Source organism: Microbacterium plantarum (assembly GCF_035231185.1).
In the GTDB taxonomy this organism is placed as follows: domain Bacteria; phylum Actinomycetota; class Actinomycetes; order Actinomycetales; family Microbacteriaceae; genus Microbacterium; species Microbacterium plantarum.
In genome coordinates this window covers 2171058-2285854 of sequence record NZ_CP141117.1, presented here as the reverse complement: position 1 = coordinate 2285854, position 114797 = coordinate 2171058, and the positions used below count along the sequence as shown (strand labels likewise).

Genomic DNA, 114797 nt, shown 5'->3' with positions numbered 1-114797 from the left:
ACAGAGAGGAACGGAGACGACGTGCCGGGACGACGCGCGTGCTCCCGACGGCGGGACGCAGCAGGGGCGTCCGCGCGCGAACCGACGGCGACATCAGACGCACGAACCGACGGATGCCGCGATGGATGAGGCGCACGAGGCGCTCGCCGACGACGAGCGTCGCGACGGTGACGGCGGCCGCGACGACGTGCGTGGCGGTCATGTTCATGCCGAAGGCGTGCGTGTGCGCGACAGGCCCGAGCGCGGCGAGCGTTCCGCCGTGGACGTGCCCGAGGGGCGCCGTCGGGTCAGTGGAGCCGGCGATGGAGAAGAACGTGTGGAACAGGCCCTGGCTCGCCAGCACGACGAGGCAGGTCCGCCATGCCGAGGGTGCCCTGCCGGCGAGCCAGACGGCCGCGGGGGCAGCGAGCAGCGTCGCGACGACGATGAGCCAAAAGGGCGCGAGCCCGCCCGAGATGGTGTGGGCGGTGGCGGCGAAGACGGTGGCGATCGCGGCGGAGGCGGTTCCGCGCAGCGCGCGAGCACGCCGCACTGTCGCACTCTGCGCCCGCTCCATAGTGGGAGTTTACGGCCTGGGCCGATTCAAAGACTCGGCGGGTACTCTGAGCGGTCGTGACCGTCCTCGCTTTCGTCATCGGCGTCGTGCTGCTCGTCGTCGGGCTCGCCGTGTCGATCGCGCTGCACGAGGTCGGCCACCTCGTGCCCGCCAAGCTGTTCGGCGTGCGCGTCGGCCGGTACATGATCGGCCTGGGGCCGACGCTCTGGTCGCGGCGCTTCGGCGAGACCGAGTACGGCGTGAAGGCGCTGCCTCTCGGCGGCTACATCTCGATGTCGGGCATGTACCCGCCAGCACCCGACGAGCCCGACGCCGCCACCCGGCGCAGTGGTCGCTTCTTCGGGGCGATGGTGCAGGACGCCCGTCTCGCCAACGCCGAGACCCTCGTCGAGAACGACGCGCGTCCGGCGTTCTACCAGCTCTCGGTGTGGAAGCGCATCGTCATCATGGTCGGCGGGCCGCTGATGAACCTCGTGCTCGCGATGGTGCTCTTCGGCATCGCGCTGAGCGCCATCGGGCTGCCGAGCGTCTCCACGACGATCGCCGGTGTGAACGAGTGCGTCGTTCCGGCCGGCGTCGAGCGCACGACATGCGAGCCCGGCGATCCCGTCTCACCGGCCGCGGCCGGCGGCATCCGTCCCGGGGACGTCATCGTCGCCGTCGACGGGACCGAGGTGTCCGGCTATGTCGAGGCGACCGCGATCATCCAGGCGTCGCCGGGACGCACGATCCCGGTCGTCGTCGAGCGCGACGGCGACCGCGTCACGCTCGAGGTCACCCCGATCGCCGCGGAACGTCCCGTGACGACGGCGGACGGCGCGACCGAGGTCAAGGAGGTCGGGTTCGTCGGCATGACGGGAACACGGGTCAACGTGCCGCAGCCGATCTGGACGGGGCCGCAGGCCGCGGTCGAGCGGCTGGGTGCCGTCGCGAGCGTCATCTGGCAGCTGCCGGTCAAGGTCTACGAGACCGGAGTCGCCCTCGTGACCGGTGGGGAGCGCGATCCCAACGGACCGCTGTCGGTCGTCGGTGCCGGGCGTATTGCCGGGGAGGTGGCCGCGACCGACGCGCCGATTCAGGACCGTGCCTTCCAGGTGCTGAACCTGCTCGGCTCGCTCAACATCGCGCTGTTCATCTTCAACCTGCTGCCCCTGCTACCTCTCGACGGCGGACACGTCGTGGTGGCCCTGTGGGACGGGATCAAGCGCGCCTGGGCGAAGCTCTTCCGCCGCCCGCCTCCGCGCCCCGTCGACGCCACGAAGCTCGTGCCCGTCACCTTCGTCGTCGTGATCGGGCTCATCGTCATGGGCGGCACGCTGATCCTCGCCGACGTCTTCAACCCGATCTCGATCCTCGGCTGACGCGCTCGCCGCCGACGCGGCGCGATCAGGCGGAGACGGGCTCGAGCGCGAATCCGATGAGCCGCTCGAGTGTCGGCAGACCATCTCGCGACAGGATCGACTCGAGATGCCCCTGCACGGAGGCGTACGCCGGTCCCCGGAGCGCGTACACGTCACCCGACGACGGGTCCGCCGCGATCTCGGTGTCGCCCAGGCGTTCGGTGCCGGGGGCGACGCGTGCCGTGAACGTGTTGTAGAAGCCGATGGACGCGGGTTGTCCGAACACGTCGACGCTCTTCTGCAGGCCCTGATGGGGCGACGCGAGGGGGGCCAGCGCGATCCCGAGCCGGTCGGCCAGGATCTGGTGGCTCAGGCACACGGCGAGCAGCGGCCTGCCCGCGTCGGCGCGCCGGCCGACGAGCTCGCGCATACGGGCGATGCGAGGGCTGGCGCCGTCGCGCGGATCGCCCGGGCCGGGGCCGAAGACGACGAGACCGGCCTCGTCGACCGCGGCATCCGTGACCTCGTGCCAGGGAGCGATGCGAACGGCGAACCCGAGGTGGTGCAGCTGGTGCCCGAGCATCGTGGTGAACCGGTCCTCGGCGTCGACGACCAGCACCTCGCGGCCCGCGTAGGGGCCGCCCCCCGCTGCTTGCGGGTCGAGCCAGAACTGCGCGAGACGCGCGTTGCGCGAGGAGAGCAGGGCCGCGATCGTCGGATCGTCGCCGATCCGCGGGCGGTGCGCGGCGGGTGCGTCCTCGTCGACCGCCGTCGTGTCGGCGATCGCCGCGGGCGCTTCGTCGCGGTCGACGGCGCCGATCGCGCCCAGGACGCCTGCCGCCTTGCCGTGGGTCTCGCCCACTTCGCCCGCCGGGTCGGAGTGCCGAACGAGCGTCGCTCCGACGGGCACGCGCAGCCGGCCGTCGACGAGATAGGCCGTGCGGATCAGGATGGGGGCGTCGAGGTCGTGGCCGCCTCCCGCCGCGGGGGTGAAGAGGGCGGCGACACCGGAGTAGTAGCCGCGGGGCGTCCGCTCGTGCCGCGCGATCACCGTGCAGGCGTTCTGCATCGGCGACCCCGTGACGGTGGGTGCGAACATCGTCTCCCGAAGGATGTCGCGGGGGTCCATGGTGCTCGAGCCGCGCAGCATGTACTCGGTGTGGGTCAGGCGCGACATCTCCTTCAGATGAGGGCCGGTGATACGGCCCCCGTCGGAGCAGACCGCAGACATCATCTTCAGCTCTTCGTCGACGACCATGAACAGTTCCTCGGTCTCCTTGGTGGAGGAGAGGAACTCCGTCAGCGTCTCGGCGGTCGCGCCACCGCGGGGATGGCGGAAGGTGCCGGAGATCGGGTTCATCGTGACGATGCTCGTGCCGGGCTCCGCGGGCGCCCCGCTGCGCGCGCTGACATGGGCCTCCGGGCTGGCGCCGACCGCGACGTGACCGTCGGTCACGACGAGGAAGGTCCAGTAGGCGCCGCGCTCGTGCTGCAGCAGCGCCCGGAACCAGGTGAGGCCGGCGGTGACGGCATCCGTCTCGACCGTCGCGGTGAAGTCGCGCCGGATGACGAAGTTGGCGCCCTCGCCGCGGCCGATCTCGTCGGCGATCACGCGACGGACGATTTCGGCGTAGTCCTCGTCGGAGATGTCGAACCCGGCGTCCTCGAGCGGCACCCGCTCCGACGGCAACTGGCGCAGTGCCTCGGCCAGGGGCAGGGAATCGTGGTCGGCGACACGCAGGCAGCGCAGCGGTGCCCGGTCGTCGTGGCAGACGAAGCCGCGTTCGACGACCTGGCGGAACGGCACGAGGGCGAGCACTTCGCGCGGTGTGCCGTCGGGATCGTCCAGCGGGATGTCGGCGAGCCGGTCGACGTCGACGACGTCGCCGCGGAGCACCTCGACGGTCGCCCCGTCGCGCGCGATGAGCGCGAAGGGCGCACCGCTCGCCGCGAGATCGGTCAGGGTCGGGAGAGAACCGGTCATCGTCGTCTTTCTTCGTCGGAGCGCCCGCCCCACGAAGAAGACCGCCGGGCCTTCAACGCCGGGCGGTCTGAAACGTGTGCACGTCGAACACACCGCCTAGGCGGTGTGCCACCAGGAGAGGCGCGTGTGCATGGGCCGAAATTATCACACCCGCGCCGGGGACGCGGTGTCGCGCGGCTCCCAGCCCGTCTGCGGCGGTGCCGCGTAGGCTGTGCCCGTGCCAGCTGTCAATCTCGGGATGCCCCAGGTTCCGGACGTCCTCGCCCCTCGCCGCAAGAGCCGGCAGATCCGCGTCGGGAAGGTGCTCGTCGGGGGAGGAGCCCCCGTCAGCGTGCAGTCGATGACGACGACGCCGACCACCGACATCAACGCGACGCTGCAGCAGATCGCCGAGCTCACGGCATCCGGCTGCGAGATCGTGCGCGTGGCCGTTCCCTCGCAGGACGACGCGGATGTACTGCACATCATCGCCAAGAAGAGCCAGATCCCCGTCATCGCCGACATCCACTTCCAGCCGAAGTACGTCTTCCAGGCGATCGACGCCGGATGCGCCGCGGTGCGCGTGAACCCGGGCAACATCCGGAAGTTCGACGACCAGGTCGGTGCGATCGCGAACGCGGCGAAGGCCGCCGGCGTCTCGCTGCGCATCGGCGTCAACGCCGGCTCTCTCGACCGGCGCCTGCTCGAGAAGTACGGCAAGGCGACGCCGGAGGCGCTCGTCGAGAGCGCCGTCTGGGAGGCCTCGCTGTTCGAGGAGCACGACTTCCATGACTTCAAGATCTCGGTCAAGCACAACGACCCGATCGTCATGGTCAAGGCCTACCGGCAGCTCGCCGAGCGCGGCGACTGGCCCCTGCACCTCGGGGTGACCGAGGCGGGGCCGGCGTTTCAGGGCACGATCAAGAGCGCCACCGCGTTCGGCATCCTGCTGGGCGAGGGGATCGGCGACACGATCCGCGTCTCGCTGTCGGCGCCGCCGGCCGAGGAGGTCAAGGTCGGACACCAGATCCTGCAGTCGCTCAACCTGCGGGAGCGCAAGCTCGAGATCGTCTCGTGCCCCTCGTGCGGGCGTGCGCAGGTCGACGTCTACACGCTCGCCGACGACGTCACCGCGGGTCTGAAGGATGTCACCGTGCCGCTGCGCGTCGCCGTCATGGGCTGCGTCGTCAACGGGCCGGGCGAGGCGCGGGAGGCTGACCTCGGCGTCGCGTCGGGCAACGGCAAGGGGCAGATCTTCGTCAAGGGCGAGGTCATCAAGACCGTGCCCGAGTCGGAGATCGTCGCGACCCTCATCGAAGAGGCCCGCCGTATCGCCGACGAGCTCGGTCCCGACGCGCCGCTCGGCACGGCGCAGGTCGTCACCGCCTGAGATCGGTTCCATAAAGCTTCGACGGCGGATGCCGCGGCCGGCATGCCGGTCCTGCCAGGCTCGCTGCGTGCTTCGCCGTCCTGCCGCGCTCCTGTCCCTCGCGCTCGCCGCAACTCTCGCGGTGGGGTGCGCTCCCGTCGACCGAGCGGCGGAAGCACCGACGCCGGCGCGCCCGTCCTCGGACGCGCCCTCCCCGACGCCCACGCCGACGCCGAACCTCGAGCCCGTTCGGGCCTTCGACGGCGACTGCGAGCAGATGCTCACGGGTGAGCAGCGCGACGAGCTCCTCGGTGCGGGGTCGCTGACCCGGGCCGAACAGTACCTCGCGTGGGACGCGGAGCGTCCGGTGGAGGTCGACGTCGAGCCCCTCGGGACGCTCGGGGGCCTCGCCTGTACCTGGTTCGCCGGTGAAGGCGCGGATCTTCCCGAAGGTATCGGCAGCCTCACCATGACAGTGGTTCCGGCGGTGGAGGTGAACAACGAGTTCGCCGCTCGCTACTCCGTGGCGACCTGTGAGCCCAGCTACGACGCCAACAACTGTCGCCTTGGGCGTGTCGTGGCCGATGTGTGGGTCGGCGCGAACGCCGGATGGGGTGCTGTCGAGACCCCGGACGAGCTGCTGAACGCAGCCATCGAGGCGGTCGCAGCCAACCTGCCAGCGGCGACGCAGCCGCGGCGCGCTGCCGCCACCGACGACGTCTGGGCGATTCCCGACTGCGTGGATCTCGGCGAGTCCCTCGGTCTCGAGGAACTCATCGGTCCGTACCGCCACGGCTACTGGGAGGGTTCCGAGCAGCCGGAGGAGGTCCTGCTGGCAGCGGCGGGTGTCTTCCGAGCGTGTCCGCTGTTCTCCGACGGCGAGCGGATAGATTACGAGACGGACGAGTTCCACATCCTCTCGCCGCAGGTCGCGCCGGGCCTGGGGTGGCAGTGGGACGAGTTGCGCGGGCGGGCGGCGGAGTCATCGGTTGTCGAGCTGGACGTGGCCGGTGCGACCGACGCCTTCGCCACAGATTGGGGTTACGGCTCGTACAAGGCGTTCGCGACCGACGGAGTGAACGTGGTCAGCCTCTACGACGAGAATCTCGACCTCGCAGGGCAGGTCCTCGGGCGAATGCTCTCCGCGCTCTCGAGCTGACGAGGCAGCTGCCTCTCACCAGATGGAGCCTGCCGCGTACGAGTGGTCCACCTCGGTGTCCAAGGAGGTGCGGATGGCGATGCGCAACGCTTGCGCAATGTCCGAGAGCGGCAGCGACGGCTGGCCCTCGGGTGCGTTCTCGGTGGCGTAGGGAACGTGGATGAAGCCGGCGGCGCGATCGCCCGGCTCGCCGCCATCCAGGGCCGTGAACATCACGTGGTTGCAGACGAAGGTGCCCGCCGAGTATGAGACCGAGGCAGGGATGCCCGCCGCCATGATGTCCGCGGCGATCGCTTTCACGGGCAGCGTCGCGAAGTGTGCGTCGGGCGCGTGCCTGACCGACGGCTCGTCGACGGGCTGCTCGCCGCTGTTGTCCGGGATTCGCGCGTCCTTGAGGTTGAGCGCCACTCGTTCGACAGCGATCCCCGTGCGGCCCCCGGCCAGGCCGGTCGCGATGATGACGTCGGGGGAGTGCTCGACGATGAGCTCCAGCAGCTGCAACCTGGCCCCGTGGAAGGTCACCGGCAGCACCGCCATGACCAGGTTCTCCGGGCCCGTCCAATGGTCGGCGACCAGGTTCACCGCGTCCCCCGATGGGTTCGTCGCGTCTCCGGCGAACGGCTCGAATCCAGTCAGCAGCACGGTTCTCATGAGTTCAGGCTAGGCGGCCGCTCCGACATTCGACCGGGGCGAGTCGCTGCTCCACGGCCTCCGGCACGGTCGTCATCCGCTCAGATTAGTTCGCACGACCGCGAACCTTCTCGGTGGTGCCGGACACTACATGGTGTGGGAGATGATGAGGCCGCTGCATGGCAGCGACTGCGGGCGGGCGACGAGTCCGCGCTGGGAGACCTGTTCGACAGATACGAGTCGCGACTGTTCCGGCACGCGACCCGGCTGCTGACCGATCGCGAGGATGCGAAGGACGCGGTCGCCATCGCGTTCTTCGAGCTCTGGCGCAGGCGCGCGAGCGTGCGCCTGGTCGACGGGTCGCCGCTGCCGTGGCTCTTGACGACCGTCGCGAACGCGGCTCGCAATCTCGAGCGAGCGGGGCGGCGCTACCGAGCGCTGCTGGCGAAGACCCCTGCGGCGTCCGCATCCGCGGCACCGTCCGCCCACGACGAGAGCGGTGTACTCGCGGCGCTCAAGCAGCTGCCGGCCGGTGAGCAGAGCGTCGTCGTCCTCAGCGTGCTCGAGGGCTACCCGGAACGCGACGTCGCGCAGACCCTGGGCATCCCGGTCGGCACGGTGAAATCACGCCTCTCACGGGCGAAGAGCCGGCTACGAGACGAGATGACGGCGTTGGAGGCATCGTGGACCTGAACGATCAGCTCACCCCGAACGAGCACGGCGATCTGCGCGATCGTGTCGTCGGGGGTGTGAAGCGGCTGCGCGCCGCCCGCGCGCGCCGCTCGCGCATCGTCGCGGGAGCGGCCGCGTCCGCCCTCGTGGCCGTCGTCGTCGCGGGCGTCGCCTTCGCGGCCCTCCGCCCGGACGACCGCATCCTGACTCCGGTCGAGACGTCCACGCCGACGCCGACGCCCACACCCACGCCTTCCCCCACTCCGACGGCGGAGCCTTCGCCCACCCAGACAGCGACTCCGGATGCGGAGCCGCAGCTGTCCGCGCCGACCATGGCCTTCAGGGGCGATTGCACACAGGTGTTCGATGCGAGCGCGCTCTCGTCGGCTGTCGGGGTCGAGCTCGGCCCCGCGACGGACCTCAGCACGCCCGAGGTCCGGACGCTCGGCGGTCTCGATTGCTCGTGGGAATCCAGCACTTTCGAATCCGTGCAGGTGTCCGCCCTCCCCGCGGACGTTGTTCCCGCGAGCGTCGTCTCCACGTACTCCGACACGGTCTGCGAAGGTTTCCGCTACGACAGCGAGGGTTGTCGTCGGGCGGTGTCCGATGGCGACACCTGGATGCTCGTGACGGTCAGCGGCGTGTTCGGTAACGCTGACGGGGTCAGCAATGACGTCGTCACGGCCCGACTCGACGCGGTTGCCCCGCTCTTCATGTCAGCCCTCGAGAATGCCGGTCGTCCGATGCCGGCGGCGCGCACTTCCTCGTGGTGGTCTCCGATGACGTGCGATGAGCTGCGGGAACGGGTCTCGGTGGCCGACATCCTCGGCACGACCGACTTCGTCGAGGGGTACCCCTCGGCTTTCGGCACAGACGTTCACATCGAGATCGCGCGCGACGCGGGGCTCGGCACCGTCTGCCGCTGGTACGCGCCGAACTCAGCCCGTCTCGACGCGGTCATCGTGACGATCTATCCCGGAGGCGCATGGGAATGGAATCGACTCGCCGCAGGTGACGGCCGACGCGACGTCCCGGTGCCGGTCGACGTCGCGGGCGCGACCGAGGCCGTGCGGGGCGTCGGGGCTATCCGTCCTGACAGCTCCTACCTCCTCGCGACAGATGGCGTGAACGTCGTCGAGATCATGGAGGCGCCGGACGTCGTGGATGCCGCGGAGCGCGTGCTGTCGGCGATGCGGGACGCGGCGGGGTGAGGAACGATCGCGCGCGCATCGCGGCCCCGCGGCATCCGTAGACTCGACTCGTGGTCACCCGTATGTCGCACCTGTTCCTCCGCACGCTCCGTGAAGACCCCGCGGGCGCCGAGGTCGCCAGTCACAAGCTGCTGATCCGCGCCGGCTACATCCGACCGCAGGCGGCGGGCATCTTCGCCTGGCTGCCTCTCGGCCTGCGCGTCAAGGCCAAGATCGAGCGCGTCGTGCGTGAGGAGATGGCGGCGGCCGGTGCGCAGGAGGTGCACTTCCCGGCGCTGATGCCGCGCGAGGCGTACGAGGCGACGGGACGCTGGGAGGAGTACGGCGACCTGCTGTTCCGCCTGCAGGACCGCAAGGGCGGCGACTACCTGCTCGCTCCGACCCACGAGGAGGCCTTCACCCTCCTCGTCAAGGACCTTTACTCGTCGTATAAGGACCTGCCGCTGACGATCTACCAGATCCAGGACAAGTACCGCGACGAGGCCCGTCCCCGTGCCGGCCTGCTGCGCGGCCGCGAGTTCACGATGAAGGACGCGTACTCGTTCGACGCGAACGACGCCGGGCTCGAGGCGAGCTATCAGGCCCAGCGCGACGCGTACGAGCGCATCTTCCAGCGCCTCGGTCTCGAATACGTCATCGTGCAGGCGGATGCCGGGGCCATGGGCGGCTCCCGCTCGGAAGAGTTCCTGCACCCGACCCCCGTCGGCGAGGACTCGTTCGTGCGATCCGCGGGCGGGTATGCCGCGAACGTCGAGGCGTTCACGACGGTCGTGCCCGAGGCCGGGCCGATCGACGGGCTGCCGGAGCCGGTCGTCTTCGACTCGCCCGACACCCCCACGATCGAGACGCTTGTCGCACACGTCAACGCGAACCTCGAGGGTGAGTTCACCGCGGCGCATACGCTCAAGAACGTCGTGCTCGCTCTCACGCACCTCGACGGCACGCGTGAGCTCGTCGTCGTGGGCCTGCCCGGCGACCGCGACGTCGACGACAAGCGTGTTGAGGTCGCCTTCGCGCCGGCCGAGGTCGAGCCGGCGACGGCCGAGGACTTCGCCAAGAACCCGCTGCTGGTCAAGGGCTACATCGGCCCCTGGTCGCCCGAGGGCCCGGTGCTCGGCGAGGAGTCGGCCACCGGCATCCGCTACGTCCTCGACCCCCGCGTCGTCGACGGGACCTCGTGGATCACGGGCGCGAACATCGACCAGAAGCACGTGCACTCCCTCGTCGCGGGCCGCGACTTCACGGCCGACGCGTTCGTCGAGGTCGCCACCGTGCGCGAGGGCGACCCGGCGCCCGACGGCTCGGGCCCGGTCTCGATCGCGCGGGGCATGGAGATCGGTCACGTCTTCCAGCTCGGCCGCAAGTACGCCGAGGCACTGGGGCTGAAGGTCCTCGACGAGAACGGCAAGCTCGTCACGGTCACGATGGGCTCGTACGGCATCGGTGTGACCCGCATCCTCGCGATCATCGCCGAGCTCAACAACGACGAGCGTGGACTCATCTGGCCCGCGTCGGTCGCTCCGTTCGACGTGCACGTCGTGGCGACCGGCCGGGACGCCGCGGCCTTCGAGCTGGCCGAGCAGCTCTCGGGCGAGCTCGAGGCGACGGGCCTGGAGGTCGTCTACGACGACCGCCCGAAGGTGTCGCCCGGCGTGAAGTTCGGCGACGCCGAGCTGGTGGGCGTGCCGCGCATCCTCATCGTCGGGCGCGGCGCGGCCGACGGCCAGGTCGAGCTGTGGGACCGTCGGACGGGCGAACGCGAGACCCTCGCCGCGGCCGACGCGGTCGCGCGACTCACCGCCCGCTGATCTCAGCACCCGGTCGCCGGATGCCGCGCAGGTTGCGGCATCCGGCGCACGTGTTCCTGCGCTCGACAGGCCGAGGTGCGCCCGCAAGCGGGCAGCCGCCGAGAGACCCGGGGGTCAGAGGTCGGCGTAGCGCGCGCGGAAGACCGTGAACACGCCGTAGGCGATGAGCCCGGCCCCCACGACGACCACGATCTCGGGGCCGAAAGCCAGGTCGAGCAGCGCCCGGATCGCAGCATCCAGGCTGCCGGCCTGGTCGGCGCGCGAACGCACGGCGGCGACGATGAGCACACCGCCCAGCGACCCCAGAGCAATGCCCTTCGCGATGAAGCCGAGGATCCCGAGGCCCTCGACGGCGCGACCGACCGCTCCGTCGGGGATCGTCATCTTCGAGTGGAAGGAGCGCCGCACGCCCATCACGACGAAGACCACTCCCGCGATCGCGACACCGGCCCCGACGAGCACGATCGCGAACACGCCGCCCGGAAGCGCGAGGATGCCGCGGCTCGCGTCGCGCGCGGCTTCATCGGCCTGCGGGCGTGCGCCGAGCGCCACGGCGGCGGACAACCCGCCGAAGAACAGGAACACGACGGCCTGTCCCCATTCCGAGACCCGCAGCCCCCAGACGGCGGCGCCGCGCCGGCGCCGCGAGGCCAGCATTCCCTCGGCGAGATGCCACACGCCCAGCGCGGTCAGGAGAGCGGCTGCGGCCCACAGCGCGACGAACCCGAGCGGAAGCTCGGCGACCGCGCGGAAGGCTCCCGTCTGGTCGGCGTCGCGGTCGCCGCCGAAAGCGACCGCGACGATGAGCGACCCGATCAGCAGGTGCACGAAACCGTTCGCGACGTAGCCGCCCCGGGCGAGCACGCGCGCCGCGGGATGCCGTTCGACGGCGCGCGCCGCGTCGTGCACCCCGTGTTCGGCCATCCCGCGAGCCTACGACGGCACGGGCCGGAGAGGGCGGCGGCGGGCCGGGACGCGACGGATGCCGCCGCGCCCCGGCCCGGGGGATCAGCCGCGAGCGATGCGTCGGCGACGCAGCGCCAGGAGCACGCCACCGAGGACGGTGAGCACGGATGCCGCCACGGCGACGGGCATCAGGATGCCCGAGTCGCCGCCGGTGGCGGCCAGCGAACCGTCGACGTCCGCGGCAGGTGCGCCGGTCGGCACGGCGCCTCCCGGCGCGGTCCCGCCGGGAACGGTCCCGCCGGGAAGGGCGGGCGTCGTCGGAGCCGGAGCGGGCGCAGCGGCCGCGATCGCGAAGTCGACGCGCTGCGGCGTGATCGAGCGCGCTCCGAGAGCCTGCGAGAGTTCGACGGCGTGCTCGCCGGCGGTCAGGCCCGAGGTGACGACGATCTCCCACGTGCCGTCCGCCGCCACGGCGGTGACGGCGCCGCCGAGGTCGGCACGTGCCGCCACGCCCTCGGCGGCGGGCGCCAGGCGCACCTCGGCGCCGGGGAAGCCGACGCCCGCGAAGCGCACGGACGACACATCGGAGGCGAGCTCGCCCGACGGCGCCTCGCGCACCCCGAAGCCGGTCAGGTCGGCGCGCTGCGTCAGCCACTCGTCCGGCGTGGTCGGGCGGTCGATGATGCGCGTCTCGCCGATGCAGCCATGCCATCCGTTGCGCGCGGCGTCATCGGTCCAGTCGGCCCCGAGGATCCACGAGTGTCCCTCGTGCCAGGCCATACCGCCGACGTTCGTGGCGTTGCGCAGCACCGGGGCACCGTCGACGTACATGGTCGTCGTGCGCGACTCGGGGTCGTTCACGATCGCGACGTGCTGCCATTGGTCGACCATGATCTCGCCCGACCAGTTGACGCGGTCGCCGAGCGTCGCGTCGGCGTCGAGGCTCGTGTACTGGAACTCGCGCAGGTTCGAGATGCCCAGCGCGGTGGGGGAGGCGGTCCAGTCCCAGCGGGTCTCGGGCACACCGATCTGCGACCGGTTGCCGGTGCGGGTCAGGGCCTTCGACCATCCGTTCGCCGAGGCGTTCCAGTCGGCGTCCATCTTCACGAAGGTCTCGATCGTGTACCCCTGCGACAGGTCTGCCTCATTGATCGGGGCGTCGGGGGCCGTCGTCAGGTAGCTGAAGCGCGATCCCGACGAGTCGTCGAAGCACACGGCCGCCGCGTCCGACGAGTAGCCGTGCACGTCGGAGGACTGGACGGTCACGTCCTCCCAGAGCGTTCCGACCGCGTTCGTGTCGGCGGGGTCGGGACGGGTGAGGTCGTTGTCGCCGGCGATGTCCTCGATCACCGTGTCCGCGTCGACGACGCCGTCCTGACCGTTGAATCGCCAGTGGGCGAGCGTGCCCTCGGCCTCGACGAAGTCGAGTTCGTTGCCGGGGGCCTCGGTCGAGATCGGATCGGGGCCCTCGAAGCCGTCGAGGAGGATCGCGCGCGCGGCCTCCGTCAGCTTCGGCTCATCGGCGGAACCGGCGGTGAACCCGGGAGCGAAGCCGGCGAAGCGTTCCCGGAAGTCGATCGGAACCGAGAAACGCTGATGCTCACCGTCGAGGAGGGGCTGGTCGTAGCTCGTGAGGCTCTCCTGCGGCTTCTGCACAACCCACGGCGACCCCGTTTCGAGCGACAGGCGGCCGTTGGTGAGGTCGAACTCGACGAGGCCGAGGTAGCCGTTGCCGCCCTCGTACGCCATCTGATAGTCCATCAGCACCTGATGCACGTCGTGGCCGAAGTCGTTCTGCTTGACCTGTCGCGTCGCGCCATGGAAGTGGCCGTTGAAGGTCAGGAAGATCTGGTCGTTGCCCCGGATGAGGCGGTCCCACATCCGCTGGCTGTCGCCGGTCTCGACGGGGGAGGTCTGGTCGGCCGCGACGTTGATCAGGGCGTGCGAGGTGAGGATGACCGGGACGTCCGGGTGCGCGTCGAGCACGCTCTGGGCCCAGGCGAGCGTTGCGTCCGAGGCGTTCCAGGCGACGGCGAGCGACATGAACCGCTGGCCTTCGGCCTCGAAGATGTGGAACTGGCTCAGCCCCAGCGGGTCGCTGCCGCCGTACGTGCTCTGCGTCGCCGCCCGTGTCGCGCCGAACCAGCGGTTGAAGGGCTCGTTCGCGACGTCGAGCTGGTCATCGCGGACGCCACTGTTGAGCACGTCGTGGTTGCCGGGAAGGATCGAGTAGGGCGCAGCGGCCTCGTCCATGGTGCGCATGGCGGCGTCGGCCGCACGCCACTCGGCCTCGACCCCGGCGCGGTCGACGATGTCCCCGAGGTGCAACGTGAAGGGAATGCGCAGGTCGTCCGCGTGAGCCGTCAGCCACTCCGTCTGCGTCGCGAACGGGTCGGTGCCGTAGCGCGGCAGGAACTGGTCGGCCGAGTAGCGCGAGTAGAACTGCGTGTCGGGCAGCACGGCGAGGGTGAAGCGGGAGGCGAGGTCTTCGGCGGGAGGCGCGGCGGCGGTCGCCGCGGTGGTTGCGGGCGCGGCCACGGCGAGACCGGCGGCGAGGCCCGCCACGGTCAGGGCGGCGGCGGTGCGACGCGTGCGGGTGGCTGACGGAAGGCGTGAGGACACGCGGGAGCTCCTGTTCGACGGGGAGGGCGGCGCGATGTGCGCCGATCCCGACTCTGGAGAGACTCCGTGACGGCTAGGTGTCCGAGGGGCGACCGCCGGGTGGCTCAGCGATGGCCGAAGTCGTGCCGCCAGACGGAAGGAACCGGGCCGGAACGCGCAGCGATGTGCGTGCTCCGGCCCGATCGGCGTATCCGGGCCGTCAGTCCATGACAAGGACGGCCTTGACCGCCTTGCCCGACTGCGTGTCGGCGATGGCTCGCTCGATCTCCGAGAACGGGTACTTGGTGATGAGCTGGTCGAACGGGAAGCGTCCGGCCTCGTGCAGCGCGAGCATCTCGGGGAGGAACTTCTGCGGCACCGCGTCACCCTCGATCGCGCCGACGAAGGTCTTGCCCGAGCCCGAGATGGACGCCAGCGCGATCTCCGTGCCCGGCTTCGGCACACCGACCAGCGCGATCTTCGCGCCGAACGCGGTGGCGGCGACGATCGTGTCGACGACCGCGGGAACGGCCGTGGTGTCGACGGCGAAGTCCGCGCCGACCCCGCCGGTGATCTCGAGGATGCGCGCCACGGCGTCTTCGTCCTTGCTGTTGACCGTGTGGGTTGCGCCGAGCTTCGCCGCGAACTCGAGCCGCTCCGGGATGATGTCGACCGCGATGATCGTCGTGGCGCCGGCCACCTTCGCGCCCATGATCGACGACAGCCCCACGGCGCCGGTGCCGGTCACGATGACCGATGCGCCGGCGGGAACGTCGAGCGAGTTGAGCACGGTGCCGGCTCCGGTCTGCACGCCGCAGCCGAGGGGGCCGGCGATCTCGACGTCGGCGGTCGTCGGCAGCTTCACCGCGTTGCGGGCCTCGACGATGACGTGGCTGGCGAACGAGGACTGACCGAAGAACGAGCCGTGCACGGCGGAACCGTCCGCGGCGGTCATGGTGGCCGAGCCGTCCTCGCGCGCCCCGCCGAAGTTGAGCGCCATGAAGTTGCGGCAATAAGCCTCGCGTCCCGTGAGGCAGTTGGTGCAGTGGCCGCACGAGGCGAACGACACCGCGACCTTGTCGCCGACGGCGTAGCCGACGACGGCATCGCCGACCTGCTCGACGGTGCCCGCGCCTTCGTGGCCCAGGACGAACGGGAACGCCGCGGGGATGTGACCATGCTGCACGGCGAGGTCGGTGTGGCAGAGGCCGGTGGCGGCGAACTTCACGAGCAGTTCGTTCGGACGGATGTCGTCGAGGGTGATCTCCTCGAATGTGAACGGTGCGTCCTGGCCGTGGAGAACGGCGGCGTGCGCGTTGGTGGTCATGAGAGGTTCCTTTCGCGTTGCGGTCGCGGCGGCAGAGCCGTCGTCGCGACCGATGTCACGATCGGGCGTGGTCTCCCGCAGCGCGGGCCGCCCGGTCCTCAAACAGTATGCGCCTGAATCGATACAGGGGAGGCGACCCGGAACCACGCGGGCCCCAGCGGCAGGATGCTGCGACCGAGCGTTCGCGCGTAGAACTTCTCGAGCAGCATGTACGCCGCGAGCGCGGAGGCCAGGAGCAATGCGACCGAGCCGGCTGCTCCGACGGCCGGCGGCCCGCCGAACGCGGTGACCGTCTGCAGGCCGAGGCCGGCCGCGACGGCCAGCAGTGTCACCGGCAGCACGGTGTTGCGCGATGCCGCCGAGAGGGCGAACACGAGGGCCAGGATCGAGAACATGAGCGTGAACACGCCACGCGCGGGCCCCTCGACCTCGAAGAACCCGAGCTCGCCGCCGAGCAGGAAGCCGGGCATGCAGATCCAGTACCACCCGAAGGCGTTGTAGACGATGAAGTGGAAGTCGTCGCCCGCGAAGTACGACAGCATTCCCGCGGTGACCTGAACCACGCCGCCGAAGACGGCACCGACCCAGAACACCGGGCTCTCGTTCTGCAGTCCGAGATGCTCCAGCTGTGCCGTGAGCGTGGCGATCACGAAACCGAGCAGTCCGATCAGTCCGGGGTCGGCGAGGCGGGGAGCGCGTTCGGTCATGCCCCCAGTATCCCGAGATCGCCCGCTCGACGTGGCGTCCTCGGCGCCGGGCAAACACGTTCCCCGCCCCATCGGGTAACGTGGGATGGATGCCGGGAGCGCGAAACGCGCCCGGACAAGAGCTGAATATGGAGGGCCCCCATGGACATCGATCTCTCACTGCTGCGCACCGTCGAGCGAGAGAAGGAGATCCCCTTCGACGAACTCGTCCGCATCATCGAGCAGGCGGTCCTCACGGCGTACGCCAAGCACACCTCGCCCGACGGCGAGCTGCCCGAAGGGGCTCGTGCGGAGCTCGACCGCAAGACCGGCCACGTCGCCATCTACGTGCCCCTCCGCGATGACGAGGGCGCGGTCGTCGGCGAAGAGGAGTCGACTCCCGACGACTTCGGCCGCATCGCCGCCTTCGCCGCGAAGCAGGTCATCAGCCAGCGCCTGCGCGACATCGCCGACGACGCCGTGCTGGGGGAGTTCCGGGGCAAGGAGGGCGACATCGTCGCCGGTGTCATCCAGCAGGGGCCGAACCCGCGCATGGTGCACGTCGACCTCGGCACGATCGAGGCCATCCTCCCGCCCGAGGAGCAGGTCGCGGGCGAGGAGTACCGGCACGGCTCGCGTCTGCGCGTCTACGTGACCTCGGTCTCGAAGGGCACCAAGGGCCCCTCGATCACCGTCTCCCGCACGCACCCCGGACTCGTCCGCAAGCTCTTCGCCATGGAGGTGCCCGAGATCGCCAACGGTCTCGTCGAGATCACCTCGCTCGCGCGCGAAGCCGGTCACCGCACGAAGATCGCGGTCAAGGCCAACGATCCCTCCATCAACGCCAAGGGCGCCTGCATCGGCGAGTTGGGCCGCCGCGTCCGCGCCGTCACCGAAGAGCTCGGCGGCGAGAAGATCGACATCATCGACTACAACGCCGACCTGCCGGCGTTCGTGGCCAACGCCCTGTCGCCGGCCAAGGTCACCTCGAGCTTCGTGCTCGACGCGGCCACGAAGGCCGTCCGGGCGCTCGTCCCGGACTACCAGCTGTCGCTCGCCATCGGCAAGGAGGGGCAGAACGCCCGCCTCGCCGCGAAGCTGACCGGCGCGAAGATCGACATCCAGCCCGACTCGATCCTGGAGTCCTGACGAAACCGGGACGTCGGTCGAGGGGGTAGAATGGAACCTGTTCGAACGTGCGTGGGCTGTCGCGCGCGTGCCTCCCGGTCCTCACTCCTACGAGTCGTGGCCCGCGACGGCGTCTTGATCGCAGATCGAGCCGCGTCGCTGCCGGGCAGGGGCGCGTGGGTGCACGAGACGCACGAATGCATGGATGCCGCGTTGCGGCGCCGCGCGTTCGGACGAGCCCTGCGGGTGTCCGGCCCACTGGACACGCAGGATTTCCCGATTGATCACCAGCGCAAAGGCTGAACGGCTATGGACACGAAGTGAACGGCTCGAAATGAGACCCGTCCGCGCTTAAGCGGTCCGCCCTGTCCGAGGGTGGGCCTTCAGACAGGAGAATTGTGGCAAAACCACGCGTACACGAGATCGCTTCCGAACTCGGCGTCGACAGCAAAGTCGCGCTCGCGAAGCTGAAGGAGCTCGGCGAGTTCGTCAAGAGCCCCTCGTCCACCATCGAGCCCCCCGTGGCTCGCAAGCTGCGGGCTGCGCTCGAGGCTGAGGGCGGCTCTGCCGCCGCGGCTCCCGCTCCCGCTGCGTCGGGCGGCGCCAAGCCCGGTGCCGCTCGTCCGGGTGCTGCGCGCCCCGGCGCCGGCAAGCCCGGTCCCGCCGGAGCGAAGCCCGGCCCGGCCGTCAAGCCCGGCCCCGCGAAGCCCGCCGCGCCCGCAGCTCCGGCTGCCCCCGCGGCATCCGCCCCGGCAGCTCCTGCTGCGCCTGCCGCGCCGTCGGCGACCCCTGCGGCGCCTTCCGCTCCGTCGGCCCCGACGCCCGGCGCCGGCAAGCCCGGTCCGGCCAAGCCGGCAGGCCCGACGCCCGGCGGCTCGCAGCCGCCGCGTCCGGGTGGCGCACGCCCCGGCAACAACCCCTTCGCGCCCTCGCAGGGCATGGGCCAGCGTCCCGCCGGTCCCCGCCCCGGCAACAACCCCTTCGCCTCGGCGCAGGGCATGGGCCAGCGGCCTACGCCCGGCAACATCCCGCGTCCGCAGGCCCCGCGACCCGGTGCTCCCCGTCCCGGCGCTCCGCGCCCCGGTGGCGCCGGTCGTCCCGGTGGCGGCGGTCGTCCCGGTGCTCCCTTCCAGCAGCGTCCCGGCGGTCCCGGTCGTCCCGGCGGTGCCGGCGGCTTCCAGCGTCCGGGTGCTCCCGGTGGCGGTTTCGCCGGTCGTCCCGGTGGCGGCGGTGGTCGCGGTCGCGGCCCCGGCGGCGGCACCGCAGGCGCCTTCGGCAAGGGCGGCGGCAAGTCCAAGCAGCGTAAGTCGCGTCGGGCGAAGCGGCAGGAATTCGAGATGCGGTCGGCGCCGGTCGTCGGCGGCGTCAACGTCCAGAAGGGCAACGGCGAGATCATCCGCCTGCGCCGCGGTGCATCGATCGCCGACTTCGCGGACAAGCTCGAGGCGCTGCGCGGCTACACGGTGCAGCCCGGCACGCTCGTGACGATCCTGTTCAACCTGGGCGAGATGGCCACGGCCACCGAGTCGCTCGACGAGGCCACCTTCGAGGTGCTCGGCGAGGAGCTCGGCTACAAGATCCAGATGGTCTCGCCCGAGGACGAGGACAAAGAGCTCCTCGAGGGCTTCGGTCTCGATCTCGACGCCGAGCTGGAAGCGGAGAGCGACGAAGACCTCGAGATCCGTCCTCCGGTGGTCACCGTCATGGGCCACGTCGACCACGGTAAGACGCGACTGCTCGATGCGATCCGTCAGACCAACGTGGTCGCGGGCGAGGCCGGCGGCATCACGCAGCACATCGGTGCGTACCAGGTCTGGACCGAGCACGAGGGCATCGAGCGTGCGATCACCTTCATCGACACCCCGGGTCACGAGGCGTTCACCGCCATGCGTGCCCGTGGTGCGCAGGTGACCGACATCGCGATCCTCGTGGTCGCGGCCGACGACGGCATCATGCCGCAGACGGTCGAGGCCCTGAACCACGCGCAGGCCGCCAACGTGCCGATCGTGGTCGCGGTGAACAAGGTCGACAAGCCCGACGCCAACCCGGCCAAGGTTCGCCAGCAGCTCACCGAGTACGGTCTGGTCGCCGAGGAGTACGGCGGAGACGTCATGTTCGTCGACGTGTCGGCTCGACAGGGCACCAACATCCAGGAGCTCCTGGACGCCGTCCTGCTCACCGCCGACGCCGGTCTCGACCTGACGGCGAACCCGAACAAGGCGGCGCGCGGTGTCGCGATCGAGGCCAAGCTCGACAAGGGCCGCGGTTCGGTCGCCACGGTGCTCATCCAGTCCGGAACGCTCCGCGTCGGCGACGCGATCGTCGCGGGAACGGCCTACGGTCGCGTCCGCGCCATGATCGACGAGAACGGCGACGCGGTCGACGAGGCCTACCCCTCGCGCCCGGTGCAGGTGCAGGGTCTGAACTCGGTGCCCCGAGCCGGCGACGTGTTCATCGTCACCGAGGAGGACCGCACCGCGCGTCAGATCGCGGAGAAGCGCGAGGCTGCCGAGCGCAATGCCCAGCTGGCCAAGGCCCGCAAGCGCATCTCGCTCGAGGACTTCACCCGTGCTCTCGAAGAGGGCAAGGTCGAGTCGCTCAACCTCATCATCAAGGGTGACGTCTCGGGTGCCGTCGAGGCCCTCGAGGAGTCGCTGCTCAAGATCGAGGTCGACGACTCCGTCCAGCTGCGGATCATCCACCGCGGCGTCGGCGCCATCACCGAGTCGGACATCAACCTGGCGACGATCGACAACGCGATCGTCATCGGCTTCAACGTCCGTCCCGACACGAAGGCGCGGGAGCGTGCCGCCCGCGAGGGTGTGGACGTCCGGTTCTACTCGGTCATCTACAACGCGATCGACGACGTCGAGCAGTCGCTCAAGGGCATGCTCAAGCCGGAGTACGAAGAGGTCCAGTCGGGTGTGGCCGAGATCCGCGAGGTGTTCCGCTCCTCGAAGTTCGGCAACATCGCGGGTGTCATCGTCCGCTCGGGGACGATCACGCGCAACGCCAAGGCGCGCGTCATCCGCGACGGTGTCGTGATCGCCGATGGTCTCGCCATCGAGTCGCTCCGCCGGTTCAAGGACGACGTCACCGAGGTCCGTACGGACTTCGAAGCCGGTATCGGCCTCGGCAAGTACAACGACATCCAGATCGGCGACGAGATCGAGACGACCGAGATGGTGGAGAAGCCGCGCGGCTGACCCATCGTTGGTTGCTACGGCGACGGATGTCGCTCGGATAACAGGACCCCCAAGACCCCGACTATCCGAGCGACATCCATCGCCTCCGCAATCGCCGGTCCGCCGATGAGCGGGCCTGAGTAGGGAGAAGAAGGTATGTCCAGCGAACGTCAGTCGCGTCTGGCCGATCGCATCCGCGTGCTCGTCGCGGAGCGGCTCGAGAAGGGCCTGCGCGATCCGCGCCTCGGCTTCGTGACCATCACCGACGTGCGTGTGACGGGTGACCTGCAGCACGCGTCGGTGTTCTACACCGTGTACGGCTCCGACCAGGAGCGAGCCGACTCGGCCGACGCCCTGCGCGCGGCGACGGGCATGCTCCGCAGCGAGGTCGGTCGCAAGCTCGGCGTGCGGGTGACCCCCACGCTCGAGTTCATCCTCGATGCCATCCCCGAGAACGCGGGTCACATCGAGCACCTGCTGCGCGAGGCGCGCGAGCGGGATGCCGCCACCGCGGCCACCGCGACGGGCGCGAGCTACGCGGGAGAAGCCGACCCCTACGTCAAGCCTCGCGAGGCCGACGAGGACGAGGACTGAGAAGAGGGATGCCGCGCTGCCGCGGCATCCCTCTTCCGTCCCGTCACAGGGGGAGGCGCAGCCGGCCGTCGACGGCTTCGACGAGGCCGTCTGAGACGAGCGAGTCGATCGCGCGGTCACGCTGAGCGGCGTCGGGCCAGTCGCCGATGACGTCCTCGGCGGCGACGTCGTGCGTCGTCGCAGCGCGCAGGACTCGGAGGATCGCGCCTCGTGCCTGCCGGTCGCTGCCCTCGTACCGCGCCTGCTTCACGCGGGTGTCGCCGGTGTCGGGATAGCCGGCGGCGCGCCATGCGCAGCGGTCGGCCAGCGGGCACGCAGCGCACCTCGGTACTCGGGCTGTGCACACGAGCGCTCCCAGCTCCATCGCCGCCGCGTTCACGACGGCCGATGCGGCGATGTCGTGGGGCAGGATCTCGGTCATGTCGGCGAGGTCGCGCTTCGCCGCCGGCCCGGGCTGCGAACGCCCCTGCATGGCTCTCGCCAGGACGCGGCGAGTGTTCGTGTCGACGACCGGATGCCGGTCGCCGTACGCGAAGACGGCGACGGCACGCGCGGTGTAGTCGCCGATGCCGGTCAGCGCGAGCAGGTCGTCGACGTCGCGGGGGACGACGCCGGCGTGGCGGTCGCGGATCTCGACGGCGGCACGGTGCAGCCAGAGCGCGCGCCGCGGATAGCCCAGGTTGGCCCATTGCCGGACCGCGTCGGCTGGGGCCGCGGCGGCGAGATCCGCCGGTGTCGGCCATCGCTCGAGCCACGCCTCCAGCAGGGGGATCACCCGGGCGACGGGAGTCTGCTGCAGCATGAACTCACTGACCAGGGTTCCCCAAGCCCCGAATCCCGGGCGTCGCCACGGGAGATCGCGCGCGTTGTCGCGGTACCACGCGATGAGCGGCGAGGCGAGGTCGGGCATCCGTTCAGCCTACGATGTCGTGACTGTGCTCCTCCGTCGCGGGGTGCGCCGCAGTCTCAGGGTGACGGGCTCATCGCGCAGCTCGACGACGCGCGCGCTGCCGTCTGCGTCGCCCTGCTCGTCCCCCCACGTGAACCCCGAGCCGGTATGCATGATCGTGGTTCCCGCCGGACACAGCCACGAGGCCGCGGGGAGTCTGCGCAACTCGACCGTCGCCGAGGCCTCATCCCACGCCAGGCGGTCGATCACGATGCCGCCGCGCGCGCGGAGCCCCGTGACCTCGCCACGCGGCCACCGTGCCGGAAGCGCAGGCAGCAGATGGAGGGAGTCCATCGTCGACCGAGTGAGCATCGACGCGACGACGGCGGGCAGCGCTCCGCTGGCGTCGAGGTTGAAGATGCTGTCGGCGTCGTGGGTCGTCGTGAGCGACGGCCGCCAATGCAGGAGTGCGAGCCATTCGACGCAGCGCACCGCCGCCTCCGCATCGCCGAGAGCGGCAGCCGCCTGACCGAGCTGCCCGAGCCCGAACGCCATCTCCATCCGGCCCGGCGGGGGAGCGGTATCATGCGCACGCCAGGCGATCTTCGCGTCGATCGTCCGACGAGCGGCCTCGCGCAGCGCGGCGGACGAGGGGCTGTCGGCGGCGAACATCTCGTCGGCGTCGTACCAGAGCGGGTACAGCTGCGAGACGTGTCGGTGCGCGATGTTCTCCGGTACCGCCGGATCGAGCCACTCGGCCAGCGTCCCGTCGGGCGCGACCGCCAGGTCGGGGAGGCTGTTCGCCAGCGCGTCCCACCGCTCGTCGAGCGAGCCGTCTGCCCGGGCTCGACCGAGCAGACGGGCCGCGCGGGCAGCGTCGCGGTAGGCGGCGACGTCGACGGCGGCGTCGACCGCGAGCGGCGTCGCCCACCCGGCCGGAGTGTTCTCGGGTGAATAGCTCGGTGAGAAATGGCGGATGCCGTCGACGACGACCGTCGCGGTCTCACCGAAGGACAGCACGCCCTCGACGAGCTCCCAGAGGCGATCGTCCACGATCGAGCGGTCGCCCGTGAGCGCCAGGACGTCGGCCGCGATCCGGAGGACCCAGGGGCCGGCGCCGGCCCAGAAGACGTGCGGGTAGGCGCGGTCGACATGGTTGGCGATGCCGTGCGTCGACATGCGCGAGGGGAGCAGCATCCCGTCGGCGCCGTAGATCCGCCGCGCATTCTCCCGGTAGTCGTCGAGGTGCGGAAGGACGAGCCCGAGGAGCGAGAGCGCGAGCTCGGGTGTTCCCGTCACGCCCACGCCGGCAAGGGCCCCGTTCTGCACGTTGCCGTTCATCGTGTAGTCGGCCGACCATGCCGGCCTCCAGGTGCCCTGCCAGACGCCCTGGAGGGTCGGCGGCAGCTCTCCGGCCGACGAGATGATGTTCGACCGGCCCGAAACATAGGCGATCTCGATCGCGCGACGGACGGCGTCGGCGCTTCCCGATCGGGCGTCCCGCCACAGCTCACCGGTCGTCGCCGTGCCCACGCCGGGTGCGACGTCGAGGTCGAGCAGCGATGAGGTGACCAGGGAGCCGTGATCGCGCTCCTGCGAGCGGAGCCGGTCGTCCCAGTCGGCAGCGCGCGCGGGAGCGAATGGCTGCCCCACGACCGACAGATCGACGCGCACCGTCCGCCTCACCCCCGCGGGTACGAGCACACGAGCCTCGAGCGCGTCCGCATCCTCCCGCCAGGCGACGCCGGGCTCGGGGATCGCCGCGGTCACGGTGGCGAGGAGTCGACCGGCGACGTCGACGATCTCGAGGCATCCGGTGTCGCCCCCGCGCAGGCGCCCCGTGACGGTTCCGGTGTAATCGGGGGCGAACGACGCGGCGGGGGTGTCGTCGACGGGAGCGAGTGCCAGGCGGATCCGCATCTCGGTGTCGGTGTCGGCTTCGAGGGCGAGCTCGATCGTGTCGGTGTCACGCGGGGCGACGACGCTGACCCGATGGGACGCGCCGGAGTCGTCGCGCCAGGCGACGCTCGCCACGCCGCGGAGGAGGTCGATCTCGCGCGTCTCGGTCGAGCATCCCCCCGTCGTCGCCACCGTCAGCGAGCCGCACAGCGCGAGCGGGTCGGTCCAGACGAGCTCGGCGAACCCGGCTTCGGTCAGCGCGGCGTCGAAGATCTCGGCGGCCAGCGCCGGGTTGCCGCTCCCGAGGGCCGCCCGCAACCGCGGCAGGGCGGGATGCAGCCGGGGTGCCCGTGGCCGCGGGTTCGCGGGCAGGAAGAACCTCTCGTGGGCCATCGAGATGCGCAGCTCGTCGCCGGGTCCGTGGACGACGGCGCCGACACGACCGCTTCCGACGATGAGGCCGTGATCCCACGACTCGGCGGGCTCCGTGCTGCGGAAGACCAGATCCGGGCCGGCTTTCACGAGCGCGCCGAGGTCACAGCGATTCCCGGTGCACGAGCGAGGTGGGCAGCACCTGCACACGCTCGACGTCGTCCCCGCGGATGGCGCCCAGAAGCGTGTCGGCGGCAGCACGGCCCATCTCCTCGAGCGGTTGGCGCACGGTGGTCAGCGGGGGGTCGTTCGCTGCGGCGAGCAGGATGTCGTCGAAGCCGACGAGCGAGACGTCGGTGGGCACACGCCTACCGGCCGCTTGCAGCACGCGCATGGCGCCTGCAGCCATGAGGTCGGAACAGGCGAACACCCCGTCGAGGGTCGGGACGCGCTGCAGCAGCCGGGCCATCGCCGCCGTGCCGCTGTCGAGGGTGAAGTCGCCGTGGACGATGGGTCCGGGCTCGATGCCGTGGCGCGCGAGCTCGTCGGTCCATCCGCGGGTGCGCTCGCGCGCCTGCTCCATGTCGAGGGGGCCCGTGATGATGCCGATGTTGCGGCGCCCGTGCTCGACGAGCGCCCGTGCGGCGAGGACCCCGCCGCCGTAGTTGTCCGAGTCGATCACGATCGGGTCGGGGCCGATCTCGCCGCGTGGGCGGCCTACCCACGCGATGGGCACCGGCGAGTCGGCGAGCCGGTCGACGAGGTGGGTGATCTCGTGCTGGAGCACGACGATGGCGCCATCGAGCGCTCCAGATCGCAGGAACCGCGGGATGCGATCCAGGTCCTCGTGATCGGCGGGAAGCAGGACCGGTTGCACCTCGCCGGCAGAGAGGCCCTTGGCTGCGCCCTTCATGACCGCGGTGAAGAACGTGCCGCTCAGCCCGCCGAGCTCGTCGAAGGCGATGACGAGTCCGATCGCGCCGGCGCGCCCGCCGCGCAGCACGCGCGCGGCGAAGTTCGTCTCGTAGCCCAGGCGCGCGGCCTCGCGGCCGACGGCGGCCGCCATCGCCGGGTCGACGTTCGTCGCTCCGGCCAGGACGCGCGCTGCCGTAGCGCGTGAGACGCCGGCCGCGCGGGCGACGTCGACGATGGTCGGTCGAGACATGGCTCCCTCTTCCTAGGTCGGGTTCAGCGAGCGAAAGATCGTTCTCTGACGCGATGATCTTCGCACGACAGCAGCCGCTGCGCGCAACTTATCCGTTCATGGTCTCGGTCTTGCAGTGCGTGTGACGAGACTGGCGGATGCCGCGGCTTGCCAGCTGTTCGATCTCGGGATACTGTTTCCCGGCATGAGAGAACGATCTCTCAGTGGGGTCTCTGATCGCCCCGCGCACATCACATGTCCCCAAAGAAGAGGAGCAGTTGTGAATCGTCGCAGACTGGCCCTGCCCGTCGCAGCTCTCGGCGTCGTCGCGATCGCGATGACCGCGTGCACGTCCGGTGGATCGGGCGGCGGGTCGGACGACCCGAACGCCGAGTTCGAGTTCTGGTCGTTCACGGGAATCGGGCAGCAGGACTCCGTCAACCAGTACCTCGAGCAGAACCCGGACGCGAAGGTGAAGCTGTCGGAGGTCGGCAGCACCGCCGAGACCGCGACCGCGCTCACCGCGGCCCTGGCCGGCGGACGCGTCCCCGACCTCGTCATGATCCAGAACGACGAGTTGCCGAAATTCATCGAGAACCCCGGGAACTTCATCGACCTCCGCACGCTGGGCGGCGACGACATCGGCGAGGGCTACCTCGACTGGGCCATCGCCGAGGCGACGGGTGAGGATGGCTCGATCATCGGCATCCCGACCGACATCGGCGGGCTCGGCTTCGCCTACCGCGCAGACCTCTTCGAGGCGGCAGGACTGCCGACCGACCCGGACGAGGTCGCCGAGATGTGGTCGACGTGGGACGGCTTCATCGAGATGGGCAAGAAGTACACGGCCGCGACCGGAGAGCCCTTCGTCGACAACGTCGAGACGAGCGTCTTCTTCTCGACCGTGAACCAGGTCACCGAGAAGTACTACACACCGGACGGCGAGCTCATCTTCGACACCAACCCGCAGGTGGAGGAGGCGTTCGACGTCGCGGTGCGCACCTACGAGGCGGGCATCAGCGCCGGCATCGCCGCCTGGTCGTCGGGCTGGGCTCCGGGCAAGGCGAACGGCGCGTTCGCGGTCAGCACTGCGCCCTCCTGGATGCTGTCCGGCTACAAGAACGACGCTCCCGACACCGAGGGGCTCTGGCGAGTCGCCGCGATCCCCGGCGTCGGCGGCAACTGGGGTGGCAGCGTCATCGCGATCCCCGCCCGCGCGAAGAACCCGCAGGCCGCGTGGAAGTACATCGAGACGATGCTCTCGCCGGAAGGACAAACGGCGCACTTCGCCCGCACCGGCACGTTCCCGGCGGCCAAGAGCGCTCTCGAGAGCAGCGAGGTGACCGGCTACACCGATCCCTTCTTCGGGGACTCCCGGATCGGCGAGGTCATCAGCAACTCGGTGCTGCAGTTCCAGTCCTTCCACAACGGGCCGGACACGAGCGCGATCGGGGCGGCGCTGCTCAATGCCCTCGTCGACATGGAAGCGGGCAACGTCGCGCCGCGCGACGCGTGGCAGACCGGCGTCGACAGCGCCCGGGCCGCGATCGGCGGTTGACCTTACCCGCTCGGTGGTGGTCCGCCCGTGGGCGGGCCACCACCCTCATCGAGGACGCATCATGACCGCGACAGTCACCGCCACCGCCATCACCATCGACAAGAAGACCGCTCGGCGCGAGCGTCCGCCGAGACGCGCCATCCGCCAGCCGCTCGCGGAGCGCATCGCGCCGTACATCTACATCGCCCCGTTCTTCGTGATCTTCCTGATCTTCGGGCTGTTCCCCCTGCTGTTCACGTTCTACGTGGCCTTATTCGACTGGAACCCGATCGGGGAGCAGACGTTCGTCGGTCTGGCGAACTTCGAGCGGCTCGTCCAGGACTCCCGGTTCTGGAACGCGTTCGTGAACACCTTCGGGATCTTCCTCATCTCCACGATCCCGCAGCTGCTGCTGGCGCTCGGCCTCGCGCACCTGCTGAACCACGCCACCCTCAAGATGGCGAACTTCTTCCGCATGGCGCTGCTGGTGCCCTACATCACCTCGGTCGCCGCGACCGCCCTCGTCTTCGCTCAGATCTTCGACAAGAACTTCGGGCTCATCAATTGGGTGCTCGACCTCTTCGGCATCCCGGCGGTGAACTTCCTGTCGTCTCAGGTCGGCTCGTGGATCGTCATCTCGTCGATGGTGATGTGGCGATGGTTCGGATACAACACGCTGCTCTACCTCGCCGGGCTGCAGGCGCTCCCGCGCGAAATGTACGAAGCGGCCTCGGTCGACGGCGCGTCCGGCTGGCAGCAGTTCATCCACCTGACGATCCCGTCGCTGCGGCCCATCATCATCTTCACCGTCATCATGTCGACCATCGGCGGGCTGCAGATCTTCACGGAGCCCCTGCTGGTGGCTCCCGAGTCGGGGCTGACCTGCGGCGGCGGGCGACAGTGTCAGACCCTCGCGCTGTTCCTCTACGAGCAGGGCTTCGGCCAGTTCGAGTTCGGCTACGGTTCGGCGATCGGTGTCGCCCTCTTCGTCGTGGTCGTCGTGGTCTCGGCGATCAACTTCTTCCTGACCACCCGCACCCGAAAGGCCCGATGATGTCCGACGCCGTCGACACAGCTGTGCCGTGTCCCCTCGATCCAACCGCGCTGAGCGCGCCCCGCAAGCGTGCGCGGCGCGGAGGCGGGCGCGTCGGCCGCGTGCCCTGGCCGGTCTACGTGCTGCTCGGGATCGCGGTCGTGATCAGCGTCTTCCCGCTGTACTACATGTTCGTGATCGCGTCGGTGGGTGCCTCCGCGGTCACCTCGATCCCGCCGCGCTTCTACCCGGGGCTCAACTTCTTCGACATCGCGACGAAGGTGTTCGACACGGTGCCGTTCTTCCAGTCGTTGCTGAACAGCGCGATCGTCTCGCTCTCGATCGCCGTCATCGCATCACTGCTGTGCGCGCTCGCCGGTTTCGCCTTCGCGAAGCTGCAGTTCCGGGGCCGCAACGCGCTCTTCGTCATCGTGCTGCTCACCATGACGGTGCCCGCTCAGCTGAGCGTCATCCCGCAGTACCTGATCATCTCGTGGCTGGACTGGGTCGACACCCTGCAGGCGATCATCGTCCCGGGGCTCGCCAGCGCGTTCGGCATCTTCTGGATGCGGCAGCACATGGCGACCACCCTCAACGACGAGCTCATGCACGCGGCCCGCATCGACGGGGCGAACAGCTGGCAGATCTTCTGGCGCATAGGGTTCCCGGTCGTGCGGCCGGCGGCCTTCGTGCTCGGCCTCATCACGTTCACCTCGGTGTGGAACGACTTCATGTGGCCGTTCATCGTGCTGAAGTCGCCCGAGCTGTTCACGGTGCAGATCGCCCTGAAGCAGCTGCAGGCGAACCGGTCGATCGACCTGGCGCTGACGATGGGCGGGTCGTTCCTGGCAACCTTGCCGCTGCTCATCGTCTTCTTCGTCGTCGGGCGCCGCATGGTGGCGGGCATCATGGACGGGGCGTTCAAGGGGTGACGGGCACGACATCCACCCCCATCCGCGTGCTGGTGTGGGGCGAGAACCATCACGAGAAGCATCACGACATCCCGCGCGCCCTCTATCCCGAAACGATGCACGGGACCATCGCCGCGGGCCTGCGGCGACTGCTCGGCGACGCTGCCGTCGTCGAGACGGCGACGCTCGACGATCCGGAGCACGGGCTGAGCGAGGAGCGCCTCGCGCAGACGGATGTGCTGTTCTGGTGGGGGCACCTCCTGCACGACGAGGTCGACGACGTCGTGGTCGAGCGGGTCCATCGGCACGTGCTCGGCGGGCTCGGTTTCGTGGCGCTGCATTCGGCGCACTTCTCGAGGATCTTCATCCGTCTCATGGGGACGACCTGCGCGCTGCGCTGGCGGCAGGCGCATGACCGGGAGCTCGTGTGGACGGTCTCGCCGACGCATCCGATCGCCGCCGGCGTGCCGCAGCCGATCGTCATCCCCGAGCAGGAGATGTACGGCGAGTTCTTCGACGTGCCGCAGCCGGACGAGCTCGTCTTCGTCTCGAACTTCTCGGGCGGTGAGGTGTTCCGCTCGGGCATGACGTTCTTCCGCGGTCACGGGCGGGTGTTCTACTTCTCGCCGGGTGACCAGGACTATCCCGTCTACCATCAGCCCGAGATCCAGCTCGTCCTCGCGAACGCGGCGCGATGGGCTCGGAACGACCGCCCCCGCGCCGCCGCCCGTCTGGCGATGCATCGCACGGGGGAGTGGGACGTTCCGCGGGAGTGGGACGGCGAGGAGCAGTCGTGACGGGGCGCACCCGTCGTGTCGTCGTCGTCGGGGCGGGAGCGATGGGGAAGGCCTGGATCGACACGGTCGCTCGTCGTCCTGATCTCGAGATCGTCGGGCTCGTCGACATCGTCGCCGACGCCGCGCGGGCCGCGGCAGTCGAGCGGGGACTCGATGTCCCGAGCTTCGGCTCGGTCGATGATGCGCTCGACGCCGTCGACGTCGACCTGGTCGTCAACGTCACGATCCCGCAGGCGCATCTCGAGGTGAGCGCCGCGGCGCTGCGGGCGGGTGTTCCCGTCCTGAGCGAGAAGCCGGTGACGCCGACCGTGGCCGAGGCGCTGCTGCTGTCCGCCGTCAGCGCGTCGACCGGGACCCTGATGGCGACGAGTCAGTCGCGTCGGCACTCCCGCGGGATCCGGGCGTTCCGCGACGCCCTGGCCAGCCTCGGCGGGGCCGAGCAGCTCGACGTCCGCTTCTTCCAGAACCCCCGGTTCGGAGGTTTCCGAGACGAGATGCCGTCGCCGCTGCTCATGGACATGGCGATCCACCAGTTCGACCAAGCCCGGTACCTGCTCTCGAGTGAACCCGTGTCGGTCTTCTGCGAGGAGTTCTCGCCGAGCTGGAGCTGGTATCGCGGCGCCGCCGCGGCCGAGGCGATCTTCCGCTTCGCCGATGGGCGCCGGTTCTCGTACTCCGGCAGCTGGTGCGCCGACGGTCTGACGACCTCGTGGAACGGCGACTGGCGGGGAAACGCTGCCCATGGATCCGCTGCCTGGGACGGAGAGACCGACGTCGTGATCCAGCCACGTGAGGGCGGCGCGCAGGCTGCTGTGCTGGCGGACGGGGCCGAGGGGCTGGATGCCGCCCTCGCCGAGTTCGTCGCAGCCCTCGACGGCGGTCCGGTGCCGTCCGGCGAGATCACGCGCAACATCGGCAGCCTAGCCATGGTCGAGGCTGCCGTGGCGTCCGCGGCCGCCGGCGTCCCGGTCAGGTTCGACGACCTGTTCGAGCGGGCATCGGCGCGCGCCGCGGAGCTCGCTCGCGTCGGTGGCTTCGATGACGCCGTCGGCAGACTCGGGATCGACCCGCGCCGCGCGTCCTGACGGTCAGCCGAACGCGAGCAGACGCGTGTCGTCTTCCGGCGGTGCGGCCGGCGGCCGCGGGCATGATGGACGGCGCTCTCGCGGTGTGACGGGCACGGCAACCACCCCCTCCCGCGGGCTGGTTCAGGGCGAAGACGATCCCGTCAGAACGGCGGAGCGGACCCCCGAGGCGCGTCGGGTCGCCCCAGTGATCGTGGTGGGGGAAACGCTCCGGGTGGTGCTTGATCGCCTCGGCGATCGGTTGGCTCGTCGATGGTGAAGGCGACGAGTGGTGGGGGTGCGTCTTCGTGGTAGACCCGCCCGGTAGGTGAGGTCCACACGAGCCGCCCACCCGGGAGTTGTCGGACATGCCATCGGGTGTGGTGTTTGACGTCGTGGTGTCTCTTGCAGAGGTTGGCGAGGTTGCACACGTGCGTGCCCCCGCCCTCGGATGCGGCGATCGTGTGGTCGAGTTCGCAACGGATGGCGGGTTGCCGGCATCCGGGAAACCGGCAGTGCCGATCCCTCGCCCGTAGAAGTCGCACCATGGCGGCGGTGGGGCGGTAGCTGTCGCACTCGAGCACGGTTCCGGTGACGGGGTCGGTGAGCAGCCGGTCCCACGAGGTCGCGTTGCCCGCGAGCTCGCGTGCGGTCGCGGCATCGATGGGGGAGCGGCCGGCTAGATCGGCCGGCCCCTCGTCCTGACCCATCAGCGTCAACGCCGACACGGCGACCTGCACGTGTGCCCGGATCGCCCCGAGCGTTCCGTCGCCGTCACCGGTGCCAGTCGGGTCGAGGGCCGGCGCCCCCGCGAGGAGGAGGTCGGAGAACACGTCCGCGCGGACCTGGTCGATCGATCGCGCATCGTCGATGAACGACGACCCGTCGCGAATCGTCGTGTCGGCATCGGGTGAGCCGCCGTTCGCGTCGGCTCGAGTGTCAGGCGTGCCAGGCGCATCAGCCTGCGCCCGCGCGTTGATGATCTCCCGGGCCTGTCGGGTCAGCCGGTCGACGATCCCGTCGGCGATCACCGTCGGCAGCGTCGCGATCAGGTCCGACATCCCATCGGCGCCGGCCTGCACCCGCACGCACCGCCCGGCCGCGGCCTCCTCGTGCCGCTCGGTGAACGACCGCGGGTGAATCCGCTCCGCGATCATCCGCAACGCGTCGCGCACCCGGTTCGGGGTCTCGCCCTCGCACCGTTCGATCGCGACCCGTTCGAACTCTGCCCGTTCCTCCGCGGGCACGAGGCATCCCGTCTCCTGAATCACCCGCACGTGCCCGCGGACGATTCGCCCGGCTTCCCAGGCCGCCATCGTTACCGGATAGTTCTCCACCAGGTCTCGCGCCTCGTCGATGCGCCGCTGCAACGTCCGGTCGGTCGCGACGAACACCCCGGCGAGCTCCGCCGCGATGCCACGCAGCGCCATCTCGCGCGCCTTGACCCGCTCTGCCGCCCCAGCCGCCTGCTTCTCGGCCAGCACGCCAGCTGCCGCGAGCACCCGAACCTCACGAATCTGCGCCAACCGCGCAGCATCCGCCGCCCCCTCCGCATCCGCGACCAGTTGAGCGAGGACGTCGACATCAGCGTCGCTGCCCATCCCGCCACTAAGCTCGCCGTTCGAATGCATGTTCGAATCATGTCACGGACCTCCGACATCGCCCGTGCCTTTCCACAGCCGGCCCGCTCCTCCTCCCGACGGTCAGCCGAAGACGAGCAGCCGCGTGCCGTGAGCCGGCACCGTCAGCGTGACGCGTCCGTCGGCGACCTCGACGCTCGTCCCGCTCCACACATCCGTGCACGAACCCGCCGTCCCCACGTCCCCGAGCCCGAGCCCGAGCCCGAGCCCGAGCCCGAGGTCGGCGAGGTGGACGACGAGCTCCTGCTCATCGTCGCCGAGCCAGAACACCGCACGGTACTCGCGCGCGCCCACGCGCGCGCTCCAAATGACCAGGTGTCCGTCGCGCACGATCTCGCGCGACTCCTCGCCGTCACGCAGCGCGAGGACGCCGGGATTACGCAGCAGCGCGAGCGTCTCTGGCGGAGTGTCGGGCAGGTGGCCGCCCATCATGAGCGGTGAGCGCATCATGCTCCACAGCGTCATGACGGTGCGCTGCTCGTCGACCGACAGGCGGCTGAGACGGTCTTCGCCGACGTGTCCGCGCACGCCGATGCGTCCGAAAGGGAGCATGTCGGCATCCGCCCACGCACCACGCCGCTGGAACGGCGCCCAGCGGGCGGCGCGCTGGAACTGTTCGACCACGTGCGCCCAGTCATCCCAGAAGTCGTCCGAGATCCGCCACATCTGGCCGTGTTCGCGCAGCGTCTCGAGGTGCGCGAGCGACAGTCGCTTGCCGGGCGACAGGCTCAGGACCATCGCCCGTCCCGACCGATCGATCGCGCGCGAGATCGCTGTGATCTCGGCGGTCTCGACGGGCGGGTAGAGCACATCGTCGAGCTTCACGAAGTCGACGCCCCAGGCGGCCAGCTGCGCCATGACCGAGTCGTAGTACTCCTGCGCACCGGGTGCCGTCATATCGACGCCGTAGTTGTCGGGGTTCCACACGCAGACGTTCGAGCGGTCGGCGATCGAGTCGCACGTCGCGTCGGGATGGCCAGAGACGGGCAGAGCCGCATCCGCTGCGGCGCGCGGCACGCCCCGCATGAGGTGCACCCCGAAGCGCAGGCCGAGCTCGTGGACGCGGTCGGCGAGCGGCTGGAAGCTCCCGTCCGCCGCGGAGGGGAAGCGTCCCGGCGCGGGGAGCGGCCGGCCCCAGGCATCCAGCAGCGGCCGAGAGACCTCGCGATAGTCGTGCGCCCCCGGATCGGGTTCGTACCACTGGATGTCGACGACGATCGTGTCCCAGCCGAACGCGAGCAGGTGCTCCGCGACGTATTCGGCGTTCGCCAGCACCTCGGCCTCCGTCACGGACGACCCGAAGCAGTCCCAGCTGTTCCACCCCATCGGGGGACGGGATGCCGCGGCCCGGCGCTCGCCGATCACGGCGCTGCCACCGCCGCGAGGTGAACGACCGCCGCGCGGTCGGGGTGGAACGTGGGGAACTCCAGCCCCACCCGTGCGAGCACGGTACCCGCGATGACCGGGCCGTCACCCACACGCTCGCCGTCACCGTCACCGTCACCGCCGAGCTCGGGGCTCTCCCGAAGCCACGCCGGAACCTGCCAGGGCGGTCCGAAGGAGTCCGAGCCGCTCACCGACACCCGGTAGCTGCGGTCGGTCGACAAGCCGGGGAACCGCACGCGGGCGATCGTGTCGGCCGAGGTCGTCGGCGTGACGATCGTGAACAGCGCCTCCGACCCGTTCGGCGCGACCACGCCGCGCACCTGCGGAGCCGCGGCGTCGAGCTCACCCGAGCCGACGGTGCGCCCCGTCGCGATGAGGTGGCGGTGCCGGCGGTATCGTGCGATCCAGTCGCCGAGGACGCGCCGGTCGTGCTCGTCGAGATCGCGGATGTCCCACTCGATGCCGAAGTGGCCGAGGAAGGCGACGGCGCACCGGAACTGCAGGTCATGCGCGCGTCCCGTGACGCTCGACACGGGGGAGGCGACGTGCGATCCCATCATCTCCGGCGGCACCAGGAGTCCCGTCCAGCGCAGGATGCCGAAACGGTCGTGGGGGTCGTGGCTGTCGGAGGGATGGATCCGGTCAGTCCGTTCGAGGATCCCCAGGTCGACCCGCCCGCCGCCGGAGGCGCAGCTCTCGATCTCGAGGTCGGGATGGCGACGGCGGAGCTCGTCGATGACGCGGTACACCGCGAGGGTCTGCTCGTGAACGGCAGGGGCGCCCGAGGCGGGGTGCCCGGCCGCGATGAGGTCGCGGTTGTGGTCCCACTTGAGGTAGCTCACGCCGATGTCCTCGATGAGCCCGTCGAGCACGCCCAGGATGTGGTCGAAAGCGGCCGGATGCGTGAGGTCGAGCACCTGCTGGAACCGCTGGCGCGGCGGCAGCTCGGGCCCCGCCCGAAGGATCCACTCGGGGTGCGCACGGGCGAGATCGGAGTCCTCGTTGATCATCTCCGGCTCGACCCAGAGCCCGAACTCCATGCCGAGAGAGCGCACCTCGTCGGCCAGTGGGCGGAGGCCGTCGGGCCACGCAATCGGGTCGGGCGCCCAGTCGCCGAGCCCCGCGCGGTCGTCATTGCGCCCCCGGAACCAGCCGTCGTCGAGGACGTAGCGCTCGACGCCGAGCTCGGCGGCGCGGGCCGCCAGATCGACGAGCACGCGGTGGTCGTGGTCGAAATACACCGCCTCCCAGACGTTCATCGTCACGGGGCGGGGGCGGCGCGACGAACGCGAGCGCTCACGCAGGTAGGAGTGGAAGCGCGCCGCAGCGCCGTCGAGTCCGCGCCCGTAGCTGCCGAACACCCAGGGGCCGGTGTACTCCTCGCCGGGCGTCAGCCGGATCTCGCCGGGAAGGATCGACTCGCCGCCCCGAAAGTGCAGGCGCCCGTCGGTGCGCTCGATCGTGTGCTCGTGGTCGCCGCTGAATCCGACGTGTCCGATCCATACCTCGCCGGAGCCGGCGGAGAACCCCGGCGTGCCGACCGCCTGCACCAGCGTCGCGTCGAGACCGGTGCGGCCGCGCCGCGAGACGCGCGAGTGATCACCGCGGACGACCGGATGCCGCTGGGGGATGCGCTCGTGCCCCCATCGGCCGGTGAAGTCGAGCACCTCCTGCGCCCACGTCGGTATCGGAAGGGCGACGGCGAGGGACTGGATCTCGAGCGGTGCCGCCGCCTCGGTTGCGCCGGCGGTGTTCCGGACCCGAGCGCGGGAACGCACGAGGCCGTCTCGTGTGAGATCGATCTCTACACCGAGCTCAATCTCAGCAGCATCGTCGTGGAGGACCGCGTCGACCCGCCCCGCTCCGCCGGACGTCACGCCCGGTCCGGCCTCGGCGCCGTCGAGAGCCAGCGAGCGCAGCACGAACCGCGGCGCCCACCCCGAGCCGTCGCGATGTGCGGACAGCCCCGGGGCTCCGAACCACCCGCGGCTGTGCTCGGGCAGCACGCTCGCGCGGTACGGAACGTCGGAATCACCGGTCATCCCGTTCCGCTGCTCGGCCGCGACGAATGCGAGGAGGTCGGGCTCCGCCGACGTCACCGCCTCGCCCCAGTGGACGATCTCCGGCATCCCATCGTCCGCCGTTGCGATCACGACGGAGACGTCCTCGGCGTTGAGGTGGATCACGCGCATGGAATCCATGCTCCTATTCTGCTGACATCGCTCGGGCGGTACAGTCAGAGATCGATCTCAGCACATCGAAGGAGATGTCACAACCATGACCGCATCCGCCCTTGCGCCCGATGCCTCCCGGCTGCTCCCGGGAACCTATGATCGTCGTCGCCGCACCAATCGCACGTACCTCGTGTCGCTCGACGAGCACGCTCTCGTGCAGAACCACCGCATCGAAGCGGGCATCGGCGATCAGGCCTGGCACCTGAAGCCGTCCGTCACACCGGGCGTCGAGAACGGCTGGGCACGTCATTGGGGCTGGGAGACGGCCGGCGCACTCTTGCGGGGCCATTTCGTGGGGCACTGGATGTCGGCGGCCGCGCGCGAGATCGCCGTCACCGGCGATCCGGTGCTGCGGGGCAAGCTGGCCGTTGTCCTCGACGAGCTCGAAGCGTGCCAGGATGCCGGCGCGGGCTGGGTGTTCGGCATTCCGCAGACGTTCCTGCGCCGGCTCGCCGAGGGGCGCGAGGTGTGGGCGCCGCAGTACAACATCCACAAGACCTTCATGGGTCTGGTGGACGTGTACCGAGACCTCGGCGACGAGCGAGCCCTGCGCATCGCCCACCGCGCTGCGGCGCTGATCGCGGAGTGGGCGCGGGAGTTCGAGCGCGACGAGTTCCAGGCCATCCTCGAGGTCGAGACGGGCGGCATGCTCGAGGTGTGGGCAGACCTCCTCGAGGCCACCGGCGACGACATGTATCGCGAGCTCCTCGACCGATACGACCACCGGTCGCTCTTCGACGGTCTGCTGGCGGGCGAGGACATGCTGACCAACATGCACGCGAACACGACCATCCCGGAGGTGCTCGGTGCCGCGCGGGCCTTCGAGGTCACGGGTGAGGAGCGCTGGCGACGCATCGTCGAGGCGTACTGGGACTGGGCCGTCACACGACGCGGAACCTTCTGCACGGGCGGACAGACCTCGGGTGAGATCTGGACGCCGCCGTTCGCCTTCGCCGCGCGACGGGGCACGAAGACCCAGGAGCACTGCGCCGTCTACAACATGATCCGGCTGGCCGACGTGCTGTTCCGATGGACGGGCGAGGCGTCGTACCTCGACTACATCGAGGCCAACCTCGTCAACGGCATCCTGGCGCAGCAGCATCCCGGCACCGGCATGGTGAGCTACTTCCTGCCGCTGCAGAGCGGAGCGCGCAAGGAGTGGGGATCGCCCACCGAGGACTTCTGGTGCTGCCACGGCACGGTGGTGCAGGCGCACACGCGCCACTCGTCGCTGGCGGTGTACAGCGACGGCGAAGCCGTCACCGTCGCGCAGTACATCCCCGTCCGCGCCGACGTCGCCACGGCAGCAGGCCAGCTGGTCGTCGAGGTCCGCACGATCGACGACGCCCTCTACGTCGGTCCGGACGCGAACGCGGGCCCCGGCGGCCCGGCGCATCGGCCGCACGCTCTTCGGGTCTCGGTGGTGGTCGAGTCGCCGCCGACCGTTCGGGGCCGCGTCCGGACGCGTGTGCCCGCCTGGACCGCGGGTGAGGTGCACGTCCGGTCGGACGTCGCCGTCGTGCGGCGCGGCAGCTTCGTGGAGATCGATCATCCCGGCGGGCGCACCGAGATCGAACTCGGTTTCGGATTCGAGCTGCGGACGGTGCCGATCCCGGATGAACCCGAGACCGTCGCCTTCGTCGAGGGCGCCGTGGTGCTCGCGGGTCTCGTCGACCGTGAGACGCCGCTCATCGGCGACAGCTCCGACCCGGCGACGCTGCTGGCTGCCGACGACGAGAGGCAGTGGTCGCAGTGGCTCACGCGATACCGCAGTGTCGGCGGCTCGGCCGGCATCCGATTCGTGCCGCTGAACGAGATCGTCGACGAGCGCTACGCCGTGTACTTCCCGGTCGTCGCGCCCGCGTGAGCCCCGTCGGTGGCGGCCTCGGTCAGCGCGGACGGCCGGTCGAGCCGCGGGCCACGAGAACCGTCGGCAGCTCGACCACCTCGTCGGCGAGCTGCGCACCGCCCGCCATCTGAGCCAGGAGCGTGACCGCCGCGGCGGCCATCTCGCGGATGGGCTGACGGATCGTGGTGAGCGGCGGATGCAGCCACCGCGCGCCCCGCACATCGTCGTATCCCACGACGAGAACGTGGCGCCCCACCGCGAGCCCAGCCTCGGCGATCGCCCGGTAGGCGCCCGCGGCCATCTCATCGGAGCAGGCGAAGAGCCCGATGGGGCCCTCGCCGCCGAGGTCATCGAGCGCCGCGGCGCACGCTCGTCGCGCGTCCGCCGCACCCCAGTCCGCCGTCGTCAGGATGCGGGGCGCAGCCGGGGCCGTCTCGTCGAGCGTCGAGAGGAAGCCCTCGATCCGCGCACGACCGTAACGGTACGACGGAGCCCCGCCGATGACGATGAAGCGCCGCGCGCCCTGCGCCAGCAGGTGCTCCGCCGCCGCCGAGCCGCCCGCGTGATCGGTGTTCCGCACGCTCGGCACGTGCTGGGTGGTCCCCGACGGAGGCTCGAGCAGGACGACGGGGATGCCCGCGCCCTGCACGACCTCCAGCTGGGCCGCGGTGGGCAGGATCAGACCGAGCACGACCCCCGCCGATCCCCGGGAGCGGATGCGGGCCGGCCAGTCATCGCCCGGATCGTCGCGCTCCGCGGTGAGGACGAGGTCGTAGCTCAGGCGCGAGGCCGCCGTGTGAGCCCCGGCGACGACCTCGTCGGTGTAGGGGTCATGGAAGTGCCCGAGAACCAGATCGAAGATGCGGGACGTACCGCCGCGGGGCCGGCCGCGCGGTGTCCCGCTTCGCGTGTACCCGAGCCGTTCTGCCGTCTGCAGCACACGCGTGCGGGTCTCGGGCGACAGCTCGCCGCGGCCGCGGAGCGCCCGTGAGACGGTCGCGACGCTGACGCCCGCGGCCGTGGCGACCTCGGTGAGGCTCGGTCGGGAAGACGGCATGCACCTATTTTGCGCAAAGCCCGACGTCCGCGTCGAGAGGCTGTGACATCGTGGTCCGCGATCACACGCACCGGTGCGGAGGGAGACGAGGATGTCGAGACGATTGCGCATCGCGATCATCGGGACCGGGTTCATGGGACGGATGCACGCGCACGCCTGGCGCACCGCTCCGCGGTTCTTCGATCTGCCGGTCGAACCGGAGGTGGTCGTGCTCGCGGGCAGCGACGCACAACGCGCGGCCGACGCCGCATCGCGGTTCGGCATCGCCGAGTCGAGCGACGACTGGCGAAGTGTCATCGCACGCGACGACATCGACGCCGTCGACATCTGCACCCCGGGCGACACCCACGCCGAGATCGCGCTCGCAGCCCTCGACGCCGGCCGTCACGTGCTGTGCGAGAAGCCGCTGGCCAACGACGTCGCCGACGCCAACCGGATGACGGATGCCGCCGCCGCGGCGGCATCGCGCGGGGTCGTCGCGATGTGCGGGTTCAGCTACCGCCGCACGCCCGCCCTCGCTCTGGCGCGACGTCTGATCGAGGAGGGACGCATCGGCCGCATTCGGCACGTGCGCGCGCAGTACCTGCAGGACTGGCTCACCGACCCGGACGCGCCGTTCACCTGGCGTCTCGATCGCGGTCGCGCGGGATCGGGTGCGCTCGGCGACATCGGGGCGCACAGCATCGATGCCGCCCAGTGGCTCACCGGCGCGCGCATCACGAGCGTCTCCGGCACACTCCGCACCTTCGTCGACGAGCGCCCGGTCCTCGACGAGCGCGTCGGGCTCGGCGGCCGAGCCGGTGCCGGAGCCGCAACTGAACGCGTGACCGTCGACGACGCCGCGGCGTTCACCGCATCGTTCTCCGACGGCGCCCTCGGCATCTTCGAGGCCACGCGCATGGCCACGGGGCACCGCAACGCCAACCGCATCGAGATCAGCGGTGAACGCGGAGCCGTCGCCTTCGACTTCTCGCACCTGAACGACCTGCTCTTCGCCGACGCGACGCTCCCTGCCGGTGAGCAGGGGTTCCGCCGCATCGACGCGACCGAGCCCGAGCATCCCTATGCCGGAGCCTGGTGGCCGGCAGGACACGGACTCGGCTACGAGCACTTGTTCACCCACCAGAGCGTCGACTTCGTCCGCGCCGTCGCCGGTGAGATCGAAGCGCACCCGTCGTTCGCCGAGGCCGCGGGCGTGCAGCGCGTCCTCGCGGCGGTCGAGGAGAGCGCGGCATCCGACAGCAGAAGCATCCGAGTGGAAGGGGTCATCTCATGACCGCGAGACAGGCGCTCATCGTCCGAGGCGGCTGGGAGGGGCACAAACCCGTCGAGGCCACCAACCTCTTCGTGCCCTTCCTCGAAGAGAACGGCTTCGAGGTCCGCATCGAAGAGGACAATGAGGTCTACACCGACCGGGCGACGATGGAACGCACCGACCTCATCGTGCAGTCGGTGACGATGTCGAAGATCTCACGCGAGGCCTTCGCCGGCCTGCGCGACGCGGTCGAGCGCGGAACGGGGCTGGCGGGCTGGCACGGCGGCATCGCCGACTCGTACCGCGACAACTCCGACTACCTGCAGCTCATCGGCGGCCAGTTCGCGACGCATCCCGCGAAGCACCCCGATGCCCGCGTCGGCGACGAGACCGACAACTACCTCTGCTACACCGTCGACCTCACCGACGCAGGTCGCCGCTCGGAGATCATGGCGGGCCTCGAGGACTTCACGCTCCGCACGGAGCAGTACTGGGTGCTCTCCGACGACCTCAACGACGTGCTCGCGACGACGACGCATCCCGTGCAGCCGTACCACCCGTGGCACCGCCCCATCACCTCGCCTGCCGTCTGGACGCGCGAGTGGGGACAGGGCCGCATCTTCGTCGCGACGCCGGGGCACAGCCTCGTCGTGCTGCGCGACGTCAACGTCCGCACCATCATCGAGAGGGGGATGCTGTGGGCGAGCCGCACGGCATCGGTGTAGTCGGCCTCGGGGTCATCTCGGGCCAGTATCTGGAGACGCTGGGCGATCACCCCGCCGTCCGTATCGTTGCGACGGCCGACCTCGACGTCGACCGCGCCCGGTCGGTCGCCGAGCGGTTCCCCGGAGCCCGCGCCCTATCGGTCGCCGAGCTCGTCGCCGACCCGGCGGTGCAGACCGTGGTCAACCTGACGATCCCCGCCGCTCACGGCGAGGTCGCGCGCGCGGCGCTCGCCGCGGGCAAGAACGTCTACGGCGAGAAACCGCTGGCCGCGACCTTCGACGAAGCGCTCGGGGTCATGGCCGGCGCGGCCAGCGCCTGGGTCGGCGGGGCCCCCGACACCGTGCTGGGATCCGGTGTGCAGACCGCGCGAGCGGTCGTCGACGCCGGCGAGATCGGCCGACCGGTCGCGGCCGTCGCGACGTGGCTGTCGTCGGGCCACGAGGCCTGGCACCCGCATCCTGACTTCTACTATCGCGAAGGCGGCGGACCACTCTACGACATGGGGCCGTACTACCTCACGGCGCTGTTCCACCTGCTGGGACCCGTCGTCAGCGTGTCGGGTGCTTCGTCGCGATCACGCGACGACCGCACGATCGGTTCGGGCCCGCGAGCGGGGGAGCGCATCCCCGTCGAGATCGACACGCATGTCACCGGCGTGCTCGAGCACGCCGGCGGCGCGGTCTCGACGGTCACCTTCAGCTTCGACGCCGCCGCAACCCACGCCGCACCGATCGAGGTGCACGGCGAGAGCGCATCGCTGACCCTGCCCGACCCCAACTTCTTCGACGGCGACGTGACCATGCGGCGACCCCGCGCGGAGGAGTGGACGGCCATCGCGCCGCGCGCGGGCTATCGAGGCGCGGGCCGCGGCATCGGGGTCCTCGACTTCGTACGCGGCGGCTCCGGCGCGGGGCGTGCGAGCGGTGAGGTCGCCCTGCACGTCCTGGAGATCATGAGCGCCCTCACGCGGTCGGCGCGAGAGGGACGCCGCATCACCCTGACCACGACCGCGGAGCGTCCTCCGCTGGTCCCGCTCACCGAGCACGAGCACTGGAGAACCACATGACCTCGTCCGCACGTGCGGTCATCGACCTCGACGTCGTCGGCGATCGCATCAGCCGGCACATCTACGGGCACTTCGCCGAGCATCTCGGACGCTGCATCTACGACGGCTTCTGGGTCGGCGAGGATTCGGCGATCCCCAACACCCGCGGCATCCGCACCGACGTCGTCGAGGCCCTCCGCGCGCTCGACATCCCGAACCTGCGCTGGCCGGGCGGTTGCTTCGCCGACACGTACCACTGGCGCGATGGCATCGGTCCGCGCGAGCAACGGCCGAAGATCGCCAACACGAACTGGGGCGACGTCGTCGAGAGCAACCACTTCGGAACCCACGAGTTCATGGATCTGTGCGACCTGCTCGGCACCGAGGCGTACGTCAACGGGAACGTCGGCAGCGGCACGGTGCAGGAGATGTCGGAGTGGGTCGAGTACCTCACGCGCGACGACGACAGCCCCATGGCGCGTCTGCGCCGCGAGAACGGTCGCGACGAGCCCTGGCGTGTGCCCTTCTGGGGCATCGGCAACGAGCCGTGGGGATGCGGCGGCAACCTGTCTCCCGAGTTCTACGCGGAAGAAGCGCGGCGCTACGCGACCTATTGCCACGACCACGGCGAGAACAGGTTGACGCTCATCGCCGCCGGCGCCAACGAGGACGACTTCGAGTGGACGCGGGTGCTCGTGAAGACGCTCGTCGAGTCGCACGCCGCGAACCTGTACGACAAGCATCCGTACCAGGCGATCTCGTTCCACTACTACACGCACACCGGATCGGGCATCAATCGCGAAGACGCGACGACCTTCACCGACGAGCAGTTCTACGACACGATGGCCTACGCCCGCGACTTCGAGCGGGTCGTCCGCGGACACGTCGCGGTCATGGACTCGTACGACCCCGAGAACCGGGTGAGCCTCGTCTGCGACGAGTGGGGCACGTGGTGGAACGCCGAAAAGGGCACGAACCCGGGCTTCCTGTTCCAACAGAACACGATCCGCGACGCGCTCGTCGCCGGCATCCATTTCGACATCTTCCACCGGTACGCGCGGCGCATCTCGATGGCGAACATCGCACAGACGGTGAACGTCTTGCAGGCGATGATCCTCACCGACGGCGAGAAGCTCGTTCTCACGCCGACCTACCACGTGTTCGAGATGAACAAGGGGCACCAGGACGCCCGTGCGCTCGCCGCCCACGTGCTCGACGCGCCCGCGACGACGGCGCGCGGGGGAGAGCTGCCGCTGGTGTCGATGTCGGCCTCGACGAAGGAGGGGGCGGCGCTCATCTCGCTCACCCACCTCTCGGTGGACGACGAGTGCGAGGTGCGCATCGACCTCCGCGGACGTGGCGCCCGCGTCGTGCGTGCCCGGGTGCTGGGAGCAGAGAGCGCGACGACGTACAACGACGCCGACGTGCCCGCTCGTGTCGAGCCGCGGCCCCTCGCGACCGCCCTCGATGGGGGCGAGCTCGTCGTGACGATGCCGCCGCACTCCTTCGCGACCATCGAGCTGGCGCTGGACTGACCGCGGACGGGGCCGACGGGGCGTCACCGTAGGCTGGGAGACATGCCCGAACCCGCGCCCCGCGGCATCCTGCTCGTCGACAAGCCGGGCGGGATGACCAGTCATGACGTCGTCGCCCGAGCCCGTCGAGCCCTCGGCACCCGCAAGATCGGCCACGCCGGCACTCTGGATCCGATGGCGACGGGGCTGCTCGTCCTCGGTGTGGGGCCGGCGACCCGCCTGCTGACCTACATCGTGGGGCTCGGCAAGACCTACGAGGCGACGATCCGCCTCGGCGTCTCGACCGATTCCGACGACGCCGACGGCACCGTGACGGAGCACGCGACGAACCAAGCCCTCGCCGCGGTCGACCGCGCCGGCATCGATCGCGGCATCGCGGCGCTCACCGGCGAGATCGACCAGGTGCCGAGCCGGGTGTCGGCGATCAAGGTCGGCGGGAAGCGGGCGTACGACCTCGCTCGCGCGGGCGAAGAGGTCGAGCTGAAGGCGCGTCGCGTCACCGTCTCTCGCTTCGATGTGCGCGACGTCCGCGACGTCGTCCTGAACGATGTCGCGGGCGGATCCCGCGCGATCGACGTCGACGTCATCGTCGACTGCACGAGCGGTACCTACATCCGCGCCTTGGCCCGCGACCTGGGAGCAGATCTCGGCGTCGGCGGGCATCTGGCGGCGCTCCGGCGCACCCGCATCGGACCTTTCGATGTGTCGGATGCCGAGGCCGAGATCGCCCCGGACGCGACGCTGCTGCGCGACGCGGATGTCGCGGCCGCGGTGCTCGGCGCCTTCGAGGTGACCGCCGACGAGGCGCGCGACCTGCGCCACGGCAAGCGTCTCGTCGGAGCGGCGGCGCGCCTGTCGGCGCCGCACCCGGCGGCGATCGACCCCGATGGGCGACTGGTGGGGATCGTCGAGCGTCGCGGCGACGACGTCAAGAGCCTGATGAACATGGCGGAGGACGCATGATCACGGTCTTCACCATCGTTCAGGTGGCGGTGGCGGTCGCCGCCGGTCTGCTCTGTACCGTCCTCGGCCTCGCGAACCGCCGCCCGAGCGACCTCTCGGTCGGGTCGCTCGCCCTCGTCGAGGTGCTTCTCATCACCCAGGTCGTCGTCGCGATCATCGCCCCGCTCGCAGGCAACGCCCCTTCGGGCAGTCTCCTGGAGTTCTGGGTGTATCTCGTCTCGGCCGTCCTGCTGCCGCCTGCCGCTGTGTTCTGGGCGCTCATCGAACGCAGTCGCTGGAGCACCGTCATCCTCGGCGTCGCCGCCCTGTCGGTCGCGATCATGGTGTGGCGGATGCAGGTGATCTGGACGGTTCAGGTCGTCTGAAGCCATCCGCGCGACGCCTATCATTGGTGGGGTCATGGATCATCCCCGCCCTCGAATGACCGGCATCGGCCGCGTCCTCGTGGTCGTGTACGCCGTGATGGCGCTCGCCGCGACGGGACGCTCGTTCGTCCAGATCGTCGAGGACTTCTCCAACGCACCGCTCGCGTACTCACTGTCGGCGGCCGCGGCGCTGGTGTACGTGCTGGCGACCGTCGCGCTGGTGAAGTCGGGCTCGCGCACCTGGTACGCGATCGCGTGGGTCGCGATCTGCTTCGAGCTGGCCGGGGTGCTCGTCGTCGGCACGCTCAGCCTCGTGCTGCCCGACCTGTTCTCGCACGACGCCACCGTCTGGTCGGGCTACGGTTTCGGCTACTTCTGGGTTCCGCTCGCCCTGCCCTTCGTGGGGATCTGGTGGCTCGTGTCGCACCGCAACGGTGCCGGAGAGAGCAGCGAGCGCCCGGCCGTCCTGGAGGGATCGTCATGGTGACCGTGTACCGAGACCCCGCGGAGGTCCCCGCGGACTTCGGCCCGAGCGTCGTGGCCATCGGCAAGTTCGACGGCGTGCACTCCGGGCACCGCGCGGTCATCGACCGGGCCCGGGTGGATGCCGCCGCCCGCGGCGCGCGTGTCGTGGCGGTCACCTTCGACCGCAACCCGCTGAGCCTGCTGCGTCCGGAGCTCTGCCCCGAGCCGCTCGTCGCTCTGGATCAGAAGATCGGGCTCCTCGCGGCGGCCGGGGTGGATGCCGTCCTCGTGCTGCGGTTCGACGCCGAGCTCGCAGCGCTCTCGGCGCGTGACTTCGTCGAGAGCATCCTCGTTCGCGCGCTCGGTGCCGTCGGCGTCCTCGTCGGCGACGACTTCCGCTTCGGTCGAGGCGGCGAGGGCGATCCCGAGGTGCTGGCCGCACTCGGGCGCGAGCACGGTTTCGATGTCGACGTCGTCACGGACGTCCGCGCCCGCGACGCCGGCCGGCGCGTCTCGTCGACGTGGGTGCGCGATCTGCTCGCGGCCGGCGATGTCGCCGGTGCCGCCCGCCTGCTCGGCCGCCCTCACGCGGTCGAGGCCGAGGTCGTCCACGGACTCAAGCGCGGCCGGGAACTCGGGTATCCGACCGCGAACCTCGCCACCGACGCCGCGGGCTTCATCCCGGCCGACGGTGTGTACGCCGGCTGGCTCGTCGACCTCGGGATGCCGGGTGCCGACGGCGCGATGCCGGCAAGTGTCATCCGGTATCCGGCGGCGATCTCGGTGGGCACCAATCCCACGTTCGACGACGTGCCGCAGCGACAGGTCGAGGCGTACGTGCTCGACGAGACGGATCTCGACCTCTACGGTCACCGCGTCGAGGTCCGCTTCACGGCCCGCATCCGCGGGATGGTCGCGTTCGCGGGTATCCCGGCGCTCATCGAGCAGATGGACGACGATGTCGTCCGCGTGCGCGAGGCCCTCGCCTGAGGCCAGCGCCTCGCGCGCCCGTGCGGGCCGCAGCCCGCGGGATCAGTACGACGACTCGTCGACCGCGCCGGTGGCTGCGCCGCCGGCCTCGAGTCGGCGCGCCTCGCCGAGAATGGTCGCGCTGCCGCTCGTGCCGAGGCGCGTGGCGCCTGCGTCGAGCATCGCGACGGCGTCAGCGAAGCTGCGCACGCCGCCGGAGGCCTTGACCTGCACGGCCTCGCCGACGTTCTCGCGCATGAGGCGGACGTGGGGAACTGTCGCCCCGCCGCCGGCGAAGCCGGTCGAGGTCTTGACGAAGTCGGCGCCGCCGGCCTCGGTCAGGCGGCTGCCGCGGGCGATCTGCTCGTCATCGAGCAGGCTCGTCTCGAGGATGACCTTGACGATCTTGCCTTCGGCGGCCTCGACCACGGCGCGGATGTCGTCGACCACGACGTCGTCGAAGCCCGAGCGCAGCGCGGCGATGTTGACGACCATGTCGAACTCTGAGGCGCCGTCCGCGGCGGCCTGACGGACCTCGGCGACCTTCGACGCCGTGGACGTCGTGCCGTGGGGGAAGCCGATGACCGTACCGACGGCGACACCGGTGCCCGCGAGACGCGCGACAGCGTGCGGGATGTCGGAGGGGCGTACGCACACCGAGAAGACTCGCCACTCGGCGGCGATGTCGAGCTCGGCGTCGACCTGGTCGCGGGTCAGCTCGGGCTTGAGGATGGCGTGGTCGAGGGTCGCGGCGAGCTCGCGCTCGGAGATCGTGGACATGCTTTCAGCGTACGCCGTCCGGATCTCGAGGCATCGACGGGAATACCCCTGGGGGGTATCCTGTTGTCGTCGCTGAACCACGAAGGAGCATCATGACGACTCAGACCTACACCGTCGAAGGCATGACCTGCGGGCACTGCGCCGCAGCGGTGACCCGCGAGCTCGGGCTCGTCCCGGGCGTCTCCGACGTCGCCGTCGACGTCGACGCCGGCACCGTCGCGGTCACGGCTGTGCAGCCGCCCGACGACGACGTCGTCTCGGCCGCTGTGGCCGAGGCGGGCTACACGGTCACCGGACGCCGCTGATGAGCGCGGACACCGCCGGGCGGGAGAGCAGCCATGCCGTCCTCGACATCGAGGGGATGACGTGCGCGAGCTGTGTCGCCCGGGTCGAGAAGCGGCTGCAGCGCCTGGACGGTGTCCACGCGACGGTGAACCTCGCGACCGAGTCGGCGCGCGTCGAGCATCCCGCCGCCGTCTCGGTCGACGACCTGGTCGAGGCCGTCGGCCAGGCGGGGTATACCGCTCGAGTGCGCTCCTCTCCGGCGCAGCATCCGGCGGAGCATCATGACGCTCCGGGCCACCAGCACGACGTCGAGGACATGCCGGGCCAGACCACTCTGCGCACCCGGCTGATCTGGGGCATCGTGCTCGCCGCGCCCGTCGTGGCGCTCGGCATGGTGCCGGCGTGGCAGTTCCCCGGCTGGCAGTGGGTGTCGCTCGTCCTGACCGCGCCGGTCGTGTTCTGGGCGGGTTGGCCGTTCCACCGCGCCACCTTCGCGAACGCGCGCCACGGCGCGCTGACGATGGACACGCTCGTCACATTGGGCACCTTCGCGGCCTTCGCCTGGAGCCTGTGGGCGGTGCTGTTCGGCTCCGCCGGGCGCATCGGCATCCGTCACGACGTCGTCCTCTTCGGCCCCGTGCACGACCCGACATCGCTCGTCTACTTCGAGGTCGCCGCAGCGGTGACCGTGCTCATCCTGCTCGGTCGCTACATCGAGCAGCGCTCGCGGCGACGTGCGGGCGCCGCGCTGCGCGCCCTGCTCGAGCTCGGGGCGGCGGATGTCGAGCTGCCGGACGGGCGTCGCGTCGGCATCGACGCGCTGCATGCGGGCGACGAGTTCATCGTGCGGCCCGGTGAGAAGGTGGCCACCGACGGCATCGTCGTCGACGGCGCGGCGGCGGTGGACGAGAGCATGCTGACGGGCGAGTCGGTGCCCGTCGACGTCGGCCCCGGTTCCGAGGTCACCGGCGGCACGATCGCCTCCGGCGGACGGTTGCGGGTACGCGCCACCTCGGTCGGCGACGAAACCCGCCTCGCGCATCTGGCGCGGCTGGTCGACGAGGCCCAGTCGGGCAAGAGCCGCGTGCAGCGTCTCGCCGACCGCGTCTCGGCGGTGTTCGTCCCCGTCGTCATCGTCGTGGCAGTGCTGACCCTTCTCGGCTGGGTCATCGCCGGCGCACCCGTCGCCGCGGGCTTCACCGCCGCCGTCGCGGTCCTGATCATCGCCTGCCCGTGCGCGCTCGGGCTCGCGACGCCCATCGCCGTCCTCGTCGGCACCGGCCGAGGCGCCGAGCTCGGCATCCTCATCACCGGTCCCGAAGCCCTCGAGGCCGCCGAGCGCATCGACGTCGTGCTCATGGACAAGACCGGCACCCTCACCGAGGGGCGGATGTCCGTCGCCTCGGTCGTCACCGCGGCCGGAGCCGATCGCGACGACGCGTTGCGGGCGGCCGGCGCCGTCGAATCCGCCTCGGAGCACCCGATCGCGCGCGCGATCGTCGCAGCCGCTGGCACCGTGCCGCCGGTGACGGAGTTCACGGGCGTCGCCGGAGGCGGCGTCAGCGGCGTAGTCGAGGGGCGCGAGGTCACCGCGGGGAGCGTCGCCTTCGTCACCCAGCGACTGGGCGAGCTGAGCTCCGAGCTCGATGAAGCCGCGCGCGACGCCGCGGCATCCGGTGCTTCCGTCGTCGCCGTCGGCTGGGACGGGGCGGTCCGTGCGGTCATCGCGGTCTCGGACCGGGTCCGCGACGACGCCCGCGAAGCCGTGGCGCGGCTGCACCGCACCGGGGCCTCGGTGGTCCTGGTCACCGGCGACAACGCCGGCGCCGCGGGGGCGGTCGCCCGCGAGCTGGGCATCGACGACGTGGTCGCCGACGTGCGTCCCGAGGGCAAGCTCGAGGAGGTACGGCGCCGCCAGGCCGCGGGGAAGCGCGTCGCGATGGTCGGCGACGGCGTCAACGACGCGGCCGCCCTCGCCGCTGCCGACCTCGGCATCGCGATGGGCGGTGGCACGGATGCCGCCAAGCACGCCAGCGACATCACGCTCACCGCTGGCAGCCCCCGGGCCGTGGCCGAGGCGATCGAACTCAGCCGCCGTACCCTCGGCATCATTCGCGGCAACCTGTTCTGGGCCTTCGCCTACAACGTCGCCGCCGTGCCGCTCGCGGTGGCCGGTCTGCTCAACCCGATGGTCGCCGCGGCCGCCATGGCGTTCTCGAGCGTCTTCGTCGTGCTCAACAGCCTGCGACTGCGATCGGCGTTGCGGCCCGCGCGCCGGAGCGCGTAGCGACACGGTTCACCGGCGCGCCCGCGGCCGCATCGCGGGGCGCGCCTGACATGGCATAGAATGGGCGACGGGGACATCGTCGGGTTCGACGCCGCAGCTCGCTGAAGCGAGTGCCCGTGGCCGACCGACGCGAACGCCCTTCGCTCGCATGACGCTCCGGTGTCCGTTCGAGCGGCACCTCGTACGTTTCCGTCACGACGGAACTCCGGCACTCAGGCTCAGGAGGAGCATGCCGACCATGGCCACCGCCGCAGCGACCGCCAACCGCCGACGGAGATCTTCGTCCGCCCGACGCGATGATGACGCGCCGCTGATCCCGATCCTGGCGCGCAAGGTGCGCGAGGTCGAGGCCAAGGCCCAGCGCGGAAAGCTCGGACCCACGAACCGCGTCAAGTTCCAGGTCATCGCCTTCTTGGTGCGCGAAGAGCGCGCGCGGGTGAAGGCCGACGAGAACGTCTCCACCGCCGCCCGGGCGGAGCTGCTCAAGCGGCTCGACGGCGTCGCCACGATCCTCGCGAAGACGGCCGCGCGCGACACGTCTCTCATCCAGCTGCTCGAGGTCGACCAGGCGACGTCGCCGGTGGCGAAGCGGATGCGGCGCGACTGGCTTCTCGAGTCGGGTGCCGAGCTGCCGGAGGACGAGCTCATCATCACCGATGCCGCTCCGGTTCAGGCGCCCGTCGTGCCCGCGGCTCTCGCCGACCGGCAGGTCATACCGCCGCAGGTGATCGCACGACGCGAGGCGAACCCCTTCCTCGCGCCCGACCTCGAGCTGCACGCGCCGCACGACACCCCGCGTCGGAGACTCGACGGCTGGGAGTTGATGGGGCCGCTCTACAAGGCGTTCGAGTCCGGCGCCGGCGGGGCGGCTGCCTCCATGGACCTGCCTCCCGTGCCGGAGTTCGACCGCCTGTCGCCCAAGGGTCTCGAGATCATGCCGCACCAGTCGCGGTTCCTCGAGTCGGTGCGAGCCGGTCACCGCTCGTTCCTGCTCGCCGACGAGCCGGGTCTCGGAAAGACGGCGCAGTCGGTGCTCGCAGCATCCGTCGCCGGCGCCTATCCGCTGCTGGCCGTCGTGCCGAACGTGGTCAAGATGAACTGGGCGCGCGAGGTCGAGCGCTGGACGCCGCAGCGACGCGCGACCGTGATCTCGGGCGACGGCGATCAGATCGACGCATTCGCCGACGTCTTCATCGTCAATTACGAGGTGCTCGACCGCCACCTCTCGTGGCTCGGTTCGATCGGCCTGCGCGGCATGGTCGTCGACGAGGCGCACTTCATCAAGAACCTCAGCTCGCAGCGTTCGCAGAACGTGCTCGCCCTCGCGGGCCGCATTCGCGAGCAGGTGCGCGACCCGCTCATGCTGGCCCTCACCGGAACCCCGCTGATCAACGACGTCGAGGACTTCGACGCGATCTGGCGGTTCCTGGGGTGGACCAACGGCGAGAAGCCCGGCCCCGTGCTCATGGAGCGTCTGGACGAGACCGGCCTCACGCCGGCCGACAAGGCGTTCTATCCCGCTGCCCGCGACGCCGTCATCTCGATGGGCATCGTGCGCCGCAAGAAGAAGGACGTCGCCGCCGACCTTCCCGACAAGCTCATCGCCGACCTGCCCGTGCAGCTCGACGACGAGTACGGCCGGTCGATCCGTCAGGCCGAGCACGAGCTCGGCGAGCGCCTCGCCGCGCGGTACCGCCGGATCATCGAGGCGCGCGGCGACCGTGTGCTCATCGGCGAGGCCGACTCCGACATCGTGCGCCTCGTCGCGACGCAGGAGCTCGAGGAGTCGAAGGCCGCGGGCACCGGCGCCGAGAACGTCTTCACGATGGTCCGCCGCATCGGCCAGGCCAAGGCCGTGCTCGCCGCCGACTACGCCGCCCAGCTGCAGCGCTCCGTCGGCAAGGTCGTGTTCTTCGCCAAGCACATCGACGTCATGGATGCCGCTGAGGCCCACTTCGCGGCCGCCGGGCTGCGGACCGTGTCGCTGCGCGGCGATCAGAGCGCGACGGCACGCCAGGACGCGATCGACGCGTTCAACAACGATCCCGATGTCGCCATCGCGGTGTGCTCGCTGACGGCTGCCGGCGTCGGCGTGAACATGCAGGCAGCCTCGAACGTCGTCCTCGCCGAGCTGTCGTGGACCGCGGCCGAGCAGACGCAGGCGATCGACCGGGTGCACCGCATCGGTCAGGAGGAGCCCGTCACCGCGTGGCGGATCATCGCCGCTCACACGATCGACACGAAGATCGCCGAGCTCATCGACTCGAAGCAGGGTCTCGCCGCTCGGGCTCTCGATGGTGAGGCCGTCGACCCGACCTCGAGCGACTCGGTGCAGCTGTCGGCTCTCATGCACCTGCTCCGCCAGGCGCTCGGCGCGGACTGAGCCGTCCTCTCCGCTGTTCGTCGGTGGTCGGAGGGCGCGCCTGGTCGCATCCGCACGGGCCTCGCGAGTTCTCCCGGCGGGCTCGCCTGGCAGCACCCGCGCCGCGACGATAGTCTCGACCTGAGGCAGCGTCGCCACACTCCACCCTGAGCAACAACGAAGGATCTCCCCATGAAGATCGGCATCCTCACCAGCGGCGGCGACTGCCCCGGACTCAACGCTGTCATCCGAGGCGTCGTGCTCAAGGGCACCACCTCGTACAACATCGAGTTCGTCGGCATCCGCGACGGCTGGCGCGGCGTCGTCGACGGCGACTTCTTCCCCCTCACGCGCCACGAGGTGAAGGGCCTGTCGAAGGTCGGCGGAACCATCCTGGGCACGAGCCGCACCAACCCGTACGAAGGCCCCCGCGGCGGCGCCGAGAACATCGCGGCGACCCTCGACAAGCACCGCATCGACGGCATCATCGCCATCGGCGGCGAAGGCACGCTCGCTGCGGCCAACCGTCTCGCCAACGACGGCATCAACGTGCTCGGTGTGCCCAAGACGATCGACAACGACCTGAAGGCGACCGACTACTCGTTCGGCTTCGACACCGCCGTCAACATCGCGACCGACGCGATGGACCGCCTGCGCACGACCGGTGACTCGCACCAGCGCTGCATGGTGGCCGAGGTCATGGGCCGTCACGTCGGCTGGATCGCCCTGCACGCCGGCATCGCCGCCGGCGCCCACGTCATCTGCATCCCGGAGGTGCCGATGTCGATCGAGGAGATCACGGCGCAGGTGACCAAGGCGTTCGACCGCGGCCGCGCCCCGCTCGTCGTCGTGTCGGAGGGCTTCAAGCTGAAGGGTCAGGACGAGGCCTACAGCGATAAGGGCCTCGACGCGTTCAACCGTCCCCGTCTCGGTGGCATCAGCGAGGTGCTCGCCCCCGAGATCGAGCGCCTGACCGGCATCGAGACGCGCGCCACCGTGCTCGGTCACATCCAGCGCGGCGGCTCGCCGTCCGCGTTCGACCGTGTGCTGGCCACGCGCCTCGGGCTCGCGGCGGCCGACGCGCTCGTCGACGGTGCCTGGGGTCAGATGGTCTCGCTCAAGGGCACCGACATCGTCCGCGTCTCGTTCGACGAGGCCCTCGGCGAGCTGAACACCGTCCCGCTGTACCGCTACGAGGAGGCCGCCGCGCTGTTCGGCTGATCTCCGCGTCGCTTCGTCTCGGCCGCGTCCGCGGCAGGTTCCCCGCCTGCTCGTGACGCGGCCGTTTCGCTTCTCTCGGTTTCAGCGCACCCGCGCGCGCGCACGGATGACCGACCCCAGCGACGCGCGGAGCGGCTGGCCGAGGTAGATGCCGAGCGACGCACCCACCGCCAGGGCGATGCCGACGGTCGCGGCTGCCGCGAGGGTGCTGAATCCGGTGAGCAGGGTCGCCGGGCTGTCACCCGACTCGACCACGCCGAGGAGCCCGCGGAACACCGCGGCACCGGGGACCATGGGCAGGATCGCCGCCGTCGTGATCGCGACAGACGGAACGTGCAGACGATAGGCGGCGAGAATGCCGACGAGGCTCCCGACGAACGCGCCGACGCCGCTCGCCGCCGCCGTCTCGAAGCCGAGCGAGGCCGCGGCCACGTATCCGAGCCACGCGACGACGCTGAGCGCGACGCTGACGACGATGATGCGGAGCCCGGCCCCGTTGATGACGGCGACCGCGAGGGCGATCAGACCTGCGCCGAGGAACTGCAGCGGCACGGGTCCGAGCGGCAGCGCCTCCGTCGGGGCCTCCAGGCCCAGCCCGATGACTCGCGCGGTCTCGATGCCGGCGAGGATGCCGAGCACGACGCCGAGAGTCTGCGTCACCAGCTCGAGGATGCGGCCCATCGCCGTCAGCGCGAACCCGTCGATGGCGTCCTGAGCCGCCCCGACCACGGTGAGACCCGCCAGCATCAGCACGATGCCCGAGGCGACGATGACGGAGGGGCGCATGGTCATCGCGGCCTCCCACCCCGTCGCTCGAAGAAGCGGGGAGGCCGCGGCGACGATCGTGAGCACGAACGCCCCGGCGATCTGACTGAAGAAGAACGGCACGCGCGCCCGGCCCAGGAGGAACTGGGTCACCGCCGCCGACCCCGCGGCGAGGAACGACAGCACGATGACGAGCCAGTTCGCCCCGAACATCACCGCGACCCCGACCGCCAGCAGCGCCTGCGCAGAGACGGCGACGGGCTGCTGATACCGGAACGGTGTGCGACGGATGCCGCGGAAGCGCAGGGCCGCGGCATCCAGGGGGAGTCCCGACCGGATCTCGGCCACGAGCGCCTGCAACCGCTGCAGCCGTGCATGGTCGGGCGCGGCGCCGCGGACCACGCGCATGAGCGTGATCGGTCGGTCCTCGCCGCTGCGATGGTGCGCGACGGTGATCGAGTTGTACGTCACGTCGACGTGCACCGGGTCGAGGCCGTAGACCCCCGAGACCCGCACGATCGTGAGGGTCACCTCGCTGGCCGGCGAGCCCGCCACGAGCATCGTCTCGCCGAGTCGGATCGCCAGGTCGAGCACCCGCACCGCGAACGCGTCGTCGATCACCGGGAGCATCTCCGTCGCCGGGCCGCCGGCCGGATCGGAGGTGTGGACGAGCGCATTCAGCGCCGTGAAGAGCGAGCGGCGTCCCATGCGTTCCAGCCTAGGTCCGTGCGCCCGGGGCCTCGCTCCCGGACGGGTCGTCACATGGCGCTGCGCGCATGGGACGCTCCGTAAGATGGTCCGGTGGGCGCGGCATCCGGGCGCCCGTAGCAATCGCGCCGGCACCGGCATCCGGGAGTCCCACATGGCATTGATCGTGCAGAAGTACGGCGGGTCGTCCGTCGCCGACGCGGAGAGCATCAAGCGGGTCGCGAAGCGCATCGTCGACACCCGCCGCGCCGGTCACGACGTCGTCGTCGCGGTGAGCGCGATGGGCGACACCACCGATGAGCTGCTCGATCTCGCGAACGAGGTCGCACCGATCCCGGCTCCCCGCGAGCTCGACATGCTCCTGAGCTCGGGCGAGCGCATTTCGATGGCGCTCCTGGCGATGGCCATCCACTCGATGGGCTTCGAGGCGCGGTCGTTCACCGGCAGCCAGGCGGGCATGATCACGGATGCCACGCACGGTGCCGCGCGCATCGTCGACGTCACGCCCGTGCGGCTGCGCGAAGCCCTCGACGAGGGAGCGATCGTCATCGTCGCGGGGTTCCAGGGGTTCAACCGCGACACCCGCGACATCACGACGCTCGGCCGTGGCGGATCCGACACCACGGCCGTCGCGCTCGCCGCAGCGCTCTCGGCCGACGTCTGCGAGATCTACAGCGACGTCGACGGCATCTACACCGCCGACCCGCGCGTCGTGCCTAAGGCTCGCAAGCTCGGCGTCGTCTCGGCGGAGGAGATGCTCGAGCTCGCCGCGAACGGCGCCAAGGTCCTCTACATCCGTGCGGTGGAGTACGCCCGCCGTCACGGCGTCATGATCAACGCCCGGTCGACGTTCAGCTCGGGGTCCGGCACGTTCGTGCTCGGTCCCGGGATGACGCTGCCCGAAGGCCGAAAGGAAGAAGAGATGGAAGAGCCGATCGTCGCGGGCGTCGCCACCGACCTCAGCCAGGCCAAGATCACCGTCATCGGCGTGCCCGACGTCCCGGGCAAGGCTGCCGAGATCTTCAAGATCGTGGCGAAGTCGGGCGCGAACGTCGACATGATCGTCCAGAACGTCTCGGCGGCCACGACGGGTCGCACCGACATCTCGTTCACGCTGCCCAAGACGGATGCGACCGTCGCGCTCCGCGCCCTCGCGGGCGAGCAGAGCGAGGTCGGCTTCGAGAGCCTCGTGCACGACGATCAGATCGGAAAGCTCTCCGTCGTCGGTGCCGGGATGCGCACGCACTCGGGCGTCTCCGCGACGCTGTTCGAAGCGCTGTCGAACGCCGGGGTGAACCTCGAGATGATCTCGACCTCGGAGATCCGCATCTCCGTCGTCGTCCGCGGCGACGAGCTCGCCGAGGCGGCTCGCGTCGTGCACACGGCGTACGGGCTCGACGGCGACACCGAAGCGGTCGTCTACGCCGGCACCGGGCGCTGACGCCCCGCCGGCCGTCGACGCCCCGCCGGCCGTCGACGCCCCGCCGACGCCGGGCAGGCGCGGCACCTGCGACAATCGAAAGCCGTCCCCGACCCGTCACCGAGGAGCCCCGCGTGCTGTACATCTCGACCCGAGGCGGCGCTGAGCCGCTGCCGTACTGCGACGCTCTCCTCGAGGGGCTCGCGACCGATGGCGGTCTCGCCGTGCCGCAAGAGATGCCCTCGGTCTCGCCCGAGACCCTGGAGCGCTGGCGTGCCCTGACCTACCCGCAGCTGGCCACCGAGGTCCTGGCGCTCTTCGCCACCGACATCGAGCGCGACGACCTCGCCCGCATGACCGAGGCCGCATACGCTCCCTTCCCCGATGCTGTCGTGCCGCTGCGGCGGATCGGTGGCGGGATCACGCTGGTCGGGCTCTCCGAGGGCCCCACGCTGGCCTTCAAGGATCTCGCGATGCAGTTCCTCGGTCAGGTCGTCGAGCACGCTCTCGCGCGCACGGGGTCCGTGCTCAACGTTCTCGGTGCGACCTCGGGCGACACCGGATCGGCCGCTGAGTACGCGCTGCGCGGCAAGGAGCGCATCGCCGTGTTCATGCTGTCGCCGCAGGGCCGCATGAGCCCGTTCCAGCGGGCGCAGATGTTCTCGCTCGACGAGCCGAACATCCACAACATAGCCATCGAGGGCGTTTTCGACGACTGCCAGAACCTGGTCAAGGAGCTCGCGGGCGACCTCGAGGTCAAGCGGTCGCTGCGCCTCGGCGCGGTCAACTCGATCAACCTCGCCCGCATCACGGCGCAGGTCGTCTATTACTTCTGGGCCTGGCTGCGCGCGACGGACGCCGACGGCCACGCCGAGGTCTCGATCACGGTGCCGTCCGGCAACTTCGGCAACATCCTCTCGGGGTTCTACGCGCGCGAGATGGGTCTGCCGATCCGTCGGCTGGTGCTGGCGGCGAACGAGAACAACGTGCTCGACGAGTTCTTCCGCACCGGCATCTACCGTCCGCGCTCCGCCGCGCAGACGTTGCAGACCTCGAGCCCGTCGATGGACATCTCCAAGGCCTCGAACCTCGAGCGCTTCATCTTCGAACTCGTCGGGCGAGACCCCGAGCGCGTCGTCGCGGCGTGGAAGGATCTCGAGTCGCAGGGCTTCGCGGACTTCTCCGCCGACCTCGCTCGCTTCACCGCCGAGTTCGGCATCGTCAGCGGAACGTCCACGCACGCCGACCGCCTCGCCACCATCCGCGAGGTCCACGAGGAAGCGGGCGAGATCATCGACCCGCACACGGCCGACGGAGTCACCGTTGCTCGCCAGTACATCGAGCCCGGCGAGGCCATGCTCGTCCTCGAGACCGCCAAGCCCGAGAAGTTCGCGGAGACCATCCGTGAAGCCATCGGGATCGACATGACGTACTCCGACGAGCTGCAGGCGATGCTCGATGCGCCGCAGCACGTCGTCGACCTGCCCGACGACGCGGCCGCGCTGACGGCCTTCATCCGCGAGCGCGCCCTGAGCTGATCCCGCCCGTCCGCAGTCGGCCCCGCCGAGGCGTGCCGGTGGCGATACAGCTGCAGGACCGGTGGTGCTGGTGTCGCCTCCGCGTGACTCTGAGTGCGCGTGGGCACCAAACATCCGACGGATGTATCGCGCCCGGCCAGGGGCTGAGCGTCAGCTCGCGGCGCGTAGCGCGACGATCGCGTCCCAGATTGCGCGCGCGACGGCGTCCTTCGGGCCGGAGGCTTCGGCGACGACCGCGCCGCCGTCTCCGATGACGGCGACGGCGTTCTCGCCCGCACCGAAACCGGCGTCCCACCCGACCTCGTTCACGACGAGGAGGTCGACGCCCTTGCGGTCGCGTTTGCGTCGCGCGCGCTCCAGCAGGTCGTCGTCCCGGGTCTCGGCGGCGAACCCGACAACGGTCTGACCGTCGCGGCGAGCGGCGGCGAGCCCTGCGAGGATGTCGTCGTTCGGCACCAGCTCGATCGTCTCGAGCGGACCGTCCTCCTTCCGCAGCTTGTGCTCCGACACTCGAGCGGCGCGATAGTCGGCGACGGCTGCGACCATGATGACGATCTCTGCGGCGGCGGCGGCATCCGACATCGCCCCGCCGAGCTCAGCCGCGGTCTCGACATGCTGGACCGTGATGCGCGGGTGCGCGATGGCGGCGTCGAGAACGCCGGCGTCGACGGATGCCGCGACGAGCGTCACCGTGGCGCCGCGCCGCGCCGCCTCGACGGCGATCTCCGCGCCCTGACGACCGCTCGACCGGTTGCCGAGGAAGCGCACGGGGTCGAGCGGTTCGCGGGTGCCCCCGGTCGAGACCGCGACGTGCAGGCCGTCGAGGTCGGCCGGCGCGGGGGACACCAGCGCGACAGCCGCCGCGACGATGTCCTCCGGCTCCGACATGCGGCCCGGGCCGCTGTCGCCGCCGGTCAGCGGGCCGTCCGCGGGCCCGACGAGCAGCACGCCGCGCTCGCGGAGCGTGGCGACGTTGGCGGCGGTCGCCGGGTGCCGCCACATCTCGGTGTGCATCGCAGGGGCGACCACGACGGGTGCCGTGGTGGCGAGGAGCGTCGTGCCCAGCAGGTCGGATGCCAGACCCGCGGCGATCGACGCGATCGTGTTGGCCGTCGCGGGCGCGACGATCACGAGGTCGGCGCTCTGGCCCAGGGCGACGTGCCGCACACGCGCGACGTCGTCGTGGACGGACGTCGTGACGGGGTTGCGGCTGATCGCCTCCCATGTTGTCAGGCCGATGAAGCGCAGCGAGTCCTCGGTGGGGATGACGTGGACGTCGTGCCCCTGCTGGACGAGCAGCCGTACGAGCTGGACGCTCTTGTAGGCGGCGATGCCACCGGTGACCCCGACTACGATGAACATGCCCCCGATCCTCCCACGGCCCCGGGCGGGGTGCGCGGATCGACCACCGGCCGCCGAGAGCGAGTGATCCCATGTGCACCGTCGTCATCCAGGTGCCCGCCGATCCGAGCCGGCCGGTTCGGCTGCTGGCCGTCCGCGACGAGGATCCGTCGCGTGCGTGGGACCCGATCGGTCCCTGGTGGCCCGACACGTACGCCGATGTCGTCGGCGTGCGCGACCGTCGCGCCGGCGGGGCCTGGCTCGCCGCCGACCCGGCCGCTCGCCGGCTGGCCGTCATCCTGAATCGAGCCGACGTGCTCCCGGATGGCGCGCCGGCGCTGTCGCGCGGCGGCATCGTCCTGGATGCGGTCGCGGGCTCGCCGCCGACGGGCGCCCCGCCCACGCACGGCTTCAATCTCGTCGACGTCTCGCCCGGTGGGGTCCGCGTCTCGATGTGGGATGCCGCGACCCTGCGGACGGTCGACCTCCGTCCCGGCACCCACATGATCGCCCACGACGACGTCGACGATCCGCGCACCGCCCGGATCCGTCGCTGGCTCGGCGAGTTCGCGGCGGCCGCGCCGGAGCTCGATCGCGCGGACGGCCTGCAGCCCTGGCTCGACGTGCTCCAGGACACCGCGGCCACCCCGGCCACCGACGACGCCGCGATCATCCGCGACAACCGTCCGTACGGCGTCCCGACCTTGTCGCTGCTCGTCTGCACCGCCTCCGTCGGCACTGGCGGGGTCGACCTCGCTTACGGCGCCCTCGACGTGCCGGGGGAGTGGAACCGCCCCGAGATGGCGTGAATCGCGCGGTCATCGGCCGTCACGTGCGTCGGACCCGCCCCGGTGCGCCGATAGAATCGCCGAAACCCGATCACGCTCCACGCAAGGAACCGCTATGACCCGCATCTCCGATTCCGGACTCTCCGTCGCCGTCGTCGGCGCCACTGGCCAGGTCGGAAAGGTCATGCGCGAGATTCTCGTCGAGCGGAACTTCCCGATCCGCGAACTGCGCTTGTTCGCCACCGCGCGCTCGGCGGGCACCTCGATCGAGTTCGCCGGGCACGATGTGATCATCGAGGACATCGCCACCGCAGACCCCGTCGGCATCGACATCGCCCTCTTCTCTGCGGGGGCGACCGGATCGCGCGCGCACGCGCCGCGCTTCGCAGAAGCGGGCGCCGTCGTCATCGACAACTCCAGCGCCTGGCGCATGGACCCCGAGGTTCCCCTCGTCGTCAGCGAGGTCAACCCCCACGCCACGGTGAACCCGCCGAAGGGCATCATCGCGAACCCGAACTGCACCACGATGGCCGCGATGCCGGTGCTGAAGGTGCTCGACACCGAGGCGGGGCTCGAGCGCCTCATCGTCTCGACCTATCAGGCGGTCTCGGGCTCGGGCCTCGCCGGCGCCGAAGAGCTGCTCGGCCAGGTCGAGGGAGTCCTCGCTCAGGGACACACGCTCGATCTCGTGCACGACGGCTCGGCGGTCGACTTCCCGCAGCCCGAGAAGTACATCGCCCCGATCGCGTTCGATGTCATCCCGTTCGCCGGCAACCTGGTGGACGACGGCGACAACGAGACCGATGAGGAGAAGAAACTCCGCAACGAGAGCCGCAAGATCCTCGAGCTGCCCGACCTGCGTGTCGCCGGCACCTGCGTGCGCGTCCCCGTGTTCACGGGTCACTCGCTGTCGATCCACGCCGAGTTCTCGCGCGACATCACGCCGGAGCGGGCGCGCGAGGTCCTGGCCGCGGCGCCCGGTGTCGTGCTCGAGGAGGTCCCGACGCCTCTGCAGGCAGCCGGCAACGACCCGAGCTACGTCGGCCGCATCCGCGCCGACCAGTCCGCGCCCGAGGGCAAGGGACTCGTGCTGTTCATCAGCAACGACAACCTCCGCAAGGGTGCCGCGCTGAACGCGGTGCAGATCGCGGAGATCGTCGCCGAGCGTCTCTGACGTCAAGGCGGGGCGGCGGGATGCCGCGCGCCGCCACCGGGATAGACTGGTGCATCGTGAGTGAAAAGGTCGACGTCGTCCTGATCGGCGGGGGCATCATGAGTGCCACGCTCGGTGTGCTGCTGAAGCAGCTCCAGCCCGATTGGAAGATCGAGGTGCACGAGCGCCTGTCGGATCTGGCGCAGGAGAGCTCGAACCCGTGGAACAACGCGGGCACGGGTCACGCCGCGCTGTGCGAGCTGAACTACACGCCCGAGGCGTCGGACGGCTCGGTAGATCCCGGCAAGGCGATCACGATCAACGAGCAGTTCCAGCAGAGCCGTCAGCTCTGGGCCTCGCTCATCGAGCGCGGCATCCTCGACGAACCGTCGACGTTCATCAACGCGACGCCTCACATGACCTTCGTCCGCGGTGAGAAGGACGTCGCGTTCCTCAAGCGCCGCTACGAGGCGCTCAAGGACCAGCCCCTCTTCGCGGGCATCGAGTACTCGGAAGACTCGCGCGTCATCAACCAGTGGGCGCCGCTGCTGATGCAGGAGCGCCGCAAGGGCGAGCCGTTCGCGGCGACGCGCGTCCCCGCCGGCACGGATGTCGACTTCGGATCGCTCACCCGGCAGCTGTTCTCGCACCTGCAGGAGCAGGGCGTGGAGGTCATCACCGACCGTGAGGTGCGCACGCTGAGCCGCCAGAAGGACGGCTCGTGGCGGGTCTTCTGGCGCAATCGCCTCGGCAAGACCCCCGGGCACACCGACGCGCGCTTCGTCTTCGTCGGGGCCGGCGGCTGGGCGCTGAAGCTGCTGCAGAAGTCGGGTATCCCCGAGATCAAGGGCTACGGCGTCTTCCCGATCGGCGGGCAGTTCCTCAAGACCACGAACCCCGCCGTCGTCTCGCAGCACAAGGCCAAGGTGTACTCGCAGGCCTCGGTGGGTGCTCCGCCGATGTCGGTTCCCCACCTCGACACGCGCGTCGTCGACGGCGAGGCCTCGCTGCTGTTCGGACCGTTCGCGACGTTCAGCCCGAAGTTCCTCAAGAACGGCCGCATCACCGACATCGTGTCGCAGGTGCGCCCCCACAACCTGCTGCCGATGCTGAAGGTGGCCGTCGACAACCCGAGTCTCATCTCGTACCTCGTCGGCGAGCTGCTCAAGAACCACCGCAAGAAGGTGGAGTCGCTCCGCGTCTTCATGCCGACCGCGAAAGACGAGGACTGGGAGCTGATCCAGGCCGGTCAGCGTGCTCAGGTCATGAAGAAGGACCCGAAGAAGGGCGGCGTGCTGCAGTTCGGCACCGAGGTCGTGACCTCTGCCGACGGGTCGATCGCCGGTCTGCTGGGGGCCTCGCCGGGCGCCTCGACTGCGGCATCCATCATGCTCGGACTTCTCAAGACGTGCTTCCCCGACCGCATCGCGGGCTGGGAGCCCGAGCTGAAGAAGCTCATCCCGAGCTACGGGCAGCCGCTGAACCCGCGGGCGGATGCCGCTCGCGCGTCGATCGAGGCGACGGCCGAAGCGCTCTCGATCAATCCCTGACGGGCATGGCCAAGCTCTACTTCCGTTACGGAGCCATGAACTCCGGCAAGTCGACGGCTCTCCTGCAGGCGGCTTACAACTACGAGGAGCGCGGCCAGCACGTGCTGCTCGCGAAGCCCGAGATCGACACGAAGGGCGCCGGCCAGATCGCAAGCCGGCTGGGCGTCGAGCGAGACGTCGACTTCCTCGTCGGTGCGGACGACGACCTGCGGGCCGTCTTCGGCGTGCATCGTGAGCGCGTGCGCGCCGAGACGGGAGCGGATGTCGCCTGCCTCCTCATCGACGAAGCGCAGTTCCTGACGTCGGAGCAGGTCGACGATCTGCTGCGGACCGTGGTGGAGGAGAACGTCCCGGTGCTCGCCTACGGCATCCGCACCGATTTCCAGACCCGCGCCTTTCCCGGTTCGGCGCGTCTGATGGAGCTCGCGCACAGTCTCGAAGAGCTGAAGACGATCTGCCGCTGCGGGCGGAAGGCCCTCTTCAACGCACGTCTGGTCGGCGGACGCTTCGTGTTCGAAGGCGACCAGGTGGCGATCGACGAGCTCGCTCTCGACCGGGTGACGTACGAGTCGATGTGCGCTGAGTGCTATCTCCGCGAGTCGGGTGGTCGCCTCGCCTGAGGCATCCGGCGACTGATACGTTTCACGACGCGCCTGTCCAGGGCTTTGCGCGGTCAGACCACAAGATGTATCGTGGTCCGGCCACCAAGGAGAGGGGCGTCATGGCTGACGGAACCCCGGCGCGCGCCTGGCGCGTCGTATTGGAGAAGATCGAATCCGATCTTCTCGCCGGCAAGCTCGGTCCCGGCGACCGACTGCCGTCCGAGCGCGACCTCGTCGCGCAGCTCGGGGTCGGGCGATCCAGCGTGCGCGAAGCGCTCCGCGTGCTGGAGGTCATGGGCCTCATCCGCACCGCGACGGGATCGGGGCCGAGCGCGGGGGCCATCGTCGTGGCCCGCCCGACCGGCGGCATGCAGGCGCTCCTTCGGTTGCAGGTCGCCGCGCAGGGCTTCGCCATCTCGGATGTCGTGAACACGCGTCTCCTGCTCGAGGAGTGGGTCGCCGGTGAGCTGGCCGGCTCGTCCGACGTCGATCTCGAGCGGGCGCGCGAAGCGCTCCGTGCGATGGATGCCGCCGACCTCAGCCCCGCCGACTTCCTGGTACTCGATGCGCAGTTTCACGTCGCCTTGGCCGAGGCGTCGGGCAACGAAGTCGTGGCGGCGATGATGGCGGGCCTCCGATCGTCGATCGAGGACTACGTGCTCCAGGGTGCCGCGCGCATCCCGGATTGGGACAGCGCGGTGGACCGCCTGCGCGACGAGCACAACGCGATCGTGGCGGCGATCGACGAACAGCGGGTAGACGATGCCCGCACCGCCGTCCACGACCACATCACGGGGTACTACGCGTCCGCGAACCCCGTGCGCCCCGAATCCACCTGAACCCATCCGGTCCGACCCCGTCGGCCCCGCCGGAACTGAGGAGAGAATATGGTCGCCCGACAGTTGCCCAAGATTCCCGAGCTGCTCGAACTGATGCAGTTCAAGGCCCCCGATCTCAATGGACGCCGCCGCCGACTCACGTCGGCCCTGACGATCGATGATCTGCGGACCATCGCGAAGCGCCGCACGCCCAAGGCGGCGTTCGACTACACCGACGGTGCGGCGGAGGGCGAGATCTCGCTCGCGCGAGCACGGCAGGCGTTCCAGGACATCGAGTTCCACCCCGACATCCTGCGTCCGGCGGAATCGGTCGACATGTCGACCGAGATCCTCGGCGGGCGCTCGGCGTTGCCGTTCGGAATCGCCCCGACCGGATTCACCCGGTTGATGCAGACGGAAGGCGAGAGCGCGGGGGCATCCGCCGCGGGCGCGGCCGGCATCCCGTTCACCCTCTCGACGCTCGGGACGACGTCGATCGAGGGCGTCCGGGCGGCCAACCCGCACGGACGCAACTGGTTCCAGCTCTACGTCATGCGCGATCGTGAGATCTCATATGGTCTCGTCAAGCGGGCGGCCGAGGCGGGCTTCGACACTCTCATGTTCACCGTGGACACCCCGGTTGCGGGAGCGCGCCTGCGTGACAAGCGCAACGGGTTCTCCATCCCGCCCGCGCTGACCGTCGGGACGATCGTCAACGCCATCCCGCGCCCCTGGTGGTGGATCGACTTCCTCACGACGCCCAAGCTCGAGTTCGCGTCGCTCACGACCACCGGCGGCACCGTCGGCGAACTCCTCAACGCCGCGATGGACCCGACCATCAGCTACGACGACCTCGAGGTCATCCGCAGCATGTGGCCCGGGAAGATCGTCATCAAGGGCGTGCAGAACGTCGAGGACTCCAAGCGGCTCATCGACCTCGGAGTCGATGGCATCGTGCTCTCGAACCACGGCGGCCGCCAGCTCGACCGCGCCCCCGTGCCGTTCCACCTCCTGCCGCAGGTCGTGCGCGAGGTCGGGAAGGACGCCACGGTCATGGTCGACACCGGCATCATGAACGGTGCCGACATCGTTGCCTCCATCGCGCAGGGCGCGAAGTTCACTCTGATCGGACGCGCTTACCTCTACGGGCTGATGGCGGGCGGCCGTCAGGGCGTGGACCGGACCATCGCGATCCTGCGCAGCGAGATCGAGCGCACGATGCAGCTGCTCGGCGTCTCGAGCCTAGAGGAGCTCGAGCCGCGTCACGTCACGCAGCTGCAGCGGCTCGTGCCGATCACAGGCTCAGCGCCGCGTCGCGCCGCCACGCGGGCCAAGACGGCGTCGCGAGCCTGACGACGGGACGCGAAGCAACGGGCCCCGGTGCCGGCAGTCGTCAGGCTGCTCGGCCCGGGGCCCGAATGCGTGGCGCGGTGTCGCCCGCGTCAGTGGGTCAGCGCAGCGGAAGCGTGGGGATGAGCTGGTCGAGGAAGTCGGCGGTCTCTTCCCAGCCCTCGACCGCGTGGCAGGCCACGCCCATCGCGAGCACCGGATAGTCGTTGCCGTTCTCGTCGAGACGGTCGCCGACGAACAGGATGTCGTCCTGCGGGATGCCGCTCTGCTCGATCAGCCGGGTCATGCCGTAGGCCTTGTCGATGCCGCGCTCGGTGATGTCGACCGACGTCGAGCCGCCCGCGCGCACCTCGAGGTCGGGGATGCGGTCTGCCACCGCCGCTCGCAGCGCATTCTTCTTCTCGCCGGAGGGATCCCACGCCATCTTCGCGTCGACGGGAGCTTGCTGGCCCAGCGCGGAGAACGTGATCTGAGACCCACGGTCCTCGAGGATGGGGCCCCAGGTCTCGCTCTCCCACAGGCCGAGCCGACGCGCCTCTTCCTCGACCGCGGCGAGGGCGCGGGACTTCTGGTCATCGGTCAGCGAGCGGGCGTAGACCGTCTCGATGCCGGCGGGGGAGAGGCGGTAGTACTGCGTTCCACAGGTCGGCAGCAGGTGGAAGTGCGACAGCAGGTCTGCATCCGTCTCGGGCAGCTGGTCGACGACCTGCGCGGTGAACTGCGCGAGCTGTCCGCCGGAGATGATCGCGACCTCGACGCGGGCCGCAAGATCGAGCAGCTGGCGCCCGATACGCGGGTTGATGGCGCTCTTCGAGGGAGCGAGGGTGTCGTCGAGGTCGAAGGCGACCAGTCGGGGGATGGGCATCCGTGCTCCGTTCTCCGGTGGCATGAAAGAGGCCCCGCCTTGCGGCGGAGCCTCTTCGCTGTCGGGGTGACAGGATTTGAACCTGCGGCCTCGTCGTCCCGAACGACGCGCGCTACCAAGCTGCGCCACACCCCGTGGCAACCCTCCAAGCTTACCCCGATCCGGCTCGGAAGACGAATCGGCTCACGCCCGAGCGCGGAGGACCAGCACGGAGGCCTCGGGGCGGCACCCGAAACGCACCGGCGCATAGATGGAGTGACCGAGGCCCGCGCTCACATTGAGTGGGACACGGTCCGCACCCCATGAGCTCAGGCCGCGCGCCTGATCGAGCGGAATATCGCAGTTGGCGACGAGGGCGCGCGAGGCGAAGGGGATGCGGACCTGCCCGCCGTGAGTGTGGCCGCCGAAGACCATGTCCGCCCCCAGATCCACGAAACGGTCGAGCACGCGGCGATACGGGGCGTGGGTGACGCCCAGGGTCAGGTCGGCGCTTCTGCGGCCTTGCAGGGCCGCCAGAGCGCCCGGCAGCACGTCGAGGTCGTCCCAGTCGCGGTGCGCGTCGTCGACCCCGACGCCGTCGATTCGCATGCCGGCCACGCGCACGGCAGCGGCGGCGTTGTCGAGCTCGGACCAGCCGAGGTCGTCGGCGAAGAACGAGTCCATCGCCGCGGTGTCGATTTTCGGCGCCGCTTTGGCGTGACGCGAGGGGCCCGTGAAGTAGCGCAGCGGGTTCCGCGCGCTCGGCTCGAACACGTCGTTCGACCCGTGGACGAAGAAGCCCGGCACGCCGCGAAGGGGAGCAAAGGCGCGGCGGATGCCGGCGAGGCCGCGTGCGTGCCCGAGGTTGTCGCCCGTGTTGATGACCAGGTCCGGCTGCGTCGTCTCGGCCAGCTCTGCGATCCACCGCTGCTTGCGCTGCTGCCACGGCGCCATGTGGGCGTCGGAGAGGTGCAGCACGGTGATGCTGGGGCTGCCCTCGGGCAGCACGTGGACTTCGTGGCGACGGACGGTGAACAGATGGCGCTCGATGCCCACCCCCCAGACGACCGCACCGCCGGCGCCCAGGGCGCCGGCGGTGGCGATCGTGGAGAGCGTCCTGCGGACGCCTGCCATCAGCAGTTCTTCGCGGTGTACTCGATGGTGATCTGCGTCCCGCGGCCGACCGCCTCGCCTGCGGCAGGGCTGGTGCCCGTCACCGTCGGCTGCGGCGGGTCGTCCTTCTCGGTACACGCCGTCGTCACGCTCGTGAAGCCGGCGGCTCGCAGTTGGCGCTCGGCCTCCTGCGGGTTGCCCGTCACCGGCGGCACCGTGGCGCCCTGACCGTTGCTCGGTGTGATCGTGATGGTCGCGCCGCCCGCGGCGCGACCCGCGCCCGGATCCTGCGACACGATCCGGCCTTCGGGCTCGGTCGAGTCGGTGGGCTCGGCGACGTTCACCGAGAAGCCGGCCGCCTCGAGGGTGCCGCGCGCCTCATCGACGTTCTGACCGACGACGTTCGGGAGCTCCGTGAGGGTGTTCTTCGTGAGGTTCGTGTCCGGGGTCGGGAACCGATCGCCGCCGAACTTGGCGTTCGCCGCTCCCTGCATCTTCGGCCAGATCGCGTTTCGGATCTGATCGAGTCGCCAGCCGTTGACGCGGTACTCGTTGAGCTTCGCGAAGCCGTCGACGTTGCCGACCCAGACCACGGTGGCCACCTTGGTGCTCGCACCGTCCATCCAGGTGTGCTCGTACTCGTGGATACCGGTCTTGCCGAACACCGGCACGCCGTCGAAGATGCGGGCGCCCTGGCCCGTCGCGTTCATGACGCCTTCGAGCGCGAAAGCGGCAGTGGCGGCGACGTTGGCGGAGATGGCCTGGTCGCAACTCGTCTGCGGCGTGATGTCGGTGCCGTCGGACTTGACCGCACGGTCGATGACCTTCGGCTCGCACCGCGTGCCTCCACCGGCAATCGCCGCGTAGGCCTCCGCCATGTCGATGGGTGCCACCGCCGCGGATCCCAGCACATCATAGGGGTTGTTGTTGACGTCCAGCGGGTCGCCGTTGGACTGCATGACGCCCATCTTCATCGCGACCTGGTTGGTCGAGCACACCGAGATGCGCTCGGCCATCGCGAGGAAGCCCGAGTTCAGCGAGTCTTCGGTGAACTTCTTGATCGTGCCCGAGTAGCCGTTGCTGCTCTGGAAGTTGCCGATCTCGTTCGGGCGGCCGCTGTTGCCGGTGCGGACGTTCTGGGTGGCGCCGTCGCAGCTCGTCAGCACGCGCTTGTTCCCGACACGGCCGTTGATCACTTCGTTCACGGAGTGCCCCTGCTCGAGCCAGTTGATGAGGCTGAACACCTTGTAGGTCGAGCCCGCGGAGTGACCACCGCCGCCGTCCTGGTTGCGCACGTTGTAGTTGACCGGGGTCACCGTGCCGGCGTCGTCTCCGGTGGGCGCGAACGGGCGATTCTGCACCATCGAGAGCACGCGGCCGGTGCCGACCTCGACCTGGACGCCAGAGGCGCCGAGGTTCAGACGGTCGTCGGTCGCGGGCACGACGGACATCGCGTCGAGCGCGGCATCCTGGAGCTGCGGGTCGAGAGTGGTGTAGATCTTCATGCCGCCGCGGCGCAGGTTCTGTTGGCGCTCCTCGAGCGACTCGCCGAAGGCCGGGTCGTCGAGGACGATGTTGCGGACGTACTCGCAGAAGAACTCGGCGCCGGCGGCGAGCTGGCAGCCCTGCGGGCGCTCCTGGATGTTCGGGGTGATCGGCTCCGCGATAGCGGCATCCCGCTCTTCCTGCGTGATCTTGCCATCCGAGAACATGCGTTTGAGCACGTAGATCTGACGGTCCTTCGTCAGCTCGTAGCCGTTCGCGGCGCCGTTCGACTCGCTGTCGGGACGATCCAGACGGTAGGTGTTCGGCTCCTGCACCATGCCCGCGATCGCCGCGGCCTGGCCGATCGTGAGCTGCGAGGCGGGCACGCCGAAGTAGTACTGCGACGCCGCGCCGATGCCGTAGACGGTGCCGCCGAAGTGCGCGATGTTCAGGTAGCCGAGCAGGATCTCGTTCTTCGGATACCGCTTCTCGAGCTGGATCGCGTACCGCATCTCCTGCAGCTTGCGCTCGATGCCGTCGGTGCCGGAGGAGACGGTGGTCGAGCGGAAGCACGCCTCGACCTCGTCCTGCGACTTGGCTTCCTTCTCGCACGCCTGTTGCAGCACGTTCTTGACGTACTGCTGGGTGATCGACGAGCCGCCGCGGGTGTCGCCGCCGCGCAGGTTGCCGAACACCGCACTCGCGGTGCCGAGAAGGTCGACGCCGCCGTGCGTGTAGTAGTTCTTGTCCTCGCTCGACGTGATCGCGTCGAACATGACCGGCGCGACCTCATCCCACGTGACCGGGATGCGGTTCTGGTCGTAGAACTGCGTCATGAGGACGTCGTTGCCGTCTGCGTCCTTGCGGTAGAACTCGGTCGGCAGCATGAGCTCGTCGACTTCGAGGTAGCTCGGCATGTTGTCGAAGACGTCGATCGCGCTGGTGGCTGCGTAACCCGACACGGCGATGGCGGGGGTCACGGTAGCCGTGACGAGGATCCCGGCCACAGCGCTCAGGCCGACCAGGCCGGCGAGACCGCCGAGCACACCGGTGGCCGTGCGTTTCTTGTGAGGCATAGGGTGATCGTAAGCGAGATACCTGGGCATCCGCCTCAGGACCACCCCTTGCGCGCGTGCGTCCGCGCATGCCGGCGCGCGAGCGAAAGCCACAGATCGGAGCCCCGATGACGACGTGGGAGTACCTCACCACGCCCCTGCTGATCCACAACACCGCGGCGATCCTCAACAACTGGGGCAAGCAGGGCTGGGAGCTCGTGCAGGTCGTCCCTGGACCCGAGGGCGGGCTCGTCGCCTACTTCAAGCGTCCCGTGGGCGGGGGAGCAGCCAACGCCGGTCTCGGGGCGGCCCACCAGGCTGCCCAGCAGTTCGAGGGCACGGGCGCATGAGCGTCTCGGCGCGTCTGGCCGAGCTCGGCATCCAGCTTCCGCCCGTCGTCCCGCCCGTCGCCGCCTACATCCCCGCGACCGAGCACGACGGTCTCGTCTACACCTCCGGGCAGCTGCCCATGGTCGACGGTGCGCTGCCCGCGATCGGCAAGGTCGGCGAGGGCGACGGTCTCGTCGCCGCCGACGCGGCCAAGCAGCTCGCGCGTCAGTGCGCGCTCAACGCCATCGCCGCCGCGGCGGATATGGCCGGCGGTGTCGACAACCTCGCTCGGGTCGTGAAGGTGACCGGGTTCGTGGCGTCCGTCCCCGAGTTCACGGGACAGCCCGGTGTCATCAACGGTGCGAGCGAGGTGCTGGGCGAGATCTTCGGCGACGCGGGTCGTCACGCACGGTCGGCGGTCGGGGTGCCGGTGCTGCCGCTCGACTCCCCGGTCGAGGTCGAGGTCGTCTTCGCCCTGGTCTGATCGCCGGGCTCTCCGCCCACCGCGAACCTCGGGCGGAACACCGCCCGTCCGGTCGCCCGCGGCTCTACGCTCTGGTGTGGACCACGCGGAAGGGCGGTAGGGATGCAGGGACTCGAGGTCACGGTTCTGCTGGGCATCGCCCTTCTCGTCGGAACCGTCCTGGCGCCGCGGTTGCGCGTCGCGACGCCGCTGGTGCTGCTCGTGATCGGTCTGCTGCTCGGATTCGTGCCCGAGCTGCGGGCGATCGAGCTGCCGCCGGAAACGGTGCTGCTGCTCTTCCTGCCGGTGCTGCTGTTCCGCGAGGCGTGGACGACGTCGCTCCGCTCAGTCCGCCGCTCGCTGCGCTACATCGTGCCGATGAGCACCCTGCTCGTCGTCGCCTCGGCGTTCGCCGTCGCGGCGGTCGCGACCTGGCTCGGCGTGCCGTGGGAGGCCGCCCTCGTGCTCGGGGCTGCGGTCGCGCCGCCCGACGCCACCGCGGTGGCCGCGCTCGGCAGACTGCTGCCCGCCCGCACCTTCATGAAGCTCAAGGCCGAGAGTCTTACGAACGACGGCACTGCCCTCGTCCTCTATGCCATCGCGGTCTCGCTCCTGCTCGGCGACCAGGTCAGCGCCCTGTCGATCACGGGCATGGTGCTGCTGTCGTACCTCGGCGGCGCTGCGGCCGGCATCGCCGTCGCGGCGCTCGTCTTCCTCGCACTGCGGCGGATGCAGTCGACCCTGACGATCAACCTGACGCTGCTGCTCGTTCCGTTCGTCGCGTTCCTCATCGCCGAGCTGATCGAGGCGTCCGGCGTGCTCGCCGTGGTCTTCGCCGGGCTCATCATCGCCTGGGTGTCCCCGCGCATCACGACGGCGATGTCGCGCCGTGCCGCCGATGCCACCTGGCCGTTCGGGGTGTACCTCCTCAACGGAGCGCTGTTCGTGCTCATCGGCCTCGAGGTCCAGCTGGTGCTGCATGAGATCTCGCCGTCGGAGATCGGCATCCTGCTTCTCGTCACTCTCGCGGCGTGGGTCGCCCTCTTCGTCGTGCGCTACCTGTTCCAGTGGCTGTTCTCGCCCTTCTCGCGCCCGGCGGCCGGGTCGAGCAGATCGCTGCGTCATCGCTCGCGGGTCGTCAGCACGGTGTCGGGGTTCCGCGGCGCCGTGTCGCTCGCCATCGCGCTGTCGGTGCCGATCACGACGGCTTCGGGGGAGCCGGTCGAGGGACGCGACTCGATCGTGTTCGTCACCGCGGGGGTCATCGTGCTCACGCTGCTCGTGCAGGGGCCGTTGCTGCCCGTCGTCATCCGGTGGGCGAAGCTCCCTGCCGACGATGCGGCGATCGAGGAGTACGAGCTCGCCCAGCGGGCCATTTCGGGCGCCGCTCTCGCAGCGCTCGACGACCTCGCCGCGGAGCACGGGGTCAGCGATCGTGTCCGCGACCGTGCCCGGCACGAGGGCTACGAACGCCTCGAGCTCGCCAACGCCCGCGCCGTCGCGCGCCAGCGGGCGGCGGAGGAACGCGACCCGGATGCCGACATCGACGACGACTCGCCCGACGAGGATGCCTCGCGCATGGGCCCCGTGCCGCCCGGGCCGTCGGACGGGGACGGGCATCGGCCTGCGCCGCAGCTCGAGATGCTCGCCGTGAGCGACGACATCGACCTGACGCAGCGCTCGCCGCTCATCCGGCACCGGGAGGCGACGCGGCTGCGGCTGGCGATGCTCGATCGCAAGCGCGAGGTGCTGCTGCGCCTGCGGCGCGACGGCACGATCGACGACCTCGTGGCACGCCGCATCCTCGCCGACCTCGACATCGAGGAGATCCGGGCCCGCGGACTCGATCGCGACGCCGAGTGACGCGATCGAGCCCGCGCGCGGGCTACTTCAGCTGTGCGCTGATGACCGACATCACCGCGGTGTCGGCGAGTGTCGTGGTGTCGCCGACCTCCCGGCCCTCGGCGACATCCCGCAGCAATCGTCGCATGATCTTGCCCGAGCGGGTCTTCGGCAGCTCGCCCACGATGTAGACGTCGCGCGGCCGTGCGATGGGTCCGATCTGCTCGCCGACCCATTGCCGGAGCGACGTCGCGAGACCGTCGGGGGAGTGGGCGTCGAGGTAGCTCTGCTTGATGATCACGAACGCGACGACGGCCTGGCCCGTGGTCTCGTCGGAGGCTCCGACGACGGCCGCCTCGGCGGTCGATTCGTGCGCGACGAGCGCGGATTCGATCTCGGTCGTCGACAGGCGGTGGCCCGAGACGTTCATGACATCGTCGACGCGGCCCATGAGCCAGATGTCGCCGTCGTCGTCGAGCCGGGCGCCGTCGCCGGCGAAGTAGTAGCCCTGCTTCTGGAACTTCTCCCAGTAGGTCTCGACGAAGCGGTCGGGGTCGCCCCAGATGCCGCGCAGCATGCTCGGCCAGGGCTCGGTGATGACGAGCAGCCCGCCGTTGCCCTCGCCCACGCGGTTGCCCTCCTCGTCGACCACATCGATCGAGATGCCGGGGAGAGCGACCTGCGCCGATCCGGGCTTGGTCTCGGTAACCCCCGGCAGCGCGGAGATCATGATCGCGCCGGTCTCGGTCTGCCACCACGTGTCGACGATGGGCGCCTTCTTGCCGCCGATGACCTTGCGGTACCACATCCACGCCTCGGGGTTGATGGGCTCGCCCACCGAGCCGAGGAGGCGGATGCTCGACAGGTCGTACTGCGCCGGAACCTGACGGCCGACCTTCATGAAGGACCGGATCGCGGTGGGGGCGGTGTAGTAGATCGTCACGCCGTACTTCTGGATGATCTCCCACGAGCGGCCCGAGTGGGGCGTGTCGGGGGTTCCCTCATAGAGCACCTGTGTCGCGCCGTTGGCGAGCGGTCCGTACGTGACGTAGCTGTGGCCGGTGACCCACCCGATGTCGGCGGTGCACCAGTAGACGTCCGTCTCGGCGTGCAGGTCGTGCACGACGCGGTTGGTGAACGCGGCCTGCGTGAGGTAGCCGCCGGAGGTGTGCAGGATGCCCTTCGGCTTTCCCGTCGTGCCCGAGGTGTACAGGATGAACAGCGGGTTCTCTGCGGGGAACGCCTGCGCCTCGTGATCGGGGGATGCCGCGGGCACGACGTCGTGCCACCACAGGTCGCGCTCGGCGTTCCACTCGATGTCGTTGCCGCCGCGCCGTACGACGATGACGTGCTCGACGGTGAGCTGCGGGCCGGTACCCCGGTCGGCCAGCGCCTGGTCGACGGCGGGCTTGAGCGGCGAGACCTTGCCCTTGCGATAGCCGCCGTCGGCGGTGATCACGAGCTTGGCTCCGGCGTCGTCGATGCGGGTCCGCAGGCTGTCGGCGGAGAACCCGCCGAAGACGACGGAGTGCACGGCGCCGACGCGGGCGACGGCGAGCATCGCGGCGACGGCCTCGGGGATCATCGGCATGTAGATCGCGACGCGGTCGCCCTGCTCGATCCCGAGCTCGGTCAGGACGTTGGCGAGGCGCTTGACCTCATCGGTGAGCTCGCCGTAGGTCACAGCGCGGTCATCGCCCGGCTCGCCCTCCCACAGCAGCGCCACACGGTCGCCGAGGCCGGCCTCGACGTGACGGTCGAGGCAGTTGTACGCGACGTTCAGCTCACCGTCGGCGAACCACTCGGCGAACGGGGGATTCGACCAGTCGAGTACCTGCGTGAAGGGCTTGTGCCAGTGCAGCTCCCGGGCCTGGTCTGCCCAGAAGCCCTCGCGGTCGGCTGCCGCGCGCTCGTAGAGCTCGGCGGTGCCGACGGCGGATGCGGCGAACTCCGGCGACGGCGCGAACCGCCGGGTCTCGGTCAGCAGGTGGTCGATCTGGCTGCTCATACGGCACGCTCCTTCGCGGTCGATGGCGCCCGCGCGCGGGCGGCGTGCGGTCAATCTAGACCGCGGCGAGATCAGGAGACTACCGCCGATAGTGGGTGGTCATGCCGAGGGTGGTGTGGGCGCGCGGTGATTGGGTAGCAGCCGGTTCGACAGCGTAAGCTGATCCGTGGCTGCGACATCGTTCGCGCCCGTGGCGGCCCGACCTACCCCCCAAGCGGCGGGACGTTGCGTGGGCGGCACCCCTATCCCCCAATGTGGGGTGCCGTCCTTCTTCTTTTCTCCCGGGTTTCACGCGGCGAGGTGGTGCTTCCACTCGTCCGGCAGCGCACGGTGGGGCCGCAGCGGCGAGAGAGCGAACGCGGCCGCTGCGAGTGTCAGCAGCAGAGGCGACAGCAACAGGGCGACACCGTTCGATGCCGCGCTGCCGACGATGCCCGCGACGAGTGCCCCGAGGGGCATGGCGCCCTGCGTGACGAATCGGTTCGCGGCGGTGGCTCGTCCCATCAGCTGCGGCGGAGTCACCTCGGCGCGCAGGCCAGCGGAGCTGATCATCGTCGTCACGACGATCAGGCCGAAGGCGAAGCTCGACCCCGCGACGAACACGACCGAGGGAAGCGGCACCACGTACGCCGACGGCAGGATCAGTGCGGCCACGGGAAGCAGGCAGTATCCGGTGAGCATCGTTCGGATGGGACCCAGGCGGGTGCGGATCCGCATGGCGACGAACGACCCGATGATGGCCCCGGTCGCCCCGATGCCGCTCGCGAGCGCGTAGCCGCTCGCGGTCATCCCGAGGTCGTCCAGCGCGACGAGAACGATCAGCGTTGCGAAGACGCCGGCGCCGGCGTTGATGAGGGCATTCGTGACGAGCATGGTCCGGAGAACGGGATGCCGCCGGGCGAACGCGATCCCCTCGACGAGCGACGCCCAGAACGGGGGAGGGGCGACACCCTTCTCGCGAGGCTCCGGTGCGCGGATGAGCGAGGCCGCGACGGCGGCCAGGATGCCGGTGACCGACGTGATGACGTAGAGGAGCGGTGCGGCCAGGCGTGTGAGCACGGCTGCTGCCAGCGCGGGGCCGACGACCTGCATCGAGGTGTCGGTCGACTGGATTCGAGCCGTTGCCTCGGATACCCGCGACGGCCCGACGATGGCCGGGGTGAACGCCGTCTGCGCCGTGTCGGAGAATACCGACGTCACGCTGATGATCGCGGCGACCACCATGAGCTGCCACACCGAGAGCCAGCCGGCGATGTACGCGACCGCGACGCTCGCCGCAGCGACAGCACGGATGAGCTCGGTGCACACGAGGACGGGCCTCTTAGGCCACCGATCGACCCAGACGCCGGCCGGGAGACCGATCACGAGATAGGCGCTCAGGCCGAGCGCGGAGATGACACCGACCTGCCACGCCTCGGCTCCGAGGACGGCCACCGCCGTCACCGACAGGGCGAGTGTCGTGAACTGGCGCCCGGCCTCCTGGAGGGCGTTCGACGCCCACAACCATCGGAAGCCCCTGTTGCGGTGAACCGCACCGGACGACTCGTCCTGAACCACCATGCCAGTGTCTCGTTCCGGTTCCTCCCCAACGGGGATAAGACACGGCTTGTGCCACGAATGGCGGCGGCCCGCGAATGAGGGCGGGGGCGCTTTCTAGTGTCGGGGCATGGCATCAGCATTCGTCGTCGTTCCGCGCCCGGGCTCCGCTGCGGCCTCACGCGGCGAACCGGCGTCGGTGCCGGGACCGCGGCGACAGCTCGCCGATGATGCGGCGCTCGACCCGCTGCGCGAGTACCTGCTCGATCCCGATGTGACGGACGTCTTCGTCAACGGGGAACGCGGCGTCTTCATCGACCGCGGTCGGGGCGCCGAGGCCGTCGAGGGGTGGTGTCCGAATGAGGCGGAGGTGCGCGCTCTCGCCGTCGCGTTGATCGCCCTCGGCGGGCGTCATCTCGACGACGCTACGCCCTGTGCCGACGTGCGCTGGGCCGGCGGCATCCGGGTGCACGCCGTGCTTTCGCCGGTGGCCTGCGAGGGGTCGGTGATCTCGATCCGGCTCCCCGCGGTCGAGCAACTGAGTCTCGCCGATCTCGAGCAGCGAGGCATGTTCGACACCGCGGTCGCCGCGGACCTTCGTCGGCTCGTCGAGGAGCGGACCAACCTCCTCGTCACAGGGGCGACGGGCGCCGGCAAGACGACGCTCCTCGCAGCGCTGCTCTCGGCCGCGAGCCCGACCGACCGGATCGTCACGATCGAGGATGTCGCCGAGCTTCGGCTCGATCACCCGCACCATGTGAGGCTCGAGGCGCGCCAGCCCAATCTCGAAGGCGCCGGAGCTGTGCCGCTCGCTCGGCTGGTCCGGGAGGCGCTGCGCATGCGGCCCGATCGGCTCGTGGTGGGCGAGTGCCGCGGCGAAGAGGTCCGCGAGTTGCTGACCGCCCTCAACACGGGGCACCAGGGCGGAGCAGGGACGGTGCACGCGAGCGGTCTGGCTGAGGTCCCGGCCCGGCTCGAGGCGCTCGGTGCGCTGGCGGGCCTCGACGATCACGGCGTCGCCCGCCAGGTGGTGAGCGCGATCGGCGCGGTCGTCCACGTAGGAAACGTCGACGGTGTGCGACGGGTCATGGGGATCGCCCGCCCGGTCCTCCGGGACGGGCGCCTCGGGATCGAGGAACAGGCATGACGCGGACTTGGCGCTGGCGCCGTTCCGCGGCTGAGTCGGATGCTGCAGCGGCGGATGTCGCACCCGTCCTGCATCGTCTCGCCGTGCTCCTCGAAGCAGGCATCGCACCCGACCGGGCCTGGGAGCACCTCGCCGCCTCGGGTGACTCGTCACCTCGGCGCGTGCACGAACAACGACGAGCGGGCCGACCGCTCGCCGACGCCATCGCTGCCGAGGAGGGCGCCTGGCGCGAGGTCGCCGAAGCCTGGCAGGTCGCGACGACGGTGGGCGCCCCGCTCGCGCGCACGCTGCGCGGGATGGCCGAGGCGCTCCGCGACGCCGAGGCAGCTCGTGACGACATCCGCGTCGCGCTCGCCGAGCCGACGGCCACGGCGCGCCTGGTCGGGTGGCTGCCGCTCGCCGCCGTCGCGCTGGCACTGCTGCTCGGTTTCGATGTGCTCGCCACGCTGCAGCACCCTGTGGGCGCAGCGTGCCTCGTCGTCGGGGCGCTGCTGATGGTGGGCGCGCACGTGTGGACACGTCGTCTCGTAGCTCGCGCCCGGCCGGGCGGTGGTATCCCGGGCATGTCGGCGGAACTCCTCGCGATCGCGCTGTCGAGCGGCGTATCGATCGGCCGTGCGGAGGAGGTACTGGCATCCGTCGACGTCTCGCCGGCGGATGCCGACCGAGACGTCCTCGATCTCTCGACCTCGGCAGGCGTGCCGGCGGTGGACCTTCTGCGCGCCACCGCGGAGCTCGAGCGCCACCGCGCCCGCATCGAGGGGCGGATGCGGGCGGCGCAGCTGACATCACGGCTGCTGCTGCCGCTCGGGGTCTGCACCCTGCCCGCGTTCCTCCTGATCGGCGTCGCGCCGATGCTCCTCAGCGCGATGACGAGCACCTCGGTGACGCTGTGACGTCGCTACCCCCGCGCGAGCGCGCTCACGTCCGACCAGACCCAGACCGTGCCCACCGTGCCCGATCCGAACACTCAACGACAGAACGGAGCGAACATGAACCGATCCCTTCCTCGATTGACGCGAGCGCGCGCTGCGAGGCTCTTCACCGACGAGTCCGGCGCCGCGACGGCGGAGTACGCCATCGCGACGATGGCCGCCGTCGCCTTCGCGGGCCTGCTGGTGATGATCATGCGCAGCGACGAGGTGCGCGGCATCCTCACCGATCTCGTGCGGCGGGCGTTGACCGTCGAATGAGGTTACGCCGAGACGAGCGCGGCTCGGTGGCCGCCGAGTTCGCGGTCGTCGTTCCGGCGGCGATGCTCCTGGTGCTGCTCGCCGTCGCCGCGTTGGCGGCGGCGGGCACGCAGATCCGGCTCGAGCATGCGGCTGCTCAGGCCGCGCGGCTCGTCGCGCGGGGCGAGGATCCCGGGCGGGCGGCGGCGGTGGTGCAGGCCGCGGCAGGGGGTGCCGTGCTCGACGTGCGATCCGAGGCGGACCTCACGTGCGCGATCGTGACGGCCGATCATGCGATCCCGCTGCCGCTGCCGTCACTGCGCGCGGAGAGCTGCGCGCTCTCCGGAGGGCTCTGATGGCGGGCGTCGCGACGGCCATCGGCGTTCTGGCAGTGACGGCGACGGTCGCGGCGGGCTGCGCCCTGGCGGGAGTCGCGGCGATCCAGTCGGCGCGGGTGTCTGCCGTCGCCGACACGGCGGCGCTCGCGGCGGCCGATGCCGCGCTCGGGTTCGTCGGGGGAGTGCCGTGCGAGCGAGCCGGGCACGTCGTCGCACGGTCGGGGCTCGCGCTCACCGCGTGCGAGGTGGACGGCGTGGTCGCCACCGTCGCGGTCGGGTCGTCGGCCGGCGTATTCGCCGTTCAGGCGCGCGCCCGGGCCGGCCCGCCGGAGTGACTCATTCGATGTCTCGACCGCGGTCGTGAACCCGCCGCCCAGGGGAGCGGCCCGGTCGCCTCAGCCACCGGGCCTGGCCGAGTGGGACTGATCAGGAACCGCCGGCTTGCTGCGATCGTAGGAGGCGCCCGGCATCCCGCGCGTGCCGGTCATCCGCAATGCGTGATTCCCGGCTGAACCCCGTCGCATCGTGCCGTCGCAGACGGGCCTGTGAAGGGTGTATTCCGCGTGCCCGCGCGCGCCCGCGCGGCTCGTGAGTCCTGGCATGCCGACGGGAGGATATGGCGCGCCGTTCCCAGCATCCTCCACCGTGTGGCGCGTGTATGGTGTGCGCTGGAGAAAGGAAGACTCGTGGCAGGCGGCAAGAAACTCGTCATCGTCGAGTCCCCGACCAAGATGAAGTCGATCCAGGGCTACCTGGGCGACGAGTACGAAGTGCTCAGCTCGGTCGGGCACATCCGGGACCTCGCTAAGAAAGAGGACATCCCGGCCGACAAGAAGCAGGCGTACGGCAAGTACTCCATCGACGTCGAGAACGGCTTCGATGCGTATTACGTGGTCAGCGATCGCAAGACCAAGACCGTTGCCGAGCTCAAGCGCGCCCTGAAGGACGCCGACGAGGTCCTGCTCGCCACCGATGAAGACCGCGAGGGCGAGGCGATCGCCTGGCACCTGCTCGAGGTGCTCAAGCCCAAGGTCCCCGTCAAGCGCATGGTCTTCCACGAGATCACCAAGGACGCGATCCGCGCGGCCGCCGACAACACCCGCGAGCTCGACCTCGCACTGGTCAACGCGCAGGAGACCCGCCGCGTCCTCGACCGCCTGTACGGGTGGGACGTCTCGCCCGTGCTCTGGCGCAAGATCGGTTCCGGCCGCGACGGCCAGGCGCTGAGCGCCGGCCGCGTGCAGTCCGCCGCCACTCGCATGGTGGTCGAGCGCGAGCGCGAGCGGATGTCGTTCGTCTCGGCGTCGTATTGGGACATCGAGGCCCACGCGGCGAAGGACGGCGGCTCGTTCTCGACCCGTCTGGCACGTCTCGACGGCGCCCCGCTGGCCCGCGGCACCGACTTCGATGACACCGGTTCGCTCAAGAAGGCGGTCGTCGTCCTCAGCGAGAAGGATGCCCGCGAACTCGCCGCAGCGATCGAGAAGGCCGCCACCGCCGCCGTCACCGCGGTCGAGGCCAAGCCCGGAACCCGCAGCCCCAAGCCGCCCTTCACGACCTCCACGATGCAGCAGGAGGCCGGCCGCAAGCTCTCGATGAGCGCCAAGCACGCGATGAGCGTCGCCCAGCGTCTCTACGAGAAGGGCTACATCACCTATATGCGTACCGACTCGACCGCGCTCTCGGCGCAGGCCGTGACGGCCGCGCGCACGCAGGCGGTCGCGCTGTACGGTGACCGTGCGGTTCCCGCGAGCCCGCGCTCGTACCGCAACAACGCCAAGAACGCCCAGGAGGCGCACGAGGCGATCCGCCCGTCGGGCGAGGAGTTCCGCACGCCTGCATCCGTCGCGTCCGGTCTCGACCGCGACGAGCAGCGCCTGTACGACCTCATCTGGAAGCGCACCGTCGCCAGCCAGATGTCCGACGCGAAGTACGAGACCACGACCGTCACGCTCGAGGTCGACGCAGCCGGCAAGCGGGCCGCTTTCACGGCATCCGGCACCGTCTACACCTTCAAGGGCTTCCTCGAGGCGTACGAAGAGGGCAACGACGAGAAGCGCGGCGACAACGACCGCTCCGCCGACCAGTCGCTGCCGGCCGTCGCCGTGGGCGACGAGCTCGCGCTGTCGGATGTCGAGCCCAAGGGGCACGCGACGAGCCCCAAGCCCCGCTACACCGAGGCGAGCCTCGTCAAGGCGCTCGAGGAGAAGGGCATCGGCCGTCCGTCGACCTTCGCGAGCATCATCGACGTCATCCTCGAGCGCGGCTACGTCACCAAGCGTGGCCAGGCGCTCGTCCCCAGCTGGCTCTCGTTCAGCGTCGTGCGGCTGCTCGAGCAGCACTTCTCCGACCTCGTCGACTACGACTTCACGGCCGCGCTCGAGGACGACCTCGACGCCATCGCCCGGGGTGAGCAGGCGCGCGAGGCGTGGCTGAAGGAGTTCTACTTCGGCTCGGACAACCACGTGGGCCTGCGCAACATCGTCGAGAACCTCGGTGACATCGACGCCCGCGAGCTCAACGCGACGCCCATCGGCGACGTGGCGACTCTGCGGTTCGGCAAGTACGGGCCGTACCTCGACGTCCCCGTCGGCGAGGGCGAGACGCGCATCGTCAACGTTCCGGACGATCTCGCGCCCGACGAGCTGACGCCCGAGAAGGCGCAGGAACTCATCGACGCTCCCGTCGCCGGTGACCGCGTCCTCGGTGAGAACCCCGAGAACGGCAAGCTCATCGTCGTCAAGGACGGACGCTTCGGCCCCTACGTGCAGGAGCTCGAGCCCGAGCCCGAGGAGACCGTCGACGAGGCGACCGGTGAGGTCGCCCCCGCCAAGAAGAAGACGACGAAGAAGAAGGAAGCGGCCCCCAAGCCGCGGACCGCGTCGCTCTTCAAGTCGATGAGCGTCGACACGGTCGACCTCGAACAGGCGCTCAAGCTGCTGTCGCTTCCTCGCGTCGTGGGCGTCGACCCCGAGTCGGGCAACGAGATCACCGCGCAGAACGGCCGCTACGGTCCGTACCTGAAGAAGGGCACCGACTCGCGCACGCTCGCGAGCGAGCAGCAGTTGTTCGACATCACGCTCGAGGAAGCCCTCGCCGTCTACGCGCAGCCCAAGTACGGCGCTCGCGCGGCGTCCAGTGCGCTCAAGGAGTTCGAAGCCGACCCCACCAGCGGCAAGCCGATCAAGCTCAAGGACGGCCGCTTCGGTCCCTACGTCACCGACGGCGAGACCAACGCGACGATCCCGCGCGGTGAGAACGCCGAAGAGGTCACGTTCGAACGCGCCGTTCAGCTGCTCGCCGACAAGCGCGCTAAGGGACCGGCGCCCAAGCGCAAGGCGGCGGCGCGCAAGACCACGACGACGCGCAAGCCCGCGGCAAAGAAGAAGTGACCGGCTCCGCCGACCGCGGACTCTGGATCACCCTCGAGGGCGGCGACGGGTCGGGGAAGACCACCCAGGCGACCGCTCTCGAGGCCTGGCTCCGCGAGAGCGGACGCGAGGTCGTTCGCACGCGCGAGCCGGGCGGCAGCGACGTGGGCGTGCTCATCCGCGACATTGTCCTGCACCACCGGGGAGACATCGCTCCGCGCGCCGAAGCCCTGCTGTACGCCGCCGACCGCGCTCACCACGTCGCGACCGTGGTCCGTCCGGCCCTCGTACGCGGCGCCGTCGTCGTGCAGGATCGGTACCTCGATTCGTCCGTGGCCTACCAAGGGGCCGGGCGGGTCCTGGATGCCGGTGAGGTGCGCGACCTCTCGCTGTGGGCCACCGACGGCGCGCTGCCCGACATCACGGTGCTGCTCGACCTCGACCCCGCCGCCGCCCGAGCACGTCTCGACGCCGACGACAAACCGTTCGACCGGCTCGAGGCCGAGAAGGCCGATTTCCACGAGCGTGTGCGCACCGCCTTCCTCGGGCTCGCCGCCGCGGAACCCGAGCGGTTCCTCGTGCTCGACGCATCCCGTCCGCCGGTCGACCTGTCCGTCGAGATCCGCGCACGCGTCGAACGTTCGCTGCGCGGCTGAGTCGGCGCGGGCGGCGGACTGTGGCCCGCGCGGCGCGGGGTAACCGAGGTCGGGGGCTCCCCGTAGGCTGGACCCATGACCGCCTCCGCTCCGCTCGCGCCGCCGTGGGGCGAGGTCTGGGGTCAGGACTCGGCCGTCGCGGCGCTGCAGGCCGCGGCATCCGACCCCGCGCAGCTCGCGCACGCCTGGCTCATCACGGGACCGCCCGGCTCGGGGCGTTCGACGCTCGCGCACGCGTTCGCGGCAGCGCTGATCGCCGAGCCGGGGGATGAGGGCGCGATGCGGCAGGTCCTCGCGGGCACGCATCCCGATCTCACGGCCCTCCGCACGGAGGGCGTGGTCATCTCCATCCGTGACGCCCGAGCGCTCGTCGAACGGTCGTACTTCTCGCCGTCTCTCGGTCGCTACCGCGTCATCGTCGTCGAAGACGCCGACCGGATGGTCGAGCGGACGAGCAACGTTCTGCTCAAGGCTCTCGAAGAGCCGCCAGAGCAGACGGTCTGGGTGCTGTGCGCGCCGAGTGATGCCGATCTGCTGCCGACGATCCGCTCGCGCGTGCGGACACTGCGACTGCGTGAGCCCGACGTGGTGGATGTCGCACGGCTCATCTCCGCGCGCACGGGCGTCGACGAAGCGGTGGCCGAGCAGTCCGCTCGTCTCGCCCAGCGCCACATCGGTATGGCTCAGCGCCTCGCGACGGATGCCGCCTCTCGGGAGCGCCGCGATGCGACGCTGCGCGCGGTACTGGCGGTGCGCGGGGTGTCCGACGCCGTCGAGACGGCCGGTCGCATCGTGAGCGCCGCGACGGAAGATGCCAAGGCTCTGACGGCCGAACGCGACGAGTCCGAGCGCGAGGCGCTCCGGCGTACGCTCGGGGTCGCTCCGGGTGCACCCGTGCCGCCCGCCGTGCGCGGTCAGCTCAGCGCGCTCGAGGACGAGCAGAAGCGTCGGGCGACGCGCAGCCTGCGCGACGGCATCGATAGGGTCCTCACCGATCTCGAATCGATGTACCGCGACACGCTGATGCTGCAGTTCGGCCGGGAGGGCGACCTCATCAATCGCGAGCTGACGAGCGAGCTCGCCGCTCTCGCGTCGGCATGGACTCCCGACCGCACGCTCGTCGTGCTCGATCGCATCTCGGCCACCCGGAGCGCCCTCGAAGGCAACGCGGCCCCCCTGCTCGCCCTCGAGAGCATGCTCATCACCGTCGCCAGCGGAAGGACACCGTGAAAGCTCCCCGTCGTCTGGTCACCGTCATCGCGATCGCCGCGGCCACGGTGACGGTCCTCACCGGATGCGTCTTCAAGGGAAGCTCCGATCAGGCCTCGCCCGCGCCGAGCCGCACACCTGTCACCGAGGGCGTCTCAGCGGATCTGATGCCGTTCTACGGGCAGGAACTCGAATGGGAGTCCTGCGTGGGCGCCGACTCGGGTTCATACGATTGCACGACGGTGCGCGCGCCGCGTGACTGGAACGATCCGTCCGCGGGCGAGATCGAGCTCGCGGTCGTGCGGCGGGCGGCGGGATCGGGCGAAGCGCTCGGGTCGCTGCTGGTCAATCCCGGCGGTCCCGGCGCGAGCGGGTACGACCTGATCGCCGACAGCGCCCAGTTCGCGGTCGGGTCAGTGCTGGCCGACGCCTACGACGTCATCGGGTTCGACCCGCGCGGCGTGGGCCGCTCGAGCGCCGTCGCGTGCTTCGACGCCGCGGGCACCGACGCCTACTTCTTCGACATCCCGGCCGCCCCTCGCGGTACGCCCGAGTGGGAAGCGGAGTTGACCGCCCGCAACGAGCAGTTCGCCGCCGCCTGCGACGAGAACAGCGGCGGCATCCTGCCCTTCATCACGACCGAGTTCGCCGCGCGCGACATGGATCTGCTGCGTGCGGTGCTCGGCGACGAGAAGCTCAACTACCTCGGGTACTCGTACGGAACCTTCCTCGGGGCGACCTACGCCAAGCTCTACCCCGAGAACGTCGGGCGTCTCGTGCTCGACGGTGCGATCGACCCGAGCGTGTCGTCTCTCGATGTCAGCGCCACCCAGGCGGTCGGCTTCGAGTCGGCGCTGCGCGCGTTCATGGCGGCCTGCATCGAGGAAGAGGACTGCCCCTTCCGAGGGAGCGTCGATGACGCGATGACCGACCTCGGGACGCTGCTTGCGAGCGTGGACGCCTCGCCCCTGCCGGCATCCGACGGTCGCCGGCTCGGCGCCGACTCGCTCATGACCGCGATCATCGCCGCGCTGTACTCGCAGGACAACTGGCCGATCCTGCGGCAGGCTCTCTCGCAGACGCTGGCGGGCGACCCGCAGACGGCGTTCCTGCTCGCCGACTTCTACTACGCGCGCACGCCCGATGGGCAGTACTCGGACAACTCGTCCGAGGCGTTCCGCGCGTACAACTGCATGGACTACCCGGTCGAGAACGATCCCGAGGCCGAGGCCGCGTCGAAGGCGCGCCTCGCGGTGGAAGCGCCGACGGTCGCACCGTACTGGGAGGGCGTCGACGCCTGCGCAGTCTGGCCGTACCCGCCCACCGGTACCCGCGGCGAGATCACCGCCGACGGTGCCGCGCCGATCGTCGTCGTGGGCACGACCAACGATCCCGCCACTCCGTACGAGTGGTCGGAATCGCTCGCCGATCAGCTCGCCTCGGGCGTGCTCGTCACGCGAGAGGGCGAGGGGCACACCGGGTTCCAGAAGGGCAACTCGTGCGTCGACGACGCGGTCGAGGCCTTCTTCCTCGACGACACGGTGCCCGAGGACGGCCTCGTCTGCCGCTAGGTCTCTGCTCCCTCGGCATCCCCCCCAGCTCCCAGCTTGCCGCGCGAGGTCCCAGTTCGCCCGGGAACGGGGCCGCTGAAACCGGCCCACGTGGGACCTCGGCGGTGGTCAGGACGGGCGAGGCAGGGTCCGGAGCATCTCGACCGCTGCCCGCGCGCCCTCGGGTGAGGCGTTGAGCGCGCTGAGAGCAGCGGCGACCCGGATGTCGAAGTCGGCCGGGGCCGAGATCAGACGAGAGACTCCCGGGACGATGCCCTTCTCGTTGATCGCCCAGGCTCTGGCGTCGGCGTGCCACGCGTACCCGAGCCGCACGGCCGCGTTGCTCAGGCAGAGACTGAGGTAGGCGGTGTCGCCGCGACCAGCGACCTTCGCTGCGGCGTCCACGAGGAAATCCACCTGCCACAGATCGTCGAGGAAGGCCTGCCGCAGCGGCTCGGGGTAGGGAATGAGGGCAGCGGAGCTATCGCGCAGGAAACCCGCGCCATCCACGAGCGGCTTCGCGAGCGCGACCTCGCCGGCGTATGCGACGTCCAGGAACCCGAATGGATGCCCCGGCTGTGCGTGGAAGGCGAACTCGCCGCGGCGAGCCCTCGCGACCTGAGCTCGAACGCGGTCGGCGTCGCGGATGATGACGTCGACGGGCATTCCCGCGATCGTCGCCCACGCGCCGCTGTCCACCCACGGGCCCCAGCTCCCGGACGGTCCGATTGTGACCGGTGTCGTCGCCCAGCGAGACACCGCCGCCGAGAGAGGATCGCGATCGATAGTTCGCCCGTCGACCTAGACGCCGAGATCGACGTCCGAGTCGGCGGCATGCGTGCCGCGCGCGCGGCTGCCGCCGAGCGCCACCGCGACCACGCCCGGCGTCGCTGCAAGATCACGGGCGATGCGAACCAGATCGGCATCCGAAAGCATGCCGCCAGGCTAGCCCCCGCCGCCGAGGTCCCACTTGGGCCGGGAATGATGCCGCCATACCCGGCCGAACTGGGACCTCGACGGGCGCGGACCCCGCCCAACGGGGACCTCGGCGGGTATCAGCGCCGAAGGATGCGGCGCGCGAGGGCGTTGCCGAGGAACTGTACGCCCTGCACGAGCAGGATGATGATGATCACGGCCGCCCAGGTCACCCACGGGTTGAACTGACGGAAGCCGTTCACCAGCGCGAACTGACCGAGGCCACCCGCCGCGATCGCGCCGGCGACCGCGGTCATGTCGACGAGCGCGACCACGATGAAGGTGTAGCCGAGCACGAGCGGTCCGAGCGACTCGCGGGGGACCAGCCGGAACAGGATGCGCGAGCGGCTCGCACCGGCGGCGCGGGCAGCCTCGATCACCCCAGGGCGCACCGTCAGCAGGTTCTGCTCGACGATGCGTCCGATGGCGAACATCGACGCGATCGAGATCGCGAAGACGGCGAACTCGATGCCGATGCCGCGGATGCTGAACGCGCGGGCGAGCGGCTGAACCGCGGCCATGAAGATGATGAACGGGATCGGCCGGAACGTGTTGACGATCACATTGACGATGCCGAACACGACGCGGTTGGGGAACAGGCTGCCGGCCCGGGTCGCGTACAGTGCGAGGCCGATAAGGAAGCCCGCGATACCGCCGAACACGAGGCTCAGCGTGATCATGTAGAGCGTCTCGGCCGTCGCCGGCCAGAGGTCGGGGAGCAGGTCGATGAGCCTATCCACGGGAGTCCTCCTCGATGAGCGGTGCGTGGGCGGATGCCGCCGCCACGGCACGGTCGACGGCGTCCTTTTCTCCCGACAGAGCGAGGGTCAGATGGCCGAAGACGCGACCGCGGATGTCGTTGATGCCGCCGTGGATGAGCTCGAACCGTACGCCGTGCGACGACAGCGCCGCGAACACGTCCGCCTGCGGCGACTCGCCCTCGCGGATCGTGAACGTGACGATGCGGCCGGGATGCCGGGCGCGAAGTGCCGCGAGCTTGTCGCCCGTGGGCGCCTCATCGATGATGCTCGCCACGAAGCGGCGCGTGGCCTCGTGCGACGGTGCCGAGAGAACGTCGAACACGTCGCCGCTCTCGATGACGCGTCCGTGCTCCATCACGACGACGCGGTCGGCGATCGCGCGGACGACTTCCATCTCGTGGGTGATGACGAGGATCGTCACGCCGAGCTCGGTGTTGATGCGCTTCAGGAGGGCGAGCACCTCCTGGGTCGTGTCGGGGTCGAGAGCGCTCGTCGCCTCGTCGGCCAGCAGGATGCGGGGGCTCGTGGCCAGCGCCCGCGCGATGCCGACGCGCTGCCGCTGCCCGCCCGAGAGCTGTTCGGGGTAGTTCTTGGCCTTGCCCGAGAGCCCGACGAACTCCAGCAGTTCGGCCACGCGTTGTTTGACCTCGGCACGCGAGCGTCCGGCGACCTCGAGCGGGTACGCCACGTTGCCCGCGACAGTTCGCGAGTCGAACAGGTTGAACTGCTGGAAGATCATGCCGATGTCACCGCGCAGGGTGCGCAGCTCGCGCTCGCGGAGTCCCGTGATGTCGCGGCCGTCGATCTCGACGCTGCCGCTCGTCGGCGTCTCGAGGGCGTTGACCAGGCGCAGCACCGTGCTCTTTCCCGCGCCGGAGTACCCGACGATGCCGCACACGGTTCCGGCCTCGATCTCAAGGTCGACGTCATCGACCGCGACGACGGGCTCGCCGCCCTTGGTGGACGGTGGGAAGCGTTTGGTCACGCCGGACAGGCGGATGAGGGTCATGCGGGGCTCCTCGAACGGGACATGCGTGTGCGGCCCGTCCGGGGGAGCGGGCCGCACACGCGGGGATGTCACTGGTTGGCGCGGATGTCGTCCTCGACCTGCTTCAGGGCGGAAGCCAGCTCGTCCTTCGGCGTCTTCACGAGCACGGCCGAGCCGCCGGACGCCTCCTGCAGTCCGTCGGTGACCGCCTGGGTGTCCTGGAAGATCTCGACGAGCTTCTGGTAGGTCGGGTTGTCGGCGTCCTCGGCCTTCGCGGCGAAGATGTTGATGTACGGCTGCGCGCTCGGGTCGCTGGGGTCGTCGGTCGCGAGCGCGTCGTCGAACTTCAGGCCGGCATCCTCGACGAAGTCGTTGTTGATGATCGCGGCGGCGACATCGGGCAGCGACGTCGCGGTGAGGGCGGCGTCGAGCGCCTCGACCTTGACCTTCGAGCCGGGCTCGACGTCGGCGGTCGTCGAGAAGACCGACCCCCCGTCCTTGAGCTCGATGAGGCCTTGCGCCTGCAGCACGAGCAGCCCGCGGGCCTGGTTGCTCTCGTCGTTGGGGACGGCGACGGTGGCGCCTTCGGGGATGTCGTCGACCGAGTCGTACTGCGTCGAGTACAGGCCCAGCGGGTAGGTCGCGGTCGAGCCGACGGCCACGAGGTCGTCTCCCGCGTTCACGTTGTAGGTCGCGAGGTAGATGATGTGCTGGAACTGATTGAGGTCCAGCTCGTCGGCCGACAGCGCGGGGTTGGGCTGCGTGTACTCGGTGAAGTCGACGATGTCGACCTCGATGCCTTCCTCGGCCGCGGCCTCCTTGTAGGTCTCCCAGTAGGGGTCGCCCGCGCCCACGACGCCGATGCGCACCGGGCCGTCCTGCGCGGCGTCACCGGCGTCGCCGGCGCTGGCGTTCGACGCGCACGCGCCGAGCAGGAGGGTCAGGGGGAGGGCCAGGGCGGCCGCGGTCAGAAGTCGCTTGGACATGAGTGGTGCTCCTCGGATCGGGCACCGCGGGGCGGTGACCCGCCCGTGCGCGACCGGGGTCGCGCTCGCCTCATCGCGGTGCCCTCCGACGGTAAGCGCCACGGGTGGACGGGGAGTAATCGTCGCGTAACACGGCGTCTCCCGATATAAGGGCGTCGGCCGCGCCCCCGGTTCGCGACGGGGTCGGAGACCATGTAACATTGCTGATCGTGCATCGCACAGCGACGCGCGCCGCCTTAGCTCAGACGGCAGAGCGATTCACTCGTAATGAATAGGTCAAGGGTTCGATTCCCTTAGGCGGCTCCACAACGAAAGGCCCGAACTCCGAAGAGTCCGGGCCTTTCGCGTTCCCGTTGGACGGGCCGCCGCGCGGCTTACAGCGTCGCGGCGAACGGGTCGAAGTCGACCGGCACGGTGGGCACGGGCGCCACGGTGCTCGCGACCTTCACGAACTCGCCCGAGGCGGCCGATTCCTGCGCCGAGAGCATGACGTCGAGCACGTGGTAGCCGAGCTCGCCGGTGGCGACATGCGGCCGGTCCTCCGCGATCGCGCGGACCATGTCGAGCAGGCCCAGGCCGCGGCCGGTGAGCTTGCCCTCCTGCTCGATCTCGATCCACTCCTGCTCGCCCCAGTTGCCGTCCGAGATCGACTTCCGCGCCTTGACGTAGGCGATGCGTCCTTCGAACTGGTTGGGGTCGGGGAGCACGATGGAGCCCTCGGTGCCGTGCACCTCGAACACGCCGTGGCGTTCGAGGGCCGAGTCGAAGCTCAGCAGGCTCGCCGCCTGCTGACCCGCCTCGAAGGCCGTGATGACCTGCATCGTGGTGGGCACCTCGACGGGGAAGACGGTGCCCGCGTTGGGCCCGGCCTGGATGGTTCGCTCCTCGAGCTTCTTACGCCCGACGGCGGCGACGCGGTCGACCGACCCGAAGAGGCTGACGAGACCACTGAAGTAGTACGGACCCATGTCGAGCAGCGGTCCGGCTCCCTGGGCGAAGAGGAACGCGGGGCTCGGGTGCCACAGGTCGGGGCCGACGGTCTGGAACGTCGTCGACGCGAACATGGGCTCGCCGACCACACCGCTCTGGATCGCGCGCTTCGCGGTCTGGAAGCCGGGGCCGAGGAGCGTGTCGGGGGCCGAACCGATGCGCAGGCCCGCGGCATCCGCCTGGCGCAGGAGCTCCGCCGTGCTCTCGCGGTCGAGGCCGAGCGGCTTCTCGGTCCAGACGTGCTTGCCCGCCGCGATCGCGCGCGAGGAGATCTCGACGTGGACGGCGGGGATCGTCAGGTTGACGACGACGTCGACATCGGGGTGCGCGAGGACATCGTCGGTCGTGCCCCATCCGGCGACGCCGTGCTTCTCGGCCTGAGCCTTGGCGCGGTCGACGTCGAGGTCGCCGAGGATGACGACGCGGACATCGGGAAACGAGCCGAGGTTCTCGAGGTAGGTGTCGCTGATGACACCGACGCCGACGAAACCGACTCCGACGGGCCCGGTCATGCGCTGACTCCGTTCTCACGCAGGAACGCCAGGCTGGCGGCGACGTCGGCGAAGACGTCGCCGGGTGCCTTGTCGTATTCGACGACGGCGTACTTCAGAGCGGTCGCCGCGCGCAGCGACTCGGCGAGGGGGACGTCGCCCGTGCCGGCGTGACGCTGATCGAGGCTGTCGGATCCGAACTCCGCGGCTCCTGGGGCCCAGGGGTTGGATGTCGGGACGACGCCGTCCTTGACGTGGACGGCGATGAGCCGGTCGCCGAGGCTCTTCACGAGGGCCGGGACGTCCTGGCCACCGGTGAGCGCCCAGAAGAGGTCGAGCTCGAGCGTGACGCGCTCGTCGAGGAGCGAGACGAAGCGCTCGTAGGCGCTCTGACCGTCGAAGGACGCGACGAACTCCTGCGCGTGGTTGTGGTAACCGACGCTCAGGCCGAAGCCGGCGGCGATCTCGGCCTGCGCGTTCAGGCGCTCCGCGATGTCGGCGACGCCGTCCTCGGTGAGCCACCGCTCGGGGGCGACGAACGGGTCGATGACCGTCTTCATGCCGATCGTTGCGGCGGCCTCGTAGACGACCTCGGGTGCGGGGGTGGGGATGGAGCCGTCCGGCGTCCAGAGCTCGTCGGTCAGCAGGGGAGCGTGACCGGTCGGCGAGGTGAGGCCGGCGGCATCCAGCGCCGCGCGGATCTCGGTCGGACGCGAGACGAAGTCGAACGCCTCGACGTGTGCGAATCCGATCTCGGCGAGCTTCGCCAGCGAGCCGGACATGTCGGCGGAGAACTCCTTCGCAAGCGAATAGAGCTGGACGGATGCCTGGACCTGAGTCACAGTCGACCTTCTTTCGTACGTCATCGTGCGGGGTGCCTGTGGTGGCACGACGTCACGCTAACACGTAATACATCCAGGTGGAGGTTTCTTGTTACAGTCGCGGTGTGAGCAACGACGATCGCGCGAAGATGGGGCGCCCCGGCGCGTACGCCAAGGGTGTGGCGCGACGTCAGGAGATCCTCGACCGCGCGATCGAGGTCTTCCAGGAGCGTGGGCTGCAGGGAACGTCGCTGCGGCGGATCGCCGAGGCCATCGGGGTCTCGCACGCCGCACTGCTGCACTACTTCGAGTCGCGCGAGCAGCTCCTCGTGGCCGTGTACGAGCACGCTGAGACGCAGCGCGGACAGCGCGGTCGGACTCCGCCCGAAACGGCGGTCGGGGTGATGACGCGCGCAGCCGTCGACAACCTCGAGGTTCCGGGCCTCGTCGAGCTCTACTCGATCCTCGTCGCCGGTGCGCTCGAGGCGGGGAGCGAGCACGGCAAGCGCTTCTTCACGGCCCGGTTCGAGCGCATTCGAGGCGAGCTGACCGAGCGGCTGCGGGCCGAGCAGCGTGCGGGAACCGTTCGTGACGACGTGCCGGCGGAACAACTGGCGGCTCTGCTCATCGCGGCATCCGACGGCTTGCAGATCCAGTGGCTCCTCGAGCCCTCGATCGAGCTCGAGCGCACGCTCGCCTCTCTCGCAGTGCTCCTGCGTCCGTCATGAATTCGCACCCGGCGTGAACCATACTGAGTGCATGGCCCGAGCGACCCGCTTCCCGAGCCGGCGGCGCGCGTGACGACGACTCTCGATGCGGTCCTCGAGATCCTCAGCTGGGCGGGCTTCGGCGGCGCTGTCACGTTCGGCATCGCGCTCCTCGTGCTGTGGGCGGCGGACGGGACGTGGCTTCCGGCCGACGCGCTCGTCGACCACGAGCCCGACGGCACGTGGGTGCGCTGGTTCGACGACGAGGGTGAGGCGAACAGCGCGCGGGTCGATGAGCATACGGCGGCGCTCCTCGCGGGCCGCGATCGCGCCGACATCTGGTATCGCCATGGGTGGCGGGGAAGGATGCGGCTGACCCGTCGGCCGCCGGTTCGCCGACTGCTCGTCGGCTTGTCATCCGGATTTCTCGCTGTGGGCGTCGTCGCGCTCGTCGCATCCTGGGTCGTCCTCTTCGTCCGCGGCTGAGCGGGGTCTCGAGTCGGCAGACGGACTGGCGTATCCGAATGTAGCTAGATAAGCTACCTACGTGAATAGCGAACGAAGTGTCCCACGCTGGCTGCGCATCGGCATTCCCGCCCTGCTCGTGCTCGTCTGGCTCGTGGGCGGCTCGGTGGGTGGACCCTACTTCGGGCGCGTCAGCGAGGTGGCCACGAACGACCAGTCCTCGTTCCTCCCCGCGAGCGCCGACGCGACGAAGGTCAGTGAGCGCCTGACCGACTTCACCGGCGGTGAGGAGATCCCGGCGGTCGTCGTCGCCGCGGCATCCGATCCGCTCGACGAGGCGCAGCTCGCAGCACTCGGCGAGCTCGGCACCGCCATCGGCGAGCTCGACGGTGTCGGCGAGGTGTCGCCGCCCATCCCGTCCGAGGACGGTCTGGCTGTCCAGGTCTTCGTGCCGATCGACGCCTCGGGGGAGGTACGCGACGTCGTCGAAGAGGTCCGGGTGCTCGTCCAGGAGGACCTGCCCGCGGGCGTCGAAGCGTGGGTCACGGGGCCCGCCGGGTTCACGGCGGATCTCGCCGAGGGCTTCCTCGGCATCGACGGACTGCTTCTGATCGTCGCGCTGGCCGCGGTGTTCATCATCCTGGTCGTCGTCTATCGCTCGCCGTTGCTGCCGATCCTCGTTCTGCTCACATCGGTCTTCGCGCTGTGCGTCGCCCTCCTGACGGTCTGGTGGCTCGCCAAGGCCGACATCGTCGTCCTCAACGGACAGGTGCAGGGCATCCTCTTCATCCTGGTGATCGGCGCGGCGACTGACTACGCCCTGCTCTACACGGCTCGTTACCGCGAGGCGATCGGGGCGGGCGCATCCCGCTGGGACGCGACGCTCCGCGCCTGGAAGGGCGCTGTCGAGCCGATCCTCGCCTCGGGCGGCACCGTGATCGCGGGCCTTCTCTGCCTGCTGCTCAGCGACCTGGCGAGCAACAAGGCGCTCGGTCCGATCGCCTCCATCGGCATCGCGTTCTCGATGCTCTCGGCGCTGACCTTCCTGCCGGCACTCCTGGCGCTGTTCGGGCGGGCCGCCTTCTGGCCCTTCATCCCCCGCACCGGCGCCATCGATCTTCCTGACGACCCGCGTGAGCCGGTTCGCGGACTCTGGCCGCGTCAGGCGCGTTTCGTCGCACGTCGTGCCCGGACGGTCTGGATCGCGAGTACCGTCGTGCTGCTCGTCGGCGCTGCAGGCGTGCTGCAGCTCAACGCAAACGGTGTGCCCTCGAGCGACCTCGTGCTCGGAGCCTCAGAAGCCCGCGACGGTCAGGCCGCTCTCGCCGAGCACTTCCCGGCGGGGTCGGGCAGCCCGGCGTCCGTCATCGTTCCGCAAGACCGTCTCGCCGACGCGCTCGCCGTGCTCGAGGAGAACCCCGGCATCTCATCGGTCGCCGCGGTCGCAGCGGATTCACCCACCGGACAGGTCTCGGTGGCTCTCGAGGGCGGCGAGCCGGTCTTCACCGCCGCCGGGCCCCCGGGGGCACCGGCCCCCGAGCCGACGGTGTCGGAGGGCGATGTCCTGCTGTCGGTGACGCTCGCCGATCCGGCGGACTCGCTCGAGGCCGAGCAGACGGTCCGCGATCTGCGAGCAACCTTCGCCGACGAGGCACCCGAGGTACTCGTGGGCGGGACCACAGCGACGAACGTCGACACCAACGACACCTCGATCCGCGACCGGACAGTCATCATCCCGGTCATCCTGGTCGTGATCCTGCTCATCCTGATGCTGCTGCTGCGCTCGATCCTCGCGCCGGTGCTGCTCATCCTGAGCACCATCCTGTCGTTCGGCACGGCGTTGGGAGTGAGCGCCCTCGTGTTCAACCACGTGTTCGACTTCCCCGGAGGCGATCCCGCGGTGCCGCTGTACGGCTTCGTGTTCCTGGTGGCGCTGGGGGTCGACTACAACATCTTCCTCATGTCGCGTGTTCGTGAGGAGACTCTCGAACACGGAACCCGTCGAGGCATCGCCCGGGGGCTCGTGGCGACCGGAGGTGTCATCACCTCGGCGGGGCTCGTGCTGGCGGCGACGTTCGCGGCTCTCGGCGTCATCCCGATCCTGTTCCTCGCGCAGATCGCCTTCATCGTGGCCTTCGGGGTGCTGCTTGACACCTTCGTCGTCCGCTCGCTCCTCGTCCCCGCACTCGCTCACGACATCGGCCCCGCCATCTGGTGGCCCTCGAAGCAGTGGCGACGCGAGCGGGACGTGCAGCGCGAGGACACGCGGCGTACCCTCGACGCATGACCCGTGCCCTGTTCATCGTCGATGTCCAGAACGACTTCACCGAAGGCGGAGCACTCGGTGTGACCGGGGGTGACGCGGTCGCCGCGGCGATCACGCGTCACCTCCGGGAGCACGCCGGCGATTACGAGATCATCGTCGCCTCGCGCGACTGGCATCACGGCGATCATGACAACGGCGGGCACTTCGCCGTCGACGAGCCCGACTACGTCGACACCTGGCCGGTGCACTGCGTCGCCGACACCGCGGGCGCGGAGTACGACCCCGAGCTCGACGTGTCCGCCGTGACCCATCACGTGAAGAAGGGGCAGGGCGTGCCCGCGTACTCGCTCTTCGAAGGGACGACCGAGGAGGGGCATGCCGTCGCCGACCTGCTGACGCAGAACGGGGTCGTCGACGTCGACATCGTCGGCATCGCAACCGACTACTGCGTGCGCGCATCGGCCCTCGACGCGATCGCGCACGGTCGTCGGGTACGCATCCTGACCGACCTCGTGGCGGGCGTCGCGGAAGAATCGAGCGCGGCCGCGCTCGCCGAGCTGGCCCACGCGGGCGCGGCGCTCGCCGCCAGCACGGACCGCTGAGAGCTCAGCCGCCCGGCTTCTCCGGCTTCCCCGGCTTCTGAGAGCCCGGACCGTTGGACGTCGGCCCCGCGCCGCTGTTCGCGCCGGGACCGTTACCGTTGCCGCTGTTCTCGCCCGGCGCTGATCCGTTGCTCCCCGCGGGAGGCGCGTCGCTGATGACCGTTTCGGTGGTCGGGGTGTCGGCTGGCACGATGTCGGCCGGCACAGTGTCGGTGGTTTGCGTCGGAGCGCCGGCCTGACCGGTGCCGGGGGCGACGACAGTCTGCGTCCCCGTCGTGACATCGTCCGCGGGCGTTTCTGGCTCCTCGCTCTCGCCTGCATCGCCGTCGACGCCCGAAACGGACGGGGACGGAGTCTCGACGACGGTCGGCACGGCGACATCCGTCACCGGAGAGGCCTGCGGCGGCATCAGCATGAGATGTGCGGCGACCACCACGCCAGCCGACGCTGCGGCGAGGGCGCCGACAGCCATCGCCGTCCGCTTTCGGTGACGCTGTCGGGCGGCGGTGACCCGTTCCGGTGCGGACGTTGCGGTCGCACTGAGGCTGGGCGAGAAGAACGTGGGTTCCGTGCCCGCTCCGCGTGCCGCGAGAGCCGCGGCTGCCGTCACGGGGGCGTCGAGGTTCGTCGGCGACGCGGTCCCGCGCGTCGAGGTGAGCGGCCACGCGGCGGTCGCGACGTCAGACTGAGCGGCGCGGCTCGCGGCGGGCACGAAGCCGGATCGCGTCGCTGCTGTGCTCGCCGGGAAGGCGACGGTGGCTTCTCCCGCGACGTCGGCCTGGGCGCGCGCCCCACTCAGCCGTGACATGACCTCGAGCGCGGTCGGGCGATCCTCGGGGCGGCGTGCTGTCATCGCGCACAGCAGGTCGCGCCAGTGATGATCGAGCCCCTGGGGCATGTCGGGATCGCGTGACAAGCGTGCCAGCAGCTGGCCGCGATTGCCGTCCGACCCGGAGAACGCGCGCTCGCCCGTGGCCGCCTCGAGCATCACGAGGCCGAGGGCGTAGATGTCCGACGGCGGGGCCGGGTCGGCCCCGTGCAGCAGCTCGGGAGCAATATAGGCGGCGGTGCCGATCAGCAGGCTCGGTGAGGTGACACGTTCGCTGTCCAGAAGGTGGGCGATGCCGAAGTCGGCGAGCTTGGCGCGCAGCGGAACCCCCGGGACCGCCGAGCGCGCGAGGAGGATGTTGGACGGCTTCACGTCGCGGTGCACGATTCCCGCGTCGTGGACGACGTGAAGCGCGTCCGCGAGCTGGCCGCCGAGCGCTGTGAGCTCGCCCTCGTCGAGCACACCTGTCGCGATCCGCTGCGCCAGCGTCGTCCCGACGACGTGCTCCATCACGAGGAAGCGCGGTTCGGCCGTCAGATGGGCGTCGAACAGCGTGACCAGTCCCGGGTGGTTCAGCGAGGCGAGCAGGCGCGTCTCGATCGCCGCACGATCGGACGCGGCACTGTCGGTCAGCTCGGGCCGCAGCACTTTGACAGCGACCGGGCGTCCGAGGGCCTCGTCGCGCGCGAGGAACACCCGCGCCATGCCGCCCGAGCCGATCGGCTCGACGACGCGATACCGGCCCGCCAGGAGGGCGCCCGGCAGCGCGACATCATCGTTCGCGACACCGTCGATCATCCCGCGTCCTCGTCCTCGGCCGTCCCCACCGCGAGCAACGGTAGACCTGCGCGATCTCGAGCGAAGAGGACTGGCGCTCGGGCCCGGTCCGCGCTATGGGGCGACGGTTCAGGCGTTGCCGCGCAGGGCGACGACGGGTTCGATGCGAGAGGCTCGTCGAGCCGGGATGCCGCCGGCGGCGAGGCCGATGATCGCTCCGAGGACCGTTCCGCCGAGTGCTACCCACGGGTCGAGCACCGGCGACCACTGCTGCACGATCGAGACCCCCAGCACGGCGAACACGCCGAGCGCCGACCCGATGAGGCCACCGAGCAATCCGATGACGATGGACTCGACGACGAACTGGCCGGCGATCTGTCTGCCGGTGGATCCCAGCGCGCGGCGCAGCCCGATCTCGCCGGTGCGTTCGAGCACCGAGAGGGTCGTGACGTTCGCGATCCCCAGCCCTCCCGCCAGCAGCACGATGACGCCGAGGATGAGGAAGACCACATTCACGTCTCCCTGCACGTCGCGGGCGAGGTCGGAACGCCCCTGCGGCGCGCTGACCTCGAGCGTGTCGACCGCGTCGGGGGCGAGGGCCAGCGGTGCCTGCTCGCGCAATTGCGGTCCTGTGCCGACCACGATGCGCGCGATCGCGTCGCCGGGGGAGGCGAGCTGGAAGTCCTGCCGGGCAGCGCCCGTGGGGATCACCACGGCATCGACGACCTCGGCGCGGCGGTCGAGTTCGTCGAAGATGCCGACGATGGCGTAGGCCACCCCTCCGATGAACACCGACGGCTGCGTGTCGACGCGGTTGATCGCGAGCCGCTCGGCGGCCCGCGACCCCAGCATCGCGACGCGGTCGCCGCGTGCGTCGTGCCCCTCGTCGAACGATCGGCCGGTGACGATGCGCCCACCGAGAGTGTCGAGGATCTCGCCCGAGGCCGCGAAGAGCGCCGGCGGAGCGGGCGCCGCGATCGAGGGATCGTTGATGGGGACGGTGGTGATCGTGTTCTCGCGCAGCGTGACGGGCGCCAGCACGGCGGCGGACTCGACGCCGGCGAGGTGCTCGAGGCGCAGGGGGGCGTCCCACGGCAGCGAGGCGGTCGCGACCCGCTGTCCGCCCCGCGCCTGCGCTTCGGTCGGGGCGATGCTCAGATGGGTGGCTGCGGCCGCGTCGAACTGTCGGGCGATCTGCCCGGCTGCGGTCTGCGCGAAGCCGACGGTCGCGACGAGCGCGCCGATGCCCAGCACGGTTCCCATGACGGTCATCACGAGGCGTCCCGGGCGTGAGCCGATGTCGGTCGTCGCCTCGAGCACGAGGTCACCGAATCCGAAGCGATCGGCGCGCGCCACCTGGCGTGCCTCAGCGACCGCAGTCGTCGTCTCGACGTCGGTGCGGCGGCGAGAGACGCGCCCGCGGAGCTTCTTCCAGAACGCCGGCATCAGCTCAGCTCGCTCATGCGGCCGTCGGCGATGCGGATGCGCCGTGCCGCGCGGTCGGCCACGCCTTGGTCGTGGGTGATGACGACGAAGGTCAGCCCACCCGCGTTCAGCTCCTCGAACAACGCCATGATGTCCGCCGTCGTGGACTGGTCCAGATTGCCGGTCGGCTCGTCGGCGAGGATGACCCGCGGCTGCGTGACGACGGCACGCGCCACCGCCACCCGCTGGCGCTCGCCGCCCGAGAGGAGACCGGGCCGGAAGTCGACGCGGTGGCCGAGGCCGACGCGCTCGAGCGCGGCCCGTGCGCGGTCGGCGCGCTCGGCCCGCGGTGTGCCGCTGTAGAGCATCGGCAGCATGACGTTCTCGAGCACGGTCCGCCGCGGCATCAGGTGGAAGGCCTGGAACACGAACCCGAGCCGACGTGCTCGCACCGCGGCGCGCTCGTCCTCGGTGTATCCGCCGGTGAGCTCGCCCGCGAGGCGGTACTCACCCACCGTCGGGCGGTCGAGGAGGCCGAGGATGTTGAGCATCGTCGACTTGCCTGACCCGCTCGGCCCGACGATCGACACGTACTCACCGTCGGAGACGGTCAGATTGATGCCTTTGAGCGCCTGCACCTCGGGCGGTCCGGGGAACGATCGAGTGACGTCGCGCAGTTCGATCACCGGCGGAATTTCATCCGATCGGATGACGTCCTCGCCCGCGTCAGGCGCGGCGGAACGGTCGGAGGTGGCGACGATCGTGTCTGTCATCGCCCGACCACGACGAGATCGTCCTCCGCCAGTTCGCCCTCGGTGGCGCGCACCTCGACGGCGCCGCCGGCCGACAGTCCGGTCTCCACGACGACGAGCCGGGTACGGGCGTCTGGGTCACGCGGGTCGCCCTCGACGACCTCGACGCGGGTCTCGCCGCCCGGCCCCGCCGTCAGCGCCGCCGCGGGAACGCTCAGCACGTCGCCGGCGGTCGCGCCGACGGCGATCGTCACGCGCACGTTCGTGCCCTGGAGCTGCGAGATCTGCTCGGGGGTCAGCTCCGCCGGCTCGAGGCTGACCTTCCACCGGCTTTCGCCACCGGTGCCCGGTTCCACCGCGGTCACGGTCGCGGCGTGCTCAGCCCCATCGGGCAGCGCGAAGGTGGCGGCCGAGCCGACTGTGAGCAGCTTCGCGTCGGCCTCGGCCGCCGAGCCGTTCAGCGCCACGGTCGCTCCGGAGACGGTCATTGCCGCGCCGGAGAGGATGCTGCCGCGCTCGGCCGTGACCGCGTCGACGCGGCGGGGCAGCTCGGTCAGATAGAGCACTTCGCCGGCCGGCAGAGCGGGCAGCGCTTGCTGGCGGGCTCGGGCGAGGTCGTCCTGCGCCTGCGAGAGCTGGCTCGCGGCGGCGTCGACGGCGGCGCGCTCGCTGCTCGTGTCGGGGGCGGCGTTCGCCTGCTCTCGCGCGAGTTCCGCGGTAGCCACCTGGTTCTGGGCGGCGACGATCTCGTCCCAGGAGGCGCCGTTATCCCGCGCACCCTGCAGGACCGCGCGGGCGTTCGCGACCTCGAGGTCGGCGCGAGCGATGGCGTCGCCGTCTCGCCCGGCCGAGGCCAGCTGAGCGCGCGCGGCGGACAGAGCTTGCTCGGCCGATCGGACGCTCTCCTGCGCCGCGCGCACCGCGCTGTCACCGTCTTCTTCCGACTCGGGGCCGGTGTAGCCGACAGCGGCGTACAGCGCGGTGACCGCGTTCGCCGCCTGCTCGTCGAAGACGTTGTCGGCGGGATCTCCCGCGTCGATGCCGACGGAGCGCATGGCCTCCTTGAACTGCACGACATCGGGGCCGGAAACGCCGAACCGGAGTGTGCGGTACGCAGGCAGCTCGCCGGGCAGCGTGATGACGGGACGCCCCGCCACCTCGAGCGCGACCGAAAGTTGCGTCAGCTCGGCTCCCAGAGCCGGAACCTGCCCGGTGACGACGGCCGGACCCGAGATCGCGGACGTGTCGATCTTCACCTCGACGGGGTCGGCGAAGCCCACCTCACCGCGGATGGTGACGTCATTGCTCAATGGGCCGAACTCCACCGGAACGGTCACGAGACCCGGTGCGGGGGCGTCGTCCGCCGCCGCCGAGGCGGGCGCCATGACGAACCGGCCGACGAGCAGCCCGCCGACCAGCGCGACCACGGCGACTGCTGCGGAGATCCAGAGCACGCGGTTGCGTGAGACGACCGACCGCCAGACGGCGAGTCGCCCACCTCCCGCGGCCGGCGTGGATACCGCGGCATCCGTGCTGTCGGCGGCGTCGGGCGCTTCCGCGGGGTCGCCGATGAGTTCATCGAACGAGTCGTCAGCCTCCGAGACGGCGTCGTTCACGCGCTCACCACTCACGGACGAGCCTGCTCAGCAGCCGCCTTCATCGCCTCGAGCTCCGTCTTGTGATCGGCGATGAACTGCTCCTCGGCGTCGAACTGCGCCTTGTCGTACTTCGCGCGGTAGTCGGTCTCCTTGCGGCAGTCGAGATCCGCGAGCGCGAGTTCGACCTCGCGCTCGTAGATGTCGTCCATCGTCGCCTGGTCGGGCCCGGCTTCCGTCATGGTCTCGTACATCTTGTTGAGCTCGTCGAAGATCGAGTTCTGGGCGTCCGCCTGCGTAGCGAATCCGGGGTATCCCGCGGCATCCATGCACGCGGACCATTCGCGGTCGAGGTCGACGATGGCGGGGAGCGACGCGGAGTTCTCGTAGAACTTCGTGATGGCGTCCATCACGTCGGCGAATTCGTCGGACTGCAGTGGGTCGTCGCCGCTGATCTCGTGAGAGGCCCAGCCGTTGCAGCCGGCTGTCTCCCAGTTGTATTCGTACGACCCGTCCTCCGACATCTCCTCTTCGCTCGGGGTCGGCCCGTACAACGCCTCGTAATACGCGGCCTGTTCCGACTCGGAGAGCGCCATGACGTAGTCCGAGTTGGGGTCGGGGGTCATCTGCTCGGGCTCAGGCTGCTCGTCCGCCTCGGGGTACTTCACAGCGCCGTAACCCCACTGGGCCACGAAGTCGCGATCCTCGGGCTTCCATTCGGTGCCCGAGCTGAACGACATGCTGCTGGGGGCGGGGATGTACTCGAAGCCCTCGTCCTGCATGCATTGCGCGACGAGTTCTTCGCGCTGCTTGTTCTCCTTCTCGAACTTCGCCTGCTGCTCTTCCTCGCTCATGTCGCTGCCGTAGAAGGCGGAGAAATACCCGGAGAGCGGCGATTCCTCAGCCGCGTCGGCGGAACCGTCGGCGGCCGTGCAACCGGCCAGAACGAAGACGAGACCGATCGCGGCCGGTGCGGCCCATCGAAGCGTTTTGCGGTGCACGTGCAACCCCCTTGTTTCAAGATCGCCTCAACACTATGGGGTCGCTGAGAGTCGCGAATCATCCATGAGGATGACGTTTGAGTGAAGATGGGCGATACAGACGGAGGGAACCGCGATGACGCGACGCGACTCGGAAAGCGACGACCTCGGCGAATTCGGCGAGTTCTTCTCGGCAGCCGCTGGGGTGCCCGCGGCGTCCCCGGAAGAAGCGTCGGCATCGCGCCGCCGTCGGCGCCGCACCGGCTGGATCGCCGCAGCCGTCACGGCCGCGATCGTGCTCGGTGCGCCCGGGGGATACGCCGCCTGGGCGTTGACGGCCCCGCTCAAGCCGGCTGCGGGCGAGGTCTCGATTCCCCGAGCGCCCGCCCCGCCGGCTGCCGTCGACCTCGGTCTTACCGCTGATGGCGCAGCCGCCCTCTCGGTCGCGGGCGCCGAGCCGTATCTCGGCCCGGAGGCAGCGGGGGTCTGGATGGTCCAGGGCGGTGACGATCCTCGCCCGATCGCCAGCATCACCAAACTCGTCACAGCGCTCGTGGTCCTCGACGCCTACCCGATCACCGACGGCGACCGGGGGCCGACGCTCACCTTCGACCGCGACGATCACGCGCTCTACGACGCGTACTTCGTCCGTGACGCGACGATCGCTCCGATGCCGATCGGCAGCTCGCTCTCGCTGCGCGACGCCCTTTCGACCATGCTCATCCCGTCGGCGAGCAACTACGCCGAGGCGATCGCCGTGTGGGCGTTCGGCTCGGTGTCGGGCTTCCGCGCAGCTGCCGATCGGTGGCTCACGGCGAACGGCCTGGAGCGGACGAGCATCGTCGAGCCGTCTGGCCTGGATCCCCGGAACACCAGCTCCCCGAGCGACCTGATCGCACTCGGTCGCATCGCCGCGGCAGATCCGACGGTGGCGGCGATCGCCGCGACGCCGTCTCTGACCCTGCCGGGGCCGGGGGCCATGGCGAACACCAACCGGTTGCTCGGACAGAGCGGGATCACGGGACTCAAGACCGGCACGCTCGAGGAAAGCGGTGCGAGTCTGCTCTACACGGCGACTGTCGACGTCGGTCTTCCCGAGCCGCTGAGCGTCGTGGGGGTGGCGCTCGGCGGCTCATCGCAACGCGGCGTGGGCGCCAGTGTGCTCGGCATCCTGCAACGTGTCTCCGACGGGTTCCACGTCACCTCTGTCGCGCAGCCCCGTCAGCAGATCGGCACGTACACGACCGCGTGGGGCAGCTCGGCCCGGGTCGTGCTGGGGGAGGGGGCCTCGTTGCGCACGTGGTCCGACACGCCCATCGTCGTCGATGGAGACGTGCGCGAGCCCCGCCTCTGGACCGACGGCGAGGTACTCGGCGAGATCACCTGGTCGGCCGGCCCGGAGTCGGTCACCGTGCCCGTCGTGCTCGACGGCGAGATCGAGCCTCCCTCCGAGTGGTGGCGTCTCACTCATCCGGGTGAAATCGGCTGATCGATTTCCGCGGTCTCCGCGACCGGCGGGAGGGATGGTGTCGGTTGCAGGTCGACCCGTCGTATGCCGCATCCCGCGCATCGGACGTAACGGACGATTCCCTCCGACGTCGGGTGCGCGGACTCGGTCGTCCAGCCGTGCTCGTGAATGCGCGTGTGAAGCGGTGCGGCGGACGATGCGGGGGAGGAGGGTGACATGATTCGATCGTGATGTAATGCCGTTATGCAGCTCAACCCTTACGGCGAGTACGCGGTCCTGCTCGCCGCCTCGCTGGCCAACGACTGGCCGAGCGATCGAGATGGGATCGTCGCGCGCACATACGAGTTCGGGATGACCGCGATCTACGCCCCGGCGGCCCCGTCCGACCTCGATGCGACCCATGCGGTCATCGACTCGTGGCTCGAGGTCGTCGATGCCAAGTCGGCATCGCAGCGCGCCACGCTGCTCAACCGGCTCATGGCCGCAGCGACGGCGTACCCCCGGCTGACCGACCACGACGGCGAGTGGCACCTCCACTACCGCGACGACGACCAGCGTCTGCCGCAGGTTCTCCGCGCGGTCATCGCGGTCGGAACAGCCCTGCACGTGACGACGCGGGGGATGGAGCGCCTGTCGCGGTGCGCCGCGGGCCGTGTTCCCGGCGACCCGTGCCGCAACGTCGTGGTCGACGTGACCCGTAACGGTCGGCAGCGCTTCTGCTCGGTTCGCTGCGCCAATCGCGACGGCGTGCGTCGTCACCGGGCGCGCTCGGCGGTAGCGCATCGGGCGGGCTGACCGCAAACACCGGCGCCCGTCGACGCGGATGGTCACAGTGGAGGGATGCACCACGCCCCTTCCCCGTTCCGGGGTGTCGAGCCACCGGAGGGCTTCGGGCTCGTCGTCGGCAACTGCCAGGCCGAATCGATGCGTATCGTCCTCGACGCCCCCGACCGTCCGACGGTTCGCGTGCCTCCCGTCCACGAGATGGATGCCGCCGACGTCGAGCGCCTGCACGAGCTGCTTCCCCGGGCTTCCTTCCTCGTCGCTCAGCCTGTTCGTGACGACTACCACGGTCTACGCCTCGGAACCCGCCAGCTGGCGGCATCCCTCGCGCCGTCCGCCCGCCTTGTGACCTTCCCGGTCGTCCGCTACGCGGGCCTGCATCCGTTCCAGGCGGCGCTGCACGTGGACGGGATCGAAGAGGTGCCGCCGATCGTGGCGTACCACGACATCCGCACCCTCGCCGCGGCGGCCGGGCTCCCTGCGCTTCCGCTGCTCGACCGCCGGGCCGTGCACCAGGTTGAGGGCGACTCCCTCGCCGAGCTGCGTCGCCGGGAGGAGGCGATCGACGTCGCTGCGTCAGACCTGCTGCGGCCTACCTCCGCCGAGGTCATGCGCACGATCAACCATCCGGGCAACGGCGTCTGGATGCCCCTGGCGGAGCGCGTGCTGTCGGCGCTCGGCCTGCCCGGCGGCCCGACCGACCCGGGGAGGCCCCTGCTGAACGCCGTGCGGGCCCCGCTCGAGGACTGGGTGGTCGATGCCTGGGGGCTGCCCGATGCACCGCGTCGCTCGTGGATCGTCGACGGGGTCGAGGTCGATCCGGCACTCGTCGCCGAAGCTCACACCGAGTGGTACCGGGCGCACCCCGACTTCGTCGCCGCGGCGATCGTCAGGCTCCGCGAGCTGGCCGGGCGGTGGAGCGGTTGACCCCGTCCGGCCCCCGCTCATCGGGGGCGTGCTAGCGTTGAAACGTCCCTTCGGGGCTCGTGTGTCGTTCGCCTGGCTCACTGTCGAGCAGATCGTCCGACGCGATCACTGGTTCATCCAGCTCCCTTCTTCTTCCGCGCATCATGCTGTGCGCGCTCATTCTCAGGACATCGTGCTTTCAACTCTTTCTTCTTCCGCGCCCGCGCTCGTCTGGCGACAGGCGGACGCCGACTTCTTCGTCGCGACCCTCGACGGCCAGTACGCCGGATTCGTGACCACCGGTTCAGCACCGGCGACCTTCGACGCCGAGAGCGGCCACGGCGCCGACCTCGGCACCCACGCCTCGCCCGACGCGGCTGCTGCAGCCGTTGCCGAAGCGGCCCGGCCGGCGTCTGCGCGCCGCAATGCGCGCTCGCCGCGACGACGCACCCGCGGCCCGGCGTCGCCTCAGCGCGTACGCGCCTGAGCTCCGACTCCACCCTGCGAGGTCCCACGTGGGCCGGGTTTCCCGCCGGTTTTTCCGGCCGAAGTGGGACCTCGGTCAGCCGTGGTGCGGGGGATCGGCCTCGAGGTCGCGAGCGACCGTCGCGACGCCTCGGCGCATCTCGAGGTAGATCTGGCGGACGCTCGCGCGCTCGTTGAGCTCGGCACGCCGGACCCACTCGTCGATCGTGAGCCGGAGGACGAGGGCCATCGTCGAGACGGCCGCGCGAGCCGCGAGCACATCGGCGTCGGCGCCCGCCGCATCGACGGCGGCGTCGGTGAGCTGCTCGACCTCTTCGGCCTCATTGCGCAGCGCGACGGCCAGCAGCGACGGCTCCGAGCCGACGAGACGGCGGATGCGCAGCGCGCGGATGTGCTCGTCGGGATGCGCGTCGAAGCGGTCGAGGAGCTTCAGCCAGCTGCGTTCGATCCCTTCGACGACGGACGCTCCCGCGCGCACGGCGTCGATGGCGTCGCCCACGACGCGCGCCGAGTCGTCGGCGCTGGCGAACACCGCTGCCTCCTTCGTCGCGAAGTAGCGGAAGAAGGTGCGCTGCGACGTGCCGGCGCGGCGTGCGATGTCGTCCACCGTCGTGCCATGCACGCCGTGCTGCTCGAAAAGGTCGAGCGCGGCATCCGACAGCTCGCGCTGGGTCTCCTGGCGTCGGCGTTCGCGCAGACCCGCGGGATGCTCCTCGATGATCGGGGCATCGTTCTCGCCGTCGCGGTGCATGGCATAAGTGTCGCACAGCGCCAACGTGGCAGAGACTGCCATATAATCAGTCAGTGACACTTGAGCAGCAGCATCCCGATACCTCAGCCATTCCGACATCTTCTGCCTCCCGCGCGACATCCGTGCGCACCGGCCCCGTCATCGCACTGCTCGTCGCCTCGGCGTTCGTGGTCATCCTCAACGAGACGATCATGGGTGTCGCGCTTCCGCGGCTCATGGTCGACCTGGAGATCACCGCCGCGACCGCGCAGTGGCTCACCACCGGATTCCTTCTGACGATGGCCGTCGTCATCCCGCTGACGGGGTACGTGCTCGCACGCTTCCCGATTCGCGGCGTCTTCTTCACCGCGATGTCGCTGTTCGCCGCGGGCACGCTGATCGCGGCGCTCGCGCCGGGCTTCGGGATGCTGCTCACCGGTCGCGTCGTGCAGGCCTCCGGCACCGCCATCATGATGCCGCTGCTCATGACCACCGTCCTGAATGTGGTCGAACCCGCTCGTCGTGGGCGGATGATGGGCGTCATCAGCATCGTCATCGCTGTCGCCCCGGCGATCGGACCGACCGTCTCGGGTCTGATCCTGTCGGTGCTCGACTGGCGCTGGATGTTCTGGCTCGTCCTCCCGATCGCGCTGCTTGCGCTCGGCCTCGGCGCGATCTGGGTGCAGAACGTCACCGAGACACGCGAGGCGCGCTTCGATGTCGGATCCGTCGTGCTCTCCGCTCTCGGCTTCGGCGGGCTGATCTTCGGGTTGAGCTCGATCGGGGAGTCGGCGACCGGCCACGCACCGGTCCCGGTGTGGATACCCCTCGTCGTGGGTGCCCTGTCACTCGCCGCCTTCGTCGTGCGTCAGCTGAAGCTGCAGCGCACCGATGCGGCCTTGCTCGACCTGCGGACCTTCCAGTCGCGGTCGTTCAGCCTCGCCGTCGTGCTGGTCGTGGTCGTGATGTCGGCGCTGTTCGGATCGCTCATCCTGCTGCCGCTCTACCTGCAGCAGGTGCTCGGTCTCGACACCCTGACCGTGGGCCTGATGCTGCTGCCCGGCGGCGTGCTCATGGGGCTCATCGCTCCCGTGGTCGGCGCGCTGTTCGACCGGTTCGGCCCGACCCCGCTGGTCATCCCGGGCATGATCGTCGCGGCATCCGCACTCTGGGGCATGACGACGTTCGGAGTCGGAACCCCGATCGCCTGGATCATCGCTGTTCACATGGGCCTCAACCTCGGCCTGGGGTGTGTGTTCACGCCGCTGCTCACCTCAGCGCTGGGCTCGCTGCCGGTGCGGCTGTACTCCCACGGCAGTGCGACGGTGAGCACACTGCAGCAGGTCGCCGGCGCAGCCGGAACCGCTCTGTTCGTGACCCTGATGTCGGTCGGTGCCGCATCGGCTGTCGCTGACGGCGTCGATGCGATCTCCGCGACCGCCACGGGCGTCCACACGGCGTTCGTCACCGGCGCATGCATCGCCTCGGCGGCGGTGGTGCTGACGTTCTTCGTCCGCCGCCCGGCCCCCGCCGCGACGCCGGGGCGCTGACGGTCGCCGAACCGACGCGAAAGGCGGTGACGCGCGAAGCGTCACCGCCTTCTTCGTCGGGTCGAGGGATGAGGTCGATCAGCTCCGTGCGGTGACGGAGCGGAGGGCCTCGAGAACGCGCTCCTCCGTCATGCCGCGCTCGCGCAGAGCGTCTGCCGCGGGAGCGGAGAGGCCGAACTCGTCGATGCCGACCACGGCGCCCGTCGAGCCCACGATCTCGTGCCAGCCGAACGGCGACGCCGCCTCGACCGCGACTCGCGCGTGGAGCGACGGCGGCAGGACCGCGTCGCGGTACGCCGCGTCCTGACTCAGGAACCACTCACGGCTCGGCATCGACACGACCCGGACCGCGAGCCCGGATGCTGCGGCCGTCTCGGCGGCCGAGAGAGCGAGGGCGACCTCGCTCCCGGTCGCGATGATGACGGCGTCCGCATCCGCGGCGTCGCGCACGACGTAGCCGCCGCGGCGGACCCCGGCGTGCACGTCATCGATCGGGATGTCGAGCACCGGCACGCCCTGCCGGCCCAGCACGAGCCCGGCGGGGGAGTCCGCCTCGACGATCGCATGCCATGCCGCCACGGTCTCGTTCGCGTCGGCTGGGCGGACGACGGAGAAACCGGGCATCGCGCGCAGGCTCGCCAGGTGCTCGATCGGCTGGTGGGTGGGACCGTCCTGACCCAGCGCGACCGAATCGTGTGACCACAGGTACGTCACCGGAAGTCCCATGAGCGCCGACAAGCGGATCGCGGGGCGCTGGTAGTCGCTGAACACCAGGAATGTGCCGGCGAAGACGCGCCAACCGCCGGCGAGGGCGATGCCGTTCATCGCGGCACCCATCGCGTGCTCGCGGACGCCCCAGTGGATGTTGCGGCCCGCTCGCGTTCCCAGGCCCGTCTCCTCGGGCAGGAACGATCCGCCCGCGTGGATCTCGGTGCGGTTGGGCTCGGCGAGATCGGCCGATCCGCCCCACATCGCGGGCAGCGCCTGCGCGAGGGCCTGGATGGCGGCACCGGAGGCGTCGCGCGTCGACATCTCCGTGCCGGGGTCGAAGCGGGGGAGTCGCGCGCCGAGATCATCGGGCAGACGGCGTGCCCGGAACGTGGCGTGCGCGTCGGCTCGAGCGACATCCGATGCCTGCCACCGTGCGAACGCCTCGTCCCATTGCGCGTGCAGACGCGCACCGCGCGCTCGAGCGACGCGCGAACGGCGCAGGACCGCCTCGCTCACGTCGAAGGGCGCAGCCTGCGTGCCGAGCGCGTCGCGCAGCAGTTCGATCTCGGCGGCCCCCAGCGGAGCGCCGTGGGATGCCGCGGTGTTGAGGGCTCCGGGCGAGGGGTACGCGATCTGCGACTTCAGGATGACCAGGCGCGGCTTGCCGATGGGGTTCGGTGCGCCCAGGACGCGGTCGAGCTCGTCGACGTCGACGTCGCCGCTTGCGGCCAGCTCGATCCGTTCGACGTGCCACCCCTGGGCGCGGAAGCGGGCGCCCACGTCCTCCGACGACGTCAGACGCGTGTCGCCCTCGATCTGGATGTCGTTGTCGTCGTACACCACGGTGAGGTTGTCGAGTCCATGACGGCCCGCGAGGGCCCCGGCTTCGTACGAGATGCCCTCCTGCAGGTCGCCATCGGAGGCGAGGACCCACACGTGCCGGTCGAAGGGCGATGCGCCCCGCGGGGCGTCGGGGTCGAAGGTCGCCCGCTCGTGCAGCATCCCCATGGCCATGCCGACGGCGGTGGCGAGGCCCTGTCCGAGCGGCCCGGTCGTCGTCTCGACCCCGGCGGTGTGTCCGAGTTCGGGGTGGCCGGGAGTGCGCGAGCCGAGCGTGCGGAAGGCGCGGAGGTCATCGATCGTGACGTCGTACCCGGTGAGGAAGAGCTGCGTGTACAGCAGGATGCTCGCGTGCCCGCACGACAGCACGAAGCGGTCACGACCCTGCCACTGCGGGTCGGCGGGGTCGTGCTCGATGTGCCGCTGGAAGAGCGCGGTCGCGATCGGCGCGAGGGCGATCGCGGTGCCCGGGTGTCCGGAGCGAGCGGCCTCCACGGCATCCGCAGCGAGCAGGCGGGCGGCGACGACGACGTCGTGCTCGGTGGCTTCGGTGGTGTCCGGGATGGTGGCCGGTGCGGCGGGCGTCGAGATCAAGTTCTCCATAGTCATCATGATGTCATAACGACTCTGCGACGCAATCTTGCAGGCAAGCCGGGTTTCGGGCATGATCGACCTCGGATTAGTCATGACGTCATGATGACGCGAGTCAGCAAGGAGGCGACCAATGGTGACAGCAGCCGGAACCGCGAAGTACCGGACCGTCCACGACGAACTCCTGCGACGCATCCGCGAGATGGCCGTCGGCGACCGGCTGCCGTCCGAGCCCGAGCTGTGCGAGGAGTTCGAGGTGAGCCGCATCACCCTGCGCAAGGCCGTCGACGGGCTCGTGCAGGACGGATGGCTCGCTCGCGAGCACGGCCGCGGCACGTTCGTCACCGAGCCGGTTGCGGGCGATCACTACCCGGAGCACTTCGCCGACGTCGTCACCGGGTTCCACCGTCAGCAGACGAGCGCGGGCAACGTCGTCACGACCCGCGTGCTCCGTCAGGAGCTCGTGCCCGCCGGTGCGCAGGTGGCCCGCCTCCTCGAACTCGAGGAGGGGGAGGGCGTGGTCGAGCTCGTCCGTCTGCGCTACGTCAACGGCCAGCTCCACCAGCACGTGTTCACGTGGGTTCCGCACGCCCGGTATCCCGGGGTGTACACCGGTGACTTCTCGGACCAGTCGCTGTACGCCTTCCTGCAGGAGCAGTACGGAGTCAGCCTCGTCCGCAACGACATGACGGTGCGCGTCGACGAGGCAGCGCCGGACGTGGCGCTGAACCTCGGGGTGAGCGCCGGCCTGCGGCTGCTCACCATCGATTCCCTCGTGTTCGACGCCGACGGCACGCCGGTCGCCTTCGGCACGGCACGCCACGCTCCGGAGAACAGCGAGATCTCCCTCACGCTCCACGGCCCTCGGCCCGGCGTCTGACCGGAAGGACCCCCATGCTCATCGAACAGCTCAGCGACGACCGCATCCAGTTCGCGACCGACCTCGACGGATGGCGCGCGGCCATCGAGACGGTCAGCCGACCGCTTCTCGGCGACGGCTCCATCACGCGGTCGTACATCGACGCGATGATCGAGTCGATCGCCGCCGGCGGCACCTACATCGATCTCGGGTTCGGCATCGCGCTGGCCCACACCCGCCCCGAGAAGGGTGTCGTGCGCACGGGGCTTTCCGCGCTCTGGGTAGACCCCGCCGTCCTGCTCAACGACGAAGAGGCCCACCCCATCACCCTCTTCTTCTGCCTGGCGGCGACCGACACCGAGTCGCATCTCTCGACGATGTCGGAGCTCGCCCGACTGCTCAGCGACGACCGCGCCCGTGCGGTTCTGCTCTCCGCCCGAACCACCGCCGACGTCCGCGCGGCCCTCATGACAGGAGTCACCCAATGACCAAGTTCCTCGCCGTCTGCAGCTCCGGCCTCGGCAGCAGCTTCATGGTGCACATGAACATCGAGAAGGTGCTGAAGGAGCTGGGAGTCTCCGGCATCACCGTCGATCACGCCGACCTCGGCTCGGTCGCCCGGGGCGACGCCGACACCATCTTCGTCGGCCGCGACATCGCGGAGGCCGCGAGCGGCCTCGGCGACGACGTCGTCGCTCTCGACAGCATCATCGACCTCGCGGAGCTCCGGACGAAGGTCGACGAGGCCGTCAAGCGGCACTCCTGACCTGACCCTCCCTCCACCCGACGCTTTCACCGACGAAAGGAGCATCCGCGATGGATGCTGTCATCGATGTCCTGCTCGACATCTTCACTCAGCCGGCGGTCATCGTCGCGCTCATCGCCCTGATCGGTCTCGCTGTGCAGGGGAAGTCGTTCAGCGACGTCCTCAAGGGCACGATCCGCACCCTGGTCGGCTTCCTCGTGCTGGCCGCCGGCGCCGGCGTCGTGGTCGGCTCGCTCGATCCGTTCGGCGCGATGTTCCAGCACGCGTTCAACGTGCAGGGCGTCGTCCCCAACAACGAGGCGATCGTCGCGCAGGTGCTGCTCGACTACGGCTCCGCCGCCGCGCTCATCTTCTTCTTCGGCATGATCGTCAACATCGTGCTGGCGGCGACCACGCGCTTCAAGTACATCTACCTGTCGGGTCACGTCGCGTTCTACATCGCGGCCATGTTCGCCGTCATCCTCGGTGTCGCCGGCTTCGAGCCGTGGGCTGTCGTGCTCTGGGGCTCGATCGCGCAGGGCATCTACATGGTGGTCTCGCCTGCTCTCGTCCAGCCGTTCATGCGCCGCGTGACCGGCAGCGACGACGTCGCCCTCGGGCACACCGGCGGCGCCGGCGTCGCCCTCAGCGGTCTCGTCGCCCTGATCACTCGGGGCAAGGGCCGCTCGAAGTCGACCGAGGAGATCTCATTCCCCAGCGGGCTCGGCTTCCTCCGCGACACGACCGTGATCGTCGCGCTCTCGATGGCCGTGATCTACATCATCGTCGGACTGTTCGCGGGAGCCGCGTACATCGAGGGGGAGCTGTCGAACGGACAGAACTTCATCGTCTTCCTCGCTCTGCAGGCCGCGACGTTCTCCGCCGGCGTCTTCATCATCCTCGCCGGCGTGCGCGTCGTGCTCGCCGAGATCGTGCCCGCCTTCAAGGGCATCTCCGAGAAGCTCGTGAAGAACGCCAAGCCCGCGCTCGACGTGCCGATCGTCTTCCCCTTCGCCCCGAATGCGGTGCTCATCGGGTTCCTCGCGAGCTTCGTCGGCGGCATCGTCGGCATGCTCGGGATGGCCGCGCTCGGCACAGCGATCATCATCCCCGGCGTCGTGGCGCACTTCATGACGGGTGCCGCCTCGGGCGTCATCGGCAACGCCGTCGGCGGCCGCCGGGGCGCCGTCCTCGGAGCCTTCGCCAACGGTGTGGCGATCACCTTCCTGCCGCTGTTCCTGCTGCCGGTCCTCGGTGACATCGGGTTCTCGAACTCGACCTTCTCCGACTCGGACTACGGCGTCTTCGGCCTGATCCTCGGCGGAGTCTCCGGTGCCGGCGGCCAGATCGCCGTCATCGTCGCGCTCGCCGTCGCCCTCGTCGCGCTCTACGGCACGACCTTCGCCCTGCGCGGTCGCGACCGGCGCAAGGTGGCGGAAGCCGAGGCCGACGCGAGCCCGGCCCCCGCAGCCACGTCCCGCTGAACCGAACCGATGCCCGCCGGGGTCCGCCCCGGCGGGCATCGTCCTCCCTGGAGCATCCTGTGACCACCATCACCCCGCGCGCCGTGCTGTTCGACTGCGACGGCGTGCTCGTCGACTCCCTCGAGGCCGCCGCCATCGCATGGGACGCCTGGGCGAGGCGGTACGCCCCGGGCTTCGACTTCCGCACGCAGATCGAGCACGGGGTGCGCGCCGCCGACACCGTCGCGACGCTCGTGGCGGCAGGGCTGCGCGACGAGGCCGTCGCCGCTCTCGAGGAGGCGGAGGTCGCATCCGCCGCACTGACGGCGCCGATCGCCGGCTCGGTCGCCCTCACCTCACGTATCCCGTCGGGGTCGTGGGCCGTCGTGACCTCGGCCACGCGCGAGCTGGCGCACCGGCGACTCGCGGCCGCGGGGCATCCCGTCCCGTCCGCGCTCGTGTCGGCGGAGGACGTCGGTCACGGCAAGCCCGACCCTGAGCCCTACCTCGCCGGCGCCGCCCTGCTCGGCGTCGACATCGCGCGATGCGTCGTGTTCGAGGATGCCGAGGCCGGCGTGCGTTCGGCTCGCGCCGCCGGAGCGGGATGGGTCGTCGGCGTGGGGGACCACCTGGGTTCCGCCGTCGTCGACGCTCGGATCGATGACCTCCGCTCCGCCGACTGGCGAGACGGCAGCCTGCACCTGCCGGGGTGATGACCTCCCCCGTCGCCGAGCCGACGCGAAAGGCGGTGACGCGCGGAGCGTCACCGCCTTTTCCGTCGGCTCAGGGCTTACCGCGCGGAGGTCCGCACGAGCATCTTGCCGGTGTTGGCCCCGCGCATCATCGCCAGGAAGGCGTCGACGGTGTTCTCGATGCCGTCGACGATGGTCTCGTCGTAGGCGATCTTCCCCTCGGCGAACCAGGCGGTCATCTTCTCGGTGAACTCCGGCGCGAGGTGCAGGTAGGCGGCGAGCGTGAAGCCGGTCGCGGTGAGACCACGGGTGATCATGTTGGCCATGTTGTCGGGCCCCGGCGTCTTCTCGGTGGTGTTGTACCCGGTGATCGCGCCGCAGAGCGCCATACGACCGCCGGTGTTCATGACGTCGAGCGCGGCCTCTAGGTGGTCGCCGCCCACGTTGTCGAAGAACACGTCGACGCCGTCGGGGGCGTGCGCGGCGAGCTGCTCGCGGACGGGCGCGTCCTTATAGTTGAAGGCTGCGTCGTAGCCGTACTTCTCGGTGAGCAGCGCGACCTTCTCCGCAGAGCCGGCCGAGCCGATGACCCGGCCCGCTCCGAGCAGCTTGGCGATCTGACCGACGGCGGTGCCGACGGCTCCGGCTGCACCCGAGACGAAAACAGTGTCGCCCGGCTTCATGTGCGCGATGGCGGTGAGGCCGACGTAGGCGGTCAGGCCCGTCATCCCGAGGATGTGCAGGCGCACCGACAGCGGAAGGCCCGGCACCTCGGGGACGGCACGGAACGTCGAGGCGTCGGCCTGGACGACATCCGACCACCCGTGCTGGTGCAGCACGACCGTGCCCACGGGCAGATCGTCCGAGGCGCTCGCCACGACGCGGCCGATCGCGCCCCCGGCGATCACGTCGCCGAGGGCGTACGGCGGGACGTAGCTGCGGACATCGTTCATGCGCCCGCGCATGTACGGGTCGACGGAGACGAACTCGTTCGCCACGCGCACCTCGCCCGGAGCGGGCTCGCTCAGCTCGACGCGCCCGATCGAGAAGTCGTCGGGCGTCGGCCAGCCCTGAGGGCGGCGAGCCAGACGGATCTGTGTGCTGGTTCCGTGGGTCATGTTTCTCCTTCGTGAGGGGTCGGTGACGGATGCCGCGGGCTCGGTCGGAGTCGCGGACGAGAGGGCGGCGCGGATGGGCGCCGGGTCA

General features: G+C 70.2%; 100 protein-coding genes and 2 tRNA genes (2 of these 102 cut by a window edge). 63 read left to right on the top strand and 39 right to left on the bottom strand.

Features of this window, described 5'->3' with window-relative positions:
• Positions 1–556, bottom strand: the 5' portion of a protein-coding gene (locus VC184_RS11015) for a hypothetical protein (RefSeq protein WP_274178782.1). It extends 32 nt beyond the left edge of the window; only the first 556 of its 588 coding nucleotides appear in the window; the start codon lies at positions 554–556; its stop codon lies off the left edge, out of view.
• Between the two features lie 56 nt (positions 557–612).
• Here VC184_RS11015 and VC184_RS11010 point away from each other — a divergent pair, with 56 nt between their 5' ends.
• Complete coding sequence (locus VC184_RS11010) at positions 613–1917, top strand: M50 family metallopeptidase (protein WP_274178781.1); 1305 nt, start codon at positions 613–615, stop codon at positions 1915–1917.
• A 25-nt stretch (positions 1918–1942) separates the two neighbouring features.
• Here the strand turns inward: VC184_RS11010 and VC184_RS11005 are convergent, their stop codons facing one another.
• Entirely contained in the window at positions 1943–3880 is a 1938-nt protein-coding gene (locus tag VC184_RS11005) for an anthranilate synthase family protein (protein WP_323986152.1), read from the bottom strand.
• A gap of 238 nt (positions 3881–4118) precedes the next feature.
• Between VC184_RS11005 and ispG the strand changes: the two genes are divergently transcribed.
• Entirely contained in the window at positions 4119–5249 is a 1131-nt protein-coding gene (gene ispG / locus VC184_RS11000) for a flavodoxin-dependent (E)-4-hydroxy-3-methylbut-2-enyl-diphosphate synthase (protein ID WP_023955151.1), read from the top strand.
• A 67-nt stretch (positions 5250–5316) separates the two neighbouring features.
• The gene (locus tag VC184_RS10995) at positions 5317–6387 is read left to right on the top strand and encodes a hypothetical protein (RefSeq protein ID WP_282501303.1); all 1071 of its coding nucleotides are present in this window, start codon (positions 5317–5319) and stop codon (positions 6385–6387) included.
• Positions 6388–6402: 15 nt separating this feature from the next.
• Here VC184_RS10995 and pcp read toward each other — a convergent pair whose 3' ends face one another.
• Positions 6403–7038: a pyroglutamyl-peptidase I gene (gene pcp / locus VC184_RS10990; RefSeq protein WP_282501302.1), complete on the bottom strand. Its 636-nt coding sequence runs from the start codon at positions 7036–7038 to the stop codon at positions 6403–6405.
• Between the two features lie 135 nt (positions 7039–7173).
• Here pcp and VC184_RS10985 point away from each other — a divergent pair, with 135 nt between their 5' ends.
• Genes VC184_RS10985 through VC184_RS10975 form a run of 3 tightly spaced genes read left to right on the top strand, consistent with a single transcriptional unit; the run spans position 7174 to position 10708 of the window.
• Entirely contained in the window at positions 7174–7710 is a 537-nt protein-coding gene (locus VC184_RS10985; RefSeq protein WP_274178777.1) for an RNA polymerase sigma factor, read from the top strand.
• Positions 7701–8900, top strand: a complete 1200-nt coding sequence (locus VC184_RS10980; RefSeq protein ID WP_282501300.1) for a hypothetical protein — start codon at positions 7701–7703, stop codon at positions 8898–8900. Before VC184_RS10985 ends, VC184_RS10980 begins: the two co-directional genes overlap by 10 nt.
• A gap of 50 nt (positions 8901–8950) precedes the next feature.
• Positions 8951–10708 (top strand): proline--tRNA ligase, encoded by a 1758-nt coding sequence (locus VC184_RS10975; RefSeq protein ID WP_323986151.1) that lies wholly within the window; start codon positions 8951–8953, stop codon positions 10706–10708.
• Positions 10709–10822: 114 nt separating this feature from the next.
• Here VC184_RS10975 and VC184_RS10970 read toward each other — a convergent pair whose 3' ends face one another.
• From VC184_RS10970 to VC184_RS10955, 4 genes are all read right to left on the bottom strand, one after another.
• Complete coding sequence (locus VC184_RS10970; RefSeq protein ID WP_282501298.1) at positions 10823–11632, bottom strand: DUF1206 domain-containing protein; 810 nt, start codon at positions 11630–11632, stop codon at positions 10823–10825.
• An 84-nt stretch (positions 11633–11716) separates the two neighbouring features.
• Positions 11717–14236 (bottom strand): LamG-like jellyroll fold domain-containing protein, encoded by a 2520-nt coding sequence (locus VC184_RS10965; RefSeq protein ID WP_282501297.1) that lies wholly within the window; start codon positions 14234–14236, stop codon positions 11717–11719.
• Between the two features lie 199 nt (positions 14237–14435).
• Positions 14436–15542: an NAD(P)-dependent alcohol dehydrogenase gene (locus VC184_RS10960; RefSeq protein ID WP_323986149.1), complete on the bottom strand. Its 1107-nt coding sequence runs from the start codon at positions 15540–15542 to the stop codon at positions 14436–14438.
• Between the two features lie 98 nt (positions 15543–15640).
• Positions 15641–16249: an acetate uptake transporter family protein gene (locus tag VC184_RS10955; RefSeq protein WP_269267706.1), complete on the bottom strand. Its 609-nt coding sequence runs from the start codon at positions 16247–16249 to the stop codon at positions 15641–15643.
• 141 nt (positions 16250–16390) lie between these two features.
• Here VC184_RS10955 and nusA point away from each other — a divergent pair, with 141 nt between their 5' ends.
• The 4 genes from nusA to rbfA all read left to right on the top strand — a co-directional run bounded on the left by nusA (position 16391) and on the right by rbfA (position 21135).
• Positions 16391–17377, top strand: coding sequence for a transcription termination factor NusA (gene nusA / locus VC184_RS10950; protein ID WP_274178771.1), 987 nt, complete (start codon positions 16391–16393; stop codon positions 17375–17377).
• Positions 17378–17407: 30 nt separating this feature from the next.
• The gene (locus VC184_RS10945) at positions 17408–17659 is read left to right on the top strand and encodes a YlxR family protein (protein ID WP_112617239.1); all 252 of its coding nucleotides are present in this window, start codon (positions 17408–17410) and stop codon (positions 17657–17659) included.
• Between the two features lie 95 nt (positions 17660–17754).
• Positions 17755–20562 (top strand): translation initiation factor IF-2, encoded by a 2808-nt coding sequence (gene infB / locus VC184_RS10940; protein ID WP_112617238.1) that lies wholly within the window; start codon positions 17755–17757, stop codon positions 20560–20562.
• A gap of 135 nt (positions 20563–20697) precedes the next feature.
• A complete protein-coding gene (rbfA, locus tag VC184_RS10935; protein WP_071919310.1) occupies positions 20698–21135 on the top strand; it encodes a 30S ribosome-binding factor RbfA in 438 nt (145 codons plus the stop codon).
• Positions 21136–21178: 43 nt separating this feature from the next.
• Here the strand turns inward: rbfA and VC184_RS10930 are convergent, their stop codons facing one another.
• The 3 genes from VC184_RS10930 to VC184_RS10920 are packed head-to-tail and all read right to left on the bottom strand — an operon-like array spanning position 21179 to position 25460.
• Complete coding sequence (locus tag VC184_RS10930; protein ID WP_323986146.1) at positions 21179–22045, bottom strand: HhH-GPD family protein; 867 nt, start codon at positions 22043–22045, stop codon at positions 21179–21181.
• Between the two features lie 9 nt (positions 22046–22054).
• Entirely contained in the window at positions 22055–24445 is a 2391-nt protein-coding gene (locus VC184_RS10925; protein WP_323986145.1) for a glycosyl hydrolase family 95 catalytic domain-containing protein, read from the bottom strand.
• 13 nt (positions 24446–24458) lie between these two features.
• Complete coding sequence (locus VC184_RS10920; RefSeq protein ID WP_274178766.1) at positions 24459–25460, bottom strand: LacI family DNA-binding transcriptional regulator; 1002 nt, start codon at positions 25458–25460, stop codon at positions 24459–24461.
• Positions 25461–25719: 259 nt separating this feature from the next.
• Here VC184_RS10920 and VC184_RS10915 point away from each other — a divergent pair, with 259 nt between their 5' ends.
• From VC184_RS10915 to VC184_RS10895, 5 genes are all read left to right on the top strand, one after another.
• Positions 25720–26997, top strand: a complete 1278-nt coding sequence (locus VC184_RS10915; protein WP_269267698.1) for an ABC transporter substrate-binding protein — start codon at positions 25720–25722, stop codon at positions 26995–26997.
• A 61-nt stretch (positions 26998–27058) separates the two neighbouring features.
• Complete coding sequence (locus VC184_RS10910; RefSeq protein WP_274178765.1) at positions 27059–28030, top strand: carbohydrate ABC transporter permease; 972 nt, start codon at positions 27059–27061, stop codon at positions 28028–28030.
• Between the two features lie 101 nt (positions 28031–28131).
• Positions 28132–28941 (top strand): carbohydrate ABC transporter permease, encoded by an 810-nt coding sequence (locus VC184_RS10905; RefSeq protein ID WP_274178764.1) that lies wholly within the window; start codon positions 28132–28134, stop codon positions 28939–28941.
• On the top strand, positions 28938–29717 hold the full coding sequence (locus VC184_RS10900) for a ThuA domain-containing protein (RefSeq protein ID WP_114588434.1): 780 nt from the start codon (positions 28938–28940) through the stop codon (positions 29715–29717). The genes VC184_RS10905 and VC184_RS10900 overlap by 4 nt, the downstream gene beginning before the upstream one ends.
• Positions 29714–30802, top strand: coding sequence for a Gfo/Idh/MocA family protein (locus tag VC184_RS10895; protein ID WP_323986143.1), 1089 nt, complete (start codon positions 29714–29716; stop codon positions 30800–30802). Before VC184_RS10900 ends, VC184_RS10895 begins: the two co-directional genes overlap by 4 nt.
• Positions 30803–30945: 143 nt before the next feature.
• Here the strand turns inward: VC184_RS10895 and VC184_RS10890 are convergent, their stop codons facing one another.
• From VC184_RS10890 to VC184_RS10880, 3 genes are all read right to left on the bottom strand, one after another.
• Complete coding sequence (locus tag VC184_RS10890; RefSeq protein ID WP_323986141.1) at positions 30946–32412, bottom strand: HNH endonuclease signature motif containing protein; 1467 nt, start codon at positions 32410–32412, stop codon at positions 30946–30948.
• Between the two features lie 72 nt (positions 32413–32484).
• A complete protein-coding gene (locus tag VC184_RS10885) occupies positions 32485–33786 on the bottom strand; it encodes a glycoside hydrolase family 27 protein (RefSeq protein WP_323986140.1) in 1302 nt (433 codons plus the stop codon).
• A complete protein-coding gene (locus tag VC184_RS10880) occupies positions 33783–36008 on the bottom strand; it encodes an alpha-galactosidase (protein ID WP_323986138.1) in 2226 nt (741 codons plus the stop codon). Before VC184_RS10880 ends, VC184_RS10885 begins: the two co-directional genes overlap by 4 nt.
• 76 nt (positions 36009–36084) lie before the next feature.
• On the opposite strand from VC184_RS10880, the gene VC184_RS10875 reads away from it, so the two are divergent.
• Complete coding sequence (locus tag VC184_RS10875; RefSeq protein WP_282501287.1) at positions 36085–37908, top strand: beta-L-arabinofuranosidase domain-containing protein; 1824 nt, start codon at positions 36085–36087, stop codon at positions 37906–37908.
• Positions 37909–37930: 22 nt separating this feature from the next.
• Here the strand turns inward: VC184_RS10875 and VC184_RS10870 are convergent, their stop codons facing one another.
• Positions 37931–38947, bottom strand: a complete 1017-nt coding sequence (locus tag VC184_RS10870) for a LacI family DNA-binding transcriptional regulator (protein WP_282501286.1) — start codon at positions 38945–38947, stop codon at positions 37931–37933.
• 91 nt (positions 38948–39038) lie between these two features.
• Between VC184_RS10870 and VC184_RS10865 the strand changes: the two genes are divergently transcribed.
• From VC184_RS10865 to VC184_RS10830, 8 genes are read left to right on the top strand one after another with little or no spacing between them, the layout of a single operon-like run.
• The gene (locus tag VC184_RS10865; protein WP_282501285.1) at positions 39039–40223 is read left to right on the top strand and encodes a Gfo/Idh/MocA family protein; all 1185 of its coding nucleotides are present in this window, start codon (positions 39039–39041) and stop codon (positions 40221–40223) included.
• Entirely contained in the window at positions 40220–40927 is a 708-nt protein-coding gene (locus tag VC184_RS10860; RefSeq protein ID WP_282501284.1) for a ThuA domain-containing protein, read from the top strand. Before VC184_RS10865 ends, VC184_RS10860 begins: the two co-directional genes overlap by 4 nt.
• Positions 40900–41994: a Gfo/Idh/MocA family protein gene (locus tag VC184_RS10855; RefSeq protein WP_274178755.1), complete on the top strand. Its 1095-nt coding sequence runs from the start codon at positions 40900–40902 to the stop codon at positions 41992–41994. Before VC184_RS10860 ends, VC184_RS10855 begins: the two co-directional genes overlap by 28 nt.
• Positions 41991–43508 carry an alpha-N-arabinofuranosidase gene (locus VC184_RS10850; RefSeq protein ID WP_282501283.1) on the top strand — a complete coding sequence of 506 codons (1518 nt, stop codon included), beginning with the start codon at positions 41991–41993 and terminating at the stop codon, positions 43506–43508. The genes VC184_RS10855 and VC184_RS10850 overlap by 4 nt, the downstream gene beginning before the upstream one ends.
• A 42-nt stretch (positions 43509–43550) precedes the next feature.
• Positions 43551–44471 carry a tRNA pseudouridine(55) synthase TruB gene (gene truB, locus VC184_RS10845; protein WP_282501282.1) on the top strand — a complete coding sequence of 307 codons (921 nt, stop codon included), beginning with the start codon at positions 43551–43553 and terminating at the stop codon, positions 44469–44471.
• The gene (locus VC184_RS10840; protein ID WP_274178752.1) at positions 44468–44836 is read left to right on the top strand and encodes a hypothetical protein; all 369 of its coding nucleotides are present in this window, start codon (positions 44468–44470) and stop codon (positions 44834–44836) included. Before truB ends, VC184_RS10840 begins: the two co-directional genes overlap by 4 nt.
• 34 nt (positions 44837–44870) lie before the next feature.
• On the top strand, positions 44871–45323 hold the full coding sequence (locus VC184_RS10835; protein ID WP_112617219.1) for a hypothetical protein: 453 nt from the start codon (positions 44871–44873) through the stop codon (positions 45321–45323).
• Positions 45320–46291, top strand: a complete 972-nt coding sequence (locus VC184_RS10830) for a bifunctional riboflavin kinase/FAD synthetase (protein WP_112617565.1) — start codon at positions 45320–45322, stop codon at positions 46289–46291. The genes VC184_RS10835 and VC184_RS10830 overlap by 4 nt, the downstream gene beginning before the upstream one ends.
• Before the next feature lie 42 nt (positions 46292–46333).
• Here the strand turns inward: VC184_RS10830 and deoC are convergent, their stop codons facing one another.
• Entirely contained in the window at positions 46334–47050 is a 717-nt protein-coding gene (deoC, locus tag VC184_RS10825) for a deoxyribose-phosphate aldolase (RefSeq protein ID WP_282501281.1), read from the bottom strand.
• Positions 47051–47142: 92 nt separating this feature from the next.
• On the opposite strand from deoC, the gene VC184_RS10820 reads away from it, so the two are divergent.
• The 4 genes from VC184_RS10820 (at position 47143) to VC184_RS10805 (ending at position 53205) form a co-directional block, all read left to right on the top strand.
• The gene (locus VC184_RS10820) at positions 47143–47355 is read left to right on the top strand and encodes a heavy-metal-associated domain-containing protein (protein ID WP_023955083.1); all 213 of its coding nucleotides are present in this window, start codon (positions 47143–47145) and stop codon (positions 47353–47355) included.
• Positions 47355–49622 (top strand): heavy metal translocating P-type ATPase, encoded by a 2268-nt coding sequence (locus VC184_RS10815; protein ID WP_282501280.1) that lies wholly within the window; start codon positions 47355–47357, stop codon positions 49620–49622. Before VC184_RS10820 ends, VC184_RS10815 begins: the two co-directional genes overlap by 1 nt.
• 229 nt (positions 49623–49851) lie before the next feature.
• Complete coding sequence (locus tag VC184_RS10810) at positions 49852–52005, top strand: DEAD/DEAH box helicase (protein ID WP_323986135.1); 2154 nt, start codon at positions 49852–49854, stop codon at positions 52003–52005.
• Between the two features lie 171 nt (positions 52006–52176).
• Positions 52177–53205, top strand: coding sequence for a 6-phosphofructokinase (locus tag VC184_RS10805; protein WP_023955073.1), 1029 nt, complete (start codon positions 52177–52179; stop codon positions 53203–53205).
• 81 nt (positions 53206–53286) lie between these two features.
• Here VC184_RS10805 and VC184_RS10800 read toward each other — a convergent pair whose 3' ends face one another.
• A complete protein-coding gene (locus VC184_RS10800) occupies positions 53287–54678 on the bottom strand; it encodes a threonine/serine exporter family protein (RefSeq protein WP_323986133.1) in 1392 nt (463 codons plus the stop codon).
• A 154-nt stretch (positions 54679–54832) separates the two neighbouring features.
• On the opposite strand from VC184_RS10800, the gene VC184_RS10795 reads away from it, so the two are divergent.
• Together VC184_RS10795 and thrC are read left to right on the top strand one after the other, a co-directional pair.
• Entirely contained in the window at positions 54833–56119 is a 1287-nt protein-coding gene (locus VC184_RS10795; RefSeq protein ID WP_112617213.1) for an aspartate kinase, read from the top strand.
• 113 nt (positions 56120–56232) lie between these two features.
• On the top strand, positions 56233–57636 hold the full coding sequence (gene thrC / locus VC184_RS10790) for a threonine synthase (RefSeq protein WP_323986131.1): 1404 nt from the start codon (positions 56233–56235) through the stop codon (positions 57634–57636).
• A 150-nt stretch (positions 57637–57786) separates the two neighbouring features.
• Here thrC and coaBC read toward each other — a convergent pair whose 3' ends face one another.
• Positions 57787–58998 (bottom strand): bifunctional phosphopantothenoylcysteine decarboxylase/phosphopantothenate--cysteine ligase CoaBC, encoded by a 1212-nt coding sequence (gene coaBC / locus VC184_RS10785; protein ID WP_323986129.1) that lies wholly within the window; start codon positions 58996–58998, stop codon positions 57787–57789.
• A 71-nt stretch (positions 58999–59069) separates the two neighbouring features.
• Between coaBC and VC184_RS10780 the strand changes: the two genes are divergently transcribed.
• The 6 genes from VC184_RS10780 to VC184_RS10755 all read left to right on the top strand — a co-directional run bounded on the left by VC184_RS10780 (position 59070) and on the right by VC184_RS10755 (position 65241).
• The gene (locus VC184_RS10780; RefSeq protein ID WP_323986127.1) at positions 59070–59786 is read left to right on the top strand and encodes an NRDE family protein; all 717 of its coding nucleotides are present in this window, start codon (positions 59070–59072) and stop codon (positions 59784–59786) included.
• Between the two features lie 94 nt (positions 59787–59880).
• Positions 59881–60939 (top strand): aspartate-semialdehyde dehydrogenase, encoded by a 1059-nt coding sequence (locus VC184_RS10775; protein WP_323986125.1) that lies wholly within the window; start codon positions 59881–59883, stop codon positions 60937–60939.
• A 20-nt stretch (positions 60940–60959) separates the two neighbouring features.
• On the top strand, positions 60960–62468 hold the full coding sequence (locus tag VC184_RS10770; protein WP_181574220.1) for a malate:quinone oxidoreductase: 1509 nt from the start codon (positions 60960–60962) through the stop codon (positions 62466–62468).
• A gap of 5 nt (positions 62469–62473) precedes the next feature.
• Positions 62474–63088, top strand: a complete 615-nt coding sequence (locus tag VC184_RS10765) for a thymidine kinase (RefSeq protein WP_274178744.1) — start codon at positions 62474–62476, stop codon at positions 63086–63088.
• A gap of 101 nt (positions 63089–63189) precedes the next feature.
• Complete coding sequence (locus VC184_RS10760; protein ID WP_274178743.1) at positions 63190–63909, top strand: FadR/GntR family transcriptional regulator; 720 nt, start codon at positions 63190–63192, stop codon at positions 63907–63909.
• A gap of 48 nt (positions 63910–63957) precedes the next feature.
• The gene (locus VC184_RS10755) at positions 63958–65241 is read left to right on the top strand and encodes an alpha-hydroxy acid oxidase (RefSeq protein WP_323986123.1); all 1284 of its coding nucleotides are present in this window, start codon (positions 63958–63960) and stop codon (positions 65239–65241) included.
• Between the two features lie 97 nt (positions 65242–65338).
• Here VC184_RS10755 and VC184_RS10750 read toward each other — a convergent pair whose 3' ends face one another.
• The 4 genes from VC184_RS10750 to VC184_RS10735 all read right to left on the bottom strand — a co-directional run bounded on the left by VC184_RS10750 (position 65339) and on the right by VC184_RS10735 (position 69756).
• Positions 65339–66103, bottom strand: a complete 765-nt coding sequence (locus VC184_RS10750) for an HAD-IIB family hydrolase (RefSeq protein WP_274178742.1) — start codon at positions 66101–66103, stop codon at positions 65339–65341.
• 61 nt (positions 66104–66164) lie between these two features.
• Positions 66165–66238: transfer RNA gene (locus VC184_RS10745), tRNA-Pro, on the bottom strand.
• 48 nt (positions 66239–66286) lie between these two features.
• Entirely contained in the window at positions 66287–67216 is a 930-nt protein-coding gene (locus VC184_RS10740) for a metallophosphoesterase (RefSeq protein ID WP_274178741.1), read from the bottom strand.
• Positions 67216–69756 (bottom strand): transglycosylase domain-containing protein, encoded by a 2541-nt coding sequence (locus VC184_RS10735; RefSeq protein WP_323986121.1) that lies wholly within the window; start codon positions 69754–69756, stop codon positions 67216–67218. The genes VC184_RS10740 and VC184_RS10735 overlap by 1 nt, the downstream gene beginning before the upstream one ends.
• A 107-nt stretch (positions 69757–69863) precedes the next feature.
• On the opposite strand from VC184_RS10735, the gene VC184_RS10730 reads away from it, so the two are divergent.
• The 3 genes from VC184_RS10730 (at position 69864) to VC184_RS10720 (ending at position 72391) form a co-directional block, all read left to right on the top strand.
• On the top strand, positions 69864–70085 hold the full coding sequence (locus VC184_RS10730; RefSeq protein ID WP_094261190.1) for a DUF4177 domain-containing protein: 222 nt from the start codon (positions 69864–69866) through the stop codon (positions 70083–70085).
• A complete protein-coding gene (locus VC184_RS10725) occupies positions 70082–70549 on the top strand; it encodes a RidA family protein (RefSeq protein ID WP_323986119.1) in 468 nt (155 codons plus the stop codon). The genes VC184_RS10730 and VC184_RS10725 overlap by 4 nt, the downstream gene beginning before the upstream one ends.
• Positions 70550–70651: 102 nt before the next feature.
• A complete protein-coding gene (locus VC184_RS10720) occupies positions 70652–72391 on the top strand; it encodes a Na+/H+ antiporter (RefSeq protein WP_274178739.1) in 1740 nt (579 codons plus the stop codon).
• A 22-nt stretch (positions 72392–72413) separates the two neighbouring features.
• On the opposite strand, the gene acs is transcribed toward VC184_RS10720, so the two are convergent.
• Both acs and VC184_RS10710 read right to left on the bottom strand, forming a co-directional pair.
• Positions 72414–74378 (bottom strand): acetate--CoA ligase, encoded by a 1965-nt coding sequence (gene acs / locus VC184_RS10715; RefSeq protein WP_323986117.1) that lies wholly within the window; start codon positions 74376–74378, stop codon positions 72414–72416.
• Positions 74379–74666: 288 nt separating this feature from the next.
• Positions 74667–75938 carry an MFS transporter gene (locus tag VC184_RS10710; RefSeq protein ID WP_323986115.1) on the bottom strand — a complete coding sequence of 424 codons (1272 nt, stop codon included), beginning with the start codon at positions 75936–75938 and terminating at the stop codon, positions 74667–74669.
• Positions 75939–76044: 106 nt separating this feature from the next.
• On the opposite strand from VC184_RS10710, the gene VC184_RS10705 reads away from it, so the two are divergent.
• From VC184_RS10705 to VC184_RS10665, 9 genes are all read left to right on the top strand, one after another.
• Positions 76045–77061 (top strand): TadA family conjugal transfer-associated ATPase, encoded by a 1017-nt coding sequence (locus tag VC184_RS10705; RefSeq protein ID WP_323986114.1) that lies wholly within the window; start codon positions 76045–76047, stop codon positions 77059–77061.
• The gene (locus VC184_RS10700; protein ID WP_323986113.1) at positions 77058–77957 is read left to right on the top strand and encodes a type II secretion system F family protein; all 900 of its coding nucleotides are present in this window, start codon (positions 77058–77060) and stop codon (positions 77955–77957) included. Before VC184_RS10705 ends, VC184_RS10700 begins: the two co-directional genes overlap by 4 nt.
• 96 nt (positions 77958–78053) lie before the next feature.
• Entirely contained in the window at positions 78054–78254 is a 201-nt protein-coding gene (locus VC184_RS10695; protein WP_323986112.1) for a DUF4244 domain-containing protein, read from the top strand.
• The gene (locus VC184_RS10690) at positions 78251–78589 is read left to right on the top strand and encodes a TadE family type IV pilus minor pilin (protein WP_274178735.1); all 339 of its coding nucleotides are present in this window, start codon (positions 78251–78253) and stop codon (positions 78587–78589) included. Before VC184_RS10695 ends, VC184_RS10690 begins: the two co-directional genes overlap by 4 nt.
• Positions 78589–78906, top strand: a complete 318-nt coding sequence (locus VC184_RS10685; RefSeq protein ID WP_274178734.1) for a helicase — start codon at positions 78589–78591, stop codon at positions 78904–78906. The genes VC184_RS10690 and VC184_RS10685 overlap by 1 nt, the downstream gene beginning before the upstream one ends.
• 351 nt (positions 78907–79257) lie before the next feature.
• Complete coding sequence (gene topA / locus VC184_RS10680; RefSeq protein ID WP_282501277.1) at positions 79258–81963, top strand: type I DNA topoisomerase; 2706 nt, start codon at positions 79258–79260, stop codon at positions 81961–81963.
• Complete coding sequence (gene tmk / locus VC184_RS10675; RefSeq protein WP_323986111.1) at positions 81960–82598, top strand: dTMP kinase; 639 nt, start codon at positions 81960–81962, stop codon at positions 82596–82598. The genes topA and tmk overlap by 4 nt, the downstream gene beginning before the upstream one ends.
• 75 nt (positions 82599–82673) lie before the next feature.
• A complete protein-coding gene (locus VC184_RS10670) occupies positions 82674–83828 on the top strand; it encodes a DNA polymerase III subunit delta' (protein ID WP_323986109.1) in 1155 nt (384 codons plus the stop codon).
• Positions 83825–85378 (top strand): alpha/beta hydrolase, encoded by a 1554-nt coding sequence (locus tag VC184_RS10665; RefSeq protein WP_323986107.1) that lies wholly within the window; start codon positions 83825–83827, stop codon positions 85376–85378. The genes VC184_RS10670 and VC184_RS10665 overlap by 4 nt, the downstream gene beginning before the upstream one ends.
• Before the next feature lie 108 nt (positions 85379–85486).
• On the opposite strand, the gene VC184_RS10660 is transcribed toward VC184_RS10665, so the two are convergent.
• From VC184_RS10660 to VC184_RS10640, 5 genes are all read right to left on the bottom strand, one after another.
• Positions 85487–86023, bottom strand: coding sequence for a hypothetical protein (locus VC184_RS10660; RefSeq protein ID WP_323986106.1), 537 nt, complete (start codon positions 86021–86023; stop codon positions 85487–85489).
• 135 nt (positions 86024–86158) lie between these two features.
• On the bottom strand, positions 86159–86293 hold the full coding sequence (locus VC184_RS10655) for a nucleotidyltransferase domain-containing protein (RefSeq protein WP_323986105.1): 135 nt from the start codon (positions 86291–86293) through the stop codon (positions 86159–86161).
• Positions 86294–86412: 119 nt separating this feature from the next.
• Positions 86413–87072, bottom strand: coding sequence for a methionine ABC transporter permease (locus tag VC184_RS10650; RefSeq protein ID WP_181574219.1), 660 nt, complete (start codon positions 87070–87072; stop codon positions 86413–86415).
• Complete coding sequence (locus VC184_RS10645) at positions 87065–88102, bottom strand: methionine ABC transporter ATP-binding protein (protein WP_323986104.1); 1038 nt, start codon at positions 88100–88102, stop codon at positions 87065–87067. Before VC184_RS10645 ends, VC184_RS10650 begins: the two co-directional genes overlap by 8 nt.
• Positions 88103–88170: 68 nt before the next feature.
• Positions 88171–89067, bottom strand: a complete 897-nt coding sequence (locus VC184_RS10640) for a MetQ/NlpA family ABC transporter substrate-binding protein (protein WP_282501271.1) — start codon at positions 89065–89067, stop codon at positions 88171–88173.
• 230 nt (positions 89068–89297) lie between these two features.
• Here VC184_RS10640 and VC184_RS10635 point away from each other — a divergent pair.
• Positions 89298–89373, top strand: a tRNA-Thr gene (locus tag VC184_RS10635).
• A gap of 68 nt (positions 89374–89441) precedes the next feature.
• On the opposite strand, the gene VC184_RS10630 is transcribed toward VC184_RS10635, so the two are convergent.
• Positions 89442–90569 carry a Gfo/Idh/MocA family protein gene (locus VC184_RS10630; protein ID WP_323986103.1) on the bottom strand — a complete coding sequence of 376 codons (1128 nt, stop codon included), beginning with the start codon at positions 90567–90569 and terminating at the stop codon, positions 89442–89444.
• The gene (locus tag VC184_RS10625) at positions 90566–91330 is read right to left on the bottom strand and encodes a sugar phosphate isomerase/epimerase family protein (protein WP_404568857.1); all 765 of its coding nucleotides are present in this window, start codon (positions 91328–91330) and stop codon (positions 90566–90568) included. Before VC184_RS10625 ends, VC184_RS10630 begins: the two co-directional genes overlap by 4 nt.
• 188 nt (positions 91331–91518) lie before the next feature.
• On the opposite strand from VC184_RS10625, the gene VC184_RS10620 reads away from it, so the two are divergent.
• The 4 genes from VC184_RS10620 to VC184_RS10605 all read left to right on the top strand — a co-directional run bounded on the left by VC184_RS10620 (position 91519) and on the right by VC184_RS10605 (position 95409).
• Positions 91519–92097, top strand: coding sequence for a TetR/AcrR family transcriptional regulator (locus tag VC184_RS10620; protein WP_112617561.1), 579 nt, complete (start codon positions 91519–91521; stop codon positions 92095–92097).
• Between the two features lie 69 nt (positions 92098–92166).
• The gene (locus tag VC184_RS10615; RefSeq protein ID WP_323986102.1) at positions 92167–92562 is read left to right on the top strand and encodes a hypothetical protein; all 396 of its coding nucleotides are present in this window, start codon (positions 92167–92169) and stop codon (positions 92560–92562) included.
• 61 nt (positions 92563–92623) lie between these two features.
• Positions 92624–94828, top strand: coding sequence for an MMPL family transporter (locus VC184_RS10610; RefSeq protein ID WP_323986101.1), 2205 nt, complete (start codon positions 92624–92626; stop codon positions 94826–94828).
• A complete protein-coding gene (locus tag VC184_RS10605; RefSeq protein ID WP_274178723.1) occupies positions 94825–95409 on the top strand; it encodes an isochorismatase family protein in 585 nt (194 codons plus the stop codon). The genes VC184_RS10610 and VC184_RS10605 overlap by 4 nt, the downstream gene beginning before the upstream one ends.
• 4 nt (positions 95410–95413) lie before the next feature.
• On the opposite strand, the gene VC184_RS10600 is transcribed toward VC184_RS10605, so the two are convergent.
• The 5 genes from VC184_RS10600 to VC184_RS10580 all read right to left on the bottom strand — a co-directional run bounded on the left by VC184_RS10600 (position 95414) and on the right by VC184_RS10580 (position 101788).
• Entirely contained in the window at positions 95414–97036 is a 1623-nt protein-coding gene (locus tag VC184_RS10600; protein WP_323986100.1) for a serine/threonine-protein kinase, read from the bottom strand.
• Positions 97037–97144: 108 nt separating this feature from the next.
• Positions 97145–98461 (bottom strand): ABC transporter permease, encoded by a 1317-nt coding sequence (locus tag VC184_RS10595; protein WP_112617183.1) that lies wholly within the window; start codon positions 98459–98461, stop codon positions 97145–97147.
• Positions 98461–99213: an ABC transporter ATP-binding protein gene (locus tag VC184_RS10590; protein WP_112617182.1), complete on the bottom strand. Its 753-nt coding sequence runs from the start codon at positions 99211–99213 to the stop codon at positions 98461–98463. Before VC184_RS10590 ends, VC184_RS10595 begins: the two co-directional genes overlap by 1 nt.
• A complete protein-coding gene (locus VC184_RS10585; protein ID WP_323986099.1) occupies positions 99210–100823 on the bottom strand; it encodes an efflux RND transporter periplasmic adaptor subunit in 1614 nt (537 codons plus the stop codon). Before VC184_RS10585 ends, VC184_RS10590 begins: the two co-directional genes overlap by 4 nt.
• Entirely contained in the window at positions 100820–101788 is a 969-nt protein-coding gene (locus VC184_RS10580) for a hypothetical protein (RefSeq protein ID WP_323986098.1), read from the bottom strand. Before VC184_RS10580 ends, VC184_RS10585 begins: the two co-directional genes overlap by 4 nt.
• A 115-nt stretch (positions 101789–101903) precedes the next feature.
• On the opposite strand from VC184_RS10580, the gene VC184_RS10575 reads away from it, so the two are divergent.
• From VC184_RS10575 to VC184_RS10560, 4 genes are all read left to right on the top strand, one after another.
• On the top strand, positions 101904–103256 hold the full coding sequence (locus VC184_RS10575) for a D-alanyl-D-alanine carboxypeptidase family protein (RefSeq protein WP_323986097.1): 1353 nt from the start codon (positions 101904–101906) through the stop codon (positions 103254–103256).
• Positions 103257–103478: 222 nt separating this feature from the next.
• Positions 103479–104030: a CGNR zinc finger domain-containing protein gene (locus VC184_RS10570; RefSeq protein WP_274178716.1), complete on the top strand. Its 552-nt coding sequence runs from the start codon at positions 103479–103481 to the stop codon at positions 104028–104030.
• A gap of 45 nt (positions 104031–104075) precedes the next feature.
• Positions 104076–104945, top strand: a complete 870-nt coding sequence (locus VC184_RS10565; protein WP_323986095.1) for a WcbI family polysaccharide biosynthesis putative acetyltransferase — start codon at positions 104076–104078, stop codon at positions 104943–104945.
• Positions 104946–105117: 172 nt separating this feature from the next.
• Complete coding sequence (locus tag VC184_RS10560) at positions 105118–105411, top strand: hypothetical protein (protein WP_269267639.1); 294 nt, start codon at positions 105118–105120, stop codon at positions 105409–105411.
• 75 nt (positions 105412–105486) lie between these two features.
• On the opposite strand, the gene VC184_RS10555 is transcribed toward VC184_RS10560, so the two are convergent.
• A complete protein-coding gene (locus VC184_RS10555; protein ID WP_112617175.1) occupies positions 105487–106161 on the bottom strand; it encodes a TetR family transcriptional regulator in 675 nt (224 codons plus the stop codon).
• Positions 106162–106214: 53 nt separating this feature from the next.
• Here VC184_RS10555 and VC184_RS10550 point away from each other — a divergent pair, with 53 nt between their 5' ends.
• Entirely contained in the window at positions 106215–107690 is a 1476-nt protein-coding gene (locus tag VC184_RS10550) for a DHA2 family efflux MFS transporter permease subunit (protein WP_407667099.1), read from the top strand.
• Positions 107691–107768: 78 nt separating this feature from the next.
• Here VC184_RS10550 and tkt read toward each other — a convergent pair whose 3' ends face one another.
• Entirely contained in the window at positions 107769–109844 is a 2076-nt protein-coding gene (tkt, locus tag VC184_RS10545) for a transketolase (RefSeq protein ID WP_323986093.1), read from the bottom strand.
• Positions 109845–109965: 121 nt separating this feature from the next.
• On the opposite strand from tkt, the gene VC184_RS10540 reads away from it, so the two are divergent.
• The 5 genes from VC184_RS10540 to VC184_RS10520 are packed head-to-tail and all read left to right on the top strand — an operon-like array spanning position 109966 to position 113612.
• A complete protein-coding gene (locus tag VC184_RS10540) occupies positions 109966–110712 on the top strand; it encodes a GntR family transcriptional regulator (RefSeq protein WP_112617172.1) in 747 nt (248 codons plus the stop codon).
• Between the two features lie 14 nt (positions 110713–110726).
• Positions 110727–111179: a PTS sugar transporter subunit IIA gene (locus tag VC184_RS10535; protein ID WP_323986091.1), complete on the top strand. Its 453-nt coding sequence runs from the start codon at positions 110727–110729 to the stop codon at positions 111177–111179.
• Positions 111176–111457, top strand: a complete 282-nt coding sequence (locus VC184_RS10530) for a PTS sugar transporter subunit IIB (protein ID WP_023954969.1) — start codon at positions 111176–111178, stop codon at positions 111455–111457. Before VC184_RS10535 ends, VC184_RS10530 begins: the two co-directional genes overlap by 4 nt.
• 50 nt (positions 111458–111507) lie before the next feature.
• Entirely contained in the window at positions 111508–112920 is a 1413-nt protein-coding gene (locus VC184_RS10525; protein ID WP_282501252.1) for a PTS ascorbate transporter subunit IIC, read from the top strand.
• A gap of 59 nt (positions 112921–112979) precedes the next feature.
• The gene (locus tag VC184_RS10520; protein WP_274178709.1) at positions 112980–113612 is read left to right on the top strand and encodes an HAD-IA family hydrolase; all 633 of its coding nucleotides are present in this window, start codon (positions 112980–112982) and stop codon (positions 113610–113612) included.
• 77 nt (positions 113613–113689) lie between these two features.
• Here VC184_RS10520 and VC184_RS10515 read toward each other — a convergent pair whose 3' ends face one another.
• Entirely contained in the window at positions 113690–114709 is a 1020-nt protein-coding gene (locus VC184_RS10515) for an NADP-dependent oxidoreductase (RefSeq protein WP_274178708.1), read from the bottom strand.
• Between the two features lie 85 nt (positions 114710–114794).
• Positions 114795–114797, bottom strand: the final stretch of a protein-coding gene (locus tag VC184_RS10510; RefSeq protein ID WP_323987759.1) for a DUF1304 domain-containing protein. It continues 387 nt past the right edge of the window; 3 of the gene's 390 nt are visible here — the last part of the coding sequence; the start codon falls outside the window, past its right edge; the stop codon is at positions 114795–114797.

Bases quoted from the DNA above. Each gene is read 5' to 3' on its own strand.
- VC184_RS11005 (WP_323986152.1), bottom strand. From the start codon at position 3,880: ATGACCGGTTCTCTCCCGACCCTGACCGATCTCGCGGCGAGCGGTGCG.
- ispG (WP_023955151.1), top strand. From the start codon at position 4,119: ATGCCCCAGGTTCCGGACGTCCTCGCCCCTCGCCGCAAGAGCCGGCAG.
- pcp (WP_282501302.1), bottom strand. From the start codon at position 7,038: ATGAGAACCGTGCTGCTGACTGGATTCGAGCCGTTCGCCGGAGACGCG.
- VC184_RS10970 (WP_282501298.1), bottom strand. From the start codon at position 11,632: ATGGCCGAACACGGGGTGCACGACGCGGCGCGCGCCGTCGAACGGCAT.
- VC184_RS10960 (WP_323986149.1), bottom strand. From the start codon at position 15,542: ATGACCACCAACGCGCACGCCGCCGTTCTCCACGGCCAGGACGCACCG.
- VC184_RS10955 (WP_269267706.1), bottom strand. From the start codon at position 16,249: ATGACCGAACGCGCTCCCCGCCTCGCCGACCCCGGACTGATCGGACTG.
- nusA (WP_274178771.1), top strand. From the start codon at position 16,391: ATGGACATCGATCTCTCACTGCTGCGCACCGTCGAGCGAGAGAAGGAG.
- VC184_RS10945 (WP_112617239.1), top strand. From the start codon at position 17,408: ATGGAACCTGTTCGAACGTGCGTGGGCTGTCGCGCGCGTGCCTCCCGG.
- rbfA (WP_071919310.1), top strand. From the start codon at position 20,698: ATGTCCAGCGAACGTCAGTCGCGTCTGGCCGATCGCATCCGCGTGCTC.
- VC184_RS10930 (WP_323986146.1), bottom strand. From the start codon at position 22,045: ATGCCCGACCTCGCCTCGCCGCTCATCGCGTGGTACCGCGACAACGCG.
- VC184_RS10920 (WP_274178766.1), bottom strand. From the start codon at position 25,460: ATGTCTCGACCGACCATCGTCGACGTCGCCCGCGCGGCCGGCGTCTCA.
- VC184_RS10910 (WP_274178765.1), top strand. From the start codon at position 27,059: ATGACCGCGACAGTCACCGCCACCGCCATCACCATCGACAAGAAGACC.
- VC184_RS10890 (WP_323986141.1), bottom strand. From the start codon at position 32,412: ATGCATTCGAACGGCGAGCTTAGTGGCGGGATGGGCAGCGACGCTGAT.
- VC184_RS10880 (WP_323986138.1), bottom strand. From the start codon at position 36,008: ATGGATTCCATGCGCGTGATCCACCTCAACGCCGAGGACGTCTCCGTC.
- VC184_RS10875 (WP_282501287.1), top strand. From the start codon at position 36,085: ATGACCGCATCCGCCCTTGCGCCCGATGCCTCCCGGCTGCTCCCGGGA.
- VC184_RS10870 (WP_282501286.1), bottom strand. From the start codon at position 38,947: ATGCCGTCTTCCCGACCGAGCCTCACCGAGGTCGCCACGGCCGCGGGC.
- VC184_RS10865 (WP_282501285.1), top strand. From the start codon at position 39,039: ATGTCGAGACGATTGCGCATCGCGATCATCGGGACCGGGTTCATGGGA.
- VC184_RS10860 (WP_282501284.1), top strand. From the start codon at position 40,220: ATGACCGCGAGACAGGCGCTCATCGTCCGAGGCGGCTGGGAGGGGCAC.
- VC184_RS10850 (WP_282501283.1), top strand. From the start codon at position 41,991: ATGACCTCGTCCGCACGTGCGGTCATCGACCTCGACGTCGTCGGCGAT.
- truB (WP_282501282.1), top strand. From the start codon at position 43,551: ATGCCCGAACCCGCGCCCCGCGGCATCCTGCTCGTCGACAAGCCGGGC.
- VC184_RS10840 (WP_274178752.1), top strand. From the start codon at position 44,468: ATGATCACGGTCTTCACCATCGTTCAGGTGGCGGTGGCGGTCGCCGCC.
- VC184_RS10835 (WP_112617219.1), top strand. From the start codon at position 44,871: ATGGATCATCCCCGCCCTCGAATGACCGGCATCGGCCGCGTCCTCGTG.
- deoC (WP_282501281.1), bottom strand. From the start codon at position 47,050: ATGTCCACGATCTCCGAGCGCGAGCTCGCCGCGACCCTCGACCACGCC.
- VC184_RS10820 (WP_023955083.1), top strand. From the start codon at position 47,143: ATGACGACTCAGACCTACACCGTCGAAGGCATGACCTGCGGGCACTGC.
- VC184_RS10815 (WP_282501280.1), top strand. From the start codon at position 47,355: ATGAGCGCGGACACCGCCGGGCGGGAGAGCAGCCATGCCGTCCTCGAC.
- VC184_RS10810 (WP_323986135.1), top strand. From the start codon at position 49,852: ATGCCGACCATGGCCACCGCCGCAGCGACCGCCAACCGCCGACGGAGA.
- VC184_RS10805 (WP_023955073.1), top strand. From the start codon at position 52,177: ATGAAGATCGGCATCCTCACCAGCGGCGGCGACTGCCCCGGACTCAAC.
- VC184_RS10800 (WP_323986133.1), bottom strand. From the start codon at position 54,678: ATGGGACGCCGCTCGCTCTTCACGGCGCTGAATGCGCTCGTCCACACC.
- VC184_RS10795 (WP_112617213.1), top strand. From the start codon at position 54,833: ATGGCATTGATCGTGCAGAAGTACGGCGGGTCGTCCGTCGCCGACGCG.
- coaBC (WP_323986129.1), bottom strand. From the start codon at position 58,998: ATGTTCATCGTAGTCGGGGTCACCGGTGGCATCGCCGCCTACAAGAGC.
- VC184_RS10780 (WP_323986127.1), top strand. From the start codon at position 59,070: ATGTGCACCGTCGTCATCCAGGTGCCCGCCGATCCGAGCCGGCCGGTT.
- VC184_RS10775 (WP_323986125.1), top strand. From the start codon at position 59,881: ATGACCCGCATCTCCGATTCCGGACTCTCCGTCGCCGTCGTCGGCGCC.
- VC184_RS10770 (WP_181574220.1), top strand. From the start codon at position 60,960: ATGCCGCGCGCCGCCACCGGGATAGACTGGTGCATCGTGAGTGAAAAG.
- VC184_RS10765 (WP_274178744.1), top strand. From the start codon at position 62,474: ATGGCCAAGCTCTACTTCCGTTACGGAGCCATGAACTCCGGCAAGTCG.
- VC184_RS10760 (WP_274178743.1), top strand. From the start codon at position 63,190: ATGGCTGACGGAACCCCGGCGCGCGCCTGGCGCGTCGTATTGGAGAAG.
- VC184_RS10755 (WP_323986123.1), top strand. From the start codon at position 63,958: ATGGTCGCCCGACAGTTGCCCAAGATTCCCGAGCTGCTCGAACTGATG.
- VC184_RS10750 (WP_274178742.1), bottom strand. From the start codon at position 66,103: ATGCCCATCCCCCGACTGGTCGCCTTCGACCTCGACGACACCCTCGCT.
- VC184_RS10740 (WP_274178741.1), bottom strand. From the start codon at position 67,216: ATGGCAGGCGTCCGCAGGACGCTCTCCACGATCGCCACCGCCGGCGCC.
- VC184_RS10735 (WP_323986121.1), bottom strand. From the start codon at position 69,756: ATGCCTCACAAGAAACGCACGGCCACCGGTGTGCTCGGCGGTCTCGCC.
- VC184_RS10730 (WP_094261190.1), top strand. From the start codon at position 69,864: ATGACGACGTGGGAGTACCTCACCACGCCCCTGCTGATCCACAACACC.
- VC184_RS10725 (WP_323986119.1), top strand. From the start codon at position 70,082: ATGAGCGTCTCGGCGCGTCTGGCCGAGCTCGGCATCCAGCTTCCGCCC.
- VC184_RS10720 (WP_274178739.1), top strand. From the start codon at position 70,652: ATGCAGGGACTCGAGGTCACGGTTCTGCTGGGCATCGCCCTTCTCGTC.
- acs (WP_323986117.1), bottom strand. From the start codon at position 74,378: ATGAGCAGCCAGATCGACCACCTGCTGACCGAGACCCGGCGGTTCGCG.
- VC184_RS10710 (WP_323986115.1), bottom strand. From the start codon at position 75,938: ATGGTGGTTCAGGACGAGTCGTCCGGTGCGGTTCACCGCAACAGGGGC.
- VC184_RS10705 (WP_323986114.1), top strand. From the start codon at position 76,045: ATGGCATCAGCATTCGTCGTCGTTCCGCGCCCGGGCTCCGCTGCGGCC.
- VC184_RS10700 (WP_323986113.1), top strand. From the start codon at position 77,058: ATGACGCGGACTTGGCGCTGGCGCCGTTCCGCGGCTGAGTCGGATGCT.
- VC184_RS10695 (WP_323986112.1), top strand. From the start codon at position 78,054: ATGAACCGATCCCTTCCTCGATTGACGCGAGCGCGCGCTGCGAGGCTC.
- VC184_RS10690 (WP_274178735.1), top strand. From the start codon at position 78,251: ATGAGGTTACGCCGAGACGAGCGCGGCTCGGTGGCCGCCGAGTTCGCG.
- VC184_RS10685 (WP_274178734.1), top strand. From the start codon at position 78,589: ATGGCGGGCGTCGCGACGGCCATCGGCGTTCTGGCAGTGACGGCGACG.
- VC184_RS10670 (WP_323986109.1), top strand. From the start codon at position 82,674: ATGACCGCCTCCGCTCCGCTCGCGCCGCCGTGGGGCGAGGTCTGGGGT.
- VC184_RS10660 (WP_323986106.1), bottom strand. From the start codon at position 86,023: ATGCCCGTCGACGTCATCATCCGCGACGCCGACCGCGTTCGAGCTCAG.
- VC184_RS10655 (WP_323986105.1), bottom strand. From the start codon at position 86,293: ATGCTTTCGGATGCCGATCTGGTTCGCATCGCCCGTGATCTTGCAGCG.
- VC184_RS10645 (WP_323986104.1), bottom strand. From the start codon at position 88,102: ATGACCCTCATCCGCCTGTCCGGCGTGACCAAACGCTTCCCACCGTCC.
- VC184_RS10640 (WP_282501271.1), bottom strand. From the start codon at position 89,067: ATGTCCAAGCGACTTCTGACCGCGGCCGCCCTGGCCCTCCCCCTGACC.
- VC184_RS10630 (WP_323986103.1), bottom strand. From the start codon at position 90,569: ATGACCGGGCCCGTCGGAGTCGGTTTCGTCGGCGTCGGTGTCATCAGC.
- VC184_RS10625 (WP_404568857.1), bottom strand. From the start codon at position 91,330: ATGTCCGGCTCGCTGGCGAAGCTCGCCGAGATCGGATTCGCACACGTC.
- VC184_RS10620 (WP_112617561.1), top strand. From the start codon at position 91,519: ATGGGGCGCCCCGGCGCGTACGCCAAGGGTGTGGCGCGACGTCAGGAG.
- VC184_RS10605 (WP_274178723.1), top strand. From the start codon at position 94,825: ATGACCCGTGCCCTGTTCATCGTCGATGTCCAGAACGACTTCACCGAA.
- VC184_RS10600 (WP_323986100.1), bottom strand. From the start codon at position 97,036: ATGATCGACGGTGTCGCGAACGATGATGTCGCGCTGCCGGGCGCCCTC.
- VC184_RS10595 (WP_112617183.1), bottom strand. From the start codon at position 98,461: ATGCCGGCGTTCTGGAAGAAGCTCCGCGGGCGCGTCTCTCGCCGCCGC.
- VC184_RS10590 (WP_112617182.1), bottom strand. From the start codon at position 99,213: ATGACAGACACGATCGTCGCCACCTCCGACCGTTCCGCCGCGCCTGAC.
- VC184_RS10575 (WP_323986097.1), top strand. From the start codon at position 101,904: ATGACGCGACGCGACTCGGAAAGCGACGACCTCGGCGAATTCGGCGAG.
- VC184_RS10570 (WP_274178716.1), top strand. From the start codon at position 103,479: ATGCAGCTCAACCCTTACGGCGAGTACGCGGTCCTGCTCGCCGCCTCG.
- VC184_RS10565 (WP_323986095.1), top strand. From the start codon at position 104,076: ATGCACCACGCCCCTTCCCCGTTCCGGGGTGTCGAGCCACCGGAGGGC.
- VC184_RS10555 (WP_112617175.1), bottom strand. From the start codon at position 106,161: ATGCACCGCGACGGCGAGAACGATGCCCCGATCATCGAGGAGCATCCC.
- tkt (WP_323986093.1), bottom strand. From the start codon at position 109,844: ATGGAGAACTTGATCTCGACGCCCGCCGCACCGGCCACCATCCCGGAC.
- VC184_RS10540 (WP_112617172.1), top strand. From the start codon at position 109,966: ATGGTGACAGCAGCCGGAACCGCGAAGTACCGGACCGTCCACGACGAA.
- VC184_RS10535 (WP_323986091.1), top strand. From the start codon at position 110,727: ATGCTCATCGAACAGCTCAGCGACGACCGCATCCAGTTCGCGACCGAC.
- VC184_RS10530 (WP_023954969.1), top strand. From the start codon at position 111,176: ATGACCAAGTTCCTCGCCGTCTGCAGCTCCGGCCTCGGCAGCAGCTTC.
- VC184_RS10525 (WP_282501252.1), top strand. From the start codon at position 111,508: ATGGATGCTGTCATCGATGTCCTGCTCGACATCTTCACTCAGCCGGCG.
- VC184_RS10515 (WP_274178708.1), bottom strand. From the start codon at position 114,709: ATGACCCACGGAACCAGCACACAGATCCGTCTGGCTCGCCGCCCTCAG.